The sequence below is a fragment of the Methylobacterium sp. P1-11 genome (assembly GCF_008329595.1).
Lineage (GTDB): Bacteria > Pseudomonadota > Alphaproteobacteria > Rhizobiales > Beijerinckiaceae > Methylobacterium.
Genome location: NZ_NPKS01000005.1, coordinates 113,043 through 225,332, shown reverse-complemented (window position 1 = coordinate 225,332; position 112,290 = coordinate 113,043). Strand labels below are relative to the sequence as shown.

Annotated in this window: 104 protein-coding genes and 1 pseudogene (2 of these 105 running past the window's edge); 48 read left to right on the top strand and 57 right to left on the bottom strand. The window is 70.0% G+C overall.

Going from position 1 to position 112,290, the window contains the following annotated elements:
• Positions 1-9 carry the 5' end (the start) of an MltA domain-containing protein gene (locus CIW48_RS07630; protein ID WP_149310265.1) on the bottom strand. Its footprint begins 1,188 nt before the window's first position, so 9 of the gene's 1,197 nt are visible here — the first part of the coding sequence; the start codon lies at positions 7-9; its stop codon lies beyond the left edge, outside the window.
• A 32-nt stretch (positions 10-41) separates the two neighbouring features.
• Positions 42-755 (bottom strand): Tim44/TimA family putative adaptor protein, encoded by a 714-nt coding sequence (locus tag CIW48_RS07625; RefSeq protein WP_149310264.1) that lies wholly within the window; start codon positions 753-755, stop codon positions 42-44.
• 346 nt (positions 756-1,101) lie between these two features.
• Between CIW48_RS07625 and secB the strand changes: the two genes are divergently transcribed.
• Positions 1,102-1,602: a protein-export chaperone SecB gene (gene secB / locus CIW48_RS07620; protein ID WP_149310263.1), complete on the top strand. Its 501-nt coding sequence runs from the start codon at positions 1,102-1,104 to the stop codon at positions 1,600-1,602.
• Between the two features lie 19 nt (positions 1,603-1,621).
• Here secB and CIW48_RS07615 read toward each other — a convergent pair whose 3' ends face one another.
• Positions 1,622-2,497, bottom strand: coding sequence for a LysR family transcriptional regulator (locus tag CIW48_RS07615; RefSeq protein WP_149310262.1), 876 nt, complete (start codon positions 2,495-2,497; stop codon positions 1,622-1,624).
• An 87-nt stretch (positions 2,498-2,584) separates the two neighbouring features.
• Here CIW48_RS07615 and CIW48_RS07610 point away from each other — a divergent pair, with 87 nt between their 5' ends.
• The 3 genes from CIW48_RS07610 to CIW48_RS07600 all read left to right on the top strand — a co-directional run bounded on the left by CIW48_RS07610 (position 2,585) and on the right by CIW48_RS07600 (position 4,908).
• Entirely contained in the window at positions 2,585-3,145 is a 561-nt protein-coding gene (locus tag CIW48_RS07610) for a DUF4865 family protein (protein WP_149310261.1), read from the top strand.
• A 23-nt stretch (positions 3,146-3,168) separates the two neighbouring features.
• A complete protein-coding gene (locus CIW48_RS07605) occupies positions 3,169-3,561 on the top strand; it encodes a tautomerase family protein (RefSeq protein ID WP_149310260.1) in 393 nt (130 codons plus the stop codon).
• A 114-nt stretch (positions 3,562-3,675) separates the two neighbouring features.
• Positions 3,676-4,908, top strand: a complete 1,233-nt coding sequence (locus CIW48_RS07600) for an MFS transporter (protein ID WP_149310259.1) — start codon at positions 3,676-3,678, stop codon at positions 4,906-4,908.
• A gap of 220 nt (positions 4,909-5,128) precedes the next feature.
• Here CIW48_RS07600 and CIW48_RS07595 read toward each other — a convergent pair whose 3' ends face one another.
• The 8 genes and pseudogenes from CIW48_RS07595 to CIW48_RS07560 all read right to left on the bottom strand — a co-directional run bounded on the left by CIW48_RS07595 (position 5,129) and on the right by CIW48_RS07560 (position 13,342).
• Complete coding sequence (locus CIW48_RS07595) at positions 5,129-6,004, bottom strand: RNA polymerase factor sigma-32 (protein ID WP_091778213.1); 876 nt, start codon at positions 6,002-6,004, stop codon at positions 5,129-5,131.
• Between the two features lie 290 nt (positions 6,005-6,294).
• A complete protein-coding gene (locus CIW48_RS07590) occupies positions 6,295-6,900 on the bottom strand; it encodes a CarD family transcriptional regulator (protein ID WP_091778215.1) in 606 nt (201 codons plus the stop codon).
• A 459-nt stretch (positions 6,901-7,359) separates the two neighbouring features.
• On the bottom strand, positions 7,360-7,698 hold the full coding sequence (fdxA, locus tag CIW48_RS07585) for a ferredoxin FdxA (protein WP_091778217.1): 339 nt from the start codon (positions 7,696-7,698) through the stop codon (positions 7,360-7,362).
• 219 nt (positions 7,699-7,917) lie between these two features.
• Entirely contained in the window at positions 7,918-8,211 is a 294-nt protein-coding gene (locus CIW48_RS07580; RefSeq protein WP_149310258.1) for an RNA-binding S4 domain-containing protein, read from the bottom strand.
• A 12-nt stretch (positions 8,212-8,223) separates the two neighbouring features.
• The gene (locus CIW48_RS07575; RefSeq protein ID WP_149310257.1) at positions 8,224-11,442 is read right to left on the bottom strand and encodes a helicase-related protein; all 3,219 of its coding nucleotides are present in this window, start codon (positions 11,440-11,442) and stop codon (positions 8,224-8,226) included.
• A gap of 198 nt (positions 11,443-11,640) precedes the next feature.
• Positions 11,641-11,958: a hypothetical protein gene (locus CIW48_RS07570; protein WP_091778222.1), complete on the bottom strand. Its 318-nt coding sequence runs from the start codon at positions 11,956-11,958 to the stop codon at positions 11,641-11,643.
• A 96-nt stretch (positions 11,959-12,054) separates the two neighbouring features.
• Positions 12,055-12,328: pseudogene (locus CIW48_RS07565) on the bottom strand (DUF1330 domain-containing protein).
• A gap of 72 nt (positions 12,329-12,400) precedes the next feature.
• Positions 12,401-13,342 carry a DUF3108 domain-containing protein gene (locus CIW48_RS07560; RefSeq protein ID WP_246695157.1) on the bottom strand — a complete coding sequence of 314 codons (942 nt, stop codon included), beginning with the start codon at positions 13,340-13,342 and terminating at the stop codon, positions 12,401-12,403.
• Between the two features lie 352 nt (positions 13,343-13,694).
• Between CIW48_RS07560 and rpmB the strand changes: the two genes are divergently transcribed.
• Positions 13,695-13,997 (top strand): 50S ribosomal protein L28, encoded by a 303-nt coding sequence (gene rpmB / locus CIW48_RS07555; RefSeq protein WP_091778228.1) that lies wholly within the window; start codon positions 13,695-13,697, stop codon positions 13,995-13,997.
• A gap of 275 nt (positions 13,998-14,272) precedes the next feature.
• Here the strand turns inward: rpmB and cobT are convergent, their stop codons facing one another.
• The 4 genes from cobT to CIW48_RS07535 all read right to left on the bottom strand — a co-directional run bounded on the left by cobT (position 14,273) and on the right by CIW48_RS07535 (position 18,520).
• Positions 14,273-16,180, bottom strand: coding sequence for a cobaltochelatase subunit CobT (cobT, locus tag CIW48_RS07550; RefSeq protein ID WP_149310256.1), 1,908 nt, complete (start codon positions 16,178-16,180; stop codon positions 14,273-14,275).
• A 5-nt stretch (positions 16,181-16,185) separates the two neighbouring features.
• Positions 16,186-16,683, bottom strand: coding sequence for a DUF29 domain-containing protein (locus tag CIW48_RS07545; RefSeq protein WP_238194729.1), 498 nt, complete (start codon positions 16,681-16,683; stop codon positions 16,186-16,188).
• Positions 16,684-16,700: 17 nt separating this feature from the next.
• The gene (cobS, locus tag CIW48_RS07540) at positions 16,701-17,684 is read right to left on the bottom strand and encodes a cobaltochelatase subunit CobS (RefSeq protein ID WP_149310255.1); all 984 of its coding nucleotides are present in this window, start codon (positions 17,682-17,684) and stop codon (positions 16,701-16,703) included.
• Between the two features lie 209 nt (positions 17,685-17,893).
• On the bottom strand, positions 17,894-18,520 hold the full coding sequence (locus CIW48_RS07535) for a DnaJ domain-containing protein (protein WP_149310254.1): 627 nt from the start codon (positions 18,518-18,520) through the stop codon (positions 17,894-17,896).
• 109 nt (positions 18,521-18,629) lie between these two features.
• Here CIW48_RS07535 and CIW48_RS07530 point away from each other — a divergent pair, with 109 nt between their 5' ends.
• On the top strand, positions 18,630-18,926 hold the full coding sequence (locus CIW48_RS07530; RefSeq protein ID WP_091778236.1) for a BolA family protein: 297 nt from the start codon (positions 18,630-18,632) through the stop codon (positions 18,924-18,926).
• A 283-nt stretch (positions 18,927-19,209) separates the two neighbouring features.
• Complete coding sequence (arfB, locus tag CIW48_RS07525) at positions 19,210-19,641, top strand: alternative ribosome rescue aminoacyl-tRNA hydrolase ArfB (protein WP_149310253.1); 432 nt, start codon at positions 19,210-19,212, stop codon at positions 19,639-19,641.
• Positions 19,642-19,659: 18 nt separating this feature from the next.
• Here the strand turns inward: arfB and CIW48_RS07520 are convergent, their stop codons facing one another.
• Complete coding sequence (locus CIW48_RS07520) at positions 19,660-20,454, bottom strand: YoaK family protein (RefSeq protein ID WP_149310252.1); 795 nt, start codon at positions 20,452-20,454, stop codon at positions 19,660-19,662.
• Between the two features lie 69 nt (positions 20,455-20,523).
• Positions 20,524-21,471: a methyltransferase domain-containing protein gene (locus tag CIW48_RS07515; protein WP_149310251.1), complete on the bottom strand. Its 948-nt coding sequence runs from the start codon at positions 21,469-21,471 to the stop codon at positions 20,524-20,526.
• 68 nt (positions 21,472-21,539) lie between these two features.
• Between CIW48_RS07515 and CIW48_RS07510 the strand changes: the two genes are divergently transcribed.
• The 4 genes from CIW48_RS07510 (at position 21,540) to CIW48_RS07495 (ending at position 25,713) form a co-directional block, all read left to right on the top strand.
• A complete protein-coding gene (locus CIW48_RS07510) occupies positions 21,540-22,595 on the top strand; it encodes a ligase-associated DNA damage response exonuclease (protein ID WP_149310250.1) in 1,056 nt (351 codons plus the stop codon).
• On the top strand, positions 22,592-24,310 hold the full coding sequence (locus CIW48_RS07505) for a cisplatin damage response ATP-dependent DNA ligase (protein ID WP_149310249.1): 1,719 nt from the start codon (positions 22,592-22,594) through the stop codon (positions 24,308-24,310). Before CIW48_RS07510 ends, CIW48_RS07505 begins: the two co-directional genes overlap by 4 nt.
• Complete coding sequence (locus CIW48_RS07500; RefSeq protein WP_149310248.1) at positions 24,307-24,774, top strand: secondary thiamine-phosphate synthase enzyme YjbQ; 468 nt, start codon at positions 24,307-24,309, stop codon at positions 24,772-24,774. The genes CIW48_RS07505 and CIW48_RS07500 overlap by 4 nt, the downstream gene beginning before the upstream one ends.
• 147 nt (positions 24,775-24,921) lie before the next feature.
• On the top strand, positions 24,922-25,713 hold the full coding sequence (locus CIW48_RS07495) for a flagellar hook basal-body protein (protein WP_091778251.1): 792 nt from the start codon (positions 24,922-24,924) through the stop codon (positions 25,711-25,713).
• A 722-nt stretch (positions 25,714-26,435) separates the two neighbouring features.
• Here the strand turns inward: CIW48_RS07495 and CIW48_RS07485 are convergent.
• From CIW48_RS07485 to CIW48_RS07470, 4 genes are all read right to left on the bottom strand, one after another.
• A complete protein-coding gene (locus CIW48_RS07485; protein ID WP_149310247.1) occupies positions 26,436-26,678 on the bottom strand; it encodes a DUF2269 family protein in 243 nt (80 codons plus the stop codon).
• Positions 26,679-26,694: 16 nt separating this feature from the next.
• Positions 26,695-28,230, bottom strand: a complete 1,536-nt coding sequence (locus CIW48_RS07480; RefSeq protein ID WP_149310309.1) for an efflux transporter outer membrane subunit — start codon at positions 28,228-28,230, stop codon at positions 26,695-26,697.
• A gap of 142 nt (positions 28,231-28,372) precedes the next feature.
• Positions 28,373-31,522, bottom strand: coding sequence for a CusA/CzcA family heavy metal efflux RND transporter (locus tag CIW48_RS07475; RefSeq protein ID WP_149310246.1), 3,150 nt, complete (start codon positions 31,520-31,522; stop codon positions 28,373-28,375).
• Positions 31,523-31,537: 15 nt separating this feature from the next.
• Positions 31,538-32,860 carry an efflux RND transporter periplasmic adaptor subunit gene (locus tag CIW48_RS07470; RefSeq protein WP_149310245.1) on the bottom strand — a complete coding sequence of 441 codons (1,323 nt, stop codon included), beginning with the start codon at positions 32,858-32,860 and terminating at the stop codon, positions 31,538-31,540.
• Between the two features lie 293 nt (positions 32,861-33,153).
• On the opposite strand from CIW48_RS07470, the gene CIW48_RS07465 reads away from it, so the two are divergent.
• The 3 genes from CIW48_RS07465 to CIW48_RS07455 all read left to right on the top strand — a co-directional run bounded on the left by CIW48_RS07465 (position 33,154) and on the right by CIW48_RS07455 (position 38,929).
• The gene (locus tag CIW48_RS07465) at positions 33,154-34,161 is read left to right on the top strand and encodes a GTP-binding protein (protein WP_149310244.1); all 1,008 of its coding nucleotides are present in this window, start codon (positions 33,154-33,156) and stop codon (positions 34,159-34,161) included.
• A 110-nt stretch (positions 34,162-34,271) separates the two neighbouring features.
• Entirely contained in the window at positions 34,272-35,576 is a 1,305-nt protein-coding gene (locus CIW48_RS07460) for an O-antigen ligase family protein (protein ID WP_149310243.1), read from the top strand.
• 23 nt (positions 35,577-35,599) lie between these two features.
• Positions 35,600-38,929, top strand: a complete 3,330-nt coding sequence (locus CIW48_RS07455; protein ID WP_149310242.1) for a GAF domain-containing hybrid sensor histidine kinase/response regulator — start codon at positions 35,600-35,602, stop codon at positions 38,927-38,929.
• A gap of 33 nt (positions 38,930-38,962) precedes the next feature.
• Here the strand turns inward: CIW48_RS07455 and CIW48_RS07450 are convergent, their stop codons facing one another.
• From CIW48_RS07450 to maiA, 4 genes are all read right to left on the bottom strand, one after another.
• Complete coding sequence (locus tag CIW48_RS07450; RefSeq protein ID WP_149310241.1) at positions 38,963-39,277, bottom strand: hypothetical protein; 315 nt, start codon at positions 39,275-39,277, stop codon at positions 38,963-38,965.
• The gene (locus CIW48_RS07445; protein WP_149310240.1) at positions 39,274-39,585 is read right to left on the bottom strand and encodes an EthD family reductase; all 312 of its coding nucleotides are present in this window, start codon (positions 39,583-39,585) and stop codon (positions 39,274-39,276) included. The genes CIW48_RS07450 and CIW48_RS07445 overlap by 4 nt, the downstream gene beginning before the upstream one ends.
• A gap of 65 nt (positions 39,586-39,650) precedes the next feature.
• On the bottom strand, positions 39,651-40,982 hold the full coding sequence (locus tag CIW48_RS07440) for an NAD(P)/FAD-dependent oxidoreductase (RefSeq protein WP_091778268.1): 1,332 nt from the start codon (positions 40,980-40,982) through the stop codon (positions 39,651-39,653).
• Positions 40,983-41,110: 128 nt separating this feature from the next.
• Complete coding sequence (maiA, locus tag CIW48_RS07435) at positions 41,111-41,758, bottom strand: maleylacetoacetate isomerase (protein ID WP_149310239.1); 648 nt, start codon at positions 41,756-41,758, stop codon at positions 41,111-41,113.
• A 140-nt stretch (positions 41,759-41,898) separates the two neighbouring features.
• On the opposite strand from maiA, the gene moaB reads away from it, so the two are divergent.
• Positions 41,899-42,456, top strand: a complete 558-nt coding sequence (gene moaB, locus CIW48_RS07430) for a molybdenum cofactor biosynthesis protein B (RefSeq protein WP_149310238.1) — start codon at positions 41,899-41,901, stop codon at positions 42,454-42,456.
• Between the two features lie 84 nt (positions 42,457-42,540).
• Here the strand turns inward: moaB and CIW48_RS07425 are convergent, their stop codons facing one another.
• Both CIW48_RS07425 and CIW48_RS07420 read right to left on the bottom strand, forming a co-directional pair.
• A complete protein-coding gene (locus tag CIW48_RS07425; RefSeq protein WP_149310237.1) occupies positions 42,541-43,989 on the bottom strand; it encodes an amino acid permease in 1,449 nt (482 codons plus the stop codon).
• Between the two features lie 134 nt (positions 43,990-44,123).
• Positions 44,124-44,654, bottom strand: coding sequence for a hypothetical protein (locus tag CIW48_RS07420; protein ID WP_149310236.1), 531 nt, complete (start codon positions 44,652-44,654; stop codon positions 44,124-44,126).
• 155 nt (positions 44,655-44,809) lie between these two features.
• Here CIW48_RS07420 and CIW48_RS07415 point away from each other — a divergent pair, with 155 nt between their 5' ends.
• Positions 44,810-45,925, top strand: coding sequence for a PA0069 family radical SAM protein (locus tag CIW48_RS07415; RefSeq protein ID WP_149310235.1), 1,116 nt, complete (start codon positions 44,810-44,812; stop codon positions 45,923-45,925).
• Positions 45,926-46,035: 110 nt separating this feature from the next.
• Here CIW48_RS07415 and CIW48_RS07410 read toward each other — a convergent pair whose 3' ends face one another.
• From CIW48_RS07410 to CIW48_RS07400, 3 genes are read right to left on the bottom strand one after another with little or no spacing between them, the layout of a single operon-like run.
• On the bottom strand, positions 46,036-46,752 hold the full coding sequence (locus CIW48_RS07410; RefSeq protein ID WP_246695156.1) for a ribonuclease HII: 717 nt from the start codon (positions 46,750-46,752) through the stop codon (positions 46,036-46,038).
• 38 nt (positions 46,753-46,790) lie between these two features.
• Positions 46,791-47,837 (bottom strand): glycosyltransferase family 1 protein, encoded by a 1,047-nt coding sequence (locus CIW48_RS07405; protein WP_149310234.1) that lies wholly within the window; start codon positions 47,835-47,837, stop codon positions 46,791-46,793.
• A gap of 11 nt (positions 47,838-47,848) precedes the next feature.
• Positions 47,849-48,664 carry a UDP-2,3-diacylglucosamine diphosphatase gene (locus tag CIW48_RS07400; protein ID WP_149310233.1) on the bottom strand — a complete coding sequence of 272 codons (816 nt, stop codon included), beginning with the start codon at positions 48,662-48,664 and terminating at the stop codon, positions 47,849-47,851.
• Positions 48,665-49,184: 520 nt separating this feature from the next.
• On the opposite strand from CIW48_RS07400, the gene CIW48_RS07395 reads away from it, so the two are divergent.
• The 8 genes from CIW48_RS07395 to CIW48_RS07360 all read left to right on the top strand — a co-directional run bounded on the left by CIW48_RS07395 (position 49,185) and on the right by CIW48_RS07360 (position 59,713).
• Complete coding sequence (locus tag CIW48_RS07395; protein WP_149310232.1) at positions 49,185-50,393, top strand: aminotransferase class V-fold PLP-dependent enzyme; 1,209 nt, start codon at positions 49,185-49,187, stop codon at positions 50,391-50,393.
• Between the two features lie 103 nt (positions 50,394-50,496).
• A complete protein-coding gene (locus tag CIW48_RS07390) occupies positions 50,497-51,441 on the top strand; it encodes a D-2-hydroxyacid dehydrogenase (protein WP_149310231.1) in 945 nt (314 codons plus the stop codon).
• Between the two features lie 180 nt (positions 51,442-51,621).
• The gene (locus CIW48_RS07385) at positions 51,622-52,485 is read left to right on the top strand and encodes an NADP-dependent methylenetetrahydromethanopterin/methylenetetrahydrofolate dehydrogenase (protein ID WP_149310230.1); all 864 of its coding nucleotides are present in this window, start codon (positions 51,622-51,624) and stop codon (positions 52,483-52,485) included.
• A 10-nt stretch (positions 52,486-52,495) separates the two neighbouring features.
• Positions 52,496-53,137 carry a methenyltetrahydrofolate cyclohydrolase gene (fchA, locus tag CIW48_RS07380; protein WP_149310229.1) on the top strand — a complete coding sequence of 214 codons (642 nt, stop codon included), beginning with the start codon at positions 52,496-52,498 and terminating at the stop codon, positions 53,135-53,137.
• A gap of 239 nt (positions 53,138-53,376) precedes the next feature.
• Positions 53,377-54,555, top strand: a complete 1,179-nt coding sequence (locus tag CIW48_RS07375; RefSeq protein ID WP_149310228.1) for a malate--CoA ligase subunit beta — start codon at positions 53,377-53,379, stop codon at positions 54,553-54,555.
• A gap of 17 nt (positions 54,556-54,572) precedes the next feature.
• Entirely contained in the window at positions 54,573-55,463 is an 891-nt protein-coding gene (gene sucD, locus CIW48_RS07370; RefSeq protein ID WP_149310227.1) for a succinate--CoA ligase subunit alpha, read from the top strand.
• 339 nt (positions 55,464-55,802) lie between these two features.
• Positions 55,803-58,553 carry a phosphoenolpyruvate carboxylase gene (locus CIW48_RS07365; RefSeq protein ID WP_149310226.1) on the top strand — a complete coding sequence of 917 codons (2,751 nt, stop codon included), beginning with the start codon at positions 55,803-55,805 and terminating at the stop codon, positions 58,551-58,553.
• 188 nt (positions 58,554-58,741) lie between these two features.
• The gene (locus CIW48_RS07360) at positions 58,742-59,713 is read left to right on the top strand and encodes a CoA ester lyase (RefSeq protein ID WP_149310225.1); all 972 of its coding nucleotides are present in this window, start codon (positions 58,742-58,744) and stop codon (positions 59,711-59,713) included.
• 171 nt (positions 59,714-59,884) lie between these two features.
• On the opposite strand, the gene CIW48_RS07355 is transcribed toward CIW48_RS07360, so the two are convergent.
• From CIW48_RS07355 to CIW48_RS07340, 4 genes are all read right to left on the bottom strand, one after another.
• Positions 59,885-60,736: a galactosyltransferase-related protein gene (locus CIW48_RS07355; RefSeq protein ID WP_173009205.1), complete on the bottom strand. Its 852-nt coding sequence runs from the start codon at positions 60,734-60,736 to the stop codon at positions 59,885-59,887.
• Positions 60,733-61,326: an SAM-dependent methyltransferase gene (locus CIW48_RS07350; RefSeq protein ID WP_149310223.1), complete on the bottom strand. Its 594-nt coding sequence runs from the start codon at positions 61,324-61,326 to the stop codon at positions 60,733-60,735. The genes CIW48_RS07355 and CIW48_RS07350 overlap by 4 nt, the downstream gene beginning before the upstream one ends.
• Positions 61,323-62,060 carry a PIG-L family deacetylase gene (locus CIW48_RS07345; RefSeq protein ID WP_149310222.1) on the bottom strand — a complete coding sequence of 246 codons (738 nt, stop codon included), beginning with the start codon at positions 62,058-62,060 and terminating at the stop codon, positions 61,323-61,325. Before CIW48_RS07345 ends, CIW48_RS07350 begins: the two co-directional genes overlap by 4 nt.
• 173 nt (positions 62,061-62,233) lie before the next feature.
• Positions 62,234-62,557, bottom strand: coding sequence for a helix-turn-helix transcriptional regulator (locus tag CIW48_RS07340; protein ID WP_149310221.1), 324 nt, complete (start codon positions 62,555-62,557; stop codon positions 62,234-62,236).
• A 219-nt stretch (positions 62,558-62,776) separates the two neighbouring features.
• Here CIW48_RS07340 and CIW48_RS07335 point away from each other — a divergent pair, with 219 nt between their 5' ends.
• Together CIW48_RS07335 and CIW48_RS33165 are read left to right on the top strand one after the other, a co-directional pair.
• Positions 62,777-63,292, top strand: coding sequence for an META domain-containing protein (locus CIW48_RS07335; protein WP_149310220.1), 516 nt, complete (start codon positions 62,777-62,779; stop codon positions 63,290-63,292).
• A 94-nt stretch (positions 63,293-63,386) separates the two neighbouring features.
• On the top strand, positions 63,387-63,551 hold the full coding sequence (locus tag CIW48_RS33165; RefSeq protein ID WP_173009204.1) for a hypothetical protein: 165 nt from the start codon (positions 63,387-63,389) through the stop codon (positions 63,549-63,551).
• Between the two features lie 32 nt (positions 63,552-63,583).
• On the opposite strand, the gene CIW48_RS07330 is transcribed toward CIW48_RS33165, so the two are convergent.
• Together CIW48_RS07330 and CIW48_RS07325 are read right to left on the bottom strand one after the other, a co-directional pair.
• Complete coding sequence (locus CIW48_RS07330; RefSeq protein WP_149310219.1) at positions 63,584-63,799, bottom strand: hypothetical protein; 216 nt, start codon at positions 63,797-63,799, stop codon at positions 63,584-63,586.
• Between the two features lie 109 nt (positions 63,800-63,908).
• Positions 63,909-64,187, bottom strand: coding sequence for a hypothetical protein (locus CIW48_RS07325; protein WP_149310218.1), 279 nt, complete (start codon positions 64,185-64,187; stop codon positions 63,909-63,911).
• A gap of 157 nt (positions 64,188-64,344) precedes the next feature.
• Between CIW48_RS07325 and CIW48_RS07320 the strand changes: the two genes are divergently transcribed.
• The gene (locus CIW48_RS07320) at positions 64,345-64,878 is read left to right on the top strand and encodes a gamma carbonic anhydrase family protein (RefSeq protein WP_149310217.1); all 534 of its coding nucleotides are present in this window, start codon (positions 64,345-64,347) and stop codon (positions 64,876-64,878) included.
• A gap of 39 nt (positions 64,879-64,917) precedes the next feature.
• On the opposite strand, the gene ppa is transcribed toward CIW48_RS07320, so the two are convergent.
• Both ppa and CIW48_RS07310 read right to left on the bottom strand, forming a co-directional pair.
• Positions 64,918-65,451, bottom strand: a complete 534-nt coding sequence (gene ppa, locus CIW48_RS07315) for an inorganic diphosphatase (protein ID WP_149310216.1) — start codon at positions 65,449-65,451, stop codon at positions 64,918-64,920.
• Between the two features lie 111 nt (positions 65,452-65,562).
• Positions 65,563-66,069, bottom strand: a complete 507-nt coding sequence (locus CIW48_RS07310) for a GNAT family N-acetyltransferase (RefSeq protein ID WP_091778319.1) — start codon at positions 66,067-66,069, stop codon at positions 65,563-65,565.
• A gap of 195 nt (positions 66,070-66,264) precedes the next feature.
• On the opposite strand from CIW48_RS07310, the gene CIW48_RS07305 reads away from it, so the two are divergent.
• Positions 66,265-66,990 (top strand): tyrosine-protein phosphatase, encoded by a 726-nt coding sequence (locus CIW48_RS07305; RefSeq protein ID WP_149310215.1) that lies wholly within the window; start codon positions 66,265-66,267, stop codon positions 66,988-66,990.
• Between the two features lie 4 nt (positions 66,991-66,994).
• On the opposite strand, the gene CIW48_RS07300 is transcribed toward CIW48_RS07305, so the two are convergent.
• Together CIW48_RS07300 and CIW48_RS07295 are read right to left on the bottom strand one after the other, a co-directional pair.
• Positions 66,995-67,852 carry a prephenate dehydratase gene (locus tag CIW48_RS07300; RefSeq protein ID WP_091778322.1) on the bottom strand — a complete coding sequence of 286 codons (858 nt, stop codon included), beginning with the start codon at positions 67,850-67,852 and terminating at the stop codon, positions 66,995-66,997.
• A gap of 24 nt (positions 67,853-67,876) precedes the next feature.
• Positions 67,877-68,620, bottom strand: coding sequence for a 3-deoxy-manno-octulosonate cytidylyltransferase (locus tag CIW48_RS07295; protein WP_091778324.1), 744 nt, complete (start codon positions 68,618-68,620; stop codon positions 67,877-67,879).
• A 310-nt stretch (positions 68,621-68,930) separates the two neighbouring features.
• On the opposite strand from CIW48_RS07295, the gene CIW48_RS07290 reads away from it, so the two are divergent.
• From CIW48_RS07290 to CIW48_RS07280, 3 genes are all read left to right on the top strand, one after another.
• Positions 68,931-69,908, top strand: coding sequence for a cytochrome c family protein (locus CIW48_RS07290; RefSeq protein WP_149310214.1), 978 nt, complete (start codon positions 68,931-68,933; stop codon positions 69,906-69,908).
• A 141-nt stretch (positions 69,909-70,049) separates the two neighbouring features.
• On the top strand, positions 70,050-71,231 hold the full coding sequence (locus tag CIW48_RS07285) for a multidrug effflux MFS transporter (protein WP_149310213.1): 1,182 nt from the start codon (positions 70,050-70,052) through the stop codon (positions 71,229-71,231).
• Positions 71,232-71,302: 71 nt separating this feature from the next.
• On the top strand, positions 71,303-71,572 hold the full coding sequence (locus CIW48_RS07280; protein ID WP_149310212.1) for a hypothetical protein: 270 nt from the start codon (positions 71,303-71,305) through the stop codon (positions 71,570-71,572).
• Between the two features lie 89 nt (positions 71,573-71,661).
• Here CIW48_RS07280 and CIW48_RS07275 read toward each other — a convergent pair whose 3' ends face one another.
• A complete protein-coding gene (locus CIW48_RS07275) occupies positions 71,662-72,165 on the bottom strand; it encodes an N-acetyltransferase (protein WP_149310211.1) in 504 nt (167 codons plus the stop codon).
• Positions 72,166-72,229: 64 nt separating this feature from the next.
• Positions 72,230-73,426, bottom strand: coding sequence for an MFS transporter (locus tag CIW48_RS07270; protein ID WP_091778334.1), 1,197 nt, complete (start codon positions 73,424-73,426; stop codon positions 72,230-72,232).
• Between the two features lie 62 nt (positions 73,427-73,488).
• On the opposite strand from CIW48_RS07270, the gene CIW48_RS07265 reads away from it, so the two are divergent.
• Positions 73,489-74,307, top strand: coding sequence for a helix-turn-helix transcriptional regulator (locus tag CIW48_RS07265; protein ID WP_149310210.1), 819 nt, complete (start codon positions 73,489-73,491; stop codon positions 74,305-74,307).
• Between the two features lie 7 nt (positions 74,308-74,314).
• On the opposite strand, the gene hmpA is transcribed toward CIW48_RS07265, so the two are convergent.
• Positions 74,315-75,556, bottom strand: coding sequence for an NO-inducible flavohemoprotein (gene hmpA / locus CIW48_RS07260; protein ID WP_149310209.1), 1,242 nt, complete (start codon positions 75,554-75,556; stop codon positions 74,315-74,317).
• Positions 75,557-75,748: 192 nt separating this feature from the next.
• Here hmpA and CIW48_RS07255 point away from each other — a divergent pair, with 192 nt between their 5' ends.
• Positions 75,749-76,240 (top strand): Rrf2 family transcriptional regulator, encoded by a 492-nt coding sequence (locus CIW48_RS07255; protein WP_149310208.1) that lies wholly within the window; start codon positions 75,749-75,751, stop codon positions 76,238-76,240.
• Positions 76,241-76,259: 19 nt separating this feature from the next.
• Here the strand turns inward: CIW48_RS07255 and CIW48_RS07250 are convergent, their stop codons facing one another.
• From CIW48_RS07250 to CIW48_RS07215, 7 genes are all read right to left on the bottom strand, one after another.
• Positions 76,260-77,378, bottom strand: coding sequence for a microcin C ABC transporter permease YejB (locus CIW48_RS07250; protein ID WP_149310207.1), 1,119 nt, complete (start codon positions 77,376-77,378; stop codon positions 76,260-76,262).
• A 4-nt stretch (positions 77,379-77,382) separates the two neighbouring features.
• Positions 77,383-79,230 carry an extracellular solute-binding protein gene (locus CIW48_RS07245; protein WP_149310206.1) on the bottom strand — a complete coding sequence of 616 codons (1,848 nt, stop codon included), beginning with the start codon at positions 79,228-79,230 and terminating at the stop codon, positions 77,383-77,385.
• Positions 79,231-79,244: 14 nt separating this feature from the next.
• Positions 79,245-81,119 carry an extracellular solute-binding protein gene (locus CIW48_RS07240; RefSeq protein ID WP_246695161.1) on the bottom strand — a complete coding sequence of 625 codons (1,875 nt, stop codon included), beginning with the start codon at positions 81,117-81,119 and terminating at the stop codon, positions 79,245-79,247.
• 208 nt (positions 81,120-81,327) lie between these two features.
• Positions 81,328-83,412, bottom strand: coding sequence for a hypothetical protein (locus CIW48_RS07235; RefSeq protein WP_149310204.1), 2,085 nt, complete (start codon positions 83,410-83,412; stop codon positions 81,328-81,330).
• Between the two features lie 337 nt (positions 83,413-83,749).
• Positions 83,750-86,569 (bottom strand): DUF4159 domain-containing protein, encoded by a 2,820-nt coding sequence (locus CIW48_RS07225; protein ID WP_149310202.1) that lies wholly within the window; start codon positions 86,567-86,569, stop codon positions 83,750-83,752.
• 7 nt (positions 86,570-86,576) lie between these two features.
• Positions 86,577-87,488, bottom strand: a complete 912-nt coding sequence (locus tag CIW48_RS07220; protein ID WP_149310201.1) for a DUF58 domain-containing protein — start codon at positions 87,486-87,488, stop codon at positions 86,577-86,579.
• Between the two features lie 2 nt (positions 87,489-87,490).
• Positions 87,491-88,495: a MoxR family ATPase gene (locus CIW48_RS07215; RefSeq protein WP_091926269.1), complete on the bottom strand. Its 1,005-nt coding sequence runs from the start codon at positions 88,493-88,495 to the stop codon at positions 87,491-87,493.
• A gap of 553 nt (positions 88,496-89,048) precedes the next feature.
• On the opposite strand from CIW48_RS07215, the gene CIW48_RS07210 reads away from it, so the two are divergent.
• From CIW48_RS07210 to CIW48_RS07195, 4 genes are all read left to right on the top strand, one after another.
• A complete protein-coding gene (locus CIW48_RS07210; protein ID WP_149310200.1) occupies positions 89,049-92,183 on the top strand; it encodes a rhamnan synthesis F family protein in 3,135 nt (1,044 codons plus the stop codon).
• A gap of 19 nt (positions 92,184-92,202) precedes the next feature.
• Complete coding sequence (locus CIW48_RS07205; protein ID WP_149310199.1) at positions 92,203-93,735, top strand: glycosyltransferase; 1,533 nt, start codon at positions 92,203-92,205, stop codon at positions 93,733-93,735.
• 152 nt (positions 93,736-93,887) lie between these two features.
• Complete coding sequence (locus CIW48_RS07200) at positions 93,888-94,391, top strand: cupin domain-containing protein (protein WP_149310198.1); 504 nt, start codon at positions 93,888-93,890, stop codon at positions 94,389-94,391.
• A 40-nt stretch (positions 94,392-94,431) separates the two neighbouring features.
• Positions 94,432-95,616 carry an acyltransferase family protein gene (locus tag CIW48_RS07195; protein WP_246695160.1) on the top strand — a complete coding sequence of 395 codons (1,185 nt, stop codon included), beginning with the start codon at positions 94,432-94,434 and terminating at the stop codon, positions 95,614-95,616.
• A gap of 28 nt (positions 95,617-95,644) precedes the next feature.
• On the opposite strand, the gene CIW48_RS07190 is transcribed toward CIW48_RS07195, so the two are convergent.
• On the bottom strand, positions 95,645-96,910 hold the full coding sequence (locus CIW48_RS07190) for an FAD-dependent monooxygenase (RefSeq protein ID WP_149310197.1): 1,266 nt from the start codon (positions 96,908-96,910) through the stop codon (positions 95,645-95,647).
• Positions 96,911-97,009: 99 nt separating this feature from the next.
• On the opposite strand from CIW48_RS07190, the gene tesB reads away from it, so the two are divergent.
• The 3 genes from tesB to CIW48_RS07175 all read left to right on the top strand — a co-directional run bounded on the left by tesB (position 97,010) and on the right by CIW48_RS07175 (position 100,124).
• Positions 97,010-97,909, top strand: a complete 900-nt coding sequence (gene tesB, locus CIW48_RS07185) for an acyl-CoA thioesterase II (protein WP_149310196.1) — start codon at positions 97,010-97,012, stop codon at positions 97,907-97,909.
• 295 nt (positions 97,910-98,204) lie between these two features.
• On the top strand, positions 98,205-98,543 hold the full coding sequence (locus tag CIW48_RS07180) for a P-II family nitrogen regulator (RefSeq protein ID WP_010683623.1): 339 nt from the start codon (positions 98,205-98,207) through the stop codon (positions 98,541-98,543).
• An 81-nt stretch (positions 98,544-98,624) separates the two neighbouring features.
• Complete coding sequence (locus tag CIW48_RS07175) at positions 98,625-100,124, top strand: ammonium transporter (RefSeq protein WP_149310195.1); 1,500 nt, start codon at positions 98,625-98,627, stop codon at positions 100,122-100,124.
• 211 nt (positions 100,125-100,335) lie between these two features.
• On the opposite strand, the gene CIW48_RS07170 is transcribed toward CIW48_RS07175, so the two are convergent.
• Positions 100,336-101,505, bottom strand: coding sequence for a phosphoserine transaminase (locus CIW48_RS07170; RefSeq protein WP_149310194.1), 1,170 nt, complete (start codon positions 101,503-101,505; stop codon positions 100,336-100,338).
• 215 nt (positions 101,506-101,720) lie between these two features.
• Between CIW48_RS07170 and CIW48_RS07165 the strand changes: the two genes are divergently transcribed.
• Entirely contained in the window at positions 101,721-101,900 is a 180-nt protein-coding gene (locus tag CIW48_RS07165; protein ID WP_091778371.1) for a hypothetical protein, read from the top strand.
• Here the strand turns inward: CIW48_RS07165 and trmD are convergent.
• Positions 101,858-102,607 carry a tRNA (guanosine(37)-N1)-methyltransferase TrmD gene (gene trmD, locus CIW48_RS07160; protein ID WP_149310193.1) on the bottom strand — a complete coding sequence of 250 codons (750 nt, stop codon included), beginning with the start codon at positions 102,605-102,607 and terminating at the stop codon, positions 101,858-101,860. The two genes, CIW48_RS07165 and trmD, sit on opposite strands and share 43 nt — an antisense overlap.
• Before the next feature lie 75 nt (positions 102,608-102,682).
• Between trmD and CIW48_RS07155 the strand changes: the two genes are divergently transcribed.
• Positions 102,683-103,402: a class I SAM-dependent methyltransferase gene (locus tag CIW48_RS07155; RefSeq protein ID WP_149310192.1), complete on the top strand. Its 720-nt coding sequence runs from the start codon at positions 102,683-102,685 to the stop codon at positions 103,400-103,402.
• Between the two features lie 7 nt (positions 103,403-103,409).
• On the opposite strand, the gene CIW48_RS07150 is transcribed toward CIW48_RS07155, so the two are convergent.
• Both CIW48_RS07150 and CIW48_RS07145 read right to left on the bottom strand, forming a co-directional pair.
• Positions 103,410-104,543 (bottom strand): aromatic ring-hydroxylating dioxygenase subunit alpha, encoded by a 1,134-nt coding sequence (locus tag CIW48_RS07150; protein ID WP_149310191.1) that lies wholly within the window; start codon positions 104,541-104,543, stop codon positions 103,410-103,412.
• A gap of 326 nt (positions 104,544-104,869) precedes the next feature.
• Positions 104,870-105,499, bottom strand: coding sequence for an ATPase (locus tag CIW48_RS07145; protein ID WP_149310190.1), 630 nt, complete (start codon positions 105,497-105,499; stop codon positions 104,870-104,872).
• A 312-nt stretch (positions 105,500-105,811) separates the two neighbouring features.
• Between CIW48_RS07145 and CIW48_RS07140 the strand changes: the two genes are divergently transcribed.
• Genes CIW48_RS07140 through rimM form a run of 5 tightly spaced genes read left to right on the top strand, consistent with a single transcriptional unit; the run spans position 105,812 to position 109,024 of the window.
• Positions 105,812-106,030, top strand: a complete 219-nt coding sequence (locus CIW48_RS07140) for a glutathione S-transferase (RefSeq protein WP_149310189.1) — start codon at positions 105,812-105,814, stop codon at positions 106,028-106,030.
• Between the two features lie 15 nt (positions 106,031-106,045).
• A complete protein-coding gene (ffh, locus tag CIW48_RS07135) occupies positions 106,046-107,617 on the top strand; it encodes a signal recognition particle protein (RefSeq protein ID WP_091778384.1) in 1,572 nt (523 codons plus the stop codon).
• Entirely contained in the window at positions 107,614-107,946 is a 333-nt protein-coding gene (locus tag CIW48_RS07130; RefSeq protein ID WP_091778386.1) for a chorismate mutase, read from the top strand. Before ffh ends, CIW48_RS07130 begins: the two co-directional genes overlap by 4 nt.
• Positions 107,947-107,953: 7 nt before the next feature.
• A complete protein-coding gene (gene rpsP, locus CIW48_RS07125) occupies positions 107,954-108,316 on the top strand; it encodes a 30S ribosomal protein S16 (protein WP_020092607.1) in 363 nt (120 codons plus the stop codon).
• Between the two features lie 12 nt (positions 108,317-108,328).
• Positions 108,329-109,024, top strand: a complete 696-nt coding sequence (gene rimM / locus CIW48_RS07120; RefSeq protein ID WP_149310188.1) for a ribosome maturation factor RimM — start codon at positions 108,329-108,331, stop codon at positions 109,022-109,024.
• Between the two features lie 117 nt (positions 109,025-109,141).
• Here rimM and CIW48_RS07115 read toward each other — a convergent pair whose 3' ends face one another.
• A complete protein-coding gene (locus tag CIW48_RS07115; RefSeq protein WP_149310187.1) occupies positions 109,142-110,806 on the bottom strand; it encodes a DHA2 family efflux MFS transporter permease subunit in 1,665 nt (554 codons plus the stop codon).
• Positions 110,803-112,068: an HlyD family secretion protein gene (locus CIW48_RS07110; RefSeq protein WP_149310186.1), complete on the bottom strand. Its 1,266-nt coding sequence runs from the start codon at positions 112,066-112,068 to the stop codon at positions 110,803-110,805. Before CIW48_RS07110 ends, CIW48_RS07115 begins: the two co-directional genes overlap by 4 nt.
• Before the next feature lie 195 nt (positions 112,069-112,263).
• Here CIW48_RS07110 and CIW48_RS07105 point away from each other — a divergent pair, with 195 nt between their 5' ends.
• Positions 112,264-112,290, top strand: partial view of an HdeD family acid-resistance protein gene (locus CIW48_RS07105; RefSeq protein WP_149310185.1) — the start only. The gene runs 639 nt beyond the window's last position; only the first 27 of its 666 coding nucleotides appear in the window; it begins with the start codon at positions 112,264-112,266; its stop codon lies beyond the right edge, outside the window.

The following is a 112,290-nucleotide window of genomic DNA, read 5'->3' as shown; positions in this document are numbered from 1 at the left end:
GATCGGCACGGCAACTGTGTCACGGCACGCAGGTCACGGGCTCAGGCGCCGGCCTCGGTGGCCACGAGCTGCCAGTTCGGGTCCCGCGAGCCGAGGGCGCGGGAGAAGGTCCAGACATCCGGCACCTCGACCACCGTCTCGGCGCTGCCATCCACCACCTTGCCCTCCGCGTTGCGGGTGGCCGTGATGAGGTTCGACAGGAAGCGCACCGTGACATGCGCCACGCGGTTGCGCACCTCGACGGCCACGATCTCAGCCTTGTCGATCGACACGAAGGTGGTCTCCAGCGTCTGACGGTTGCGCTCGCGCTCCGCGATCGCCCGTTCGAACGCCTCGCCGACCTCCTTGGACAGGAGTCCGCGCAGGGTCTTCCGGTCGCCCTTCGCGAAGGCGATCATGATGGCCTCGTAGGCGGATTTCGCACCCTCGATGAACGCACGCGGATCGAAGCTGGGCTCGGCCTGGATGCAGGCCTCGAGGCCGCGGGCCACCTCGGAACCCGGCTCGGCGATCCCCCGCCAGTCTCGCGGCGCGGCAGCGGGTGGCGGCGCGGCCTGGACCCGGTCGGCACCCGGCAGGCGCACCACGTTGTCACCGTCGGAGCGGGCCTGCGGCTCGGTGCGGCTGCGGTCGACCGGCTTGAACGGCGAGCGCTCGGCGCCGGTCTTCTGACCGAGCACCGAGCGCAGACGCCAGATCACGAAGACGGCCAGCGCGAGGAAGATGATCGTCGTAACGTCGAAACTGTCCTGCATCACCGATCCGATGGTGGCCGCGGCGAGACCCTTGCCCCTTGCTCAGGTCATGCGCGGTGCGGCGCCGGCTAAGCGCGCATAGGTCTGGCCGACTCATATCCGACCAACGCGTCGGGAGCGAGCCGGTTGTGGTGCCCGGTCAACCGATCCCGCGCGTCAATTGCGATACCGGGCGATATGGGTCGCGGGGGCCGCCGGCGCCAGCGCCGCCCCCGCTCGCTTGTCGAGGCTCGGCCCGCGTGTTAGCGGCCCTGCCGTTTGGGCAGTTCCGCGGCGTGATCCAGCGGCTCCCGCCGCGACAGCAATCCGCGCCGGCCCTGCCGGTCGATCGAGAAGGATGATCCGCATGGCCGATTCCCCGGCAGCGAACGGCAATGGCGGCGGCATGCCGCAGGGCGATGTGCCGACCATCAATGCCCTCGCGCAGTACACGAAGGATCTCTCCTTCGAGAACCCGAACGCGCCGCGCTCCCTGCAGCCCAAGGAGGGCCAGGGGCCGCAGATCAACATCCAGGTGAACGTCAACGCGCAGCAGCTCTCCGAGACCGACTTCGAGGTCGAGCTGAAGCTCGAGGGCGACGCCAAGGTCCAGAACGAGGTGCTGTTCGCCTTCGAGGTGACCTATGCGGGGGTCTTCCGGCTCCTCAACATCCCGGCCGACCAGATCCATCCGGCGGTGATGATCGAGTGCCCGCGCCTGCTCTTCCCCTTCGCCCGCCAGATCGTGGCCGAGGCGGTGCGCAACGGCGGCTTCCCGCCCCTGTACATCGACCCGATCGATTTCGTCGGCCTCTACCGGCAGAAGGTGATGGAGCAGCAGGGCGCGACGGGCCCGCTCGCCTCCTGAGGAAGCGACCGGCGGCCGCTCACCGGCCGCCGGGACCGCGATAGGCCGCCGCCAGCGCGCGCAGGGCCTCCGCGGGGCGACCGGCCAAGCGGCGGGCGCGCAGCACGACGAAGGTGCGGGGCAGATCGGGCAGGCCGAACCGGCCGCCGACCTCCACGGCGCCGGACGGTGCCGTGCTCGGCGCCAGGGCCGCCACTGCGAGCCCGGCCATCACCGCCGCGCCGACCGCCAGCACCCCGCCGCCGACGAACACCTCCGTCCAGGCAAGGCCGGCCGCGTCGAGGACGCGCACCGCCGCGCCCCGGACAGTGCAGGGCCCCGCGAGGCCCGCGAGCCGCAGCGTTTCACCCGGCTCGGGCGCGGGAAAATCCGGTGCGGCGAACCAGCCCAGCCGCTCCTCCGCCAGAATCGTCCCGCCGTGCCCGGATTCGTCCTCGGTCCGGAGGATCACCGCGTCGAAGCCGCCCTCGCCGGACGATCCGAACGCCGCCAGGTCGCGCGAGGGCACGATCCGCACTTCCGTGATGAGCCCGGCCCGATCCAGCCCCAGGCGGCGCAGCAGCGCGGGCAGGTCCGGGCCGGCGACGTGATCGCTGATTCCAAGGCTCAGCCGGGCCGGCACCGCGCCCGCCACGTCGGCCACGGCGCTGTCATGGGCCTCCAGCAGACGCCGGGCTGCCGGAAGGAACAGGGCACCCTGCCGGGTCACATCCACGTGCCGCGGAGTCCGGTCCAGGAGGCGTGTGCCGAGCCTGTCCTCCAGGCGCTTCAGGCGCAAGCTGATCGCCGCCTGCGACGTGGCGAGCGCCTCGGCGGCCCGCGTGAAGCTGCCGAGATCGACCACGCGGACGAAGGCCAGAACACCTTCAAGATCGAGGGGCCGATCGATGGTCATAACGAATCCTTATCATAGATACCGTGCGTGATATGTCGCCGTTATCGCGGCCGCGTGCAAATCTGGCGCTCCTTTCAGGAGTGTTCCATGCTGATCGCCCGCTACCGGCATCGTCTGCCGGCCGACTACGCCATGGACAGGATCCGCGAGCGCGTCGCCGCCCGCGCGCCGGCCTGGGACGCGGTGCCCGGCCTCGTCTTCAAGGCTTTCGCGATCGAGGATCGGGCGCGCGGGGCGGCGGCCAACGCCTACAGCTCCCTCTATCTCTGGCAGGATGCCGGCGCAGCCGCCGATTTCCTGGCCGGATCCGGCTTCCGCGCCGTGATCGAGGGCTTCGGCCGCCCTCGGATCGAGACCTGGCTGACCGTCGCCTCCGCCTTCGGACCGGGCGGCTCGGCGCGCACGCTCGCGGAGGAGACCCGGCTCGTCGCACCCGCGGAGGATCTCGCCGGCCTGCGCGACGACGAGGTGAGCCGTGGGCGCGACATCGCGGCGGAACGCGACGTCCTTGCGACCGTGGCCGGCCTCGATCCCGACGGATGGCGGCTCATCCGGTTCACCCTCCGGGCTGAGCCGGCCGCCGCGGCGTCCGAGGCCGAGATCGCCCATCTCGCCGCGCCGGGCCTCGCCGCGACCCGCGGCCGCTGATTCCCCTCCCCAGGAACCAAGCCATGCCTCTGACCCGCATCTCCCTGCGCGCCGGAACGACCGACGCCTACCGGGCCGCCCTCGTTGCGGGGGTCTACGACGCCATGCGCGAGACCTTCGCGGTGCCGGAGGGCGACCTGTTCGCCCTCGTGCATCAGCATGACGCCCCGGATTTCGTCTACGGTCCCGATTATCTCGGGATCCGGCGCAGCAAGCGCCTCGTGATCATCCAGATCACCGCCAACGCCACGCGCGGCACCGAACAGAAGCGCGCCCTCTACGCCGCCGTGACGCGCAATCTCACGCGCGATCCCGGCTTGGCGCCGGCGGATGTCTTCATCAACCTCGTCGAGGTCAGCCCGGAAAACTGGTCGTTCGGAGACGGGCTGATGCAGTACGGCCCGCCTGAACCGTGACGCCTGAGAGAGCGAAGCCGCAGGGCTGCCCGTGCGGCGAAGCGGCGGCGATCCGGGCTTGACCGTTCCAGGGTCCAAGTACAGGTCCGGGGCCCGAAACGGCTCCAGGATCGCATGGCTCCCACCGCTAACCTCGCCCTGATCAACCTGTTCATCGGAGACATCCAAGGCGGCCTCGGACCCTTCCTCGGAACCTGGCTGGCGCAATCGGCCTCTTGGAGCCCGGCCCGGGTCGGGTTCGTCATCACCCTGGTGGGGATCGGCACGCTGTTCCTGAGCGGTCCATTCGGTGCCCTGGTGGACCGGTTCCCGCGCCCGCGTCTGCTGATCGCTCTGGCCTGCGGTGCGATCCTGGCGGGAACGCTGCTGCTTCTGCCGGCCCGCAGCGTCCCGGCGGTGCTGGGCGCGCAGCTCCTCGCCGCGGCCGGAGGCACCCTGCTGCTGCCCGCCGTCGCGTCGCTGACCCTGGGGATCGTCGGGAAGGAGCGGTTCCCCACCCAGCAGGGGCGCAACCAGGCCTTCAATCACATCGGAATCCTGGTCGCGGCGGGCGGGATCAGCCTCGGGACCGGCTATTTCGGCCCGGCGATCGCGTTCTGGGTGCTCGGCGGCATGGCGCTGGCGGCGATCGTCGCGACACTGACGACGCCGGTCGGAGCCTGGAACCGCCGCCGTGCCGTCGGCTGGAAGGAGGACGATTCGGACGAGCCGGAGCGCGGGGGCATCCGCCAGCTCCTGGGGAATCGCCGCCTGCTGGTGTTGACGGTGGCGCTGAGCCTGTTCAATCTCGGCAATGGCGGCATGCTCTCGCTGCTCGGCCAGAAGCTGGTGGCGACCGCGGCCGACGCGACGACCTGGACGGCCCGCTACGTGATGGTCGCGCAGCTGGTGATGGTCCCGGTGGCGCTGTTTGCCGGATCGCTCGCCGACAAGCGTGGCCGCCGCCAATTGCTGATGGTCGCCTTCGCCGTCCTGCCGGTACGGGCGCTCCTGTCAGGCCTGATCGACGATCCCGTCTGGCTGATCGCCGCCGAGGTGCTGGACGGCGTCGCCTCGGGCATCGTCGGGGTGGCCGTGCCGGTGGTGGTCGCGGACCTGACCTGGGGATCGGGACGAACCCAGACGGCCCTCGGCAGCGTCAACGCCGTGCAGGGCGTCGGTGGCGCGCTCTCGGGCTGGTATGGCGGCCTGTCCTACGGGCTGTTCGGCTGGACCGGCGCCTTCCTGGCCCTCGGCGTGCCGGCGCTCGTCGCGCTGGCGCTGGTGATCTGGCTCGACGCCACCCCCGAGCCCGGCCGGCGCCGGCGCCGGCGGGAGCTGCGCAGCGCCGCCATTCAGGAGGCGTGAGGCGCCGCCCGAACCGGCTTCTCGGTCATGCGCCTCGCATCGTCCCGTCCTCGCGGGTGCAGCGAAGCAGTCCTGACAGCGCCCCGTCGGCCACGCGCGCGCTGCCGACGGCCGCTTCACCGGGCCCGCGAGGACGGGCCCGGTGAGCCGGCGACCCTCGAAAACACGAAAGCCCGGCCGCGGGGCCGGGCTTCGGGACGACGATGCTGCGCCGCGCGGCTCAGCCGATATACGGGCTGCCGGTGGCGGCCGGGAACCGGTCGGCCAGCGCGCGGCGGAGTTTCTCCAGGGCGCGGTTCTCGATCTGGCGGACCCGCTCCTTCGAGATGCCGAGCCGCTGACCCAGAGCCTCCAGGGTCGCCTGATCCTCCGCGAGGCGCCGCTCGCGCAGGATGCGCAATTCGCGCTCGGACAGGACCGTCAGGGCCTGCTGAAGCCAGCTGAGGCGACGCTCGCCATCGACCGTGGCGCTCACGGTCTCGTCCGGCAGGGCGGCGCCGTCGACCAGGAAATCCATCCGCTCCGAGGACGCGTCGCTGTCCTCGCCCACGGGGGCGTTGAGCGACATGTCGGGGCCGGACAGGCGCGCATCCATCAGCGCGACGTCGTCGCGCGAGACGCCGATGGCGTTGGCGATGCGCCGGTGGATCTCGTCACCGACATGCTCCTCGGTGGATTGCATCAGCCGGGCGCGCAGCCGGCGCAGGTTGAAGAACAGGGCCTTCTGGGCCGAGGAGGTGCCGCCGCGCACGATCGACCAGTTGCGCAGGATGTAATCCTGGATCGAGGCCCGGATCCACCACGTCGCGTAGGTGGAGAAGCGGACATCCCGCTCCGGCTCGAAACGGGCGGCGGCCTCCATCAGGCCGACATGACCTTCCTGAACCAGATCGGCCATCGGCAGGCCGTAGTGACGAAAACGCCCCGCCAGGGCGATGACGAGGCGCATATGGGCCGAGATCAGACGGTGGAGGGCCCGCTCGTCCCGCTCGTCCTTCCATCGGACGGCGAGGCCACGCTCTTCTTCCCTCGCCAGAAAGGGTGCCTCCATGGCAGTCCGTATGAACTGCCGTCGAATTCCCGCGATCTCAGCCATCCGCCTGCCTCTTGTTGCCGAGTGCTGTTGCGGCGCCGGGCCAATGCCGCGACGCCAGGCAACCGACAACGGGAGGCCAAACGCGAAAGTTCCGTCCCGCTGCCCCAGAATGCGACAGCCGGGCAGCCACGATTTCGTGTTCCGTCCGGATGACATGGGATCGCCGGTCGCGCCGTCCAGTCCAGGATCCGCAAAACGACGGCGCGGAGGCGCTGTCCCGATTCCGCGACGCATAAAAAAACCCGGCCCCCAGGGCCGGGTTCTCTGCCGTCTGTTGGGAGAAGCGCGCCTCAGGCGGCTTCCTCCTGAAGGTCGTCGCCCTCGTTGTCCCCTTCGGCCTCGGCCTCGGGCTCGGCCTCGTTCTTGGCCCGGCGGGGCGACTTGGCGAGGCTCTGCTCGATCAGCTTCAGCGCCTCGGTCTCGGTGATGCGGTTGACCGAGGAGATCTCGCGCACGATCCGGTCCAGGGCGGCCTCGTAGAGCTGCCGCTCGGAGTAGGACTGCTCGGGCTGGGCCTCGGAGCGGAACAGGTCGCGCACGACCTCCGTCACCGAAAGCAGATCGCCCGAGTTGATCTTGGCCTCGTATTCCTGGGCGCGGCGCGACCACATGGTGCGCTTGACCCGGGCACGGCCGGTCAGCAGGTCGAGCGCCTTCTTCACCAGTTCCGGCTCGGCGAGCTTGCGCATGCCGACGCTGTTGGCCTTCGCGGTGGGGACGCGCAGGACCATCTTGTCCTTCTCGAACGAGACGACGAACAGCTCAAGCTTGTAGCCCGCGATCTCCTGCTCCTCGATCGCCGTGATGCGACCGACGCCGTGGGCCGGATACACGACAGCCTCGCCGGTCTTGAAGCCCTGCCGGCCTGCGGTCGTCGTCTTCTTGGCTGTGGTCATGCGAGAAGGGCCTCCACTGGCGCGCAGCGTTCGGCGCCGCGCGAAACCGTGTTCTTCCGGGCGGGACACCCGGTCTGCCTCGCCGCTCCCGAGACCCCGCGCGCAGCACGAGATTCTCGGTCGTTCCCCGGCGCGGCCGTGCGAACGCCTTGCCCGCCCACCGAAGTCAGTTCGGCGGTCGGGCGCGTACTACTCCTAACCCGCGAAGATCGAAGGTGTTTCGGCCGGAGGGAGCACGTCAGGCGCGAGCGACGGCAGGCGGATTGTCTACCACAATCCGGCGCGCAGATCAAAGCATCCCTGAAGACGCACGCGCGGGCCAAGCGCGGCGCCAAAGAGTTTTACACTGGTGCGGCGGGACAGGAATGACCTGACCGCGTATCAGGGCTTCGTATGACGCAGCCCCATCGCGCAGTTCAACGGCGGGGCGGCGTCAGGTCCTGCGGATCTCGGCCAGGTTCAGTCGCCGGAACCGGGGTTGGGCGAGAAATGCGCCTCCAGCTTCCCGGACTTGCCATCCCACTCCTTGGCGTCGGCCGGCGCCTCTTTCTTCTGCGTGATGTTGGGCCAGGTCTTGGCGTAGTCGGCGTTCAGCTTCAGCCACGTGTCGAGATTCGACTCCGTGTCGGGCTTGATCGCCTCGGCGGGGCATTCCGGCTCGCAGACACCGCAATCGATGCACTCGTCCGGGTGAATGACGAGCATGTTCTCGCCTTCGTAGAAGCAATCCACCGGACAGACCTCGACGCAGTCCGTGTACTTGCACTTGATGCAATTGTCGGTGACGACGTAGGTCATCGGATGTCTTCGTCCTAAAACTCGACTCGGCCCGGGCGGAGCCTGGGGACGGCCCGCATGCCCCGGGGGGCGCTGCGAGGGAAACGCCGGTGAGGCCCGGCGCGGAGCCGGGCCTCGGAGGCCCACGGCTCTAGACGCTGCCTCCCGGGCTGACAAGCGTGCGGGCGCCGCATGCGGTTCGTGCCGGGTCGCTCGCGCGGTCTCTGTGGCGCGGCCTCATCACTCGGGCGGCTCTTCCGGCCGGGCGCTGCCCGACAGGTCGTCGTAGAGCAGCCGCGCCTCGGGGGCCGGGCCCCGCCGCAGGCCGAGTCCGAGCACCCGCACCGCCAGGGTCGCGTGCGGCGCGGCGACCGTCACCACATCGCCGACGCCGATGGCTTTCGCGGGATTCTCGGCCCGGATTCCGTTCACCCGCACGAAGCCGTCCGAGGCCAGCCGTGCCGCGAGCGACCGGGTCCGGGCGAAGCGCGCGAACCACAGCCACTTGTCGAGGCGCTGCCGATCCTCCCGCATCCGCGGCGGGGATCAGCGTTTCCCGCCGTCGCCGGCTTCGAGCTGCGCCTTGAGCGCAGCCAGCTTGGCGAAGGGCGAATCCGGATCCGGCGCCCGCTCACGCCGCGGCGGCCGCTGGTCGGGCCGCGGGCCGGCATGGCGCTGCTCCGCATTGCGCTGATCGTCGCGGCGTTCCGGCCGGCCGGCCTCGAAGCGGTCGCGGCGCGGACCGCGATCCCGCCCGGGGCGGGGGCCGCCGCCATCGCCCTCGGCCCGACGCTGCTCGGGCCGACCGCCCTCCGGACGGCCCGGTCCCGCATTCTGGCCCTGCTGGCCGCCGTCCCGGCCGCGACCGGGACCGCGGGGACGGTTCTGCGGACGCTGGTGCGCCGGGCGCTGATGCCGCTGCAGCCGCCAGACCTCGATCTGGGGGATCTCGGTCTCCGGTCCGCCCTCCGCAAGCGCGTCCGCCGGGGTGGCCGGATCCGTGTCTGCGGCAGCTTCGGCCGGATCCGCCTCGGCCGTCACGGGTGCGGCCTCGCCGGCTTCGGCCGCGGGCTCGAGCGCAGGCGCGGCCTCGACGGGCGCTTCGGCCGGGACGGGCGCGGCCTCGATTTCGGCTGCGGCGTCCGCGGGCGCCTCCGTCACGATCTCGGCGGCCGGACCCTCAGCGGCCGCGGGGGCTGCGGCCTCCTCGGTCGCCGTCCGGGTCTCGGTGCCGGTCGCCTCGGCTCCTTCAGAAGCCTCCGCAGCCGGGGGCTCGTCTCCGGCGGGTTCGACGGCGGCGGCCTGCGCGTCGACGGCCTCGTCGGAGGCCGCTTCAGCCGCGGCTGCCGGTGCGGCCGGCGTCGTGGCAGCGGCCGGGACGAGCGGCACCGTGATGGCGGGGCCGGGCCGCGTCTCCGCGTTGTAGCCGAGCGACTTTAGGATGGAGGCGAAATCCTCGCCCGAGCAGCCGACCAGCGAGGTCATGCCGACGGTGGCCACGAAGCCGTCGCCGTCGGCGGTGCCGTCCGGCGGGGCGCCCGGCGTGGTGCCGGGCCGATAGGCGATCGCCGGGCGGATCAGGTCGGCGAGCCGCTCCAGGATGTCGACGCGCACGGCCCGCTCGCCGCTGACCCGGAAGCCGGCGGCGCGGTAGAGCCCCTTGGCGATCTCGCGGTCGACCTTGATCGAGGTGCGGCCGGAGCCGGCCAGATGCGCGATCTCGTCGAGGCCGCGCTGGTCGAGGCCGCCGTTGCGCAGGGCCCAGAGCTGGGCCGCGAGCGTCCGGGGCGCCGGCTTGAGCAGGGCCGGCAGGAAGATGTGGTAGGCGCCGAAGCGGACGCCGTGGCGGCGCAGCGCCCCGCGGCCGTCCTGGTCGAGGCTGCGCATCTCGTGCGCCACCTTGGAGCGCTCCAGCACGCCGAGCGCCTCGACCACCTGGTAGCCGATGCCCTTGGCAAGACCGGTGAGGTCGGCCGCGGTCTCGATCTCCATGAGCGGGCCGAGCAGGCGCACGATATAGGCCTTCAGCCACGCATCCAGGCGCGCCTCGACCTTCTCGCGATGGGCGCCGGTGAGGCTATCGTCCGCCAGCAGACGGATCTGCGGGGCGAACAGCTTCTCGCCGGGCGTGAGCTTGGCGACGGGCGCACCGGTCCACCGGATCGTCCCGTCATGCGCGAGCACGAGCGTCGAATCAGCGGTCGCGGCGAATCGTTCGGCCCGCGCCTCGATCTCGCCGGCGAGCGCCTTCTCGGCGGCGCTCCTCAGAGTCTTGGCCTCGTGCCCCTCCGCGCTGGCATCGGGAACGAACAGGAATCCGTGAAGGTGGCCGACATGCTGACCCTCGACGGTAACGTCACCGTCGGGGGTGATCTGGGCTTCGAGCATCGTGTTCTCTCTCAGGCGCCGCATCAGGACGCTTGTGCGCCGGTCGACGAAGCGGCTCGCGAGGCGTTCGTGCAGGGCGTCGGACAGCCTGTCCTCTACCCGACGCGTCTCGCCCTGCCAATGTTCTGGGTCGCGCAGCCAATCGGGACGGTTTGCCACGAAGGTCCAGGTGCGTCCCTGCGCGATCCGGCGGGACAGCGTGTCGATGTCGCCGTCGGTGCGGTCGATCATCGCCACCTGCTCGGCGAACCATGTGTCGGGGATCCGGCCGGCCATGCCCTTCATGAGGAATCGGTAGAGCTGGGCCACGAGGTCGGCATGCACCTGCGGGTGGACCTTGCGGTAGTCCGGCACGCCGCAGACGTCCCACAGCCTCCGGACAGTGGCGGCGCTCCGCGCCATGTCGCGGATGTCGTCCTCCTTCATCAGGATCTCGAGCGCCTGCTGGTCCTCGCCCATCGGGGCGCGGGTCAGGCCTGATTCGCGCGGGTGCTCGTCCAGGCTCGCCTGCAAGCCCTCCAGGCTGCCGAAGCTGAGATCCGGGTTGCGCCATTGCAGGATGCGCAGCGGGTCGAAATCGTGGCTCTCCAGGCGCTCCACCAGTTCGGCCTCGAAGGGCGGGCAGCGGCCGGTGGAGCCGAAGGTGCCGTCCGCGAGGTGGCGCCCGGCCCGGCCGGCGATCTGGCCCATCTCGGCGGGGGTGAGCTTGCGGAAGCGGGTGCCGTCGTATTTCCAGTTGGCCGCGAAGGCGACGTGGTCGACGTCGAGGTTGAGCCCCATCCCGACCGCGTCGGTGGCGACGAGGTAGTCGACGTCCCCCGCCTGGTACATCTCGACCTGGGCATTGCGGGTCCGGGGCGAGAGCGCGCCCAGCACCACCGCGGCCCCGCCCCGCTGGCGGCGGATCAGCTCGGCGATCGCGTAGACCTCCTCGGCCGAGAACGCCACGATGGCGGTGCGCCGGGGCAGACGCGACAGCCGCTTCTCCCCGGCGAAGGAGAGCTGCGACAGCCGCGGCCGGGTCGTGGTGTGGACGTTCGGGATCAGGCTCTGGACCAGCGGCAGCATGGTCGAGGAGCCGATCAGCAGGGTCTCCTCCCGGCCGCGCACGTAGAGCAGGCGGTCGGTGAAGACGTGGCCGCGGTCCATGTCGGCGGCGAGCTGGATCTCGTCGATGGCGACGTAAGCCACGTCGAGGTCGCGGGGCATCGCCTCGATGGTGCAGATCCAGTAGCGCGGCCGGTCCGGCTTGATCTTCTCCTCACCGGTGACCAGCGCGACCTTCTCGGGGCCGACCTTGGCGACGACGCGCAGATAGACCTCCCGGGCGAGCAGCCGCAGGGGCAGCCCGATCATGCCGGTCGGGTGTGCGAGCATCCGCTCGATGGCGAGATGCGTCTTTCCGGTATTGGTCGGCCCGAGGACCGCGGTGACGCCGCGGGCGCGGGCATCGCGGGACAGCGAGCGGCTGGGCGAGGGGCGGAGCAGCGCGTCGATGGTCGGCGGTTCCTTCGGCCGGGACGGCCGTCGCGGCGCCGTCGCGGCGCGGAAGGCGGGCTCGACCGGCCGGTCGCGTCAGGGACGGTAGGGCCGGTACGATCCTCCCCCATATGGGATGCCGCCCCCGCCAGGTCCAATCTCCGGCGTGATCATCGGGTAGACGTCGATCTGCGTCGTCGGCGTGCCCGGCTGGGGTGCGACATCGGCGCAGAGCGTTTGAGGGACCGCCACGAGGGGACCGCGGCGCGGCGGCTTGTTCTCGACGACCTCGGCCGACGAGAAGGCGTCGCCGCCGCAACCGGGCTCGGCAGTGCCGGCGCTCAGGGGCTGGGCGGCGGCCGGGCCGGTGAGCGCGGCCAGGGCAAGGGCGATTCGGAGAGCGGACGGTCGCATGCGCGAATTATCGCGCGGAACGTGAAGATTCCCCCCACCGTCGCGCGGGAAGATCGCGGAGGCCGCGTCGACCGAGGGTTGCGAGCCGGTCGCGGATCAGTCCACGCCCTCGACGAGGACCACCTCGCCGATCCCCGCGGGCCGGCGCCTGGCCACGGCGGCCTGGTATTCGGGCGAGAAGTAGTAGGTGCGGGCCGCCTCGTAGGACTCGAACTCCAGCACGACGTTGCGCGGACGGCCCTCGCCCTCCAGCGCCTCGCAGCGGCGTGCAGCCGTATTTGCGCATGGCCTCGGAGGCCATGGCGGCGTATTCCTTGTAGGTGTCCGGGTCGGTGACCGTCATCCGGACGATGATGTAGCCCTTGGGCATTGGCTGGCCTCCCTGGCGCGTCTGCCGCGCCGCGCGGACGTGCCGGGAAAGCCGCCGACGGTCAAACCGCCGCTACTGCCCGGACAGGCTCGCCTGCGCGACGCTGGTGCCGGCAGCGCCCGCCGTCCCGGTCGCGCCCGCGGTGCCGCCCTGGCTCCAGCGCGTCGCCTCGATGATGTTGGTGCCGATCGTGGTGAGCACCGAGATGCGCAGCGGGATCAGGACGCGGGTCCCTTCGACGGGAGCGAGCCAGACCGACATCTCGCGGTTCTCCTCCATGAACTTCACCCCCGGCCGGTCCGGGCGGTGGCCGGCCACCGCCTGGTAGCGGGCGGTGCAGACGAGGACCGGGCCGGCATAACCCGGCTTCTGCACCGGGCGGGTCTCGGCGTAGTTCAGCACCACGTTGAAGCGCGTGGCGCCGTCGAAGACCGGAAGGGTCCGGTTGCAATTCTCCGGGTCCAGGGGCTCGCCGCGCCCCTGGGTCGGCATCAGAAGGGCGCTGACCGGATCGATGATGCCGCGCTTGTTGGCGGCGGTGACCGGCACGCGGTCCTGCATGTCGACGAGGGGCGGCGTGACCTCGGCCTGGACCACGTTGCCGTGCGCCAGGGCCATGCGCACCGCGATGCCGGAACTCGCCGTCTGGGTCGCGATGGCGAAGGCGCCGGGCTGCGGTGCTGCCGTGAAGCTGCCGGAGGCCCGGGCCGAGCCCTTGCCGCCGGTGATCGCGCCGACGAGGCCCGTGAGCACCGCCGACACGTCCATGAGGTAGCGGTCGCGGTCGAAGGACCCGGCCAGGCGCGCCGTGCCGATCGGCAGGCCGGCGAGGTTGATGCCGTAATCGACCGCCACGGTTGCGGCGGCCGCAGCGGCCCGCTTCGAGCGCGACGCGCGCGCTGCGGCATCGGTCGGGGCCGCGAGGGCGGCGACCGCGAGGAGGCTGACCGCGAGACGCCCGGCAGCGTGCTTTGTCACAGGCTTGATCATCCGACGGACTGGCGTGGCGCTCATGATCCGGATCGCATCCCAGGATGGGCAATCCGAGACACGTGCTCGGACAGACCCTCTCGAACACACCCGCTCGTCGGCCGCCTCTCGACGCCCGAAGCCGGGAGAGACGCCTTCCTGCAGGTGGAAGAAGGCTATATCCCGGCATCGTGGTTAACAGACCGTTGGGCGGCTGCCGCGGCCGCGGCGTCGGCCGGCACCTTGACGCACCGCGGCTTCGTCGCCTATAGGCTCGCGCCTTCAACAGGACTCCGCCGGACCTGGAAGACGCAATGGGCGCCGCCCGCTGCGACGATGATCGCGCTGGCCGCGATCGGGTCTGTTCGGGCGGAACGAGACGGGATCGTTTTTTATCATGGCACGCCGCTGCGAACTCACCGGCAAGGCCGTTCAGGTCGGCCACCTCGTGAGCCACTCGAACCGCAAGACCAAGTGCCGGTTCCTTCCGAACCTGTGCAACGTCACCCTTCAGTCCGACGCGCTGGGCAAGCGCGTTCGCCTGCGGGTCACCGCACATGCCCTGCGCTCGGTGGAGCACCGCGGCGGCCTCGACGCCTTCCTGATCAAGGCCGGCGAGGGCGACCTGTCGCAGACCGCCCGCCTCCTGAAGCGCGAGATCCACAAGAAGCTCGCCGAGGCTCCGGCCGCCGCGGCCTGAGCCCCAGGCTTCGCGCCTTCCTTATCGGACGGGTTGAGCCGCCGTGGCCCTTGAGGCCGCGGCGGTTTCCGCTTGAGCGCCGGGCAGTCTGAGACGGACAACCCCGTTCACGGCCTCATCCTGAGATACCCGCGCCAGCGGGCCTCGAAGGAGGGCTCCAGGGATCGCGCGGCCGGCCGGATCCCTCCTTCGTCGCGGCTTCGCCGGAGCTCAGGACGAGGGGGGACGGACAGGCTGGAGGCGGGAGCACGGCAGTGGCCGCGCTGCGGACACGCTCAGCGCCGCCCCCCTGCTGTCCGCAGCATCCGGCCCGTCGGCGCGGACGCGCCGTCCTCCTCGAACAGTTCCGCCAGCTTCTCGGTCATCGCGCCACCGAGTTCCTCGGCGTCGATGATCGTCACGGCACGGCGATAGTAGCGCGTCACGTCGTGGCCGATGCCGATGGCGAGAAGCTCCACCGGCGAGCGCGTCTCGATCTCCTCGATCATCCAGCGCAGGTGCCGCTCCAGGTAGTTGCCGGCGTTAACCGAGAGGGTCGAATCGTCGACCGGCGCGCCGTCCGAGATCACCATCAGGATCTTGCGCTGCTCCGGCCGGCCGAGCAGGCGCTTGTGCGCCCAGTCGAGCGCCTCGCCGTCGATATTCTCCTTGAGCAGCCCCTCGCGCATCATCAGGCCGAGGTTCTTGCGCGCGCGGCGCCAGGGTGCGTCGGCCGACTTGTAGACGATGTGGCGCAGGTCGTTCAGGCGGCCGGGATTGACCGGCTTGCCGGCGGCGAGCCACGCCTCGCGGCTCTGACCGCCCTTCCAGGCCCGGGTGGTGAAGCCCAGGATCTCCACCTTCACGCCGCAGCGCTCCAGGGTCCGCGCCAGGATGTCGGCGCAGGTCGCCGCCACGGTGATCGGCCGGCCGCGCATCGAGCCCGAATTGTCGAGGAGCAGCGTGACGACCGTGTCGCGGAAATTCGTGTCCTTCTCCTGCTTGAAGGAGAGGGGCTGGTACGGGTCGATGACCACGCGCACGAGCCGTGCCGGATCGAGCTGGCCCTCTTCCAGATCGAAATCCCAGGCGCGGTTCTGCTGGGCCAGGAGTCGCCGCTGCAGCCGGTTGGCGAGGCGCCCGACCACGCCCTGCAGGTGCGAGAGCTGCTTGTCGAGGTAGGAGCGCAGGCGCGACAGCTCGTCGGCGTCGCACAGCTCCTCGGCGTGAATGACCTCGTCGAACCGGGGGTTGAACACCCGGTATTCCGGCCCGCGGGCCTCGTTGCCCTGCCGCTGCGGCGGGCGCGACGCTTCCGAGGCCTCCTCGGATTCCGCGTCCTCGGCCTCCTCGGGCAACTCGCCCGAGGGCGCGTCGGCGGATTCCTGAGCGCCATCCTCGATCTCGTCGGAGGCCTCCTCGGAGGTCTCGATCTCGGCGCGCTCGCCCTGGCTCTTCTCCTCCGAATCGCCCTCGCTCGGATTCTGCTCGTCGTCCTGGGCGTCGTTCTCGTCGTCGTTCTCGTCGTCCTCGGCGTCGAACGGCGTCTCGTCCGACATGTCGAGGGAGGTGAGGAGGTCGCGCACCGAGCGGGCGAACTTGCGCTGGTCCTCGATCGAGCCGAGCAGCCCGTCGAGATTCGGGCCGGCCTTGGCCTCGATATGCTCGCGCCACAACTCGACGATCTTGGCGGCGGCCTCGGGCGGCTTCTGACCGGTCAGGCGCTCGCGCACCATCAGGGCGACCGCGTCCTCCATCGGGGCGTCGGCCCGGTCGGTGATGTTTTCGTACTTGCCGCCCCGGTGGTAGCGGTCCTCCAGCATCGCCGTGATGTTGCTGGCGACCCCCGCCATCCGGCGCGAGCCGATCGCCTCGACCCGGGCCTGCTCGACCGCGTCGTAGACCGCCCGGGCGGCGGCATTCTCGGGGGCGAAGCGGCGATGCAAGGCGACGTCGTGACAGCCGAGGCGCAGCGCCATGGCGTCGGCGTTGCCGCGCAGCACGGCGACGTCCTGCGCCGAGAGCTTGCGCGGCGGCTCGGGGAGGCGCGCCTTGTCGCCGGTGAGCGCCGGCCGGTCGGTGGCGTAGGTGACCTCGACCTCGGAGCGCCGCGCGATGGCGCGCAGGCACCCCGCCACCGAGCGCTTCAGGGGCTCGGCCACGGGTTCGCGGCGCTCGCCGGGCTTGCGGTTGGAGATGGACATGCGGGCTACTTCTTCGCGGAATCGAGATCGAAGGGGCGAGCCCGGATCTCATCCCAGCTGTAGGGACAGGCAGACGGAAACTCGTCCGGCATCAGATGGGTCTCGTCGGCGGCCCAGTCGCGCGCGTCCGGGTAGGCCTGTGCCAGAGCCTCCTCGAGGCGGGCCTTGAGGCTCGGGCTCTCGGTCAGCAGACGGTCGAAGCGGCGGCGTTGCTCGCGGATCGAGTAGATCCAGCTCGGCGTGCGGTGCTCGGGCTGCTGATCCCACTTCAGCATGTGCATCAGGAGGACGCGCAGACAGCTGTAGAGCTTGGAGAATTCGCGCCTCGACACGTCCTCCAGCTCCTCCGCGACGCGCTCGACGTCGATCTCGTCGAACCGGCGGGCGCGGAGCAGGGCGACCTGCTCCCGCGCCCAGCTGTGAAGGTCGTCCTCGTAGCGCGTGCGGATGGCCGCGGACGAGGTGTCCACGTCCATCACAGCGGTCTCGGCCGGACGCGCCACGGGCTCCTCCATGCGGGTCAGCTCAGCGCGACGTTCACCGCGCTCTCGGGCAGCTCCTTGCCGAAGGCGCGCTGGTAGAACTCGGCCACCAATGTCCGCTCCAGCTCGTCGCACTTGTTCAGGAAGGTCACCCGGAAGGCGAAGCCGATATCCTTGAAGATGTCGGCGTTCTCGGCCCAGGTGATCACCGTGCGGGGGCTCATCACGGTGGACAGGTCGCCGTTCATGAAGGCGTTGCGGGTGAGATCGGCCACGCGCACCATCCGGTTGACGATGTCGCGGCCCTGGTCGCTCCGGTAATGGGTGGCCTTCGAGAGCACGATGTCGACCTCGCGGTCGTGCGGCAGGTAGTTCAGCGTGGTGACGATCGACCAGCGGTCCATCTGGCCCTGGTTGATCTGCTGCGTGCCGTGATAGAGGCCCGACGTGTCGCCGAGGCCCACCGTGTTGGCGGTGGCGAACAGCCGGAAGGCCGGGTGCGGGCGGATCACGCGCTTCTGGTCGAGCAGCGTCAGGCGGCCCGACAGCTCCAGCACGCGCTGGATCACGAACATCACGTCCGGACGCCCGGCATCGTACTCGTCGAACACGAGCGCGACGTTGTTCTGCAGCGCCCAGGGCAGGATGCCGTCCTGGAAGGCGGTCACCTGCTTGCCGTCCTGCAGGACGATCGCGTCCTTGCCGACGAGGTCGATGCGCGAGACGTGGCTGTCGAGGTTGATCCGGATGCACGGCCAGTTCAGCCGGGCGGCAACCTGCTCGATATGGGTCGACTTGCCGGTGCCGTGATAGCCGGTGACCATCACCCGGCGGTTGCGCGCGAAGCCGGCCAGAATCGCCAGAGTCGTCTCCCGGTCGAAGATGTAGTCCGGATCGAGATCCGGCACGTGCTCCTCGGGCTCGGAATAGGCCGGGACCTTGAGGTCGAGGTCGATGCCGAAGACCTCGCGGACGGAGATGGTGCGGTCGGGGAGCCGGGCGGGCGTATCGTCAGAGAGCATTCGGAACCTCGTGAGGCGCGGGCGCTCCACTCCCAACAGTGAAGCATCTGCGCGGAAGAACGTCGAGCCGGGCCTCCGCGGCGGGGCGGAGCCATCCTTAGACGGCGACGCGCGCGCGCGCCACCGACCGGCATGGATCCCATATAGGGTCGCCCCGCGCGGTTTGCCCTATCCTGGATGCGATCCGGCCTGCATCCTTCGTGCCGCGGTCAGCAGAGCCCGGCCGCGCGCAGCACGTCGTGGGCGCGGATGATGTCGCGCAGCCGCTCCTCGAACGACCGGTCGCCGCCATTGGCATCCGGGTGGAAGCGCTTCACCAGCACCTTGTACTGCGCCTTGATGGCGGCCGTATCGGCGGTCTCCTCGAGCCCCATCACGTCGAGGGCCCGGCGGACCGTGGCCGAGTGTTTGGGCTTGCGCGGCTCCTCGGGCTGGCGGGCACGCCGACGGGCGTCGCCGACGCCCTCGCCGCGCAGGATGCCGAGCGGGTCGACATAGGCCCAGTCCCGAACCGGCTCGTCCGCGGGCTTCGCCTCGCCCGTCCGGTTCACGCCCATCGCCCAGGTCGGACGATGTCCGATGATCGCGTCCTTTTGGTAGGCCTGGACGGCGGCATCGTTCATGCCGTCGAAGTAGTTGTAGGTGGCGTTGTAGGCGCGGACATGGTCGATGCAGAAGCGCCAGTACTGGCCTTCCGCCTTCCGGCCCTTCGGCGCCCGATACAGGCCCGGATGGGTGCAGCCCGGGCTCTCGCAGCCGGCCTCGGCCGCGGGCTTCGGCTCGTCGCAGGACGGTTTGATCCGGATGCTGTCGAACAGGCGCGAGTTGAGATCCATGACGAGCCGATTATGAGGGGGCGGACCTGAGACACAAGGGCACCGGGCCTGATGACGCATGCGCGGGATCGGGCTTGACGGCGGCCCACGAACACGACGCGAGGGCACGATGGCGGATGGTGCGGGCGCGGGCGGCACCCTGCGGGACTGGATGGAGGCGCGGCTGCAGGAGCAGCTCGCGCCGGCGCGGCTCGACGTGATCGACGAGTCGCATCTGCATGCCGGCCATGCCGGGGCACGGCCGGGGGGCGAGACCCATTACCGGCTCGACATCGTCGCGTCGGCATTCGAGGGCAAGAGCCGCGTCGAGCGGCACCGCTTGGTGAACGCGCTGCTCGACGACGCGTTCAAGCGGGGCCTGCACGCCCTCGCGCTCCGCGCCCGCACGCCGGCCGAGGCCGCCTGAAGTCGCCGCGGCCCGCGGCGGCTCGGGTTCGCGCGACGCCGCGGTCTTTGCGAGCGGAGCGAGGCAATCCAGCCGCGCCACCCTTGGCTATGTCGCGCTGCGCCGGGTCGCTTCGCTGCGCTCGCGACGACGGAGAGACGATTTCGATGGCGCGCCATGAGCGGAACGGGGGGCACAGGCGGGATATGGTGACGCGGGCGTCGATCCGCATCCTTCGCCGCATCGGCCCCGCGCCCGACGCGGCAGCGCCGCGCGCCGTCAGCGCGCTGCCGGGGAGGCCGCCATGTCCCTGCGGGTGACGCCGCGCATCGCCATCGCCGAGGACGAGATCGAGCTGTCCTTCATGCGCGCCTCGGGGGCAGGCGGCCAGAACGTCAACAAGGTCGAGACCGCGGTCCAGCTCCGATGGGCGGCCCTCGCGTCGCCCTCCGTGGATGATCGCGTCAAGGCGAATCTCGTGCGGCTCGCCGGGCGGCGCATGACCAAGGACGGCGTCCTCGTCCTCGCCGGGCAGCGGCACCGGACGCAGGAGCGCAACCGGGCCGATGTCCTGCAGCGCCTCGTCGATCTCGTGGCGGAGGCGGCCAAGCCGCCACCGCCGATCCGCCGGCCGACGAAGCCCACGCGCGGCTCGCAGGAGCGGCGCATCGGCGCCAAGAAGAACCGCGCCACGATCAAGCAGGGCCGGGGCACCTTCCGGGATTCCGACGGATGACCCCGCGCCGCTCAGGCTTCAGTGGATCGCGTCGATGACCTCGGCCTTCGGGCTGGCGTCGGGTGCCGGCGACGAGCCGGCGACCAGGGCGCTGCCGGGCTTGGCGATGGTGAGGGCGATCGCGATCAGCGCCAGGATGGCGGCCAGCGCCGCCGGGAACAGGAAAGCCGATTCGCCGTAGCGCATGTCGAGCAGGCCGCCCACCACCGCACCGGTGCTGAGGCCCGCCCAGAGCGGCGCCTGGAGCCAGAAGGACGGCGCCACCGTGCCGAGCAGCAGGTTGGCGCAGCCGGTGCCGAAACGGACCACGGCGCCGGTGACGTAGGTGAGCGCCAGGGAGCGGCCGCCCTCGTCCTGCAGCGTCGCGTTCTGAAGGCCCAGCGCCAGGACGATCGGATAGGCGTGCAGCGGATAGGCGAAGGTGCCCCAGGGCATCAGCAGGCCGCCGGCGAGGAGCAGGGCCTGGAGCGTCAGCAGCACGGCAAGGCGCCAGCGCCCGACCCAGGCGGCGATCAGCGTCCCCAGGAAGGCGCCGAAGCAGAACAGGCAGATGGTGCTGGCGACGCGGCTGACATTCTCCCAGTCGCCATTGGCCACCGCGACGCCGAAGCGCGTGGTGTTGCCCGACATGAACGACATGAACAGCTGCGAGAATTCCAGGAAGCCGATGGAATCGGCGCAGCCCGCAAGCGCGGCCAGGGCGATCGCGAAGGGGATGCGGGTGCGCGGATCGGCCGGAAAGGACTTGTCGGCGGGCGGTTCGGGTTTCCGCTCCGGTACCGCTGCTCCTGTCCGATTGCCGTAATCCGCCATGCTGATCCCCCGATCGAGCGACCGCGCCTAGCCGCGGCCGACTGACAATGGACGAACAGCCAAGCGGTTTCATGTCGCTGTGCGCCGCAACACAACGACGCGCCCCGGTACCGGATGGCCACCTTCGCGCCGGATTGCGGCGGGACGCGAGGTCAGGATCTCCAATCCCGCCGCCGCGGCCCTCGTGCTGATATGGGCCTCGGCGTGGGCGTAGCGGCCGTCCCGGCCCAGAACGTAGCCGGGACCATCGTGGGATTGGACCGTGACGGCGCAGAGACCACCCGTCCGCAGGACCCGGCCGATTCCAGCCAGGAGCGCCGCGAGGTCCGCCACGTAGATCAGGACGTCCGCGGCAAGGCAGAGATCGGCGGACGATCCGGGCATGTCCGCCAGGGCCGCGGTGAGGTCGCCTTCGATCAGGCGGTCATAGAGCGGTCGATCCCGCCACGCCTTGGCCCGCGCCAGCGTCAGCATCCCCGGTGAGAGGTCGATCCCGGTGAGATGACCGATCCGGTCGCGCAGAGCGGCGCCCATGAGCCCCGTGCCGCAGCCGAGATCCAGAGCCACCGCGAAGCGCCCCGGGACACCGGCCAGGGCATCGCGGACGAGCTGCGGGCCTATATAGGCCAGGCCCTCCACGAGGTGGTGCTCGAAACGCGGCGCGTAGCCGTCGAACAGGGCCCGGATATAGGTGGGGGAGAGGGCCGGGAGGTCGCCGCCGACACCCAGGCGGACGAGATGCGTGCGCACGCCCAGCCCGTCCTCCGGATCGATGTCGAGGGCGCTGGCATAGGCGCGCGCCGCCGCTTCGCGCAGGGCCGGATCGCCGCTGGCGGCGGCCATCGCCGCGCGCGCCCGGCCCAGCAGGAGCCAGGCCGGCGTGTAGCGCGGTGCAAGGTCCAGGACCTGCACGGCGAGGTCGGCGGCGGCCTCGTGGTCGCCCTCGGCCAGGCAGGCCTCGGCGTAGCGATAGCGGCGATCGGCGAGGAGGTCGCCGGAACTGAGCTGCGAGGCCATGCGTCTGCCGGATCGGGGGCGCCTATATACCGGGGCCACCGGCGGACACCACCGGCTGCACGGACACGATGCCGATAAGCGCCAGCGATCTCCTCACCCTGACCCGCGAGGGTCTCTACTGCCCGCTCGGGCGTTTCCACGTCGATCCGACCTGGCCGGTGGAGCGCGCGCTGATCACCCACGGCCACGCCGACCATGCCCGCGCCGGCCACGGCCAGGTGCTGGCGACACCCGAGACCCTGCGGATCATGGCGGTGCGCTACGGCGCGGAGTTCTGCCGCCAGCGGCAGGAGGCCCGGCTCGGCGAGCCGATCCGTGTCGGCGACGTCACCGTGCGCTTCGCGCCGGCCGGCCACGTCCTCGGCTCGGCGCAGATCGCCATCGAGCGGGACGGGGTCCGGGTGGTGGTCTCGGGCGACTACAAGCGGGCGCCGGATCCGACCTGCCTGCCCTTCGAGGTGGTGCCCTGCGACGTGTTCATCACGGAGGCGACCTTCGGCCTGCCGGTCTTCACCCATCCCGACACCCGGGACGAGGTCCGCAAGCTCCTCGACTCGGTCCGGCTGTTCCCGGAGCGCGCGCACATCGTGGGCGCCTACGCCCTCGGCAAGGCGCAGCGGGTGATGGCGCTCCTGCGGGAGGAGGGCTGGGACCGCCCGATCCACCTGCACGGCGCCATGGAGAAGCTGACGGCGCTGTACAAGGAGGAGGGGGTGCCGCTGGGCGACACGCCCAAGGTCGTGGCCGCCGAGCGCAAGGACCTGCACGGGGCGATCGTGATCTGCCCGCCTTCGTCGATCCAGGATCTGTGGTCGCGCAAATTTCCCGACCCGGTGACTTGCTTCGCCTCGGGCTGGATGCGCGTGCGTGCCCGCGCCCGCCAGAAGGGCGTCGAGCTGCCGCTGGTGATCTCCGACCATTCCGACTGGCCGGACCTGTGCCGCACCATCCGGGACACCGGCGCCGGGGAGGTCTGGGTCACGCACGGGCAGGAGGACGCCTTGGTCCATTGGTGCGGAACGCAGGGCATCCGGGCGAAGCCGCTCCACCTGCTCGGCTACGGCGATGACGGCGAGGTCGAGGGGACCTCAGAGTCGGGATCCGAGGCGGAGGCGGCCGCGTGAACGAGTTCGCCCATCTCCTCGACCGCCTCGCCTACGAGCCGCGCCGAAACGCCAAGCTGCGCATGCTCCAGGACTATTTCGCACGCACGCCCGATCCCGAGCGCGGCTACGCGCTGGGCGCCATGACCGGCACGCTGAGTTTCCGCGAGGCCAAGCCCGCCCTGATCCGGGGGCTGGTGGAGGAGCGGATCGACCCGGTGCTGTTCCGGCTGTCGCACAATTACGTGGGCGACCTCGCCGAGACGACGGCGCTGATCTGGCCGGGACCGGCGGAGGCGCCGCGGGAACCGGGCCCCGGCCACAACAACCCGCCGCCGCAGGTCCCGACCCTGGCGGAGGTCGTCGGGACGCTGGCGACGATCCCCAAGCGCGAGCTGCCCCGCCATCTCGCGGACTGGCTCGACGCCCTCGACGAGACCGGGCGCTGGGCGCTCCTGAAGCTCGTCACCGGCAACCTGCGGGTCGGCGTGTCGGCGCGGCTCGCCAAGACGGCGGTCGGCGCGCTGGGCGGCCACGACGCCGACGCCGTCGAGGAGGTCTGGCACGGGCTGACCCCGCCGTTCGAGACCCTCTTCGCCTGGGTCGAGGGCCGGGCCGCGCGGCCCGAGACCCTGAACCCGGCGCCGTTCCGGCCGCCGATGCTGTCGCATCCGATCGAGGAGGAGGCCGACCTCGAGAAGCTGGAGCCCGCGGCGTTCTCGGCCGAGTGGAAGTGGGACGGCATCCGCGTCCAGCTCGTCGGCGGCCCCGATCGGGCGGGCCACCAGGTCGGAAAGGTCTATTCCCGCACCGGTGAGGACATCACCGGGGCGTTCCCGGATCTCGCCGAGGCCATCACCTTCACGGGGTCGCTGGACGGCGAGCTGCTGGTCCTGCGCGAACGTCGCGTGCAGAGCTTCAACGTCCTCCAGCAGCGCCTGAACCGGAAGGCGGTGACGGCCAAGCTTCTGGAGGAGTTCCCCGCCCATGTCCGCGCCTACGACCTCCTCACCCTCGGGGGCGACGACCTGAGGACCGAGCCCTTCACGGTCCGACGGCAGAAGCTGGAGGCGCTGGTGACCCGCCTCGATCACGCGCGGATCGACATCTCGCCGCTCGTTCCCTTCGCCGACTGGGAGGCGCTGGCGGCCGCCCGCGCGGATCCAGCCTCGGTGGGGGCTGGCGAGGATGCCGATGCCATCGAGGGGGTGATGCTCAAGCGCCTCAACAGCCCCTACCTGCCGGGCCGTCCCAAGGGACCGTGGTGGAAGTGGAAGCGCGAGCCGCACATCGTTGACGCCGTGATGATGTACGCCCAGCGCGGGCACGGGAAGCGCTCGTCCTTCTACTCGGACTATACGTTCGGGGTCTGGCGGGCGGCCCCCGCGGGCGGGGACGAGCTGGTGCCGGTCGGCAAGGCCTATCACGGCTTCACCGACGCGGAACTGGCCAAGCTCGACCGCTACGTCCGCAACAACACCACCAAGCGTTTCGGCCCGGTGCGCGAGGTCGCCCATGGCCGCGAGGCGGGTCTCGTCCTGGAGATCGCCTTCGAGGGCGTGCAGCGCTCGACCCGGCACAAGTCGGGGGTGGCGATGCGCTTCCCGCGGGTCAGCCGCATCCGCTGGGACAAGCCGCCCGCGGAGGCCGACCGGATCGACGTGCTGGAGCGCATCCTGGCCCGGGGCGAACGGGAGATCGCCCCGGGGGCGACCCTGATGGAGACGTCCGCATGAAGCAGGGCAAGATTGGTCCGGTGGAGACGATGGCCGCAGGTCCGGTGGAGCGGCACGCGAGTGGGCGGCTGACCATCGCGACCGCGGGGCCGGGCTTCACGGATTTCACCGCCGCGGTGGCTGAGTTCGTGCGCGGCAGCGGCATCCGGGACGGTCTCGTCACGGTGTTCTGCCGGCACACCTCGGCCTCGCTCACCATCCAGGAGAACGCCGACCCCGACGTCCAGACCGACCTGATGGCCGCTCTGGACGGGTTCGCGCCGCGGCATGCCGGCTACGTCCACGGCGCCGAGGGGCCGGACGACATGCCGGCCCATATCCGCACGATGGTGACCGATTCGGCCCTGACCATCCCGCTGATCGACGGCCGGCTGGCCCTCGGCACGTGGCAGGGGATCTACCTGATCGAGCATCGCGACCGGCCGCACCGACGGGAGGTCGTGCTGAGCGCGATCGGGTCGTGACGCGTCCGCCGCCACCACCGCTCCGCGCGCCTCGCCGGCGCCTTCGGCCCAGCAACACGCGGTCACACACCGTCGGTTAACCAGGTCGGGCTCTTATCGGTCTCCGTCGGATCGGGGACCGTGCCGCTCCGGCGAACGGAGACCCCGATGGGCCTTTTCACCGCGCTCTCGAACTCGATTTCCGGCGCCTCGGCGCAGTCGCTGGCCCTGAACAACATCTCGGGGAACATCGCCAACACCCAGACGGTGGGCTTCAAGTCCACCGAGACGAGCTTCGCCGACATGCTGGCTGAGACCGACCGCAGCACGCAGCTGGCCGGGGGGGTTGCGTCGAACACGCGCAACAGCCTCAACATTCAGGGTTCGATGCAGTCGACCGGCGTCTCGACGAACCTCGCGATCTCGGGCAACGGCTACTTCATCGTAAAGCAGAATACCGGGACGCCGCAGAGCCCGACCTTCAGCGGCGACACGGGTTACACCCGGCGCGGCGACTTCGCTCCGGACGCCAGCGGCTATCTCAGCAATGGCGCGGGCTACTACCTGTTCGCCGGTCCCTCGGCCACCGCCCCCGTCCAGGTCCCGACCGGCGCTAACACCTTGGGAAGCCTCGCGGTCTCGCCCGCCGGTACCTTGACGGGCACGGCCGCCGACGGCAGCTCCGTGGCCCTCGGCACGCTGCAGCTGGCGCAGTTCGGCATGCAGGACAACCTCGCTTCGCTCGACGGCGGCACCTACGTCGCCACCGGCAAGTCGGGGACACCGAGCTACGGCCTCAACGGCGCGACCATCACAGCCGGCTCGGTGGAGCAGTCGAATGCCGGGATTTCGGATCAGTTCTCGAAGATGATCGAGACCCAGCAGGCCTACACGGCCAACACCAAGGTCATGAGCACGACCGACCAGATGCTCCAGGACGCGATCGCGATGTACTCGTGATGCCGCCCCGCCGGGCGAGGCCGGGCGGTCGTCCAGGATCGCGCGGGCGACCGGTATCAGAATCCTGACCGCCCCCGGAAACCCGTGTGCTGTCAGGATCGCGGACGCGGAAACGAAGCCCGGGATCAGGCTGACGAGCCCGGACACGATCCAGAACGCCGCGAGGCCTCCGATGACCAGCGGCTTCAGCAGATACAGCCGACCGAACCAGCGCTCCTGAACGCCGGGCGCGAGCCCCGCCGGCACCGCGGCGCAGGTGGTCGGTTCCACGCCCAGGGCCGATGCCCAGGGCGGGCGCCGGGGACCCCACGGCGCAACTCCTGCAGGGCCGTGTTGCTGATCGGCGGCCGCCATCCGAGCCGCGCTGCGGCGTCGCCGGCATGCGCGCCGAGCGTCATCAGCCCGGACGGAAGGCGGAACCACGGTTCCGGCCCGCCGATCCAGCGCCGGGATGCGCCGACGACCTGCCCGACATTGGCCGGCTGACGTCCATCACGTTCCACACGACGCGCCAAGCCCGCTCACCCGCCCGCCAACGACGGGCGCCGCGCGCGACGGTCTCGCCGAAATCCGCGACGGCCGTCGTCACGACGGGGGGCGGCCTCGCGCGCCGGCGGACGGAACGGTATCGCGGCTAGGTCGCGCATCCGGACCTGCATCCTGAGCATCGGCAGCCAAAACAGCCAGGTGACACCGTCGAGGAGGAGCGGGGAGGCGCCGACTCAGCCTTCCCAGAGGGGAAATCCCGCCCCGCGGGTCAGGAGGAGGCCCGTGATCGGCTGCGCGATTACCACCGTCGCCGTGAACAGCGCGTCGGCCGGGACCACCATCCCGGCGGTGCGCGGCACGAAGGTAGTGTCGCGGCTCAGGCGGGCCATCAGCATGAAGAAGGCGATCCTGGTTCCCGTCCCCAGGATCACCACGGCCCCGAGGATGGGGGTGATTTTCCGGACGAGGTAGCTCAAGGCGCGGAAGTCCCCGTCACAGAAACTTCAGCGGGTCCTTCTCGGGCGGGGGCGGTGCCACGTCGGCGCGGTTCCACCAGCCGCCGCCCAGCGCCACGAACAGGGCCGCAGTGTCGGCATACTGGGTCGCCCGCGCCGCGGCCGAGGTTACGAGCGCCGACAGGTAGCCCTGCTGGGCGATCAGCACCTGCGAGGAGGTGATCGCCCCCGCCGTGTACTGCTTGCGGATCAGCCCGAGGCTCTGGTTCGTGGCGCTCACCGCGGCGTCGGCGGCGGCCACGGCCTTCGCGTCGGCCTGGAGCGCCCGCAGCGCGTCCGCGACGTTCTGGAAGGCGGTGATCACGATCGCCTTGTACTGCGCCTGCGCCTCCGTCAGTGATTCCTCGGCGGCGCGCTGGCGCCGGAACAGGGTCCCGGCATCGAAGATCGGCGCCGTCGCCTGACCGATGATCGTGAAGAACGCCGCCCCCGGATTGGTGACCTGGGCGATCCGCGTGGCGCTGGAGCCGCCCGTGGCGGTCAGGCTGAACTGCGGCAGGCGGTTCGCAACCGCGACCCCGACATTGGCGCTCGCCTGCTGCACCATTGCCTCCGCCGCCTTCACGTCGGGCCGCTGCTGCACGAGCCGCGAGGGCAGGCTCACCGGAAGCCGCGTCGGCAGGCGCAGGGCGGCGAGGTCGAAGGTCTCGGAGACCTCGTCGGAGGGCAGGCGCCCGGCGAGAGCCGTGAGCAGATTGCGCTGCTGGGCGAGCGCCTTCTCCAGGGGCGGCAGGAGCTGCTGTGACAGCGCCAGCGCGGCCTGCTGCTGCACCACGTCGGCCCCGGCGATCTGCCCCAGGGAGAGCTGCTTGTTGTAGAGCTGCAGCACCTCGGTCTGCGCCTGGATCACCTTGCGGGTCGCGTCGATCTGCGCCCGCAGGGAGGCTTCCTGGATCGCGGCGGCGACGACGTTGGCAGTCAGGCTCAGATAGGCCGCTTCCAACTGGAAGCGCTGGTTCTCTGTGGTGGCCTCCAGGGACTCGATCTGCCGCCGGTTCCCGCCGAACACGTCCGGATTGTATGAGACCACCGCCTGCGGCGTGGACAGGCTGTAGAGATACTGGTTCTGGTTGTTGAGGGGCGATTGCAGGTCGAGGCCGGGCGCCAGCGCCCCCTGGATCTGGGGCGTCGCGGTCAGGCTCGGGTAGAGCGTGCCCTTCTGGGCGAGCACGTTCTGCTGCGCCACCCGCAGGGAGGCCTGCGCGGCCTCCAGCGACGGGTTGTTGGCGAGCGCCTGCTCCACGAGGCGGTTCAGCGCCTTCGAGTGGAACAGGGTCCACCACGAGCCCGGGATATCGGCGCCGGAGACGAAGCTCTGGTCGGCCGAGCCGCCCTGCCGGGTCCGGATCTTGTCGGCCGCGGAGGGGTTCTGCAGCGGTTCCTTGGTGTAGCGGCCGACCGGCGGGGTCTCGGGCGCCACGTAGTTCGGGCCGACCGCGCAGGCCGACAGGCACAGGGAGGCCGCCAGCACAGCGGCTGCCCGTCCGCACCGTCCCGGCGCAAAGCTCACCATGCCGCCCCCGAAAACCCCACCTCGGTAGAGCGGCGCGACCCGCATCCAAGTCAATGGAACCGTCCCCCGTTGGCGCGCGCGGCGCGGCCGTTGTGGCGCCCCTGCAACGGGCCGCAAACCTGACCCCAAGTCTTGAGCCGGCTCACGCGGCAGCCCGATGCGTGGACCGGGCCTGCACGTCGGGGTTCGGGTGCCGTCGGGAGAACAGGGAGATCAGCACCGGCACGACCACGAGGATCAGGTTCGGCGCCAGGATGATGCCCCCCACCACCACCAGCGCCAGGGGTTTCTGCACCTGCGAACCGATACCGGTGGAGACCGCGGCTGGCAGCAGGCCGACGCAGGCCGCCACGCAGGTCATCATCACCGGGCGCATGCGGACCACGGCGGCTTGCCAGACCGCCTCCTGCCGCTTCCAGCCCTCGTCGAGGAGCTGGTTGTAGTAGGCGAGCAGGATCACGCCCTCCATGGTCGAGATCCCGAACAGCGCGATGAAGCCGATCGCTGCCGAGATCGAGAACGGCGTGCCGGTCAGTGCCAGGGCGAAGATGCCGCCGATCATCGCCATCGGGATCACCGACAGGGTCAGCAGCATGTCGGCCAGCGACGAGAAGTTGATGTACAGCAGCAGCGCGATCAGCAGCAGCGTGACCGGCACCACGAGGCTGAGCCGGGCCGCCGCCTCCTTCAGGTTGGTGAACTGCCCGACCCATTCCAGCCGGTAGCCCGGCGGCAGGTCGACCGCGTCGGCGACCTTGCGCTGCGCCTCGATCACCGCACTGCCGAGGTCACGGCCGCGCACCGAGAACTTCACCGGAATGTAGCGCTGCTGGTCCTCGCGGTAGATGAACGAGGCGCCGGAGACGAGATCGACGTCGGCGATCTCGGAGAGCGGCACCTGGATCACGCCACCGTTCGGGTTCTGGGCGCCGACCGCGATGTTGCGGATGCCCGCGAGCGAGGAGCGGTACTCCTTGGCGAGCCGCACCCGCATCGGGAAGTGGCGGTCCGAGCCGTACTCGTAGAGGTCGCCCGCGGTCTGGCCACCGATCGCCGCCTGGATGGTGGTGTTCACGTCGCCGATCGACAGGCCGTAGCGCGCGGCCTTATGGCGGTCGACGTCGATCCGCACCGTCGGCTGGCCGAGGGACTCGAACACCGAGAGATCGGTGACGCCCGGCACCGTGGCCAGCGCCGCCTTGACCGCGTTGGCGGTCTTGGTGAGCTGGGCGAGGTCGTTGCCGTAGATCTTGACCGAGTTCTCGCCCTTCACGCCCGAGGCGGCCTCCTGGACGTTGTCCTCGATATACTGCGAGAAATTGAACTCGATACCGGGGAATTCCGCTTCCAGCTGCTTGCTCAGGTTCTGGATCAGCGTCTCCTTGTCGAGGCCCTTGCGCCACTGGTCGATCGGCTTGAGCGGCGCCAGGATCTCGACGTTGAAGAAGCCCGTGGCGTCGGTGCCGTCGTTCGGGCGGCCCTGGTGCGACAGGACGGTGGTGACCTCCGGGACCTCCTGGAAGATCTTGCGCATGCGCTGGACGTAGGCGTTGCCCGCCTCCAGCGAGATCGAGGACGGCATCGTCCCGCGGACGTAGAGGTTGCCCTCCTCCAGACGGGGCAGGAATTCCAGGCCGAGATGGCGTGCCGTCAGCCCGGAGACGAGCAGCACCGCCAGCATGACGGCCAGCGCCAGGACGCGGTTGCGCAGCCCGAAGGCCAGAGCGCGCTCGTGGCCGACGCGCAGCACCCGCACGATCAGCGTGTCGCGCTCCTCGAGCCTCTTCGGCAGCATCAGGGCCGAGAGCGCGGGCGAGACCGTGAAGGTCGCGAGCAGGCCGCCGAGCAGCGCGTACGCGTAGGTCTTGGCCATCGGGCCGAAGATGTGGCCCTCGACGCCGGTCATCGTAAACAGCGGCAGGAAGCCGACGATGATGATCGTCGCCGAGAAGAAGATCGCCCGGTTCACCTCGCGGCCCGCGACCGCGATGGTGCCGAGCCGGCCCGTCAGCCCGGCGGGGGGCGCCTCGCCCTTCACGTGGTCGGGCTCGGCGATGTGGCGGAACACGTTCTCGACCATGATCACGGTCGCGTCGACGATCAGGCCGAAATCGATGGCGCCGAGGGACAGGAGGTTCGCCGAATCGCCGCGCACCACCAGGATCAGGATGGCGAAGCCGAGCGCGAACGGGATCGTGGCGGCCACGATGATCGCACTGGTGAGCGAGCCCAGGAACAGCCACTGCACGACGAAGACCAGCACCACGCCGAAGACGAGGTTGTGCATCACCGTGTGGGTGGTGGTGTGGATCAGCCCCGAGCGGTCGTAGATCCGCTCGATCTTCACGTCCGGCGGCAGGATCGTGGAGCCGTTGATCTTGTCGATCTCGGTCTCGACCCGCTCCAGAGTCGGCAGGCTCTTGCCGCCGCGGGTCATCAGCACGATGCCCTCGACGATGTCCGCCTGGTCGTCGTGGCCGACGATGCCGAGCCGCGGCGCGTTCGACACGCGCACCTCCGCCACGTCGCGCACCAGCACCGGGGTGCCGTTGACGAGGCTGATCATCGTGTCGCGGATGTCGTCCATGTCGCGGATCAGGCCGATGCCGCGCACGACCGCCGATTGCTGCCCGACGTTGAGCGTCTGGCCGCCGACGTTGATCGAGGCGTTGTTCAGCGCATTGGTCAGCTGCACCAGGGTCAGGCCCTGGGCCTGGAGGCGGTTCAGGTCGACCGCGACCTCGTATTCCTTGGCCTTGCCGCCGAAGGCCGTGACGTCGACGACGCCGGGGATCGCCTTGAACCGGCGCTGCAGCACCCAGTCCTGCAGGGTCTTCATGTCCATGGGCGAGTAGCCCGCAGGGCCGACGAGCTTGTAGCGCATGATCTCGCCCACCGGGCTCGTCGGCGAGATCTGCGGCGTGGCGCCGTTGGGCAGCGCCGGGGCCTGCGACAGGCGGTTGAGCACCCGCTGCAGCGCCTGCTCGTACGTGTACTCGTAGTTGAACTGGACCTTCACGTCGGACAGGCCGAACAGCGAGATGGTCCGGACCACCTGGGCGTTCGGGATGCCGGCGAGCGCCACCTCCAGGGGGATGGTGATGTAGCGCTCGATCTCGTCGGCGGACTGGCCCGGATTCTGGGTGATCACGTCGACGAGCGGGGGGACCGGATCGGGATAGGCCTCGATGTTGAGCTGCGTGTAGGCGCCGTAGCCGACGCCGAGCATGACGACGAACAGCAGCACCACCAGCACGCGCTGGCGCAGGGAGAAGGCGATCAGGGCGTTCATCGGACCGGATCCCGCTCAGGACGCCTTGTCGCCGGTGGCCGCCCGGTCGATGAACAGGGCGCCCCGGGTGACGACCTGCTCGCCCGCGCGCAGGCCCTGGACGACCTGGGCGTTGTCGCCGTTGATCAGGCCGAGCTTGATGTCGCGCGCCTCGACGGCCCCGTCGGGCCGCGCCACCCAGACATGGGTGCGGTCGCCCTCGTACACGATGGCCGCCACCGGCACGCTCGGGCTCGGCTCACCCTTGCCGGTGATGATCGTGTAGGTGGCGAACATCTCCGGGCGCAGCACCCGGTCCGGGTTGTCGACCTCGCTGCGCACCGCGAGCCGCCGCGTCGCCGGGTCGAGGCTGGAGGCCATGTAGTTCACCCGGGCCTTGAACACCCGCGCGCCGAAGCCCGCCACCTTCGCCTCGACCTCCTGGCCGATGCGGATCCGCGGGATCTCGCTCTCGCGGACGTTGGCCACGAGCCAGACCGTCGACAGGTCGCCGATCACGAAGACCGGGTCGCTGGAGGCCGAGAGGTACTGTCCGATGCCGACCTTGCGCTGGACGATCGTCCCGGGGATCGGCGCCCGGATCTGAGTCTCGGGGCTCATCGTGCCCTTCTTCTCGAAGGCGGCGATCTCGGCGTCGGTCTTGCCCAGCAGCCGCAGGCGGTTCTTCACCGCGTCGAGGGCGCCCTCGGCGGTCTTCAGGTCGCTCTGAGCGGCGATGACGTCGTTCTGGGCCGACTGGTAGTCCTTCAGCGCCGTCGCGTGGGCCTGGAACAGCTCCTGCTGGCGCTGCGCGATGGTCTGGTCGAGCTTCAGGAGCGCCTGCTGCTTCTGGAGGTTGTTCACGGCCGCCTGATAGTCGTTCTGCGCCTGAACCATGTCGGTGGCCTCGAGCGTCAGCAGCACGTCGCCGGCCTTCACGTCGTCGCCGGCGCGGACCAGGACCTTCGTCACCCGGCCTGCATAGGGGGAGACCACCGGGACGTTGTCGTCCTCATTGAGGGCGATCCGTCCCTCGGCGGAGCCCTCGGGCCGGAACACGAGGTTGGCGACCGGCAGGATCTCGAAGGCGGCGCGCTGCTCCTTGGTGGGCCGGAACACCCGCTCCACCGGCCCGGCCTTCTCCACATCCATGCCCGGGTCGGGGTTGCCCGGCGCGAACAGCCCGGTCAGCGCGGCGACGAGGTTCGAGGCGGTCTCACGGGTTCTCTCGGGGAACGCAAACGCCACGGCCGACGCGACAGCGAGCAGGACGGCAACGACCAGGAGGCCGGGCCACCGGCGCTTGCGTGCGGACAGGGTGACGGCCTCGTCCTGGTCCAGCGGATTTCGGGCGTCCATGCGGATGATCTTCTGGGCCCGGGCCAAGAGACCGGGCTGATTGATGAGAGTACGATTCGTGCCAGGACGGCGCCTACATCAATGCGATCGCTGGTGCTTTTCTATGGCGCGCCGCGGGATGATTCCTGCAGCACCGCGTGCCTAGAGCAAAGTTTGTCAGACAGGCAATCGATCCGGCGCCTCAGTCGCGAAACCGTGTGGCCCCGTCTTTCTTTGACGGAGTTTGTTACAATATGACAACGCTCGCGGGTCCAGACCCGCTCGATCCCGCATCTGTCAGCGAAGAACCCGTCATGTCCGATACGAGCAACGCTTCAGCCCCGGCCGCATCCGGCTCAGCCGCTGGCAAGATCCCGGTCACCGTGCTCACCGGCTACCTCGGCGCGGGCAAGACTACGCTCCTCAACCGGATCCTCACCGAGAATCACGGCAAGCGCTACGCCGTGATCGTCAACGAGTTCGGCGAGATCGGCATCGACAACGACCTCGTCGTCGGCGCTGACGAGGAGGTGTTCGAGATGAACAACGGCTGCGTCTGCTGCACGGTGCGCGGCGACCTGATCCGGATCATGGACGGGCTGGTCAAGCGCCGGGGCAAGTTTGACGCGATCATCGTCGAGACCACCGGCCTCGCTGACCCGGCCCCCGTGGCGCAGACCTTCTTCGTCGACCAGGATGTCGGCGAGGCCGCCCGCCTCGACGCCGTAGTGACGGTGGCCGACGCCAAGTGGCTGTCCGACCGCCTGAAGGATGCGCCGGAGGCCAAGAACCAGATCGCCTTCGCGGACGTGATCCTGCTCAACAAGAGCGACCTCGTCTCCCCGGCCGACCTCGACCGCGTCGAGGCTGAGATCCGCACGATCAACCCGCTGGCCAAGCTCCACCGCACGCAGAACTGCGCCGTGCCGCTCGACGCGGTGCTCGAGCGCAACGCCTTCGACCTCGACCGCATCCTCGACGTCGAGCCCGACTTCCTGGAGGCGGGGCACCACCACCATCACGATTCCGACATCCGGTCGATCTCGGCGAAGATCGAGGGCGCGGTCGATCCGGACAAGTTCATGCCCTGGATCTCGAACCTGACCCAGTCGCAGGGTCCGGACATCCTGCGGTGCAAGGGGATCGTGGCCTTCCCGAACGAGCCGAAGCGCTTCGTCTTCCAAGGCGTGCACATGATCCTCGACGGCGACGTGCAGGGCGACTGGGGCAAGGACGAGAAGCGGGTCTCGCGGGTGGTGTTCATCGGGCGCAACCTCGATCCGGCGGCGATCAAGGAGGGGTTCGAGGCCTGCCGCGCCTGAGGTGACGGGGCGCCTCCACGGGGCGGCCGCCACTAAGGCGATTCTCAACGTTTGGATGGCATTACGGACGGTGCGGGCCAGCGTAACCGGCCCGTGGAGCCCGCGTATCCATGGCCCACACCGCAGCGCCCGCAGGCCCGGTTCCGTCCGGGTCGGCGGGCGGTTTCCCGCTCATCGTGGCCATCGAGGGGCTGGCCAAGGCGCTGTTCGCGGCGTTCATCTTCTTCGCCTGCTTCGCCTTCTCCGAGACCTCCCCCTACGACGCGGTCGCGATTCCCACGATCCTGCTCTGGCTCTGCCTCGGCGTGCGGCTGCACCGCGGGGCGGTGCCCCTGGTCGTGCTCCTCCTGCTCTACCTCGCCGCCATCGTCATGGCGCTGATGCCGTACCTGAATGAGGATTTCCCGGTCACCTGGACGGTGCAGCTGATCTACCTCTCGGTCACCTGCATCTTCTTCGCCATGTTCTTCGCGGACGACACGCACGCCCGGATGGAACTGGCGCTCAAGGCCTACACGGCCAGCTGCGTATTCTCGGCGGCTCTGGGCATCGTCGGCTACCTACAATGGCTCGGGATCGAGGACCTGTTCTACAAATACGACCGGGCCTCGGGCACCTTCCAGGACCCGAACGTCTTCGGCTCGTTCCTGACGCTCGGCGCCCTCTACCTGATGCACGGCCTGCTCACCGGCACCACCCGCCGGCCGCTCGTGTCCCTCGCCGGCCTGTTGATCATCGTGGCCGGCATCTTCCTGTCGTTCTCGCGCGGCTCCTGGGGCGGGAGCGTCGTGGCGGTGCTCCTGATGGTGGGGTCGGTCTATGCCGGCAGCGCATCCCCGCGCCTGCGCCGCCGCATCGTGCTCCTGACCCTCGCGACGATCGTCCTCGGCACCGTCGCGGTGATCGGGCTGCTCTCGGTCGACCATGTGCACAAGATGTTCGAGACCCGGGCGGCCCTGACCCAGGACTACGACCAGGGCGAGACCGGCCGATTCGGCAACCAGATCCGCGGCTTCGCCATGCTGCTCGAGCGGCCGTTCGGGATGGGGCCGATGCACTGGCGGCTGACCTTCGGGCTCGAGCCGCACAATTCCTATATCGGCTCCTTCGCCAATGGCGGCTGGCTCGGGGGCGCGGTGTTCATCGGCCTCGTGGTAACGACCGGCCTCGTCGGGTTCCGGCTCCTGGCGCGGCCGTCGCCGTTCCGGGCGCATGCCCAGATCGTCTGGCCGGCGCTGCTGATGTTCTTCCTGCAGGCCGTCCAGATCGACATCGAGAAGTGGCGCCACGTCTACATGATGCTGGGCATGGTCTGGGCGCTGGAGGCCGCGCGGTTACGCGCGGGCGCGCTCTGCAGGCAGGCGCGCTTGAAACGCGGCGCTAGGCGCGGCATCGCTCGGCTGCGGCCGAGCTGACGATCCGCACCCGAGGACGGTACGTGAACACACAGCCGGACAACGAGGCCGACCGGCTCGAGGCGCTCAACGCCCTCGCCATCCTCGGGACTCCGTCCGAGCCGCATTTCGACGCGGTCTGCCGGACGGCCCGCCGCCTGTTCGGCGTGCGCACCGCGTTCGTGGCCTTCCTGGACGACGAGCGTCAATGGCTCAAGACACCCTGCGAGGCGATGCCCACCACGATGCGGCGGGAGGAGAGTTTCTGCCAGCACACGATTCGGAGCGACGCCCTACTCGTCGTCCCCGACGCCCGGCGCGATGCGCGTTTCCGCGATCTGCCCGTCGCTGCTGCCCCGCACGGGATCAGGTTCTACGCGGGTATCGCCCTGAGCCTTCAGCCCGGTCTGCGGATCGGAACCCTCTGTGTCGCCGACCCCGAGCCCCGTGCCGGCTTCTCGCCCGAGGATGCGGCCGCCTTCCGCGACCTGGCCGAGATCGTCGTGGCGCATCTGCGCCTGACGGAGGCCAATGTGCGGCGCGACCGGGAGATCGAGCAGGCGGCGATCCGCGAGGCGCTGATCCGGGAGCAGCACCGCGAGATCAACGCCAGGGCCAGCGCCCAGGAAGCGGCGGACCACCAGCTCACCATGGCCGAGCAACTCGCCAGCGTCGGGAATTGGCGTGTTGAACTCGCGAATGGTCAGCCGGTCTGGTCGGCCAGCCTGTACGCAATCGCTGGCCGCGACCCCGCGACGCCGCCGCCGCGCCTCGACGCCTTCTCGCAGCTCTATCATCCCGATGACTGCGCCCGGCTTGAGGCGATCGTCGCCGACGCGATCGCCCGCAGGGAACGGTTCGAGTTTGCGGCCCGGCTGCTGCGGCCCGGCGGCGAACTCCGCGACGTGGTCGTCCGCGGCATGGCCCGGGGGGAGGGCGAGAGCGCCGGCCTTTCCGGCGTGCTGATCGACGTGACAGAGCGTCGACGCGCCGAGGACGAGGTCCGCCGCAGCGAGCTTCGCTATCGCGGCCTCGCCGAGGCGCTGCCGCTCCTGGTCTGGACCATGCGCGTCGGGGACGGGCAGGCGACCTACGTCAACGCGCAGTTCCAGACTTACTACGGGCCAATCGGCCCCGAGCGCGCGGAGCGCCTCGTCCGAAATCATCCGGAGGATGCCGCCGCCATGGAGGCGGCCTGGACCCGAGCGGTCGAGACCGGCACAGGGTACAGCGGTCAGTGGCGGATCCGGCGCCATGACGGCGTCTACCGGTGGCACAAGCTCTCTCTGATCCCGATCCGCCTCGATCCGGCGGACGGCGCGGTGGCAGAGTGGCTCGGGACCGCGCTCGACGTCGACGACATCATCACGGCGCGGCTCGCCGTCGAGGAGGCCCGTGGCCTGCTCGGCATTGCCCTGGACGCCGCCGAGGCCGGTACCTGGGACTGGGACATGCGCACCGGTCTGGCCGTCCTGAGCCCGGAGAGCGCTCGAATGCACGGCCTGCCGGATACGGGCGCCGCCCACACGATCTCGGCTTCCGACTGGACGGCGCTGATCCATCCCGAAGACGCCGCCGATGTCTGGACCGAGATCCGGCGGGCCGTCGAGTCCGGTACCGGTTACGCGGCCGAATTCCGCGTCGGCGCGCGCTGGCTCTACGCGCGCGGGCGCACGCTTTGCGGGGCCGAGGGGAACCCGCAGCGCATGGTCGGCCTCCATCTCGATATCACCGAGCGCAAGGCGGTCGAGGCGGCCCTGCGCACGGCCACCCGGGATGCGGAGGCGGCCCGCACCGAGGCGGAGCGCGCGAGCGCGGCCAAGAGCGAATTCCTCGCGGCCATGAGCCACGAGATCCGTACCCCGCTCAATGGCATCCTCGGCTATGCCGAGCTGTTGCTCGATGGCGATGCGATCCAGAGCGAGGACCGGCGCCGCCTCGAGCTGATCCAGAATTCCGGAGCGGCGCTCCTCACGGTCGTCAACGACATCCTCGACTTTTCGAAGATCGAGGCGGGCGAACTTACCCTCGATCCGGTCATCTTCCCGCTGGTGCCGATCGTGGACGGCACAGTCTCGATCATGCGGGGCAGCGCGCTCCATAGCGGCCTCGCCATCGAGGCCCGGATCGATCCGGCCGTGCCGACCTTGGTGATCGGCGACGCCGGACGCCTGCGGCAGGTTCTGCTCAATCTCCTGAACAATGCCGTGAAGTTCACGCCCGTGGGTTCCGTCACCGTGACCGTGGAGCGGGAAGGCGACGGCATCACTCCCGACGGCCGGCCCGGCGACGCGATCCGGTTCGCCGTGGTTGATACCGGCATCGGCATCGCGCCGGCACAGCAGGACCGGCTGTTCAAGCGGTTCAGCCAGGTCGATGGGTCGATCAGCCGGCGCTTCGGCGGCACCGGCCTCGGTCTCGCGATCTCCCGACACCTCGTGACACTGATGGGAGGCGAGATCGGCGTCGAGAGCCGCGAGGGGGCGGGCTCGACCTTCTGGTTCCGGCTGGTTCTGCCCCGGGGCGGGCACGGCGCCGAGACCATGGGGATCCAGGCCGATGCGGGTGCGGCGCTGCGTCCGCCGCGGGCTTCGGTGGCCGGGGATGTGCCGAGTGCAGCGCTTCGGCTGCTCCTTGTCGAGGACGTGCCGCTCAACCAGGAACTCGCCTGCGCGGTTCTGGAATCCCAGGGTTATAGGGTGGATGTTGCCGGGGACGGCGCCGAGGCGATCACGGCGGTGGGGTCATCGGTCGCGGCCGGTCGAGCCTACGATCTCGTGCTGATGGACGTCCAGATGCCCCGCGTCGACGGGCTCACGGCAACCCGCCGCATCCGCGCGCTGGCGCCGCCCGCCTGCGATATCCCGATCGTGGCCATGACCGCCAACGTGCTGCCCGCGCAGATCGAAGAACTACGCGAAGCCGGGATGGACGATTATGTCGGTAAGCCGTTCCGGCGAGCGGACCTCTTTGCCACGATCAGCCGCTGGACGACCCCGGGGGCGCGCCGCCCGGCGCGGGACGACGGTCCGTGCACTCTGCCGGACATCGATACCGCAGTTCTCGATGCGGCGGTGCTCACCGACATTAGGGCGAGCTTCGGCTCCGACCGGGTGGGAGCGCTGCTCGATCTCCTGGCCAACGAGCTGTCCGAGCGGTTCCGGCCGAGCGAGACCGACCGTCTTCAGATCGCCCACGACGCGCACGCCTTGGTGGCGGCCGCCGGGCTCCTGGGCTTCGTCGGCCTGTCGAGCCTGTGCCGCGAGGTCGAGGCTGCCGCCCATGCGGGCGCCGACCTGATGCCGCTGATCCGCCGACTGGAAATCCAGCGGGCGACGGCGCTCCGCGCCATCCGGCAGCTGCGCGCGGCCTGACTCGAAGCGGCGCCCGCGGGCGCCGCTTCTCCTTCAAAGGTCTTCCGCCTCGTCGGTCTCGGACAGCGGGTCGCCGGTCCAGGTCGTCGCGAACGCAGCCAGCTCCCGCGCGTCGCCGAAGGCCGCCACGGTGACCTCGCGCTCGGCGGGCTCCGCGCCCGGGAAGGGGGCGAGCAGGATCCGCACCCGGGCGAGCCGGCCGCTGGGCGCCTTGTCGGCGATCCAGGCTCGCGCCTCCGGCGTGAAGCGCTCCGGGCCGTCGAGGGCCCGGGCGTCAGTGCGCAACACGACCACGTAGGTGCCGAGGCTCGGATCGGCCTCCTGTACGGCCTTGACGATGTCGATCACGGGCTTTCCGCAAAGTCGTTGATCTGGACCTGGGCCTGCGCCGCCGTGAAGTTCGGGATGTCGGCGAAGATCTCCTCGCCATGGGCCGCCACGGCCTTCTTGAAGGCGTCGACCGACTCGAAGGTCAGCAGGGCCATCACCTGCAACGGGGCGGTGCCGCCGTCCGGCGTGCCGGCGCCCTTGACGACCTTCGCGTCGTGAAGGCCGAGGGAGGACCAGCGCTCGCGCACCAGCGGCATATGGTGGCCGAGATAGTAGCCCATGTCGAAGCTCGGGCCGGCCGGATACATCACGCTTACCAGGATCATGGCGTTTCCTTCGTGTGTCGCGCCCGGACAGACCGGGCGCTCGTCCTCGGGTCGTACGGCGACGGTCAGTGCAGCTTCACCCGCGGCTCGGTGCGCCGCGTGAGCGCGCGGGCCAGGGTGTCGAGCACCGTCTTGGCCGTGCCGTGGAGCGCCCGCTCGTGCATCTTGTAGAGCGAGCGGTACATCATCCGGGCGAACAGACCTGCAATGAGCATGTTCTTGCCGCGGACGAAGCCCATCAGGCTGCCCACCGTCGAGTATTCGCCGAGGGAGACCAGCGAGCCGAAATCCTTGTACCGGAACGGCTTCAGCGGCTTTCCGTCGATCTTGGCCTGGATCTGGCCGATCAGGTGGCTCGCCTGCTGGTGGGCCGCCTGAGCGCGGGGTGGAACCGGCGTGTCGGAGCCCGCCTCGACCAGATAGGCGCAGTCGCCGATGGCAAAGATGTCGGGGTCGCGGGTGGTCTGCAGCGTCGGCGTCACCACCAGCTGGTTGGTCCGCGTCGTCTCCAGGCCGCCGATGCCCTGCAGGAAGGGCGGCGCCTTCACGCCCGCCGCCCAGACGACCAGCTCGGACGGGATGAAGGTGCCGTCCGCGAGCTGCACGCCGTCCGCGCGCACCTCGGTGACCCGCGCCTTCACGCGCACGTCGACACCGATCTTGTTGAGGAGCTGCAGCACCTCCGCCGAGAGGCGCTGCGGCACGGCCGGCAGGATCCGGTCGGCGGCCTCGACCAGGGTGATGCGGATGTCCTTGCCCGGATCGATCTTGTCGAGCCCGGTGGCGACGACGTGGCGGAGGGTCCGATGCAGCTCGGCGGCGAGTTCGGTTCCCGTGGCGCCCGCGCCGATCACCGTGACGTGGAGCTGACCGGGCCGGACCGGGCCGACCTGCGTGTGCGCCCGCAGCGAGGCATTCACGAGGCGCTGGTGGAAGCGGACCGCCTGGTCCTGGGTGTCGAGGGCAATAGCGTGCTCGGCGACGCCCGGCGTGCCGAAATCGTTCGTGGTGGAGCCTACCGCCATCACCAGCGTGTCGTAGGGGACGGCGCGCTCAGGCGTCACCTCGCGCCCTTCTGCGTCGTAGCTCGCCGCGAGCTGGATGGTGCGCGCTTCCCGGTCGAGCCCGGTCATGCGCCCGATCCGATAGCGGAAGCCGTGCATGTGGGCGTGGTGCAGGTAATCCACCGCATGGTGGCCGACGTCGAGGCTGCCGGCTGCCACCTCGTGGAGCAGCGGCTTCCAGATATGCGTCCGGGCGCGATCCACGAGGGTGATGTGCGCGCGCTTGCCGCGCCCGAGCTTGTCGCCGAGCTTCGTCACCAGCTGGAGGCCGGCAGCGCCACCGCCGACAACCACGACACGATGCAGGCCGGACTCGTTCTCGACGGATGCCATCGACACTCTTTCTTCCCCGGACCGGGATTAACCGCCGGCCTCCTTACACGGCCTGGGTTGCCGAATTCCACATCCCCTTGCCGCGGCTCCACGTCACGAGCGCCAAGTCACGAGCGCGCGGAGTGCGATCACGCCGACGGTGCGCCGGGTTGACGCAACGGGTGTGCCTCCGCGACTGCGGGAAGGGCGAGGCAAGCCTCGGCGATTCGCGCGACCGTCGGGTAGGCGGAGGTATCGATACCGAAGATGCCGGTCCCGACCCAGAGGCTGACGAGGCAGAGGTCGGCATGGCTCACCGAATCTCCCTGGCAGAACCGTCCCGTCCCCGGCTCGGTGGCGAGTCGCGTTTCCAGGGTCCTGAGGCCGGTCTCGAAGGCGTTGCGCAGGAAATCCAGCATGCGCTCCCGGGGCAGGCCGTAATGCTCCATCAGGAAGGTTCGCACTCGAGGCACGTAGAGCGGATGGGTATCGCACGCGACCACCTGGGCCAGCGAGCGGGCCCGCGCCCGCGCCCGGGGCTCCTCGGGCAGGAGGCGCACGCCGCCCCGCGTCTCCTCCAGGTAGTCGAGGATCGCCAGCGACTGGGTGAGCGGCGGCCCGTCGCCGTCGAACAGCGCCGGCACGGCGCCCTGCGGGTTGATCGTGCGGAATTCCGGCTTGCGCTGGTCGCCCGCGTCGAGGTCGATGAAGGTCTCCTCGTACGCGACGCCCTTCAGCTTCAGGGCGATCCGCACCCGGAAGGCTGCGGCCGAGCGCCAGTTGCCGTACATGTGCATGGGGGAGCGATCTCCGACGGGACCCGGAGAGCACAGCCGAGTTTGCGGCGGCCCGCAAGAGGAACGTGGACGCGGCAGCCGGGGGCGACAAGCGGCCCCGGCCGGCCCATATCGGATTCCTGCTCCGGAGAGCCCGTACGATGGCCGATCAGACCGACGCCCGCCGCTTCATCCCCCTGAACATCGCGGTCCTGACCGTTTCCGACACGCGCCGTCCGGAGGACGACCGCTCGGGGGATACCCTGAGCCAGCGTCTCACCGAGGCGGGGCACCATTTGGCGGCCCGGTCGATCGTGCCGGACGAGGTCCCGGCGATCCGGGAGCGGGTGGAGGCGTGGCTGCGCGATCCCGGCATCGACGTGGTGATCACCACCGGCGGCACCGGCTTTACCGGCCGCGACGTCACCCCGGAAGCGCTGGAGCCGCTGTTCGAGAAACGGATGGACGGCTTCTCGGCCGTGTTTCACCGGATCTCCTACGACAAGATCGGTACCTCGACCCTGCAGTCGCGTGCCACCGCAGGGGTCGCGCAGGCGACCTACGTGTTCGTGCTTCCGGGCTCCCCCGGAGCCTGCCGAGACGCTTGGGACGGGATCCTTGCCCAGCAGCTCGATTACCGGCACCGGCCCTGCAATTTCGTGGAGATCATGCCGCGGCTCGACGAGCACCTGCGGCGCGGGGCGAGCGTCGCGGTATGAAAATGCGCCCGCATTCCAGGCTCGCGTGCGGCGGCCCGCGATAGCGGATCGCCGTGGGGACGATGCGCACCCGGTCGCTCGGCGCTACGCCGCATTCCCCTCTTTCCGGCGCAGGACCGAGTGCTTGCGGCTGTAGAAGAAGTACACGACGAGGCCGACCGCCATCCAGATCACGAGCCGCAGCCACGTGTCGAGGGGCAGGCCGATCATCAGGAGCAGGCAGAACAGGATGCCGAGGATCGGCACGATCGGCACGGCGGGCGCCCGGAACGGCCGTTTCATGTGGCGCTCGGTCCGCCGAAGGTAGAGTACCGAACCGCAGACGAGAATGAAGGCGGCGAGGGTGCCAATGCTCACCATCTCGCCGAGAATGTGGATCGGCACCAGGGCCGCCACGACGGAGACCGCGCCCCCGATCAGCGCCTGGCTGCGATAGGGCGTCTGGTAGGTCGGGTGGACGTGGGAGAACATCTTCGGCAGTAGGCCGTCTTGGGCCATGGTGAAGAAGATTCGGCTCTGGCCGTAGAGCAGGACGAGAATGACCGTCGTCAGCCCCGTCAGCGCTCCCAGCTTGATCAGGAGGGCGAACCAGCCGATGCCGATCACGTCGACGCCCTTGGCGATCGGGTCCGGGACGTTCAGCTCCTTGTAGGGCACCAGCCCGGTGAGCACGGCGGCGACGAGCACGTACAGGATCGTGCAGACCGCCAGCGAGCCAAGGATGCCGATGGGCATGTCCTTCTGGGGCTTGCGCGCTTCCTGGGCGGCGGTCGAGACCGCGTCGAACCCGATGAAGGCGAAGAACACCACGCCCGCTCCGCGCAGGATCCCGCTGTAGCCGTAATGCCCGAAGGTGCCGTCGTTGGGCGGGATGAGCGGGCTCCAATGCGCGGTGTCGACATGGCCCCAGCCCAGGACGATGAAGGCGACCACCACGGTGAGCTTCACCGCGACCATGATGTTGTTGAAGCGCGCCGATTCCTTGGTGCCGCGCATTAGCAGGATCGTGATCAGCGCCACGATCAGCACCGCCGGCAGGTTGAACAGCGCGGTTCCGCCGCCGTCGATCGGCGTGCCGGGTGCGTTCGCGAGTTGGGCGGGGATCACGATCCCGACATCCTTCAGGATGCTGGTGACGTAGCCAGACCAGCCCACCGCCACGGTGGCGGCGCCCATGGCGTATTCGAGGATCAGGTCCCACCCGATCAGCCACGCGAAGAACTCGCCCAGCGTTGCGTAGGTGTAGGTGTAGCTCGATCCAGCGACTGGGATCAGCGCGGCCATCTCGGAATAGCACAGGCCGACGAAGGCGCAGGCGATGCCGCCCAGCACGAAGGACAGCATGATTCCCGGCCCGGCATACTGGGCCGCGGCGGTGCCGGTGAGAACGAAGATGCCGGCGCCGATGATGGCGCCAATGCCCATGGCGGTGATCGAGAGGGCGCCCAGCGACTTCGAGAGCTGCTGTTCGCCCTCACCGCTCTCGACGATGTCGTCGAGCGGTTTGCGGCCCATCAGGCCCGACGAATCCATGGCACCATCCTTCAAGGCCGGGGTGGGTCGGCCCGTGTCCACGCCTGCTGAGGTAGCAAAATTCCTGCCGCGCTTGAGGAGTTCTAGAGGCGGATTGACCGACAACAACGCGCGACGGTGAAAGATTCTTCCAGTCAGGCGCGTTCAATCCGCGCAATCAACGGTCTGACCTTGAGGCGCGTCGTCAATACACCCCCGGCGCGCAGGGCTTCGCGCCGTACGACATCTCCGGCCCTGGCCTGTCGGGCGCCGACGACGCGTTCCATGCGCCTGACGAGGCGACTGAGCCAGCTCCCGGCCGGACGGTGCAGGCGGCCGAGCGTCGTCTCAGGCCGCGCAGTTCCGACGAAGCGGTCCAGGGTGCGGATCCAGCCCTCGGCCGGAACGTCCCCGGCTTCCAGGCACAGAACCCAATCCCGCCGGGCCGCGGCAGCGCCGACGGCGTAGGGATTCCCACTCCGGTGCAGCACCAGCGTGGCGCCCGTGGCTTCCGCGACGGCCGCCACGGCCTCACTCGCGCGGCCCGAGACGATCACCGCATCGCCGACGAGGCCGCCGGCCACGCCGGAGACGAGCACGCTCAGCGTGTCGGCCAAGCGATCGATCGCGTCCGGATCGGCCGGGTCGGCCAGATAGGTCACGGCGGAGAGCATGAGCGCGCGCATAGACGATTCTGCGGCGCCGTAAACCGCCCTTCCGCCTCTGGGCGAATGCGCCGCTATTCGGAAAGGCGGCAAAGCTGAGTTTGCCTGGAAAAGAGGCATTCGACCTCAGAGTGTTCGCTATATGTCCTGAGGCGGGCCTGAATGGGAGAATCGTCATGGGACATAGGCGTGACGGGTTCCCATCCCGAACCTTACCGCGACTCGGCGCGAGCGCGGCGCCTCAGGACTCGCGGCGCGGCCGCGGGGCCACGGCCAATCCCACAAGCCGGTATGAGCCGTCCCGACGCGAGGCGTTCCACGACGAGACTTGGATGGCGGACGCTCCGGCGCCGCTGCGCACGCAGGTCACCCCGGAGCGGTCCGCCCGGATCATCGCCCGCAACAGCTCGCCCGACATTCCATTCGACCGATCGATCAATCCCTATCGGGGCTGCGAGCACGGCTGCATCTACTGCTACGCGCGCCCCACCCATGCCTGGCTCGGCCTGTCGCCGGGGCTCGACTTCGAGTCGCGGATCTTCACCAAGCCGGACGCCGCGCGGCTGCTTGCCCGCGAGATCGCCGCGCCGGGCTACCGACCCGAGACGATCGCCCTCGGCACAGCCACGGATCCCTATCAGCCGGTCGAGCGCGAGCACCGGCTCACCCGCGCGGTGCTGGAGGTGCTGCGGGAGGCCCGCCATCCCGTCAGCATCACCACCAAGTCCGACCTCATGCTGCGCGACCTCGATATCCTGACTGAGATGGCGGCGGAGAACCTGGTGCTAGCCGCGGTCTCGTTGCCGACGCTGGATCCGGACCTCGCGCGCCGCCTCGATCCGCGGGCGCCCCGGCCGGAGAAGCGGCTCGCGGCGATGCGGGCACTGAGCGCGGCAGGGGTGCCTGTCATGGTCAACGTCTCGCCGATCATTCCCGGCCTGACCGACCATGAGATCGAGGCGATTCTCGGCCGGGCACGCGAGAACGGCGCAAGCCGTATCGGGCACGCGCTTCTCCGGCTTCCCGGTGAGGTCGCCGACCTCATGGCGGACTGGTTCGCCGAGCATTACCCCGAGCGCAGCAATCGGACCTTTGCACTCCTGCGCGAGGCTCGGGGTGGCCACGAGAACGACCCGCGTTTCGGCCACCGTTTCCGTGGAGAGGGGGCCTACGCGGCGATGATCGGCCAGCGGGTTCGGCTCGCCGGCACACGGCTCGGTTTCGCCTTCGGGAGGATCGCGTTGAATCGCGACGCTTTCCGCAAGCCGGGGACGCAGCTGGCACTGTTCTGACGCGATCAAGCCGGCTCTTCCGCAAGCCTTGACGGAGCCGGCGAAGTCGATCGGCTCGTCAGCCGCCCGGCAGCCGATCACCGGCTCTTGGGCGCGACAGCGCTGGTGCGTCAGTCGGAGTCGCTGACCGCCGACCTCGAGCGCTGTCTGAGCGGCGTCTGGGCCGCGTGACCCATCCGGCCAGGCTCGTCGAAGGCCCGGGTGAAGCTGAGCCGGTGATGCGGGCTGCGGCCGAGCTGCGTCAGGCCGGCGCGGTGGACGGCCGTGCCGTAGCCGACATTGCGCTCCCAGCCGTAGCCGGGATGGCGTCCGGCCAGGCGCCGCATCATCCGGTCGCGGAACACCTTGGCGACGATCGAGGCGGCGGCGATCTGCGGAACCACGCGGTCGCCGCCCACCACGGCGCGGCCCGGGAGGCCGGGCAGGGCGTCGCGCCCGTCGACCAGCACGGGCGCGTCGAGACCGAGCCGGGCGACTGCCCGCGCCATCGCGTCGAGGGTCGCACCACGGATGTTGATCCGATCAATCAGGGCACGGGAGCCCGCCGCCACCGCGACCCGGGCATGGGCACGGATCAAGGGCGCCAGCCGGTTCCGGGCCGGCTCCGGGAGGCGCTTGCTGTCGTCGAGGGCGGCGAGCAGATCGGCCGGGATCGCCGCCGGATCAAACCAGACCGCGGCCACCACCACAGGACCGCAGAGCGCGCCGCGCCCGACCTCGTCGCAGCCGATCACCGTCGGATACGCGGCAGCCCGGGCCGGATCGAATGGCGAACGGGCGTCCATCGGCTTGGGGGCGGGCGTGGGGGGCAACTTCGCGGGCGGCATGGATCCGTCCTGCCATTCCACGGGGACGCCGTCACGCGTCAGGCGGCGTCACGCGTACCCCGCGCGCCGCCATGCGCCTCGATGATGTTGCCGAAGAACTGCCGGGCACTCACGTCCCAGCCGCACCGCAGGGCCTCGGCCCGGCACTCGGTGCGCGACAGCCGCAGCGCCGCCAGCGCGGCAACCCGCAGATCCGGATCGAGCACGCCGACCCGCGTGCCGCCGACGACGTCGTTCGGGCCCGGCACCGGGAAGGCCGCCACCGGAAGGCCGCTGGCCAGGGCCTCCAGGAGCACGATGCCGAACGTGTCGGTAAGGCTCGGGAAGACGAAGACGTCACAGGCGGCGTAGATTGCCGCAAGGCACCCGCCGGTGCGGGTGCCGAGGAAGCGGGCCTCCGGCGCGAGCGCCTGCAGGCGCGCGCGGTCCGGCCCGTCGCCGACCACCACCTTCGTGCCGGGCAGATCAAGGCTCAGGAAGGCCGCGACGTTCTTTTCCACCGCCAGCCGCCCGACATAGAGGAACAGCGGCCCGGGCAGGCCGGCGAGTTCCGCCGGTACTCGCGTCCCCGGCTCGGCTGGCCGGAACCGCTCCGTGTCAACGCCCCGGGTCCAGCGCATTAGCCGGCCAAAACCGCGCGCCGCCAACTCGCCCTGAAGCGAGGCGGTGCTGACCATGGTGCCTCGGGCGGCGCCGTGGAACCGGCGCAGATACGCATAGGACCACGCTTCCGGCACGGGCGCCCGGGCCGCGAGATATTCCGGAAAGCGCGTGTGGTAGCTCGTCGTGAAGGGGAGGTCGTGGGCGAGGCAGTGTCGCCGGGCGGCGAGCCCGACCGGCCCCTCGGTGGCGATATGCACGTGGCTCGGCCGCTCCGCCTTCCAACGCGCCGCCACCCGCTCGCGCCCCGCATAAGCGAGGCGGATCTCCGGATAGCCCGGGAGCGGCAGCGAACGGAAATCCGTTACGGAGAGCAAGGCCGTCGCGAAGCCGTGCTCTGGCGCGCGGCGGACCATCTGCTCCAGGGAGCGCACGACGCCGTTGACCTGAGGATGCCACGCGTCGCTGGCGATGAGGAGTTTCACGGGCGGTGACCTCACGCCACCGCGCGCCGGCCCGGCAGGGGCTGCGGCACGGCCTCGGCTTCCCGCGCCCGAAGGAGGCTCGGATAGTGCAGAACCTCGATGCGGCCGTCGTAATGCTCCACGAGGCCGGTGCAGGATTCCACCCAGTCGCCGGTATTGAGGTAGCGCAGGTCGCCGATCGGCCGGTCGGCCGCGTGGTGGATGTGGCCGCAGATCACCCCGTCGGCGCCCTGCCGGCGCGCCTCCTCGGCGAGGATCGTCTCGAAACGGCCGATGAAGCTCACGGCGTTCTTCACGCGCAGCTTCGCCCAGGCGGATAGCGACCAGTAGGACAGGCCGAGGCGGCGCCGCGCCTTGTTGATCACGGTGTTGAGGGACAGAGCCAGCGTATAGGCACCGTCGCCGAGATGGGCGAGCCAGCGCGAGTGGCGCACCACCATGTCAAATTGGTCGCCGTGGATCACGAGGTAGCGGCGGCCGTCCGCCGCCTGGTGGATCGCGGTCTCGGCCAGCTCGATCCCGCCGAAACTGGTGCCGACATAGTCGCGCAGGAACTCGTCGTGATTGCCCGGCAGGTAGACGATGCGCGTCCCCTTGCGGACCTTGCGCAGGAGCTTCTGCACGACGTCGTTGTGCTCCTGCGGCCAGTACCATCCGGAGCGGAGCTGCCAGCCATCCACGATGTCGCCGACGAGGTAGATCGTATCGGCGTCGTAATCCTTTAGGAACGACAGCAGCAGGCCGGCCTGGCAGCCGCGCGTGCCGAGATGCAGGTCGGACAGGAACAACGTCCGAACCCGGACCGGCATCTCCTCAACCTCGGCCACGGCACTCTCTCCCGGCGGCTGTACGGTGCCGGGATCCAGAGCGCGATCGCATCTCAGTTTGATGACGCGGGGCCGTGAGCATGCGGGAAGACTTCGGTGTGCGGTGCCGCAAAGCCTCTCAACCGCGGCTCGACTTCGTTGCGTCGCACAAAAAATTTTTTTGCCAAGTTCCGGAAGTTTTTCCGGTTTTCCTTTCCAGGCCCGCCGCCTCATAATACCAGGAACCGGCGGCTCGGCACGAGCTCGGCCGGACCTTGACAGGAAGGCGGCGAGGACGGCCCTGAGGCCGTTGGACGGGACGGCATTTCGGAGGCGACCGGCGCGCGGGGGCGTGCCGCGACGCGAGCGGCGTGAGGCCGCCTGCCGCTCCGCGGAGGCCCCCCAATCACGGCAGAGGATGGCGTTCGAGGGGGTGCGGCGCGAGCCGCTTTCGACGGCGCCGGACCGACTCCCTGACGATGCTTGAACAACCCGGCGCGGGTTCACGCTCGCCCACAACGGACTATTCGGAGGAAACATCATGGCCGCAACCCGGCGCCCCGGTCGCAACCACCTCTTCATCCCGGGCCCCACCAACATCCCGGAGCGTGTCCTGCGCGCCATGCACGTGCCGTCGGAGGATCACCGCTCGCCGAGCTTCCCCGAACTGGTGAAGCCGCTCCTGCAGGACTCCAAGATGGTGTTCGGCTCGACCAACGGGACGGTGATCCTGTTCCCGTCCTCGGGCACCGGCATCTGGGAGTCGGCCCTGTCCAACACCCTCTGCCGCGGCGACAAGGTGCTCACCGCCCGCTACGGCCAGTTCAGCCACCTCTGGGTCGACATGGCCCAGCGCCTCGGCCTCGACGTGATCGTCCAGGACGAGGAGTGGGGCGCCGGCGCCGATCCGCAGAAGATCGAGGAGGCGCTGCGGGCCGACAAGGATCACGCCATCAAGGCCGTGATGGTCGTCCACAACGAAACCGCCACCGGCGTCACCAGCGACATCGGCGCGGTGCGCAAGGCGATCGACGCCGCCGGCCACCCGGCGCTGCTGTTCGTGGACGGCATCTCGTCGATCGGCTCGCTGCCGTTCTACATGGACGACTGGAAGGTCGATTGCGCCATCGCGGGCTCGCAGAAGGGCTTCATGCTGCCGGCCGGCCTCGGCCTGATCTGCATCAGCCCGAAGGCGCTCAAGATCGCCGAGGGCGGCACCGGCCGCAACGACCGGCTCGGCCACGCCTACTTCGCCTGGAAGGACCAGCTGGCCGCCAACGCCACCGGCTACTTCCCCTACACCCCCGTCCTGCCGCTGCTCTACGGCCTGCGCGAGGCCCTGGCGATCGTGAAGGAGGAGGGTCTGGAGAACGTCTACCACCGCCATCACGTGCTCGGCGAGGCGACCCGCCAGGCCGTTGCGGCCTGGGGCCTCAAGCCCTGCGCCAAGGAGCCGAAGTGGAACTCCGACACGGTCACGGCGATCGTGGTGCCGGAGGGCGCCGACGCCGCCAAGGTGATCACCCACGCCTACGAGCGCTACAACCTCTCGCTCGGGGCCGGCCTGTCGAAAGTCGCCGGCAAGGTGTTCCGCATCGGTCACCTGGGCGACCTGAACGAGCTGTCGCTGCTGGGCGCCATCGCGGGCGCCGAGATGGCCATGCTCGATTGCGGCATCAAGGTCACACCGGGCTCGGGCGTCGCCGCCGCCTCCAGCTACCTGCGCGAGAATCCGCTGCATAAGGCGTAATCTGCGCACGCGATCGGGGCGGGGCCGGGTTGCCGGGCCCGCCCCGACGCGCAAGTAAGACCAAGACTATTGAGGAAACCGCCCGTCGTCCGAGAGGGGTTCTATGACCAAGAAGATCGTGTTCCTGGATCGTGAATCCCTCGATGCCAGGGTCCGACCGTTCAACTTCCCGCACGAATACGTCGAGCACGAATCGACCTGGACGCTGGAAGAGATCGTCTCCCGCCTCCAGGGGGCGGAGATCGCGCTGATCAACAAGGTCCCGATGAGGGCCGAGACGCTGAAGCAGCTCCCCGACCTGAAGCTGATCGCGGTCGCCGCCACCGGCACCGACGTGGTCGACAAGGCCCAGGCGAAGGCGCAAGGGGTCACCGTCGTCAACATCCGCAACTACGCGTTCAACACCGTGCCGGAGCACGTGGTCGGTCTGATGTTCGCCCTGCGCCGGGCGATCGTGCCCTACGCCAACTCGGTGCGGCGCGGCGACTGGGCGAAGTCCAAGCAGTTCTGCTACTTCGACTATCCGATCTACGACATCGCCGGCTCGACACTCGGCATCGTCGGCTACGGGGCGCTCGGCAAGTCGATTGCCAAGCGCGCCGAGGCTCTCGGCATGAAGGTGCTGGCCTACGACGTGTTCCCGCAGGACGGGCTGGTCGACTTCGAGACGATCCTCACGCAGTCCGACGTGATCACGCTGCACGTCCCGCTGACCCCCGACACGAAGGGGATGATCGGCGCCGCCGAACTCAAGAAGATGAAGAAGAGCGCCATCCTCATCAACACGGCCCGGGGCGGGCTCGTGGACGAGGCGGCCCTTCTCGAAGCGCTCAAGGACGGCACCATCGCGGGCGCCGGCTTCGACGTGGTGGCCCAGGAGCCGCCGAAGGACGGCAACATCCTGTGCGAGGCCGACCTGCCGAACCTGATCGTGACGCCGCACGTCGCCTGGGCGAGCAAGGAGGCGATGCAGATCCTGGCCGACCAGCTCGTCGACAACGTCGAGGCGTTCGTGGCGGGCAAGCCGCAGAACGTGGTCGAGAGCTGAGGCGGCGCGTATCGCGCGCCTTCACTCCGGGGCGCCGCTGGCGAGCCCGGACCCCGGTGCCGCCGACGATGTCGGCCGAGAACCACCTGAGCGTCTGGATTCCGGGCTCCGCTTCGCGGACCCGGAACGACGGGGTGGAGTGTTCACTTGGATGATGCCCACCCAGGGCCGAGGTAGGAAATGACGAAGAAGCTGCTGTTCCTGTTCGACACCGATGCCGTGCCGAACGTGTTCGACACGGTCGTTGGCTACGACGGCGGCGCCGACCACATCACCGGCTACGGCGGCGTTAACCCCGACAATGTCGGTGCGCTCGTGGACGGCACGATCTACACCCGCGGCGGCTCCGAGAAGAAGTCGACGGCGATCTTCGTCGGCGGCGGCAGCATGGCGGCGGGCGAAGAGCTGTTCACCGCGGTCAAGAAGCGCTTCTTCGGCCCGTTCCGCGTCTCGGTCATGCTCGATTCCAACGGCTCCAACACCACGGCCGCCGCCGGCGTCGCCCTTGTGGCCAAGGCCGCGGGCTCGCTCCAGGGCAAGAAGGCCGTCGTGCTGGCCGGCACCGGCCCGGTCGGCATGCGCTCGGCCGCGCTCCTCGCGGGCGAGGGCGCCGAGGTCACCATCGCGGGCCGTGCCCTGGACAAGACCCAGGCCGCCGCGGACCAGATCAACAAGCGCTTCAAGGTCAACGTGAAGGCCGCCGCGACCCCCGACGAGGCCTCCCGCGTCGCCCTGGTGAAGGGCACGAACCTTGTGTTCACGGCCGGCGCCATCGGCGTCGAGTTGCTGCCCGAGGCCGCCTGGGCGCAGGAATCGTCCATCGAATTCGTCGCCGACTACAACGCCCAGCCCCCGACCGGCATCGGCGGCATCGACGTGATGGACAAGGGCAAGGAGCGCAACGGCAAGCAGGCCTTCGGAGCCCTCGGCATCGGCGGCCTGAAGCTCAAGCTGCACAGGGCGTGCGTCGGCCAGCTTTTCGAGAGCACCGACAAGGTGCTCGACGCCGAGGAGATCTACGCCCTCGCCAAGACGATGGCCTGAGGAGGCGCCGGTGACCGAGACGCATCGCCCCGAGACCGACAGCATCGAGACGTTCCTGACGGAGCTGGCGAGCGCTGCCCCGACCCCCGGGGGCGGCGGCGCGGCGGCGATCTCCGGTGCCATGGGCGCGGCCCTGGTGTCGATGGTCTGCAACCTCACCATCGGCAAGAAGAAGTACGTCGAGGTCGAGGCCGAGCTGAAGGACGTGCTCGCCAAGTCCGAGGGCCTGCGGGTCGCGCTGACCGGCATGATCGGCGAGGACGTGCAGGCTTTTGATGCCGTGATGGGCGCCTACGGACTGCCGAAGACCACCGACGACGAGAAGGCGACGCGCTCGGAGAAGATCCAGGCGGCGCTGAAGACGGCCTGCGACGTGCCGCTCGCCTGTTGCCGGGCCTGCCGCGCCGTGATCGACCTCGCGGCGATCACCGCCGACAAGGGCAACCTCAACGTCGTGTCGGACGCCGGTGTGGCGGTGCTCTCCGCCTATGCCGGCCTGCGCAGCGCGGCCCTCAACGTCTACGTCAACGCCAAGGGACTCGAGGACCGCGATTTCGCCGACGAGCGGCTGAAGGAGCTGGAAGATCTGCTCTCGGAAGCCGGCACGCTTAGCGAGAAGGTCTACGCGGTCGTGAAGGCCAAGGTGAACTGACGCGCACGGCGCCCGATCCGGGTGCCGGCAAAGCATCGACAGTCGAGGCCGGGTGCATCATGCCCCGGCCTCGTTGTTTTTCTGTATGTTGCATTGCAATATATAGACGACGATCCGTGCTGCGGTCGCGAAAAAGTCTCGGTCAATCAGCGCCTTAAAAAATTTGACGGGCGTAATCTTTCGACTCAACTAAAGTGAAGGGCGTCAACGGCGGCAACGAACCGCGGAGGAGGCGCCGAATGGACGTCCACGAGTATCAGGCCAAGGAGCTTCTTGCGAGCTTCGGCGTGGCCGTCCCGAAAGGGGCCATCGCGTTCAGTCCGGACCAGGCGGTCTACGCGGCGACCGAGCTCGGCGGCTCGTTCTGGGCCGTGAAGGCACAGATCCACGCCGGCGCCCGCGGCAAGGCCGGCGGCATCAAGCTGTGCCGGACCTACAACGAGGTCCGCGACGCCGCGAAGGACCTGCTGGGCAAGCGCCTCGTCACGCACCAGACCGGCCCCGAGGGCAAGCCGGTGCAGCGGGTCTACGTCGAGACCGCCGACCCGTTCGAGCGCGAACTCTACCTCGGCTACGTGCTGGACCGGAAGGCCGAGCGCGTCCGGGTCATCGCCAGCCAGCGCGGCGGCATGGACATCGAGGAGATCGCCGCCAAGGAGCCCGACTCCCTCATCCAGGTGGTCGTCGAGCCGGCGGTGGGCCTGCAGCAGTTCCAGGCGCGGGAGATCGCCTTCCAGCTCGGGCTCAACATCAAGCAGGTCTCGGCCGCGGTGAAGACGATCATGAACGCCTACCGGGCGTTCCGCGACTGCGACGGCACCATGCTGGAGATCAACCCGCTCGTCGTCACCAAGGACGACCGGGTGCTGGCGCTCGACGCCAAGATGAGCTTCGACGACAACGCGATGTTCCGCCGTCCGGGCATCGCCGACATGCACGACCCGTCCCAGGGCGACCCCCGCGAGGCCCAGGCCGCGGAGCACAACCTCAGCTATATCGGCCTTGAGGGCGAGATCGGCTGCATCGTCAACGGCGCCGGCCTCGCCATGGCCACCATGGACATGATCAAGCACGCGGGCGGTGAGCCGGCGAACTTTCTGGATGTCGGCGGCGGTGCTTCCCCTGAGCGGGTGGCCACGGCCTTCAGGCTGGTGCTCTCCGACCGGAACGTGAAGGCGATCCTCGTCAACATCTTCGCCGGCATCAACCGCTGCGACTGGGTCGCCGAGGGCGTCGTCCAAGCCGCCCACGAGGTGAAGATCGACGTGCCGCTGGTGGTCCGGCTGGCCGGCACGAACGTGGAGGCGGGCAAGAAGATCCTCGCCGAGAGCGGCCTCGACCTGATCACCGCCGACACCCTGGCGGAGGCGGCCAAGAAGGCGGTCGACGCCTGCGCCGCCGCCAAGACGCAGCACTGAGAGGGGGAGACCGCGCCATGAGCATCCTCATCGACGAGACCACCCCGATCATCGTCCAGGGCATCACGGGCGACAAGGGCACCTTCCACGCCAAGGAGATGCTGGACTACGGCTCGAACGTCGTCGGCGGCGTCACCCCGGGCAAGGGCGGGCGCACCCATCTCGGCCTGCCGGTGTTCAACACCGTCAAGGAGGCCGTGGCGGCGACCGGCGCCACGACCTCGATCACCTTCGTGGCGCCCCCCTTCGCGGCGGACGCCATCATGGAGGCGGCCGATGCCGGGCTGCGCTTGGTCTGCTCGATCACGGACGGCATTCCCGCCCAGGACATGATGCGGGTGAAGCGCTACCTGTACCGCTACCCGAAAGAGAAGCGGACCATGGTGGTCGGCCCGAACTGCGCCGGCATCATCTCGCCCGGCAAGGCGATGCTCGGCATCATGCCCGGGCACATCTACCTCCCGGGCAATGTCGGGGTCATCTCGCGCTCGGGCACGCTCGGCTACGAGGCCGCCTCGCAGCTCAAGGAGCTCGGGCTGGGGATCTCGACCTCGGTGGGCATCGGCGGCGACCCGATCAACGGCTCGTCGTTCCTCGACCACCTCGCCCTGTTCGAGACCGACCCGGACACCGACGCGGTGCTGATGATCGGCGAGATCGGCGGCCCGCAGGAGGCCGAGGCCTCGGCCTGGATCCGCGAGAACATGTCGAAGCCGGTGATCGGCTTCGTGGCGGGGCTCACCGCGCCGAAGGGTCGCCGCATGGGCCATGCTGGCGCGATCATCTCGGCGGCCGGCGACAGCGCTGCCGAGAAGGCCGAGATCATGCGCTCCTACGGGCTGACCGTGGCGCCGGATCCGGGCTCGTTCGGGCAAACGGTAGCCGACGTGCTGGCCCGGGCGGCGTAGCGCCTCGGCATCCGAGAGCGTGACGCCCCAACCCTCGCGGAGGCTCGCGCGCTCGCCGTCGAGTCAGCCGCAAGGTCTTAGTAGAATGCGGCGTGGGTCCCCTCTCTCGATCGGGAGAGGGACAGGGTGAGGGCGAGAATGATCCGGAGGAGGCGTGCCCTACTGGCGCTTCCATGCGGCGCTCCGTCCTGAAGCGCTTCGTCCCTCACCCCAACCCTCTCCCGCGCGGGAGAGGGGGCCCGCCGCGCCCGGCACGGGCTGATGCGTATCACTCCCCACGAAGGGGAAGGGCGCTTTGCGCCGATCCTTGAAAAGTAACATGCGCCACGAGGTGGCCCCATGACCCGCACCCTTCACGCAACCCCCGGTCTCGTCGATGCCACGGCCTTCGCGCCGCCGGTGATCGTCGGCACGTCGTCGGAGCAGGCGCTTGACATCCTGTTCCAGGCGCTGCTCGACGTCGCCCGCCGGCACGACCCCGATCTCGAGGCGGTCCTGCACGGCACGGCCGACATCTCGCGCTTCTCGCCGCAGATGCTGGCGCGCGCGTTGCAGGTTCAGGGCATCTGGTTCCAGCTGATCTCTATCGCCGAGCAGAACGCCGCGATGCGCCGCCGCCGGCACGTGGAGCGCACGGAGGGACGCGCTGCGCTCGGCGGCTCCTTCGCCAAAGTCTTCTCGGATGCCCGCCGACAGGGCGTGCCCCCGGAGAAGATCCAGGCGCTGCTCAGCGACCTGCGCATCCGCCCGACGCTGACCGCCCACCCGACCGAGGGCAAGCGGGTGACGGTGCTGGAGAAGTTCCGGCGCATCTACCTCGTGCTGCGCGAGCTGGAGATGCCGCGCTGGACCGACCGTGAGCGCAACGGGCTCATGAACGAGCTGCGCGACCAGATCGAGCTGGTCTGGATGACGGGCGAGCTGCACCTGGAGAAGGCCACGGTCGAACGGGAGGTGGCCTGGGGGCTGCACTTCTTCGACGAGACCCTGTTCGAGATGCTGCCCGAGACCCTGGAGACTTTGCACGAGGCGCTGGCCGAGACCTACCCGGGCACGGAGTTCAGGGTGCCGCCGTTCTTCCAGTTCGGCTCGTGGATCGGCGGCGACCGGGACGGCAACCCCTACGTCACGGCGGCGGTCACCCGGCAGACCCTGCACCGCAACGCGCTCGCCTCGCTCACCCGCTACCGCGACGGCGTCCGCGAGCTGGGCCGGACCCTCTCGCTTACCGAGCGCTCGCTGCCGCTGCCTGAGGCCTTCCGCGCGGAACTCGACCGGCAGCTCGCCGAGAGCGGCCAAGCGCGCGCGATCACTCGGCGCAACCCGGGCGAACCCTATCGCCAGTATCTCTCCTGCGTCTCGCGCAAGATCGAGGCGACGATAGCCCGCAACGAGGGCGAGCACCCGTCGGGTCCCGACTACGCGAGCGCGGACGGGCTGATCGAGGATCTGCGCACCCTGGAGCGCGGCCTCACCGAGGCCAAGTGCGGGGCGCTGGCGCGGGACCTCGTCCGCCCGGTCCGGCGCATGGTCGAGATCTTCCGCTTCTCGACGGTGCGCCTCGACCTGCGCGAGAACACCACCCGGACCACCGACACGCTCCACGCCCTCTGGCGCCAGCGCAACGGCGAGGGCGAGCCGCCGGCCCTCGGCTCGGCCGCGTGGCGCCAGTGGCTCGACACGGAGCTCGCCCGGCCGCGCGATCCCGAGCGCTCCTTCGAGGACCTGCCCGACGCGGCGCGCGAGACGCTCGCCACCTTCGCCCTCGTCGCGGAGATGCGCGAGGCCCTCGACCGCGAGGCGTTCGGCGCCTTCGTGCTGTCGATGACCCGCTCGGTGGAGGACGTGCTCGGCGCGTACCTGCTGGCCAAGGAGGCGGGGGTGTTCCTCGACGCCGCCGGCACGGAGATCTGCCCGCTGCCGATCGTGCCGCTGTTCGAGACCATCGACGACCTGCGCGCCGCGCCGGCGATCATGCGGGCGCTGCTCGCCGTGCCGGTGGTCCGCCGCTCAACCCGCTGGCAGGGCGGCGTGCAGGAGGTGATGATCGGCTATTCCGACTCCAACAAGGACGGCGGTTTCGTTGCCGCCAACTGGGAACTCTACAAGGCGCAGAGCAAGCTGACCCGCCTCGGCCAGGAACTCGGCGTCGGCATCGCGTTCTTCCACGGGCGCGGCGGCTCGGTGAGCCGCGGCGGTGTGCCGACTCATCGAGGCATCATGGCCCAGCCGCCGGGTTCGATCCGCGGCCGTTTCCGCATCACCGAGCAGGGCGAGGTCGTCTCGTTCAAATATGCCAACCGCGGCACCGCCGCCTACCAGATGGAGCTGCTGGCGGCCTCGGTGTTCGAGCACGCGCTGGCTGGCGATGGCGAGCGGGCCGGTCCAGGCCACGACGACGCTCTGGAGGCCTTGGCCGGAGCCTCACGGGCGGCCTACGTCCAGCTGCTCCAGACCGACGGCCTCGTCGATTACTTCCAGGCTGCGAGTCCGCTGGACGAGATCGCGCTCCTGAACATCGGCTCGCGCCCGGCCCGCCGCTTCGGCGCCCGCTCCCTGTCGGACCTGCGGGCGATTCCGTGGGTGTTCGCCTGGTCGCAGAACCGGCACGTGATCACCGGCTGGTACGGGGTGGGCTCTGGGCTCGCGAGCTTTGTCGACGTGCGCGGACGGGACGGCGAGGCGACCCTCAAGCGCCTTTTCCAGGAATCCCGGGTGCTGCGGCTCGTCCTCGACGAGGTCGAGAAGACGCTGATGATGGTCGATCTCGACATCGCCCGCGCCTATGCGGGCCTCGTCCCGGACGCGGCAACCCGGGACCGGATCTTCTCGATGATCGAGGCCGAGTACGCGCTCACCCGCGAGATGGTGCTGCGGGTGAGCGGCGGCACCGAGCTGGCCGAGCGCTTCCCTCTGTTCCGGGATCGCCTCAAGGGTCGGCTCCCGACCATCAACCAAGTGAGCCGCGAGCAGGTCGAGCTGCTCGCCCGCTACCGCGCGGAGACCGACGAGGACCGGCGCGAGGCGGTGAAGTCGGCCCTGCTTCTGTCCATCAACTGCATCGCGGTCGGCTTCGGGGCGACCGGATAGAGGAGGGGCGAACGCGCTCCCTCTCCCGCACGGGAGAGGGGACCCGCGCTTCGACCCGGCACCGTTGAAACCGGTCCATTCGTGCAGCCGCGCCCTGTCAGGGACCACTGCGCGCGCCATTTGCCGCCGATGAACGGGATCGCATCCCGCAACGGCATCAGAACCGTCACCAAGAGAGAGAACCCAAGATGAGCTTCACCCTGATCCAGCAGGCCAAGCCGCGCCTGCACCGGTCCGAACTCGCCGTTCCGGGCTCGAACCCGACCTTCATGGAGAAGTCGGCCTCCTCGGCGGCGGACGTCATCTTCCTCGACCTCGAGGACGCGGTCGCCCCCGACGACAAGGAAAAAGCCCGCACCAACATCATCCAGGCGCTCAACGACCTGGATTGGGGCAACAAGACCATGATGATCCGCATCAACGGTCTCGATACCCACTACATGTACCGCGACGTGGTCGACATCGTCGAAGCCTGCCCGCGGCTCGACATGATCCTGATCCCCAAGGTCGGCGTCCCGGCCGACGTCTACGCCATCGACGTGCTGGTCACCCAGATCGAGCAGGCCAAGAAGCGCGACAAGCAGATCGGCTTCGAGGTGCTGATCGAGACGGCCCTCGGCATGGCCAATGTCGAGGCGATCGCCCAGTCGTCCAAGCGCTTGGAGGCGATGTCCTTCGGCGTCGCGGACTACGCCGCCTCGACCCGCGCCCGCTCCACCGTCATCGGCGGCGTGAACCCCGACTTCTCGGTGCTCACCGACAAGGACGAGTCCGGCAATCGCCAGACCCACTGGCAGGACCCGTGGCTGTTCGCCCAGAACCGCATGCTGGTGGCCTGCCGCGCCTACGGCCTGCGCCCGATCGACGGGCCGTTCGGCGACTTCTCGGATCCGGACGGCTACCGCTCGGCGGCCCGCCGCTGCGCCGCTCTTGGCTTCGAGGGCAAGTGGGCGATCCACCCCTCGCAGATCGACCTCGCCAACGAGGTGTTCACCCCCTCCGAGGCCGAGGTCACCAAGGCGCGCCGCATCCTGGAGGCCATGGAGGAGGCCGCCAAGGCTGGCCGCGGCGCCGTGTCCCTGGATGGTCGTCTCATCGACATCGCCTCAATCCGCATGGCCGAGGCGCTGATCGAGAAGGCGAACGCCATGAAGGGTTGAGGACAGCCCTCGGCGCGACAGGCTCCCAAGACACCGAGATCGGGATCGCCCGGCCTCGGACAAACCGGGGCCCGTTTGGGTGAGTGGGAGAAAACCCCGGAGAGGGCGCACCCCTCGCCCTGTCCCTTCGCAAGCAGGGACCGACTCTGCGGCGCGGCGGCGGCGACGGCCCTAGAACGGCCGATCGTCCGGCAGCCGCGCCGCGGCCACCTCGTCCGGCGTCGGATCGCGGTAAACCACGATCCCGCTCGACCGGTCCGCCGCGATCAGCCCCAGCCGCGCGAACCCGTCGAGCCAGCCGTCCATCGGCCAGATCCCGTGCCGATCCCGGAAGCGGGCCGCATTGGCGACGATGTCGCGGAAATGCTGCAGCGGCGGGTCGTAGCCCGGATGATGCTGGTGGTAGGCCCGGGGGCCGCCGAGGAACAGGATTGGCACGCCGGCCCGCTCGGCTCGGAACGCCAGGTCGGTATCCTCCGCGCCGTAGCCCGAGAAGGTCTCGTCGAAGCCGCCGATCCGGTCGTAGGTCTCAGCCCGCACCGCGAAGGCGAGCGACCAGAACAGGCCGGGCTGCGGCGCCGGCGCCACCTCACCGGCCGGCGGAAAGGCCCGCACCGGATGCGGCTGGCCGAGCCGCTCCAGATCCGCCGCGCCCCAACCGTCGGCAACGGCCCCGGATGGCAGGTAGCCGATCTCGCAGCAGATCAGGCCGTCATGCGCGGCCACCGCCCGCGACAATCCGGCGACGAGCCCCTCAGAGGGGATGCAATCCACGTCGAGGAAGATCAGCGTATCGGCCTGAGCCGCCCGGCGTCCGGCGTTGCGCGCCGCCGCCAGCGGCAGGCCGGCATGCGGGAACGGCACGCGCTCCACCGGGAAAGGCAGGGAAGGGTATGGCGCCGTGTCGCCGCCGATCTCGACGACGATGCAGCGATCGGGGGGAGCGCCGCGGCCGAGACCTTCGAGCAGGCGGGTAAGATGCGCGCGCCGGCCCTTGTTGAGGGTGATGACGGCGATGCTCACGATGCAGGTCTCGCGCGCAGGACATCAATCCGGTAATCGGCCGTCCGCGACTGATAGAGGACTTGAGCGAACGAGGCAGCGAGCCGGATGAAGCTCTCGGCGGCGCCGTCACCCGAGAGGGGATAATCGGTCTCGCCCAGCCAGTGCACCAGCACGATGTCGCCCCCCGGCTCGATCGTCGCGCCGGCCCGCCGAACGAGTTCGGCGAAATCCGCCGGCGCCAGGAAGTAAAGAAACTCGGAGAGGACGATCAGATCGAATCGTTCCGCCGGCCAGTCCGCCGGCATGGTCCCCGACCGGACCTCGACATGGGTGCGATCCGCGCAGCGCGAACGTGCTGCCTCCACGGCCGCTTGGACCAGGTCGGTGGCAAGCAACCGCTCGCAGCGCTCGGACAGGGCGCGGGTGAAGACGCCGATGGAGCAGGCCGGCTCGAAGGCGGCGCGGTAGCGCGCCTGTGGCAGTGCCGCCAGCGTCGCCGCGTACTTGTCGCGCTCGTAGGACGACGTGGTGAAGCGCCAGGGATCCGGGTCGCTGGCGTAGATGCCGAGGAAGTAATCTTCCGGCAGGGTCTGGGTCCGCCGGGTCATGCGGGGACGGCGACGAAGCGTTCGTAGGGGCCGCAGAGCCGGTCGATCATGGCGGGCTCGAGCCGGAAGCCCTGGGGATCGTCCGCGATCAGGTCGGTGGTCTGCGATTCGTGGGCGGCGACGGCGCGCGTCTTGGTCTCGCGATAGGCCGAGACGTCGAGGCGCAGGCCGGCCGGGCTCGGCCCAACGTCGGTCTCGGGCGGCAGGGTCCAGCCCCAGACCGGGTACTCGTAGACCCGCACCCCCGGCATCTGCGGCCGGGCGAGGGCGACGATCGCGGCGGCCGCCTTGTGGTCGCAATGGGGATCGTGGCGCCACGTGACGAAGACCGCACCGGCCCCGATCGCCGAGACCGCCCGGGCCACCGCGGACGCGGCCGCCTCGGCCTCCGGGCCCTCGCTCGGGACATGCGCGTCGGGCAGGCGCAGGAAGGTCACGGCGTCGGGCCCGAGGCCGAGGACGGCCACGGCCCGCTGTGTCTCCGCCTCGCGCAGGGTGCGCAGCTTCTCCGGCGGGTATAGGCGGGAATGCGTGTGCGACCCGCAGCCGTCGCTGATGACGACGAGGTGCACGGGCCGCCCGGATGCCCGGGCGGCGGCGATCAGCCCGCCGCATCCGAGGCTCTCGTCGTCGGGATGGGGCGCGACGACCACGAGCCCCCGGTTCCCCAGGAGTGCGTCGAGGCTCGCCAGGGGCAGCGCCTCGGTGGCTTCCAGGAAGGCATCGGCGCGCATCAGCGGCCTCCGGTCGGGTCGCCGACGGGAACAGTGTACCGGTCGCTCCGCGACAGGATGCTGACGAGGTCGGTCACGATACGCTCCAGGGATGGTGCGCGGGTTCGGGCGTCCCTGGCTATCGGGCCCGACGCCTGAACAAGCCATGAGCGGCGCGTTCGAGTCGGGAGGCGTTACCGGTCGTTCTCGGTGGTGAGGGCGTCCGCGCGGGTACCCTCGTCGACGCTCGATCCCGCCGAGAGATGGACGCCGGGCGTCGGCGAATCGGTGAACACCGTGCCGGCCGCGCTGAGGGCGCTCCGCAGAGCCTCGATCTGCCCGCTCGGCGGATCGCTGTAGCCGCCCTCGAAATCCCGCACGAGCCGCTCGTCCAGACCGACCTTCCCGGCGAGCTCGGCCTCCGACCAGCCGAGCAGCCCGCGGGCCGCCCGCGACTGCGCCGGGCTCATGGCCTGCGCCCGAGTCCCGCTCTGCGCGCCCTCATCTGATCCTGCCAAGGTCATCCTCCCGCCCCGCGACATTCAACAACGAACACGGTCCCGGATCGTTTCCGTGCGGTCTCCGTGGGATCGCGACCATAATTGCGCTGAAATCTTGTCGCATCCGCCAGGGCGCAAGGATTCGGGGCGGACTCTCGCGAGGCCGGTCCGCGCGGGCGGCGCGGCGCTTCCGGACCGGGATGACCTGCGCCGTGTGCGCGATATGGGGACTGGACGATGAGAGGGGTGCTGATCGCGAGCCTGGCCTGTGCCGTGCTGGCCATGGACCTATCCGCGGCAACGCAAGCGCAGGCTCAGATGGGCGGCTCGCCGACGGGTTTCGGCCGGGGCAACCGGCGGCCCGGCGGTGAAGAAGAGAAGAAGCCTCAGTATGTGCCGGGGACCAAGGCCAGCGAGAAGATCTTCCCGCTGGACTCGACCTGGACCGCCGTGAGCCTCAACGGCAAGCCATTCACGGGCGGGGACCGGCCGAGCTTCATCATCGACAAGCAGTATCGTGCCCGCGGCTACGGCGGCTGCAACACGTTCGCGGCGACTGCCTTCCCGCTCAAGGAGCAGCACATCGCCGTGGGCCCGCTCGCGCTCACCAAGAAGAGCTGTGACAAGGGCCTCGCAGCCGCCGAGCAGGCCTTCTTCATCGCCCTGCGCACCTCGGCGGTGTGGGATCTGGTCGGTTCGCAACTCGTGCTCAAGAGCCCGAACGGTGAGCTGAAGTTCGACCGCGCCCTTTAAGGGCCGGTTCACCACGCCGTACGAAGACGGCCGCCGATTCAGACGCCTTTGAGGGGCGTCGGGGTTCACTCCTCGGGTGTCGAGGAGGCGATTGATGCCAGTCGGGATCGGGATCGGACGCGGGGATCCCTCGCGTCCTGTGGTGACGCGAACCCTGCACTTCTCGGGTCCCGAGGGTTTCCATCCCGGTGCCCTGTGGCTTGCCACGGCCATGCCGATCCTGGCGACGCTTCTTCTCCTCGTTCGGCTAGCGTCCTGAGAAGCGCATTGCGCGGAGCGGGGCGCCGAAGATCATCTCGTCTCGGTCGTGTCGCGCGATCGGCCGACCCTGGAGGAGCGGCCCGGCTCGGGCGCAGACTGCGCACGCGGGATCACTGGCGGAAACAGATCCGCCAGACCTGCAGCGACGCCGTAGAGGATGGGGTCGGCATCCAGGCCTGCCTCAGGCGGACGGAGATCGCTCTTCAGCATGGTGCGCCGGCGGGCATCGCGCGCGTTCGCGAGCATCTGTCCGCGTCTCCGTTCTTCACCTGTTCGAGCATGGTCAATGCCGCGTTCCGCGTTTCGTTGCCGCAGCGGCCGGAATTTTTTCCCGAGGACGAATCGCGACAAGATCTCAGCCGCGGCGCCGGAGGACTGACAGGGGACCGCCGTCGAGCAATGGGCAGGCGGTCGGGACGACACTGATGATCGTCGCACTCGGACAGCGCGCCCGGCAGCCCTGGGCCGCCGCGATCTGATCGCGGCCGCAGGCGTCGGCGAAGCAGAAGGTCCCCAGATCCTCGCAGGTCGCCCGGAAACGGCCGAGCGGCCCGACCTCCCGAAAATCCGCGGCTCCCGCACTCTGCGTCAGCAGGAGGACGGTCAGACCGAGCCGGATCGGGAGCCGTGCCATCTTCGTTTCCAATCCAGGTTGCGACCGCTTGCGGAGCCTGCCTAGCATTGGCAGCCTGGACGCGTCGTACCATTCCCGCGACAGGCGATGCACGCCATCTGACGCGATCCCGGTCGCGCCGCGCGGCCGTCAAGCCCGTATCCTACGAAAGGCCGCCATGCCGCTCTACGCCCTCGACGATCACACCCCCGCCCTCGCCGACCCCGCCCGTATCTGGATCGCGCCCGACGCGCAGGTGGTCGGCCGCGTACATCTCGGTCTCGATGTCGGGATCTGGTTCGGGGCGGCCCTGCGGGGCGACAATGAGCCGATCCGGATCGGCGACCGCACCAATGTCCAGGAGGGCGTGATCATGCACGTCGATCCAGGCTTTCCCCTCGTCATCGGCAACGACGTCACGATCGGCCACGGCGCGATCGTGCACGGCTGCACCATCGGCGACGGGAGCCTCGTCGGCATGGGGGCGACGGTTCTGAACGGGGCCAGGATCGGCCGCGGCTGCCTCATCGGTGCCAACGCGCTGGTCACCGAGGGCAAGGAATTCCCGGATCACAGCCTGATCGTCGGGGCGCCGGCCAAGGCCGTGCGCACCCTCGACGGGGCCGCTGTCGAAGGGCTCCGCCAAGCCGCCCTGCGCTATGTGGAAAATGCCCGGCGCTACAAGGCCGGGCTGCGCCGCATCGACGGCTGATCTTGAGCGGCCACTTCCATACCGGAGCGGCCGGGCCGCCTACTTCTTCGCCCTGCCGCGCTCGATCGCTTCCTCGATCAGGCGGTGGGCCTCCTCCTTGTCGCCCCAGCGGACGAACTTGACCCACTTGCCGGGCTCCAGATCCTTGTAGTGCTCAAAGAAGTGCTGGATCTGCTGGATCGTGATGTCGGGCAAGTCGGTGTAGTTCTCGACCCGGTCGTAGCGCTTGGTCAGGTGGCGCGACGGTACCGCGATGATCTTCTCGTCCTCGCCGCCCTCGTCCTGCATCACCATCACACCCACGGGGCGCGCGCTGATGATCGCCCCCGGCAGGACGGCGCGGGTGTTGGCCACCAGCACGTCACAGGGGTCGCCGTCGCCCGACAGCGTGTGGGGAATGAACCCGTAATTGCCCGGGTAGAACATCGGCGTATAGAGGAACCGGTCGACGACCAGTGCGCCGGATTCCTTGTCCATCTCGTACTTGATCGGCTCGCCGCCGAGGGGCACTTCGACGATCACGTTGACGTCGTGCGGTGGCTTCTTGCCGAGCGGGATGGCGTCGATCTTCATGGCGTATCGCTTCCGGAAGGCGGTCTCGTCCGCTTCCCGGATCTCTTAGAGGCGCGGCCTGGCAAAGCAAATCGGCCGTTGGTGCGGTCCGGCAACGAGCGCTGGAAAACGTTAGCCGAACAGGAAGCCGACCTTGGGCAGGGGCACGCCGGCCACGCGATCCAGTACCCGCGGGCCGGCGACGCCGCCGAGCCCCGCGTAGAAGGCGCCGGCGCGGGCGTTGTCCTCCAGGCTCCACACGCCGAGCCGCGCGAGGCCGTGATCGGCCAGATCGTTGCGCACTGCCCGGAACAGGCGCCGCCCAAGGCCGACACCCTGATATTCCGGCAACAGGTAGAGTTCATCGATCTCGGCCTCGGCGCCGAGTGCCCGGCTGCGCGTCCGTCCATACGCCGCGTAACCGACGACGAGTTCCCCCGTCTCGACCACCGCGAGCGGCCGCCCGCGGCGCAGGGCGCCAAGCCACCAGGCCCGGTCCCGGGTGGAGATCAGCCGCTCCAGAGCGACGCCCGGGATGATGCCGCGATAGGCTTCGCGCCACGACGCATCGAACACCTTGGACAAGCCGCCGAGATCGGCCTCGCGGGCCCGGCGGATGCTCGTGGTGCGCGTGGTCATGGGCTTCGGGCCTCCCATCGTCCGTCCGGCGGATAACCCGCGCGGTCCGCCCAGGTTCGATGCCGATCCGGGCGGAGTGAAGGCAAGAATGGCGCCGCATGTCGGCGCTCGACGGTCGGAAGGCCACCGGCTCGCGAATTGCCGGGGTGTCGAGCGGCTGATAGAGCCCGGGCTCGTTTCCTCGGCAGCACGGCCTTGTTCAACCGCTTCCTCAAGCCCGAGACGCGCTACGCGCGCCGCATGGCCCGGATCGCCCGCTTCGAGCGGCCGATCTCCGGCCCCGGCGATCGGCTCTTGGCCTGGGCCAACATGCTGCTGATCGACCACGGCGTCTTCCGCCTCGCCTATCTCAACCGGCACCGCGTCGGCGCCGGCAGCCTCTGGCGCTCCGCCCAGCCTGGCCCACACCAGCTCGCCCGCTTTCGGGCCGAGGGCGTTCGGACGATCATCTCCCTGCGCGGCGGGCGTGAGCACGGCTCCTGGCCGCTGCAGCGTGAGGCCTGCGAACGCCACGGACTCAAGCTCGTCGAGTTCGTGCTCCGCTCCCGGGAGGCACCCGACCGCGCCACCATCCTCGGCGCCAAGGCCTTCTTCGCCAGCATCGAGTACCCGGCGGTGATGCACTGCAAGTCCGGTGCCGACCGCGCCGGTCTCGCCTCGGCCCTCTACCTGATCCTGCACGAGGGCCGTCCGGTGGCCGAGGCCGCCCGGCAGCTGTCCGCCCGCTACGGCCATCTCCGCTTCGCCAAGACCGGGATCCTCGACGCGTTCTTCGCGCGCTACCGCGTCGAGGGCGAGGCAAAGGGGCTCGACTTCCTGACCTGGGTCGAGACCGTCTATGACCCCGAGGCGCTCAAGCGCGATTTCCGGCCGGGCTTCTGGTCGGATCTGGCGGTTGACCGGGTGCTGCGGCGAGAGTGAGGAATCACTCCGCTGCCGGCCGCGCCGCTTCGCGGAACGGGTGGGCGGGATAGGTGCCGATCACCCGCAACTCGCGCGAGAAGAAGCCGAGTTCGTCCAATGCGCGGCTGAGGCCCGGATCCTCGGGATGGCCGTCGACCTCGGCGTAGAACTGCGTAGCGGTGAATTCGCCGTCGACCATGTAGCTCTCGAGCTTCGACATGTTGACGCCGTTGGTCGCGAAGCCGCCCAACGCCTTGTAGAGAGCAGCCGGGATGTTGCGGACCCGGAACACGAAGCTCGTCACGCATGGGCCGGTCCCGGCGGCGACGGTCTCGGGCTCGGGGGAGAACACCACGAACCGGGTGGTGTTGTGCGCCTCGTCCTCGACGTCGCGCTCCAGCATGTCAAGGCCGTAGACCGCGGCGGCGAGCGCCGGCGCAAGCGCGGCCCGGGTCGGATCGCCGATCTCGGCGATCTCGCGCGCTGCCCCGGCCGTATCGCCGGCGACCACCGCCTTCAGGCCCAGCCGGCGAATGATCCGCCGGCACTGGCCGAGGGCGTGGACGTGGCTGTGGACGGTCCGCAGCGACTCGATCCGCGTGCCCGGGAGCACCATCAGCTGGAAGTGGATCGGCAGGAAGTGCTCGGCCACGATGTGCAGCGGCGAGATCGGGATCAGGTGGTGGATGTCGGCGACGCGGCCGGCAATCGAGTTCTCGATCGGGATCATCGCCCGCTGGGCGCGCCCCTCGGTCACCGCCGCGAAGGCGTCCTCGAAGGTCGGGCAGGGGAGAGGCGTCCAGTCGGGATACGCCTCCGCGCAGATGATGTGCGAGTTGGCCCCGGGCTCACCCTGATAGGCGATGGTGCGGTTGGTCATGGCGGCGCAGATTCGTCCGTCGGGTCAGTTCAGGCGCCGGCTCTGCAGCAGGGCGCGGGCCCGTTCCAGGTCGGCAGGGGTGTCGACGCCGAGCGGCAGGTCGTCGACGATGGCGGCATCGATGCGCATGCCGGCCTCGAGCGCGCGCAGCTGCTCCAGCTTCTCCCGCACCTCCAGCTCGCCGGGCGGCAGCGCGACGAACCGGCTGAGCGCCCTGCGCCGGTAGGCATAGAGGCCGATATGGTGCCAGAGGGGCCCGTCGCCCCAGGGGGCGCGGGCGCGGGTGAAATACAGCGCACGCAGGCGACCGGGGCCGATCGTGTGGCCGACGAGCTTGACCACGTTGGGGTTGTCGGCCTCGTGCGGATCGGTGATCGGCGCACAGAGTGTCACGATGTCGACGGTGCGGTCGGCGAGGGGCGCGATGGAGGCGCCGATGATCGCCGGATCGATGGTCGGCAGGTCGCCCTGAACGTTGACCACCACGTCGTGGCGGCCCTCCGGATCAACGACCTCCAGCGCCTCGGCCAGCCGGTCGGAGCCCGACGGATGGTCGGTCCGGGTCATTACCGCGAGCCCGCCCGCGGCCTCGACCGTCCGAGCGATCTCCACCGCGTCGGTCGCCACCACCACGGGGCCGATGCCGGCCTCCACGGCGCGGCGCCAGACATGCACGATCATGGCCTCGCCAGCGATGTCGGCCAGCGGCTTGTTCGGCAGGCGAGTCGCGGCGAGGCGGGCCGGGATCAGGACCAGGGGATCGGACATCGAGATTCGGATCCGGATGCGCGGATCGGGTAGCCGCGGCAGGAGGCGGCCGGCTGCTTAACAGGCCCGCCCTCGGTTGTCGTCCCCCGGCAGACGGGCGGGACCGCGGTGGAGAAAAGGTGCCACGCGGTGACAAGCTGAGCAATTCGGTGGAACAATCCTGCGCTGGAGCGACGCGGAGCGCCTTGGCGGCATTGTCAGGAACCGCCTGAAACCGCTAAGGCAACCTCGAAATCTTCCAATGTCCGGTGCCCGAGCCTGCTCGCCCGTGTCAGGCGCGCGTTCGGCACGGCCGAGTTGCGAGAAGAGCATGAACTCGTTCGAGGTGAACAAGGTTGTGGGTGCTGTCCTCGGCGCCCTTCTGTTCGCGGCCGGATCGGGTTTCGTCGCCGAGTTGATCTACCATCCGAAGCCCGCGGGCAAAGCCGGCTACGATCTCCCCGAGCCGGAGCCCAAGGCTGCCGCCGCGGCGCCAGAGGCCAAGGTCGAGCCGATCGCCGTCCGCCTCGCCAGTGCCAATGTCGAGAAGGGCGAGGCCGGCACCAAGGCTTGCCACGCCTGCCACAATTTCGAGAAGGGCGGCCCCAACAAGGTCGGCCCCGACCTGTACGGCGTGGTGGAGCGGCCGAAGGGCTCGCATCCGGGCTTCGACTATTCTGCGGCCCTGAAGGAGAAGGGCGGGACCTGGACCTATGCCGATCTCGACGAGTTCCTGACCAATCCGAAGGGCTACGTGAAGGGCACCAAGATGGCCTTCGCCGGCATCGCCTCGCCCCAGGATCGGGCCAACGTCATCGGCTACCTGCGCACGCTTGCCGATCAGCCCAAGCCGCTGCCCGCCGTCGAGAAGAGCGACGCGGTGCCGGCTGCCGCGCCAGCCAAGGCGGAGGACAAGCCTGCCGAAAAGGTGCCTGCCGACAAGCCGTCCGCCGACAAGCCGGCCGCCAGCAAGGCCTCCGAAGGTAAGGACAGCCCGGCCAAGCCCGCCGATCCCGACACAGCCAAGCCCGTGGAGGCGAAGTCGCCCGGCAGCCCGCGGGTGACCGGCGAATCAAGCGACCGCAACGCGCCTGCGCCGCCGGCCAACGCCCATGACAGCGACCAGCAGGGTGCGCCGTCGAGCCTGATTCCCCCGGAGCCGACCGCGCCCTCTTCCCCGGCGGCCAAGGAACCGCCGGCGCAGGCCAATCCGGAGGCGGTCGAACGGGCGAAGGATCTCGAGGTCGGCGGCCCGACCAAGGACCTGAATGCGCCCCTGCCGACCCCGCAGCCGCTTCCAAAGGAGTAGAGGCACGAGGCCGTGTGCGGGCAGGAAAGTCCTGTCCCTCGCGTGTCAGGCGCGTTTCGCCGGCATAGCTCCAGGCCCGGCCCTTGCTGTGAGGCGGCCGTGCCTCGGCATCCTGCCGAGCTGAAAACCGCGTAGGCCCCCTTGGCTGACCGAAGTCCCGATGTCGAGGAGCGTCGCGCTCCCCTGCCGCTGCTCGTCGCCGTGACCATGACCGGAACGGTGGCGCTGCACATCTTCGTGCCGGCACTGGCGGCGGCGGCGGTCGACCTCGGCACCAATGCCGCCGGCGCGCAACTGACGATCACCGTGTACCTGATCGGTCTCGCGGGCGGTCAGCTTCTCTACGGCCCCCTGTCGGATCGGTACGGGCGGCGGCCGATCCTGATCGCAGGGCTCGGCCTCTACCTCGCCGGACTGCTCCTCGCGATTCCCGCACCGAATATCGGGGTCCTGCTCGTCGCCCGGGTTCTGCAGTCGCTCGGCGCCTGCGGCTCGCTGGTAATCGGCCGGGCAATGGTGCGCGACGTCTCGACCCGCGAGGATGCGGCCCGCAAGCTCGCGATCCTCACCACCGCGATGACGCTGACACCGGCCCTGGCGCCTGCGATCGGCGGTGTGGTGAACGAGGCCTTCGGATGGCGCGCGGTATTCGTGGTGCTGGCCGGCCTCGTGGCCGTGCTGGGCGCGCTCGTGATCTTCATCCTGCCCGAGACCAACCGTCACAAGGTGGCGCTGCCGGGCTTCGTCGCCGTTCTGTCCGGCTACCTCCGGCTGGTTCGGATCCCGGTCTTCCGCGCCTACCTGGTGGCGGGGGCCTGCGGCGGCACCAGCCTCTACGCGTTCCTGGCCGTGGCTCCGTTCCTCCTCGTGGACCGCCTCGGCCGCTCCTCGCAGGAGGTGGGGTTCGATTGCCTGATCGTCGTGTTCGGCATGGTCGGCGGTGCCGTCCTGGCGAGCCGACTCGCCGCCCGGGTGCCGATCCGCAAGGCGGCGCGCAGCGGCAATCTTCTGTGCATCGCCGCGGCCCTGACGCTGCTGGTCGTGGACCGCACCGGGATGCTCGGCGTCGTCAGCCTGATCGTGCCGCTCTTCGCCTACGCGGTCGGGGTCGGTCTGCTGAGCCCGAACGCGGTGGCGGGGCTGATGAACGTCGATCCGCATGCGGCGGGATCGGCCTCCAGTCTCTACGGCTTTACGCAGATGACCTTCGGAGCCCTGTTCACGGTCGCTGCCTCCGCGTGGCCCGCGACCTCGGCCATGCCGGTGGCGCTGGCGCTGCTCGCTGCCGGGCTGATCGCTGCTCTGGCGCTGCGGCGGGCGTGAGCCCAGCCGCTCAGCATGGAACGAACCGGGCAGGTTCGGCATTGAGAGCGCCCAACAGGAGGAGAAACGACATGTCGCGCCTGCCCATCATCGTTCTCGCCACGCTCACCCTCGGCGGCACAGCCTTCGCGGCCGAGCAGGGAGCCGCCTCGCGGACGCCCGGTCACGAGATGCAGGACCACGGAAGCCGGGCCGGCAGCCCAGGCGCCTCCGGCTACGCGCCCGGTCACGAAATGAAGTCCGGCACATCGGACACGACCGGTTCGACGTCCCGCACGGGCGGTTCGGGAACCGGCACCACCGGCACCTCGGGAACCAGCGGTTCCGGCACCCGCCGCTGACATCGTGAGCGAACGCCTCGACCCCGGCCTTCCGGTCGGGTGAGGCGGAGTGACGGGCATCCGGTCCCCAGGGGCCGGATGCCCGGTCGCTACGCACGTACCGCTTCCACAAGGCCCACGGCCCGGTCGCGAAATCCGTCGACCAGTTCCAGCCACAACAGGCGCGCCGGATCCACGGGTCCCGGCAGGACCAAGCGCCCGGGCGGCACCGGCGCGAATCCGAGCCGGCCGTAATAGGGCGCATCGCCCACCAGGATCACCAGACCTTCCCCCGCCTTCCGCGCGCCCTCGATCGCCGCGCGGGTCAGGGTGGCGCCGATGCCCCTTCCCTCGAAGCTCGGGTCCACTGCCAGTGGGCCGAGCATCACGAAGGGGGTCGCTCCGGCCCGTACCGGACCCATCCGAACGGACCCGACCAGGAAGCTGCCGACCGAAGCGGTGATGCCGAGATCCATCCGCTCAGCCGCACCCTCGCGGAGGCGGTAGGCGGTGCGGGCGAAGCGGCCGGGTCCGAAGGCCCGGGCATGGAGCCGCTCGATGGCGGAGGCATCCTCCGTCCGCTCGGGCCGGATGACGAGGGACAAGTCGGTCACGGGATACTCGCGGGTCGGATGGCCGCCGCGTAGCAGCGTCGGGCCGGACCCGCAAACCGCCGCGCTACTCGGCGGCCGCCAGCGCGGGCCGCTCACCGCCCTGCGTCAGCCTCAGGAAGCCGAGGGCCGAGAGCCAGATCACCGCACCGCAGGCGGAGGCGACGCCGAGGACCAGCGCGAAGCCGCCGCGATCGTGCAGGAGGGCGATCGCCGGCACCACGAAGCCGCTCGCTGTAAAGCCCACGAAGTAGCGCACGCTGTAGGCCCGAGCCCGATAGGCGGGCGGAACGTAGCGGGCGATCATCGCATCGTTGATCACCACCTGCCCGTAGATCGCCGTCATGGCGAGGACGAGCCCGGCCAGCAGCGGCAGTCCGGTCGAAACCGCCGCGATCCCGAGCCCCAGCGGCTGCAGCACCGAGAGCGCCACGAACAGGGACGGCAGGCTGTAGCGGTCGATCAGGCGGCCCATGGCGAGCTGCATCAGCGCGCCGAACAGGAAGACGCCCGTGGCGAGCGAGCCGGTGAGCGCCAGCGGCAGTGCCTGTCCGACACCCTCGTCGATGACCTTGGGCAGGCTGATCGTCGTGAGGTTGAAAGTCAGGCCACCCGCGAAGATCGACAGCGCGAACATCGCCATGAGCGCCCAGGGCCGTGTCACCGGGATCACAGCCGCGCCGCCGGCCTTCCTGCCCGCGCTGTCGCCGTCCCCCGGAACCAGGGCCACGAAGGCCGCTCCGCAGGCGAGGCAGACGAGGCCCGGGACCACGAAGGCCGCCCGCCAGCTGATCGTGGCGGCGAGCAGCGCCGTGAGGCCGGAGGCTGCGGCCGCGCCGAAATTGCCCCAGACGCCGTTGATGCCGAGGTCGCGCCCGAGCCGGCGGGCATGGGTCACCAGCATGGCCGAGCCGACCGGGTGATAAATCGCCGAGGCGAGCCCCAGCACGCAGAGCCAGAGGGCGAAGCCGAGCGGCGTCGAAGCGCTCGCAACACCGAGGCAGGAGAGACCGTAGCCGAAGAAGAACACCGCCAGCATGTTGCGCCGCCCGAACCGGTCGGCGAGCGAGCCCATCGGCAGCGAGCAGAGCCCGAAGGCCACGAAGGCGCCGGTGGCGAGCCCGATCAGCTCGCCGTAGCCGAGCCCGGTCTGAGCCGCGATGGCGATGACCGCCGTCGGATAGATCAGCAGCACGAAATGGTCGAGGGCGTGCGCGACGTTGACGAAGCGCAGGGTGCGGCGGGACAGCGTATCCGAATCCATCGCGGCGTATCCTCCGGGACGGCACCATGATAGCCTGACCCAACGGCGGTGTTGGGCCGGATATGTATGCGAATGGGCCATTGTCGACAGAGGCGCGCGTCGTTGTGGGGCGATCGACCGATGCAGCCGACTATCAGGACGTGCCCCGCCCGGTTGCGGTGATGCCCAAGACCTACGCCGCCGGAATGCGACTCCCCCGGCACTTCCACGAGCGCGCGCAACTTCTCTACGCCACAGCCGGCCTGATGATGGCGTTCGCGGAGGATGGCACCTGGGTCGTTCCCGAAGGGCACGCCCTCTGGATCCCGCCGCGCCTCCCGCACGCTGTCGCGACCCACGGCGCCGTCTCGATGTGCTCGGCCTATCTCGATCCGGCCTCGGCCCGATCTTTCCCGGCGAACTGCCGGGTGATCGCGGTTTCGCGGCTCCTCGCCTCCGCGCTCACGGCGCTCGCCGAGGAGCCGGTGCTCTACGCGGTCGATGGGCGCGGCGGCCATCTCGCCGCGCTGGTGCTCGACGAGATCGGCCGGGCCCCCGCGACGCCCCTCGCGCTGCCGCTCCCGCGCGACTCGCGCCTGCGCCGAGTCTGCCTCGCGCTGATCGAGGATCCGGCCTCGAAGGCTGATCTCGACGCCTGGGCTGACCGCGCCGGCGCGAGCCGGCGTACGCTGACCCGCGGGTTTCGCGCGGAGACGGGCCTGAGTTTCGGCGATTGGCGAGCCCGAGCCCGGGTGATCCGCGCGTTGGCCCTCACGGCCGAGGGGCGGCCGCCGCGGGCGGTTGCGACGGCGGTGGGCTATCGCAGCGCGCAGGCCCTGCGGACAACCGTCGCGCGGGTGCTCGGTCCGGACCGCCCGCCTTGGGGCGATGCGGCCGGCTGACCGCCGCCTACGCGGCCTGTCGGGGTTCCTCAAAGAGTTCGTCGGCAGGCCCGAAGAACTCGAACTTCACCCGCTCGGTCGGGACGCCGTGGCGCACGAGCCCGGTGACGAGATCCCGCAGGAACGGCTTGGGACCGCAGAGATAGTAGGTCGCCCGGTCATGCGGGGTGTGCTGCACGAGCCAATCCGCCGTGATCAGGCCCTGAACGTCATAATCTTCGCCTTGCCGGTCCGCGGCTTCGGGCTCCGCGTAGAAGGTCGCGACCTTAGTGTTCCGGGCCTGCGTCGCGAGCGACCGGGCCTGGTCGCGCAGGGCGTGTACACGGCCGAACAGGGCGCCGTGGACGTACCAGGTCGGCCGATCCGGGCTGCCGGCCGCGATGGTCTCCAGCATGCTGATCATCGGGGTCAGCCCGACGCCGCCGCTGACCAGCACCACGGGCTCGTCGCTCTGGGCGTCGAGGGCGAAGTCACCTGCGGGCGCGGCGACCTTCAGCACCGTGCCGGGTCGGACGTGATCGTGCAGCCAGTTGGAGGCGAGCCCGGCCGGCTGGCCCGGCACAGCCTCGCGCTTGACGGTGATGCGGTAGGCCCGGTCATTCGGTGCACAGGAAATGGAGTAGTTCCGCTTCAGCACGCCGCGACCCGGCAGGTTCAGGAGGAAGCCGAGATACTGCCCCGGCTGATGCCGCAGCACCGGACCTCCATCGGCGGGGACAAGCACGAAGGAGCGGATCGTCTCGCTCTCCTGGGACACGCTGTCGACCACGAAGTCGCGCCAGCCGTTCCAGCCGCCCGGTTTGCCGGCATGGTCGCGATAGATCGCAGCCTCCCGACCAATCAGCAGTTCCGCCAGGAACCAATAGGCCTCGCCCCAGGCCGTGGCGATCTCCGGCGTTGCGGCCTCACCGAGCACGTCCCCGATCGCGCCGAGCAGGGCGTCGGCCACGTAGGGATAGTGCTCCGGCAGAATGTTCAGGGCGACGTGCTTCTGCGCGATGCGCTCCACCGCGCCCGCCAAAACACCGAGATTGTCGATGTTGCGGGCATAGGCGAGCACGGCCTGAGCCAGGGCCTTCGGCTGCGAGCCCGTCTCACCATGATGGGACTGGTTGAAGAGGTCGCGCATCTCCGCATTCTCGAAGAGACGCTCGTACATGCGCTTCGTGATGGTGAGGCCGTGGGTCTCCAGGGCCGGCACGGTGGCCTTGATGAGGGCGACGGTAGCAGGGGACAGCGGAGCGGGCATGGCGCGACTCTAAAGGTGTATCTAATATGCTCCTTATAGGTCGCCCTCGAAAAGATGCAAGGCGAATACATCTTATAGGCGATACGGCAGTCCCCGCTCCGATGGTGGTGCGTTGCTTCCGCAGGGCTTACGGGCCGGACCGGTGGCGCCCCTCGCATCGCCCGCCGCCACGGATGGCCTTCTGGAGTTGAGATGCGTCTGACCCGCTACACGGACTACGCTCTGCGCACCCTGATCTACGTCGGCCTGCACGAGCCCGAGCAGAGTTCGATCGCCGGGATCGCCCGCGCCTATGGCATCTCGGAGAACCACCTGAACAAGGTGGTTCATCAATTGGGCCGGCTTGGCCTGATCCGGACGATCCGTGGGCGGGGTGGCGGCCTTCGGCTGGCGAAGCCGGCGAGGGAGATCGTGGTTGGTGCGGTGGTGCGTCAGACCGAGGACGACCTGGCCCTGGTCGAGTGCTTCGGCGTCGGAACCTGCGCTATCACGGCCCCGTGCCGGCTCCGGCGCGTGCTGGGCGAGGCCTTGGCGGCGTTTCTCGCCGTGCTCGACCGCTACACCCTCGCCGATCTCCTCGGCTCACCGGACGGGGATGCGATTGCGGCACTGCTGGGCCTGGCCGGACCCGGGCGCGGCGAGCCGCTGACGCCGGCCGATGCGGTGAGCCTCCCGGACGGCTGACGATCGGCCCTCCGCCGCCTCAGGTCGCCCGCGCGGAGAAATCGATCCGTGGGTCGATCCAGACGTAGATCAGATCGGACAGCAGGTTCACCGCAAGCCCGAGCAGCGAGAAGATGTAGAGCGTGGCGAAGACCACCGGGTAGTCGCGCCCGACGATCGCCCGGAACGACAGCTCGCCCAGGCCGTCCAAGGAGAAGATCGTCTCGATCAGCAGCGAGCCGGTGAAGAAGGCCGAGATGAAGGCCCCGGGGAAGCCCGCGATCACGATCAGCATGGCGTTGCGGAAGACGTGTCCGTAAAGCACGCTTCGCTCGGAGAGCCCCTTCATCCGCGCAGTCAGCACGTACTGCTTGCGGATCTCGTCGAGGAACGAGTTCTTCGTCAGCAGGGTCGAGGTGGCGAAGGCGCCGATCACCAGGGCCGTGAGGGGCAGCACCATGTGCCACGCGTAGTCGGTCACCTTGTGCCAGGGCGAGAAGCTCTCCCACCCTTCGCTGGTCAGGCCGCGCAGCGGGAACCACTGGTAGAACGAGCCGCCGGCGAACAGGATGATGAGCATCAGCCCGAACATGAAGCCCGGGATCGCGTAGCCGATGATCACTACGAAGGAGGTCGCGCGGTCGAACTGCGTGCCGTCCGCCACGGCCTTGCGGATGCCCAGAGGGATCGAGATCGCGTAGGACAGCAGGGTCATCCAAAGACCGAGGGAGATCGAGACCGGCAGCCGCTCCTTGATCAGCTGGATGACCGTGACGTCGCGGAAGTAGCTGCGACCGAAATCGAACCGGACGTAGTCCCACAGCATCTTGGCGAAGCGCTCGGGCGCCGGCTTGTCGAAGCCGAACTGCTTCTCGAGCTTGGCGATGAATTCCGGGCTCAACCCTTGTGCGCCGCGATAGCGGGAACTGGCGTCGCCGCCGCCGCCGCCGCCGCCGCCCGACGGCCGGCTGGCGCCGCCGAGGTCGCCCGATCCGCCGGTGACGCGGGACATGGCCCCGTCGCGCTGGCCCTGTAGCTGCGACAGCACCCGTTCCACCGGTCCGCCGGGGGCGAACTGCACGATGGTGAAGGTGATCAGCATGATCCCGAACAGGGTCGGGATCATCAGGCCGATGCGGCGCAGGATGTAGGCGAGCATGGAGTCAGTCCCGCCCGATCCGCTTGGCCTTGTCGGCGTCGAACCACCACGTCCCGGGGGCGCCCAGGTCGTATTCCGGCGGGGTCGCCGGGCGGCCGTACACGTCCCAGAGGGCGAGGCGGTGGGTCGAGGCGTACCACATCGGTACCCAGTAGCGCCCGGCCCGCAGGACCCGGTCCAGGGCCCGGCAGGCGGTGGTCAGGTCCGCCCGCGACTTCGCGTCGGCGACGGCGGTGAGCAGCGCGTCGATCGCCGGGCTCGCGATCCCCGAGAGGTTGTTGGAGCCCGCGGTCCCGGCGGACCGGGAACCGTAGGTCTCGCGCAACTCCGCGCCCGGGGTCAGCCCGCTGCTGTAGCGGCGCGGCGTGACGTCGAAGTCGAAATCCTTCAGCCGCGCCTGGTACTGGGACGGGTCGACCGTGCGCAGGCTCGCCCTGATGCCGAGCAGCCCCAGGTTGCGGATGAAGGGCTGCGTGACCGCCTGGAAGACCGGATCCTCGTCCAGGAACTCAAGGGTGAGTGGCTGGCCGCCCGGCAGCAGCAGGCCGCCACCCTGGCGTGTGCAGCCGGCCTCTCGCAGCAGCGCGTCGGCGCGCTTCAGCAGCGCCCGGTCCTGGCCGGACCCGTCGGAGACCGGCGGCGCCCAGGCCTCGCCGAACACCTCGGGCGGCAGGTCCTTGAACGGCTCCAGCAGGGCAAGCTCCTCGGCCGAGGGCTTGCCGGTCGCCTTGAGGTCGGAATTCTCGAAGAACGAGGCGGTGCGCGTGTAGGCACCGTACATCAGGTTGCGGTTCGACCATTCGAAATCGAAGCACAGGCCGATCGCCTCGCGGACGCGCGGGTCGCGGAACGCCGCGCGGCGGGTGTTGATCCACCAGCCCTGCGTGCCGCTCGGCCGCGCGTCCGGCACCGTCTCGCGGATCACGCGGCCCTCGGTCATTGCTGGGAAGTCGTATCCGGTGGCCCAGACGCGGGCGGTGAACTCCTCGCGGAACGTGAAGGCACCGCTCTTGAACGCCTCGAACGCCACGGTGCGGTCGCGGAAATACTCGTAGCGGATCGCGTCGAAGTTGTTCTGGCCGACGTTCACCGGCAGCTCGGCGGCCCAGTAATCCGGTACGCGTTCCAGGCCGATGGACCGGCCCGGATCGACTGCGCCGACTCGGTAGGGACCGGAACCCAGGGGCGCCTCCAGAGTCGAGGCCTCGAAATCGCGACCCGCGTAATAGGCGGCCGAGAAGATTGGCAGCTGCGCGACGAACAGCGGCAGGTCCCGGGCGCGGCCCGGCTCGAAGGTCACGACGAGCCGCCCGTCGCCCTCGGCCCGAGCGTCGGTCATAGGACGGATGACCTCGGCGATCTCGGGGTGGCCCTTGTCGCGCAGGAGCTTGAGGCTGAAGGCCGCGTCCCGCGCCCTCAGCGGCGAGCCGTCGTGGAACCGCGCCTGCGGGCGCAACGCGAAGGTGTAGGTCAGGCCGTCCGGACTGACCGTGACGGCGCGCGCCACCAGCCCGTAGAGGGCGTCCGGCTCGTCGAGGGCCCGGACCATCAGGCTGTCGAAGGTCAGGTTCATGCCGGCGGCCCCGTCGCCGCGCAGCACGAAGATGTTGAGCGTGTTGAAGGTGTTGAGCGACTGGTTGCCGATCGTCGCGGCGAGCTGCGACGAGTGCCGCCCGCCGCGCGGCGCCATCGGGTTCACGTAGTCGAAATGCGCGAAGTCGGGGCCGTATTTCAGCTCGCCGAAGCTGGACAGGCCGTGGCGCGCCTCCGCGTCGGCCGCCTGAGCGCGGCGCCATGGCGGCATCGCCGCGAGGGCGCCGGCCCCAAGGACCAGCCCGCGGCGTGTGGGCATCCCGGGAGCGCCCGTCAACGGGGTGCCCCGGTCTTGGCGGCGAGCTTGTCGTCGTACCACCACGTCGTCGGGAAGCCAGAGCTGGCGTAGAGCGGCAGGATCGCCGGGTGGCTGAACCGGTTCCAGCGCAGCGTGCGCTGCTGGTCGGAGGACCATTGCGGGACGACGTAGTCGTGGGCGAGGAGTACCCGGTCCAGTGCCCGCGTCGCCGCGATCACGGTGTGCCGGTCCTTGGCGAAGATCACCTTCTCGATCAGGGCGTCGATACCGGGATCCTTGATCCCGATCAGGTTGCGCGATCCGGGCTTATCGGCCGCCGCCGAGCCCCAGTACTCGCGCTGCTCGTTACCCGGCGAGAGCGACTCACCCCACGATGTCGTGGTGACGTCGAAGTCGAAGTTGCGGATCCGGTTCTGGTACTGGGCCTGATCGATCACGCGGAGGGTCGCGTCGATGCCGATCAGCTTCAGCTGTGCCGCGAACGGCAGGATCACCCGCTCGAAGGTATTCTGAAATTCCAGGAACTCGACGGTCAGCGGCTCGCCGGTGGCCTTGCTGACCATCTTGCCGCCACGCAGCTCGTAGCCGGCCTCGCGCAGCAGGCCGACGGCTTCGCGGAGGTTCTTGCGCACCGATTCCGGCCCGTCATTGTCCGGGTTGGCGTAGGGGGTGGTGAAGACGGCGGGAGGGACCTTGTCCTTGACGCTCTCGAGGATCGCCTTCTCTTCGCCCTCCGGCAGGCCCGAGGAGGCCAGCTCCGAGCCGAAGAAGTAGGAGTTGATCCGCTTGTACAGGCCGTAGAACAGAGCCCTGTTCATCTCCTCGTAGTTCAGCGCGAGGTTGAAGGCCCGGCGAACGCGCGCGTCCTTGAACTTGTCCCGGCGGGTGTTGAACGCGAAGGCCTGCATGATGCCCATGCCACGCTCGGGGAACGCCTCCTTGATGAGCCGCCCCTCCTTCACGGCCGGGAAATCCTCGTAGGCGGTCGCCCAATTGCGGGCGACGTTCTCGACGCGGAAATCGTAGAGGTCACCCTTCAGCGCCTCGACCAGCACGGTGCCGTCACGGAAATACTCGTAGCGCTCGGTGTCGAAGTTGTAGCGGCCGGCGTTCACCGGCAGGTCCTTGCCCCAGTAATCGGGCACGCGGGTGTAGGTTGTGGTCCGACCGGGCTCGAACTTCGCGAGCCGATAGGGGCCCGAGCCCAGCGGCGGCTCAAGGGTCGTCTCGGTGACGCTGCGCGGCTTGCCGTTGGCGTCCTTGGCGGTCCACCAGTGTTTGGGCAGGACGCGCAGCTGCCCGATCACCTGCGGCAGTTCGCGGTTGCCGGTTTCCGTGAAGGTGAAGGTCACCTCGTGCGGCCCGGTCACCTCAGCCTTGGCGACGGTCTGATAGTAGGCGGCGTAGAATGGGCTGTTGGCCTTCAGCACGTCGAAGGACCAGACCACGTCCTCAGGGGTGATCGGTTTGCCGTCGTGCCAGCGGGCGTTCTCCCGCAGCCGGTACGAGACCGAGCCGAGATCGGGGGCGATCCGCACCGCCGCGGCCAGCAGGCCGTAGGAGGTGAACGGCTCATCCGATGACTCGGTCATCAGCGGATCGTAGATCTGCTGGATGCCGTTCTCGAGGTCGCCCTTCAGGCCGGCGACGACGATGTTGAAATTGTCGAACCCGCCCTGCGCCCCGAAGCGCACGAGGCCGCCCTTGGGGGCAGCCGGGTCGGCATAGTCGAAATGCTTGAAGGCGGGGCCGTATTTCGGCTGGCCCATCAACGTGATCGCGTGCGTCCACTCCCCGTTGGCGGCCGGCAGGGTCGCGGGCGTCGACGGCATCGCGACCGGTTCCTGCGCATCGGCCGGGGCGACCTGGAAGCAGGCGACGAGGAGCATCGCGGCGAGGAGGCGTCCAGTCACGGTCTGCGCTGTCACGGGCAGGCTGTCTCCGTTGCGTCGGGCCCGCGCCGGGCGCGGGTATTCAGTGAGGCTCATAGGCCGGGTGTACACCGGCCGTCGAGCGCGCTCGCACACGCGCTGCGGTGCCGAGCGAGGCGCGGGTTCTCCCTCCCGCGCAGAGGAGGAGCGTGTGTCGTGAAAACATTCACGCAGCTCGGCCGCGTCGGCCCTCCACCAGCCACATGGCCAGCACCGCCGCCGCCAGGGCCGCAAGCGCGGCGAGACCCAGCGCCAGCGGGTAGACCTCGACGCCGCGGATGTTGGCGCTGTCGCTCGGCCGGAAACCGATCCAGTCGCCGCCCGCCAGACGACCGCCACGCACCAGCGCCAGCCGCGGCACGTCGATCCCGCCGCCGGTCCCGGCGACCCGGCGCACCGACCCGCCCGAGCCGTCGGCTACGGCCTTCAGCCTTTCGGTACCGCTGAACACGTCGGCCAGTTCGCGCGGGTTGGCTGGCCCGACGCTGACGAAGGCCACGAGGTTGCCCGAGCGCAGGGTGTGCAGGCCCAGAGTCTCCGCGTCGAAGGTCGCGGTGAACAGGCCGGGCTCATTGGGCTTGAGCGTCAGCGTCGTCACCTTGCCGGTCGGGCCCGTCACGGTGACCGGCTCGACCTGGTCCGCCATGGTCTGGCGCTCGACACGTACCTCGCGGCCGCGCCCGGTGGTCTGGGCGCGCAGCGCCTCCTCCTCAAGCGCCGGCTCCTTCATAAGCCAGTGGCCGAGGCGGCGGAGCAGGTCGAGATAGGGGCCGCCCTCTTGGTAGCCTCGCGCCCAGAGCCAGGCGTGATCGGACAGCAGCAGGGCGACGCGACCCTTGTCCTCGCGCGAAAGGGCGAGCAGCGGCAGCCCCTCGGCGCCCGACAGGATCGGCTGGATGCCGGGCCGGGTCCGGGCCTCGATGATGCGCAGCCAGTCGCCCCAGGCCGGCGGGTTCGCGTCCGAGCCCGGCAGGGCGCGGGTCACCGGATGCCGCTGGCCGATCTGCGTCGGCGTCGCCTTGTAGGGCTTCTCGACGACCCGGCCGTCGGGGTCGCCGGGCAGGATGCCGGCCAGCCGCGTGCGCGCGAGGCTCGCGGGTCCGGCGAATTCCGGACCCGCCGCGATCAGCAGGGCGCCGCCCTCGCGCACGTAGCGGACGATATTGTCGAAATAGGCTTGCGGCAGCACGCTCTGGTTGGCGTAGCGGTCGAAGATGATGAGGTCGAAATCCTTGATCTTCTGGACGAACAGCTCGCGGGTCGGGAAGGCGATCAGGGAGAGTTCCGAGATCGGCGTGCCGTCCTGCTTCTCCGGCGGGCGCAGGATCGTGAAGTGGACGAGGTCGACATTGGCGTCCGACTTGAGGAGGTTGCGCCACGTCCGCTCGCCCTGGTGCGGCTCGCCGGAGACGAGCAGCACCCGGAGCTTCTCGCGGATGCCCTCGATGGGCAGGACCGCCCGGTTGTTGACCGTGGTGAGCTCGCCCGGCAGGGGCTCGACCTCGATCTCCACTACGTTCGGGCCGCCGTGCTCGATGCGCAGGTTGAGGGCGAACGGCTTGTCGGTGGCGACGTCCCGCCGGCCGATCTCCTCGCCGTCGCGGCGCACGGTGACGACGGCGTGGCCGGTGCCGCCGCGCTCCATGACCTCGGCGCGGATCGTCAGATCCTTGCCGACGATGCCGAAGCGCGGTGCCTCCAAGAGCTTGATCTGCCGGTCGCGCTCGTCCGGGTGGCCGGTGACGAGGACGTGGAGCGGCGCTTTGATGCCGAGCTGGGCCAGGGAGGCGGGGACGTCGTGCACCACGCCGTCGGTGAGCATCACGATCCCGGCGAGGCGTTCCGGCGGCACGTCGGCGAGCGCCTGGCTCAGGGCCGTGAACAGCTTGGTGCCGTCATCGCCATCCTTGGAATCCGGCACGTCGATGAAGCGGGGCTCGATATCGGTGAGCGCACCGAACCGGCGCTGCAACTCGGCGCGGACCGCGTCGGTCATCTGAGGCCGGTCACCGAGCTGCTGGGACCCGGACCGGTCGACCACGATGGCCGCCACGTCCTTCACGGGCTCCCGGTCCTCGCGCACCAGCGCCGGGTTGGTGAGCGCCGCCAGTATCAGCGCGAGGACGAGGACCCGCAGCAGCGCGGTCCGGCCGCGCGCCAGCACGGCGAACACCGCCAGGGCGGCAACGACCACGCCCAGGACGGCGACGGCCGGCCACGGGAGGAGGGGGGTAAAGCTGAGGCTCAGCATGGGGCAGAGCACTCCGGATCCGTGAGGCGACGCCTCGCTTCATTCCATGCACCGCCAGGTTCACATGGCGGTTCGGGCAGGCACCACAGGCTCCCTCTCCCATGCGGGAAAGGGAGCCTGTGGTGAGAGATAAGACGCTTCCGTCCCGAGCACGCCAGCGCCCCACCGACGAGACGCGCCTCATCCGGAGCGTTCTCGTCCCTCACCCTGTCCCTCTCCCGCACGGGAGAGGGGACCCGCGCCCTGTCCTGCCGCCGCATCGCTGCGCGCCCATTTCGGATCTCTAGGCGCGGAGAGATGGGAGAGGATGCGGCCTCGAGCCGAGTGTCCGAATCCATCACTGTCCCAGCCGCTCCAGTAGCGCGGGCACATGAACCTGATCCGCCTTGTAGTTGCCGGTCAGCGTGTACATCACGATGTTGACGCCGCCGCGGAACGCCATCTCGCGCTGGCGCTGGTCGCCGCCGACGACCGGGTAGAGCGGCTCGCCCCGGCGGCCCACCGCCCAGGCGGCAGCGAGGTCGTTGCCCGTGATGATGATCGGGCTCACCCCGTCTCCCGCGCGGGCCGGGCGACGCTCGGCGCCCTCGGCGGCGGGCGGGAGCGCCTCCACCCAGGTCTGGCCAGTGGCGTAGCGGCCCGGGAAGCTGTCAACGAGGTAGAACGCCTTCGTGAGCACGTGGTCGAGGGGCACCGGCTCCAGCTCCGGCACCTCGAGCGTCGCCAGCATCTTCCGAAGATACGCACCTTCCGGGGTGGGCGGGCCGCCGGGCCGCGCCGTGAGGCCGTCGCGGGTGTCGAACAGGACCGAGCCGCCGTTGCGCATGAACGCGTCGATCTTGCGGATCGCGACGTCTGAGGGCTGCGGCCGGTTCGGGGCGATTGGCCAGTAGATCAGTGGGTAGAAGGCCAGCTCGTCCTTCGCCGGATCGATCCCGGCGGGCTCGCCCGGCTCCAGCGCGGTGCGCGCGGCCAGCATCTGGGTCAGGCCGGTGAGGCCGGTGCGGCTCGCCTCGTCGACGGCGGCGTCGCCCGTGATCACGTAGGCGAGGCGCGTGACCAGCGCCGATTCGATGCCGTTCGGCCGGTTGGCCGGCGGCTCCTCCGCGCGGGCCGGGCGCGCCGGCAGGGCGGCGAGCAGGACCAGGCCGGCGAGGGCCAGCACGGCCGGCCGGCCGCGCAGGCGGGCCGCAAGACCGCCGCGGCGCAGGAAGCCGCCGAGCCACAGGCCCGCCAGGGTGTCGAGGGCCAGCAGCAGCAGCGCCAGGGTGAACAGGCTCGGCCGCAGGTCCAGGGTCTCGGCCCCCGCCAGCGACCCGAACCGGGCACCGTCGAGCGCAGCGATGTCGAGGGGCTTCAGCCGGTCATCCGGTTTCAGGGCGTTCACACTGATGCCTCCGTCCGGCGGGCCGTAGAAGCCCGGCGGATGCTCAAGGTTCGCCCGGTCGGCGTAGTCGGCCGACACCGCGGTGGCCGAGGCAGGGGGCGAGCCCAGCGCGCCGAACCCGTCCAGCGTCACCCGCGGCGCGAGCACCGGTGTAGCGGCCCGCGCGGCATCCCCCTGCACCGGCGCCGAGGCGCCGGCCAGCGCCACGACGCGCCGGAGCATGTCGATGAACAACCCGGACAGCGGCAGGTTCGACCACGTCGTGTCGGCAGTGACGTGGAACAGCACGATCGTGCCCTGGCCACGCTTCTGCGCGGTGACGATCGGCGTGCCGTCCTGGAGGGACGCCCAGGTCCGGTTCGGCAGGTCGCCGTCCGGCTCGGCCAGGATCTGGCGGCGCACGCCGATATCGGGCGGTGGCGTCAGGCCTGCGAAGGGGCTCTCGGGAGGGAAGGGCGCCAGGGTCTTGGGGCTGTCCCAGGAGAGCGTGCCGCCGAGCGTCCGGCCGCCCCGGCGCAGCCGCACCGGCACAAGCGGATCGTTGCCGGCGGCGAGCCGCGGGCCGGCGAAGCGCAGCAGCATCCCGCCCTCCTTCACGAAGCTCTCGACCCGGGCGGTGGTCTTCTCGTCGAGCGCCCCGACATCGGCCAGCACGAGGACCGAGACCTGATTGTCGAGGAGCTGGTTGATCGAGTCCGCCGTGCCCTTGGCGCCCCGCGGCTCCTGCACGTCCGCGAAGGGCTGGAGCGCCCGCGACAGGTAGTAGGTCGGCGCCAGGAGAGGCTGCGCCTGGTCGAGGGTACCGCCGAAGACGAGGCCGACCCGGCGCCGCTTGCCGCGCTCGTCCTGCAGCACCACGGCGCCGGCCGAGCGCTCGCCCGCGATCTCCAGCCGGCTGATGCTGTTGCGCAGCTCCACGGGCATCTCGAAGGTCGCGTCCGCCTCGGTGGCGTCGGCCGCGAAGGCGAAGTCGCGCTCGGCCAGCGGCAGGCCCTTCTGGTCGAGCGCCCGGATCACCCCGGCGTCGCGCCCGTTCGGCGCCGCCCGCAGGGCGTGCGTCACGAGCTTGCCGGCATTCTCGGTCGCGGTGAGGGCGAGGGCCGGCGGCCTGTCGGCCCGCAGCACCGTGAGGGCCGCGCCCATGTCACCCACCAGGCCGGCGAGTCCCTTGGCGAAGCGCGTGTCGTTCGCGCCGGCGACGCCGTCGCTGATCCAGACGAGGCCGGCGCCCCGGTTCTTGTCGAGGAAGGCCTCGATCGTCGCGAGATGCGCGTCGCGGGTGGGGAGGATCGGGCGCGGCACGAGGGCGCGCAGGCGCTCCAGGGCGGCGGCCGGCGTCTTCGCCTCGAAGGAAGCAGGGGCATCGGCGAGGCCGATCACCGCCACCGGGCGTCCGTCCCGGGCGGCGCCCTCCACCGCGTCGGTGGCGACGCGCAGCCGGTCGCGCCAGTCGTGGCCGGCCGGGAAGCCGTTGTCGAGGAGCACGAGGAGCGCGCTGCGGCCACCGCCGGCCCCGACACCCCCGGCGTTCCAGACCGGCCCGGCCACCGCGAGGATGAGCGCGGCGGCGATCAGGAGCCGGAGGATCAGCAGCCAGGGCGGCGTGCGCGCCGGGGTCTGCCGCTGCGGGATCAGGTCGGCGACGAGCTTGAGCGGCGGGAAGTTGATCCGGCGCGGGCGCGGCGGGGTCACCCGCAGCAGGAACCACAGGGCGGGCAGGCCGATCAGGGCGGCGAGCGCCAGCGGTGCCGCGAAGGTCAGACCCAGCATGGCGGCCTCACTCCGCGCCGCGGGCGGCGATCAGCGTGGCGAGCCGCAGGGCCGCCTCGCTCGCCGGCCGGTCGGTGCGGTGGATCGTCAGCGTCCAGCCCTGACCGCGGGCGATGGACGCGAGGGCGGCCCGGTGCTCGGCGATCCGGGCGCGGTAGCGCGCGCCCCAGGCGTCGGCGTCGCCGATATCGAGGCTGAGGCCGCGCTCGAGGTCGTGCAGGACGGCCTGACCGGTGAACGGGAAGGTCTCCTCGATCGGGTCCGCCACCATAAGGAGATGGCCGCGGCTGCCGCGGCCGGCGAGGCTCTGCACCGCGGCGGCGATCCGGTCGGGCTCGGTGAGGAAGTCGCCGATCAGCACCACCTCGTCGAAGCGGGCGGGGCTGGCCCGGGGCGGCAGGTCCTGGGTCAGGCCCGCATGGTCGGCCACGAGCGCCTGGGCCAAACGCTCGACGATGCCCCGCGACGCGCTCGCGCGGGTCAGGCCGAGCAGGCCCACCCGCTCGCCGCCCTCGACGAAGGCATCCGCGAGGGCGAGCCCGAGGACGAGCGCCCGCTCGATCTTGGAGGCTGAGGCGAGGTCGGACACGAAACCCATCGAGGCCGAGCGGTCGATCCACAGCCAGATATTGTGGGCCGCTTCCCATTCGCGCTCGCGGACGTAGAGCCGGTCGTCCCGGGCCGAGCGGCGCCAGTCGACGCGGGCGGCTGCCTCGCCGGTGACGAAGGGTCGGAACTGCCAGAAGCTCTCGCCCGGCCCGGCGCGGCGGCGGCCGTGGAGGCCGTGGGCCAGCAGGCTCGACACGCGGCGCGCCTCCAGGACGAGGCGGGGCATCTTGTCGGAGAGGGCGGTCGCGCCCTCGCTCTCGCGCCGGCCGGGGGTGCGCCTGCCGGCGTCGAGGGCGTTCGTCGCGACCAAAGTCAGAGCTTCTCCGCGAGCTTGGCGATCAGGCCCTCGATGGTCTCGCCGTCGGCGCGGGCGGTGTAACTCAGCGCCATCCGGTGCTTGAGCACCGGCTCGGCGAGCGCCTTCACGTCAGCCACCGAGGGGGCGACCCGACCTTCGATCAGCGCGCGGGCGCGGGCGGCGAGCGTCAGCGCTTGGCTGGCGCGGGGGCCGGGACCCCAGAGCAGCTTGTCCTTCACGATCGCGTCGCCGCTGTCCGGTCGGGCGGCGCGGACGAGGTCCAGGATCGCCTCCACCACGGCCTCGCCCACCGGCAGTCGGCGCACGAGGCGCTGGGCGGTGAGCAGCTGCTCGGTGGACATCACGGCCCGCGGCCGCGCCTCGTCCACGCCGGTGGTCTCGATCAGGATCCGCCGCTCGGCGGCGCGGTCGGGGTAGCCGACGTCGATCTCCAGGAGGAATCGGTCGAGCTGCGCCTCGGGCAGCGGGTAGGTGCCCTCCTGCTCGATCGGGTTCTGGGTCGCCAGAACGTGGAATGGCCGGGGCAAGTCGTGGCGGGCGCCAGCCACCGAGACGTGGCCCTCCTGCATGGCCTGGAGCAGGGCCGACTGCGTGCGCGGGCTCGCCCGGTTGATCTCGTCGGCCATCAGGAGCTGCGTGAAGACCGGTCCCTGTACGAACCGGAAGGCCCGGCGGCGCTCGGCGTCCTCCTCCAGGATCTCGGTGCCGAGGATGTCGGAGGGCATCAGGTCCGGTGTGAACTGCACGCGCCGCGCGTCGAGGCCGAGCACCGTGCCGAGCGTCTCGACCAGCTTGGTCTTGGCGAGTCCCGGCAGGCCGACCAGCAGGCCGTGGCCACCGGCCAGGATGGTCACGAGTGCGAGATCGACGACCTTCTCCTGGCCGAAGATCACCCCGTGGATCGCCTCGCGGGCCGCGCCGACCGCGGCGAGGCAGCTCTCCGCCGTCGCCACGATGCCGTCGTCCAGGGCGGTGGCCGGGCTGATCCCCTGCGTCATGCCGATATCCATCTCCTGCCCGGGTCCCGCGGGACCCGCCGGCTAATCCCGCAAGTGTGGGGCTTCAGGTGCCGGGCTGGCAAGGTCGGGATCGCCGCACGCTCGTTCGCGGCCGTGTTTGCGACGTCCGACGCCCTCGCCGAGGCCGAGCCCGACCGCGATATGTCGGACGCCGACACTCCGGCAGAGCGCGACGGGCTCCCCTCCCGAGCGGGAGAGGGTTGTAGTGAAGGACGAGACGTCCCAGGCCTCAGGCGACCACCGACGCGCGTTCACGTCGCGCCCTCTCATGCCGCCGCGCATCCCTCACCCTGTCCCTCTCCCGCACGGGAGCGGGAACCCGCGCTTCGCACGCCGGTAGAAGAGACCTCCGCGTCTCGGGGCGATCGCCGATTCCGCCCCGCTCTTGGCGTCGGCGACCCGGACCTTTAGGAAGGCGCCCAAGCCGGGGCGATCCTCACCCGCGACCGCCGGACCGGCCGAACCCTCTGATGTCTCTCGCGGATCGCGGCGTGGGCAGCTTTGCGGGCTTCCCGCGTATCCGGACCTGACCATGCGCCTTCGAGATGTGTTCGTCGTCGGATCGTCGGAGAAGGCCGGCCTCGCCGGCGCGGCGCAATCCCTCGCGCGCCCGCTGACCCGGCGCCTCAAGGGCCGCCGCCGCAGCGAGCCCCGTCAGGCGGACCTCGTCCGCGCCGTCAAGGAATCCGGCCTGTTCGATCCGGCCTGGTACGCAAGGCGCTACCCCGACGTGGTCGGCGAGGGGATCGATCCGGCGGTGCACTACGCGGTCCATGGCGGGCGCGAGGGGCGCTGGCCGCACCCGCTGTTCCACGGCGACCTGTACCTCGATTCCGTCCCGGGCCTCCGGGCCGAGGGCACCAACCCGCTGCTCCACTACCTCGACCACGGCGCCGCGGCGGGCATCCGTCCCAACCCGCTGTTCGACCCGGACTGGTACGCGACGCGCTACCTCGGCGGTGTCGAGAACCGCGCCCGGGCGTTCTCCGATTTCCTGTCGCGGGGTGACACCGACCCGTCACCGCTGTTCGATACGGCCTGGTACCTGTCGCGCTACCCGGATGCCCGCGCGGCCGGCGGCAACGCCCTCAGCCACTTCTTCGAGACAGGACGGAAGCAGGGATACCTGCGCAACCCCGAGGAGTTCGCCGGCCTGTCGCGGCACGTCGACCTGATCCGCCGGTCGGGCCTGTTCGACGCCGCGTTCTACCGGGATCGCTGCCCCGAGGCCGAGACCAGCGGGCTCGAGCCCCTGGAGCACTACGTGATGGCCGGCGGCTACCGCCGCACCGCGCCGCACCCGCTGTTCGATCCCGACTGGTATGCGGCCCAGGCCGCCGCGGTGCGGGCCGACAGCCTCAACCCGCTGGTCCACTACCTGGAGCACGGCGCCGCCGAGGGCCTCGATCCGGGACCCTGGTTCGACACGCGCTGGTACACCGAGACCTACTTGCTCGACGACGCGGCCGGGCAGAACCCGCTGGCGCATTTCCTCGCCGACGGGGGCCGCACGACGAGCCCGTCGCCGCGCTTCGACGCGCCCTGGTACCGCGCCCGCTACCCGAAGGTCGCCGCGCTGGGCCTCAACCCGCTGATCGACTACGTCACGACCGGCCTGGAAGCGGGCCGCTTGACCCGCCGCGTCCCCGGGGCCGCGGTGCCGGAAGCCTCCGACGCGCGCCTCTCCTGCCTGAAGCGCGAACCCCGCCGGCACGGCCGCACGGCCCTGTTCATCACCCACTGTCCCGAGGGGCGGATCCGCGGCCATGTCGAGCCCTACCTGCGGGCCTTCGCGGAGAACGGGACCGACCTCGTCCTGATCATCGCCGCCGACCAGCACAAGAACGCCGTGCCGCAGGCGATCCTGGGTCTCTGCGCTTCGGTCTACCTGCGCGAGAACAGCGGCTTCGACTTCGCCGCCTGGGCGCATGTCCTCCTGGAGGACACGGACCTCCTCGATTCCGAGACGCTCTATCTCGCCAACGACAGTCTCGTCGGGCCCCTCGACCGCGACGACTTCGCCGGCCTGCTCGCGAAGATCGACGCCTTCCCGGAGGCGGTGATCGGGCTCGCCGACAATTTCTACTACAGCCACCACCTCCAGAGCTTCTTCCTGGCCCTGAAGCGGCGCTGCCTGTCGTCCTACGCGTTCAGCCACTTCCTTCTGTCGGTGGCGAACTGGCCGGACAAGAACTCGGTCATCACCGAGTACGAGCTCACCTTCTCGCAGCGGATGCGCGCGGCCGGGCTTGGCATGCGCAGCCTGTTCTCGGCCCAGAACAAGCACATGTCGCTGGTCAACGACCCGCGCAACAACCGCACCCTGTTCGACTGGGAGAACATGCTCAGCCAGGGCTTCCCGTTCGTGAAGCGCTCGCTGCTGGGCGAGCACGCCGCGATCGGCGGGGCGGCGGTGCGGGAGGCGATCGCCGAGCGCGGCTTCGACCTCGACCGGCTCGACGTGACCTACACGTATCCGGGGGCGCGGGTCTGGGCGGACCTGCGCAGGCCCCAGGCGCCGGAGCGGCCGCTGCGCGTCGCCTACGTCTCGCCGATGAACTACGCCAACGGCCTCGGCGTGGCGGCCCGCAGCTACGCCCGCGCCCTGCACCGCACGCCCTTCGCGCTGAATGTCCACCCGATGGAGCGGCCGTTCCACGTCCACGCCCGGGTGGCGCCCGCGTGGCAGGCCCGGACCTTTTCGGGGCCCGCCGACGTCGCCCTGGTGCACTTCAACGGCGACAGCTGGCACTCGCTGATGAGCGACCGGCAACGGGCGATCGCCGCGGAGGCGCGGCTGAAGATCGGGCTGTTCGTCTGGGAGACCTCCCACGTGCCCGGCGGCTGGCTGCCCACCGTCGACGGTCTCGACGCGATCTGGGCACCCACGGAGTTCTGCGCGGCGATCTTCCGGCAGATCACCGACATCCCGGTCGACGTGGTGCCCTACGTGGTCGAGAACGAGGCCGGCGAGCCGGTGAGCGCCGCCGCCAAGGCGAACCTGCGCAAGGCCTTCGCGATCGACCCGTCCAAGCGGGTGATCCTCTACGCCTTCGACGGCTCCAGCTACCTCGCCCGCAAGAACCCGCACGCGCTGATCCGCGCCTTCCGGGCGGCCGGGCTCGGGCAGGCGGGCTGGCAGCTCGTGCTCAAGACCAAGCACGTCTTCGACCTGCCGGAGGAAGGCAAGAAGCTCCTCGACCTCGTGGGCACGTCGGGCGACGTGGTGGTGATCGACCAGCCGCTCTCCCAGAACGAGCTCGGCGCGCTGTTCGATCTCTGCGCGGTCTACGCCTCGTCGCACTCCTCGGAGGGCTTCGGCCTGACGATCGCCGAGGCGATGGAGATGGGCAAGGTCGTGGTCGCCACCGATTACGGCGGCTGCCGCGACTTCCTCGACGCCGCCTGCGGCTTCCCCGTGAAGGCGGAGGTCACGGCGCTCGACCAGACCTACGGCCCTTATCTCCGCGGCGCCGAGTGGGGCCAGGTGGACGAGGCGGACCTGACCCGGGCCCTCAACGACGCGGCCCGGGCGGTGACCGGCGGCGACGCGGCCCGGATCGGCGCCGCCGCAAGAGCCCGGATCCGCGAGCGGCTGTCCATCGGCGCGGTGGCCTCCGCCATGGAGGCGAGCCTGACCCGTCTGCTGGCGGCCGAACGTTCCTGACGTCCCGGAGACGCGACCCGTGTTGAAGAAGAAGCCGGTTCCGGCCCCGTCGACCTCGTGGGGCACGCTCCCGTGGCCGGACGCGATCCTGCCGCTGCCCCTGGACGCCCAGTTCCGCCCCGTCGACGAGCGCCGGCTCGGCCAGGTCGCGGCCGGTCAGCTCCCCGCCTGCCGGGCGATCTTCGTCGCCCCCGCGGCCTCCGAGCTGCGCCCCGACCTCGTGGCGCACCTGACGCGCGCGCTGGCGGAGCGGCCCGATATCGGCATCTTCTACGGCGACGACGCCGTGGTGGACGGCGCCGGGCAGGTCCGCAGCGTCCACTGCAAGCCGGCGTTCAACCCGGCCCTCCTCATGGCCGACGACTACATCGGCTTCCCGCTCCTCGTCCGCATCTCGGCCCTGGCCGGTCTGAGCCCCGACTTCGGCCTGCGCCACGGCAGCGCCGCCTGGTTCCGGTTCCTGCTCGGCGCGATCTCCGCGGGGATCGGCATCGACCGGATCCCCCAGACCCTGATCGCCTCGCCGCTGGAGCGCGCGAAGGCGACGCGCACGGCGCGCGCCCACGCCCTCGATCGCTGGTTCGAGACGTCCGGCATGCCGTTGCGCGCCGCCCCCGGGCTGACCGCGGACACGCTGGAGATCCGCCGGACCTTCGACGCGCGGCCGGCCGTGACCCTGGTCGTGCCGACCAATCAGAGCCGCCCGAAGGACGATCAGGGCCGCGCCGTCGAGGGCGCCAAGCCCCACGTGATCAACCTGCTCGACAGTCTCGGCCGCAGCACCTACCCGGCCGACAGGATCCGCGTGCTGATCGGCGACGACGTGGCGGACGACGCGATCTATCGCGGGCGCTCCGACCGCTTCACCGTGACCCGCCTGCTGACGACCCGGGCCCCGGGCGAGCGGTTCAACTACGCGGCCAAGATGAACACGCTCTGGCGCGCGGCCGAGACCGACCTGGTCATCCTGATGAACGACGACCTCGTCGTGCGCCGGCCCGGCTGGATCGAGGCGCTCCTGACCTTCGCGCTGGACCGCGGCGTCGGCGGCGCCGGCGGCCGGCTGCTGTTCCCCACGGGCAAGATCCAGCATGCCGGCATGACCGGCGGCATCTTCGACGTCTTCGCCCATCCCTGGTACAACCGAGACGCGGCCGAGCCGACCTACGGCGACTGGGCCCTGACGCAGCGGGACTGCTCGGCCGTGACCGGGGCGCTCTTCGCCACCCGCAAAGCGGTGCTGGAGGCGGTCAACGGCTTCGACGAGGGCTTCGCCCTCGACTTCAACGACGTCGACCTGTGCCTGAAAATGCGGCAGCTCGGCTACCGTATCGTCTACACGCCCTTCGCCGAGATGGCGCATCACGAGAGCGCCTCGCGGCAGACCAGCTTCGCGCCGGGCTCGCAGATCGCGCGCTTCCTGCGCCGCTGGGGCGACGTCATCGCGGAGGATCCGGCCTACAGCCCGCAGCTGCGCATCGACACCGATGTCGTCGCCCCGCGGGCCGACGCGACGCGCTGGATCACGGAGCGCCGGGCGGACGCGGCCTGAGCGGCCGCCGCGGGCCGGATTAAGGACAATACGCGAAGATCTGAGCGACCTGCTGGAACAGGATGGCCCGAGCCGCTACGCCCTGAGGCCGAGGCGCGGCCCGTGTCGTCTTCGCCGGACCGGGCCCTGTGCGCCGAGGTGCGGAGCTGAGCGTGAAGAAGTTTTCCTTCGCCGCTGCCCTTCTCGTCGGTCTGGCCATAGTGGGCCTCTACGCGGAAATCCGGCTGCACGAGCAGGGTCGTCCTGTCGCGAGCACGGCGATCCGGCCCGGCGGGGCCGCCTACAGCCTTGCGCCGATCCCGGCGAACTGGGTGGTTTCGGGCGATCCGGTCACCGAGGTCGCGGAGGTCTCGCAGACCCATGACGGGAGCGCGCAGGTCTACCTGTGGCGCACCACGGCGAGCACGTTCCGCTGGACCCACCACGCCGACGAGATCATCACCATCCTCGATGGCGAGGTCTTCATCACAGAGGCGGATGGCCGGCGCCATCACCTGACACCGGGCGACGTGGCGCATTTCCCGGTCGGGTCCGTCCAACTCTGGGAGGTGCCCCGGACGCTGCTGAAATCCGCGATCCTCAAGCATCGCAGCCCCACCCTGATCGAAGCGTCTCTGCGCTGGGTGCGCCGGGCCCGCGCGCTCGTTACCGGCTGAGCTACGCGCGCGGCTTTCCGATGCATCCCTCAGCGTGACGATGATCGAAAGCCGATTTCAGGTTCGATTTGGCAATCTGGTGATACGGCTTGCTAAAGCTTGGCGGGGCATCATCAGATCTTCGACGACGCGAGCCGATCTGATGGCCCACCACCGCGACAGAGAACTCGATGCCGCGCGCGGTCTCGCCATGCTGCTGGTGGTCTATGGACACCTCCTGCAGCCGCTCTTTCTCGATCAGTCCTGGATCTCTCAAGGTCCGGCCTTCGATGTCTGGCGCGTCATCTACGCCTTCCACATGCCGTTCTTCTTCTTGCTCTGCGGCGTGACCGATAACATCAAGGGGTACGAGGATTTCGGGGCGTCGGGCCTCTCTGCCCTGAAGCTCCTGCTGACAGCGCTGGCGTTCAGCGCCATTGGGCTCATGCCCCAGCTTCTCAATGGCACGCTGTCGCTGGAGGCCGCGCTGCTGAACCATCTGCGCGGCGACGGGCTCGGCTTGGCCGTGCTCTGGTTCCTGATCGTCCTAGGGCTGGTGCGGGTGATCTACGCGGCGGCGCTCGCGGCGGCCCGGCCCTACGGATATTGGCTTGTTCTGGCTGGCTCCCTTGCCGTCTCCTGGCTCTGCAGCGAGCAAGCATTCAGGTTCTGGCAGATCTACTCGCTGGTCGGTGCTCTGCCATTCTATGTCGCGGGGCGGCGGTTCGGACGACGCGTCTTCGACGTGTCCGTCTTGCTCGGCTTCTGCAGCCTTGCCGTTCTCCTGCTGTGCGCGCCGAGCAACTTAGTCCATGTCGCAACCGGTCTATACGGTGACCCGACGCTGTTCGCGGTCGCGGCGGTGGCGGGATGCTGGTTCATGCTGATGGTGGTCGGCCACCTGCGCGGGATGCCGCGTGCGATGGCAGCATACGTAGGCCGGGCGAGTTTCGAACTCTACATCGTAAGCGGCGCTTTTCTCGTCCTGTCCCCGCAGCTGCCGGGATGGGACAGGTGGATTTTTCTGGTGCTGTTGGCCGCCGTCGGTCTGCCGCTGCACATGATCGCGGCGTTCTTCTTGCGCAGGCCGATCCGGTCCGTCCGTAAGGCCGCCTACGGTGTCGGCGACGGGTTGATCGCTGTCGTCCCGGCGATCTGGGCGGTTCTGGCGCTCGGGCCGATCCGATTCCGGAACGCGGTGCGCCCACGGGTCACCGAGCCCAGCCCAGCTCCGGACCAGGCCTGAAGACCGCACCCGGCGGGACGAGGTCTCCTCAGAGTGCTTCGCCCCGCATCAGCCGCGGTCGCGATCCACGCGCGGCCGCGGCCTCGCCGATGAAGAAGCGCTTGAGCCCCGGCAGCCGGTCCACGATCCCGAGGCCGAGGTCACGGGCGAGCCGCAGCGGCAGGGCGTCGTTCGAGAACAGGCGATTCAGCCCGTCGGTCGTTGCCGCCATGGCGAAGCTGTCGAAGCGCCGGGCGCGTTCATAAGCGCGCAGCACGTCGGGACCGCCGGGATCGAGGCCGAGACGCAGCGCACCGGTCACGGCCTCGGCCAGCGCCGCGGCATCCGCGAGCCCGAGATTGAGGCCCTGGCCGGCGATCGGATGGATCACGTGGGCAGCGTCGCCCAGCAGGGCGAGGCGCTCGGCGCGGAAGGCCCGGGCGATGCCGAAGGCGAGGGGATGCCGGCTTGGACCGTGCTCGAGGACGAGCGTGCCGAGATCCAGGGTGAACCGGCGCTCGATCTCGGCCAGCACCTCGTCGGGCTCGCCGGAGAGTAGGGCTTCGGCATCATCCGACCGCTCGGTCCAGACGATGGAGGAACGGTGCCCCAGAGATCCGCCGTCCCGTAGCGGCAGGATCGCAAAGGGGCCCGCGGGCAGGAAATGCTCGAAGGCGCGGCCCCCGTGCGGTCGGGCATGGCCGATCGTCGCCACGATGCCGACCTGCGGGTAGGACCAGCCGACCCAGCCGATCCGCGCCGCCTCGCGCAGCCGCGATCGCGCTCCGTCGGCGGCCACCAGCAGATCGCCCCGCAGGGACTCGCCGGTCGTCAGCGTCGCCCGGATCGTGGAACCCTCCGGAAGAGCGCGCACCACCCCCGCGGCCTCGATCACCACCCCGGCCGCCCGGCAGGCCTCGGCCAGGGCCACGGCCAGCGGTTCGGCCTCGATCATGTGGGCGAAGGGCGCGCCGTCACCGCGCTCCTCGTCCGCCTCGCGGCCGAAGGTCAGGAAGACCGGCCGCACCGGGTCGGCAAGACGGCTGTCGCTGATCACCATCTCGGTGATCGGCTCGGCCGCGTCGGTGATGCGGTCCCACAGAGCGAGTCGGTCCAGCATCCGCCGGCCGCCCGCCGCGAGGGCGTAGGCGCGACCGCGATGCCGCGCGGGATCCGCGCCGCCCGGATCGATCACCGTCACGGCCAGCGCCGGCCCGTGGGCCTGCTTCAGGGCGAGGGCGAGGGCGAGGCTGGGCAGGCCGCCGCCGGCGATCAGGAGGCGGCGGCTGCCGGGTCGGGGCGTCTCGACCGTCATCGTGGCGGATCTCCTTGGCTCCCGCGTGCGGGGCGCGTGGATTGGTACGTTCGAAAAGCCTATGTCGCATGCGGGCAACGAACGGAAACCCCGCGGGCCATGACCGACGCCAACACCGACGCGATGACGGATGCCGTCGCCGAGCTGATCGCCATCCTCGATCTCGAGCGACTGGAGGTCGACCTGTTCCGGGGCCAGAACCCGAAGACGGGCTGGAGGCGGGTCTTCGGCGGGCAGGTGGTCGCGCAGGCGCTGGTCGCCGCGACCCGGACGGTGCCGGACGACCGCCCGGCGCATTCGCTGCACGCCTACTTCATGCTGCCGGGCGATCCCCGCACGCCCATCGTCTACGAGGTCGAGCGCATCCGGGACGGCCGGAGCTTCACGACCCGCCGGGTCAAGGCGATCCAGCACGGGCGCGCGATCTTCGCCACGACGGTCTCCTATCAGGTCGTCGAAGAGGGGTTGACCCACCAGCCCCCGATGCCGACGGTGGCCGGACCGGAGGGGCTCCTCGACGGCAAGGCCCTGGCGGCGGCCGGCGGCACCGGCATGCCGGAGGCGATCGCCGCGTATTTCGGCCGGGAGCGTCCGATCGCGCTGCGGCCGGTCGACCTGAATCGCTACCTGCCCGCTGGCGCGGGCGGTCGGGCACCCGCGCCGAACTTCAATGTCTGGTTGCGTGCGGCTTCGACGCTGCCGGACGATCCGGCGCTCCATCGGGCGGTCTTGGCCTACGCCTCCGACATGACCCTGCTCGACGTCTCGCTGATCCCGCACGCGCGCTCCGTGTTCGATCCGACAATTCAGGCGGCGAGCCTCGACCACGCACTCTGGTTCCACCGACCCGTCAGAATCGACGACTGGCTTCTCTACGCGCAGGACAGTCCGGTTGCCGGCGGCGCGCGCGGTTTCGCACGGGGCCAGATTTTCGATCGGGCCGGCAACCTCGTGGGCTCGGTCGCGCAGGAGGGATTGATCCGTCCCACGCGGGATTAAACGACAATCTCATGCGTGTGTTGCGCAGTTGCAACAGGGTGCTGTGCACGGATTTGAGCAGATTGCCTTACCATTGAGCGGCTTGGCCCGAGGGGTTGCCCTGGATCTGCTCGCTATCGGCTAATCCGTAGGCAGAACGACGAGGCACGAAAACGTTCCTTGTTGCCCTTGGCTGGCATAGTCCTTGAATAGCGGCTTTCGACCGCGGGCCATCCCGAGCGTGCGGACGGTCCGGGCCGTTCTGCATGTCGGGTGACGGCAACGGTTCCCAAGGACTTCGAAGGGGGCGTCGCCCATGAAAATCGTGATGGCCATCATCAAGCCGTTCAAGCTCGAGGAGGTGCGCGACGCGCTCACCGGAATCGGCGTTCACGGCCTGACGGTGACAGAGGTGAAGGGCTATGGCCGCCAGAAGGGCCATACCGAGATCTACCGCGGCGCGGAATACGCGGTCAGCTTCCTGCCCAAGCTGAAGATCGAGGTCGCCGTCGCCTCCGACCTGACATCCAGCGTGATCGACGCCATCGCCGGGGCCGCCCGTACCGGCCAGATCGGCGACGGGAAGATCTTCGTGATGCCGCTGGAAAAGGCGGTGCGCATCCGGACCGGCGAGACCGACGCCGACGCCCTCTGATCCGCGGCCCGGAGCTCCCGGGCCCGCCGATTTCCAGACCGCCTGACACAACACGGATCTAAGACCGGGAGCCACGTGCCCATGAAACTTCGTCATGCCCTCATGCTCGGCTTGGGAGGTGCGGCAATCGCCGCGCTCCTGATCGAGCCATCCCTCGCACAGACGCCGACCCCGGAAGCCGCCTCGCCGCCACCCTCGCCGATCCCCAACAAGGGCGATACGGCCTGGATGATGATCTCGTCGGCCCTGGTGCTGATGATGAGCGTCCCGGGCCTGGCCCTGTTCTACGGCGGCCTCGTGCGCACCAAGAACATGCTGTCGGTGCTCACCCAGGTCTTCGCGATCGTGTCGATCGTCGGCCTGCTCTGGGTGTTCTACGGCTACAGCCTCGCCTTCACCAACGGCGGCGGCCTGAATGACTTCGTCGGCGGCTTCTCGAAGGCGTTCCTGAAGGGCATCGACGCGAATTCGACGGTGGCCACCTTCTCGAACGGGGTCGTGATACCGGAATACGCCTATCTGTGCTTCCAGATGACGTTCGCCATGATCACGCCCGCGCTGATCGTCGGCGCCTTTGCCGAGCGGATGAAGTTCTCCGCGCTGGTGGTGTTCACGATCCTCTGGGTCACGGTCATCTATTTCCCGATGGCCCACATGGTCTGGTACTGGGCCGGCCCGGACGCCGTCGGCAACGCCGCCAAGGCGCTGGCCGCCGCCACCGACGACGCCTCGAAGGCGACCGCCCAGGCGGCCCTCGACGCGGTCAACAAGGATGCCGGCTTCCTCTTCCAGAAGGGCGCCCTCGACTTCGCCGGCGGTACCGTGGTCCACATCAACGCGGGCATCGCCGGCTTCGTCGGCTGCCTGATCATGGGCAAGCGCATCGGTTACGGCCGCGACCTGCTCGCCCCGCACTCGCTGACCATGACCATGATCGGCGCCTCGCTGCTGTGGGTCGGCTGGTTCGGCTTCAACGCCGGCTCGAACCTCGAGTCCAACGGCACCGCCGCGCTCGCCATGCTCAACACCTTCGTGGCGACCTGCGGCGCCGCGGTGGCGTGGCTGTTCGCCGAGTGGGCCCTCAAGGGCAAGCCGTCGCTGCTCGGCATGCTGTCGGGCGCGGTCGCCGGCCTCGTCGCCGTCACCCCGGCCTCCGGCTTCGCCGGCCCGATGGGGTCGATCGTGCTCGGCCTCGTCGCCGGCGTGGTCTGCTTCGTGATGTGCTCCACCGTGAAGAACGCGCTCGGCTACGACGACTCGCTGGACGTCTTCGGCGTTCACTGCATCGGCGGCATCCTGGGTGCGCTGGCGACCGGCATCCTGGTTGACCCGAACCTCGGCGGCGTCGGCATCCCCGACTACACCTCGAAGCCGGGCGAGCTGGCGGTCGGTGCCTACGACATGATGAGCCAGCTCATCATCCAGGCCGAGGCGGTCGGCCTGACGCTCCTGTGGTCGGGCATCGGCTCGGCGATCCTCTACAAGCTCGTCGACGTGACGATCGGCCTGCGTGTCACGCAGGAGGAGGAGCGCGAGGGTCTCGACATCGCCGATCACGGCGAGCGGGCCTACAACTACTGAGACGGACGGCGCGGCCCCACGGGGCCGCGTCCACGCACAAGAAAACCCCGGCTCCGAAAGGGCCGGGGTTTTTTACGTTAGGCCGTCCTCGCGAGCGCAGCGAAGCGACCCAGGGCAGCGTTACGGTTGGAAACGGTGCGAAAGCCTGGATTGCTTCGCTCCGCTCGCAAAGGCGATGCGGGACTGCGACCGGGCATCGACCCCAGAGCTTCTACGCCGCCCGCGTCAGCGCCGCCTTCTCCTCCGCGAAGGCCCAGTCGAGCCAGGGCGTCAGGGCCTCGAGATCGGCGGTCTCAACGGTGGCGCCGCACCAGATCCGCAGACCCGCCGGCGCGTCGCGGTAGGCGCCGATGTCGAGGGCGACGCCCTCGCGGTCGAGGCGCTCGACGATCCCCGCCGCGAAGGCCGAGACCGCCGCGTCGCCGCGGGCGAGCACGTCCGGATCGGCGATCACGAGGCAGACGCCCGTGTTCGAGTACGTGGCGGGATCGGCGGCCAGCGGTGCGATCCAGGGCGTGCGCGCGACCCAGTCGTAGATCGCCCCGGCATTGGCGTCGGCCCGGGCGTGAAGCGCCGTCAGCCCGCCGATCCGCTCGGCCCAGCCCAGGGTGTCGAGATAGTCCTCGACGGCCAACATCGAGGGCGTGTTGATCGTGTCGCCCTTGAAGATGCCCTCAATCAGTTTCCCGTCCTTGGTGAGGCGGAAGACCTTCGGCAACGGCCAGGACGGCGTGTGGCTCTCGAGCCGTGCCACGGCGCGGGGCGAGAGGATCAGCATGCCGTGCGCGGCCTCGCCGCCCATCACCTTCTGCCAGGAGAAGGTCACGACATCGAGCTTGTCCCAGGGCAGGGCTTGAGCGAAGGCCGCCGAGGTGGCGTCGCAGATCGTCAGGCCCTCGCGGTCGGCCGCGATCCAGTCGCCGTCCGGCACCTTCACGCCGGCCGCGGTGCCGTTCCAGGTGAAGACCACGTCGCTGCGCTTCGTGTCGATCGCCGCGAGGTCCGGCAGGATCCCGTAGGGGGTCTGGTGGATGCGGGGCGCGATCTTCAGCTGCTTCAGCGCATCCGTGACCCACTCCTTGCCGAACGCCTCCCAGGCGGCGACCTCGACGGGCTTCGGCCCGAGCAGCGTCCACATCGCCATCTCGACGGCGCCGGTGTCGGAGGCCGGCACGATGCCGATCCGATAGTCGGCGGGCACCTGCAGGACCGCGCGGGTCAGGTCGATCGCTCGGCCGAGCTTGGCCTTGCCGACGGAAGAGCGGTGCGACCGGCCGAGGGCGGCGTCGGCCAGGGCGGCCGGGTTCCAGCCGGGGCGCTTGGCGCAGGGGCCGGAGGAGAAGTGGGGCACGCGCGGGCGCTGCGTGGGGCGGCTGGTCATGGCGGATCCATCCTTGCAGAGGGACGCTCTCCCGCGGGGAGGCGCGTCCCGGCTCGCGCATGCGCCGAAACCGGCCGGCTTGCAAGCGCCTGTCCCGCCAGCAGTCTTCGCGGCGCTGCCCCTGGCCGGGACAGTGCCGCGGGCGGCGGGGAACAGTCGATTAAGCTGGGGCCGTTAGCCTTAATGAGGTGCCGCGTAGCGTTTGAGGTGCGCCGATGTCTTTCCACAGCGCCGCGATATTGGCGGTCTGGTCCGTTCTACTCTTGGTTATTGGGGCCTTAATACCCCGCCTCCTGCTGGCGAGCCGGACGCCGCGGCTCGTGCCGCAGCCGCTGCAGCTCGACCCGCTGGATTACGACCGCGACGGCCCGGTGATCGACCTCGAGCCGGCCTGACCGGAGCCGCCCCCGTCGCGCAGATCCGGGCGCCGCTCGGCGGTGATCCGCTCCGCCTCCGCCCGCCGCCAGCGGGCGATGGCGGCGTGGTTGCCGCCGGAGAGGACGTCCGGGATCGCGCGGCCCTCCCACTCGCGGGGGCGCGTATAGTGCGGGTACTCGAGGAGCCCGCCCTCGAAGCTTTCCTCGATGCCGGATTCCATCTTGCCCATCACGCCGGGCAGGAGCCGCACGCAGGCGTCCAGCACCACCAGCGCGGCGATCTCGCCGCCGGACAGCACGTAGTCGCCGATCGAGACCTCCTCCAGGCCGCGCCCGGCGATCACGCGCTCGTCGACGCCCTCGAAGCGGCCGCAGACGATCAGCGCGCCCGGTCCCACGGCGAGGTCGCGGACGCGGGCCTGGGTGAGCGGCCGGCCGCGCGGCGACATCAGAAGGCGCGGGCGCGGATCCTCCGCCCCGGTTGCGGCGTCGATGGCGGCGCCGAGCACGTCGCAGCGCAGCACCATCCCGGCCCCGCCGCCGGCCGGCGTGTCGTCCACCGAGCGGTGGCGGCCGAGCCCGTGCTCGCGGATGTTGCGGGCCTCCAGAGTCCAGTCGCCCCGCGCCAGGGCATCGCCCGACAGGGAGACACCCAGCGGGCCCGGGAACATCTCCGGGTAGAGGGTGAGGATCGTGGCCCGCCAGGGCGTGTCCGCGCGCGTCATGGCGCTTGATGGCGCGCGGGGTGCGGCACGGTCAACGGGCTCGGCACCGCCGGGGCGCCCGGCGTGTTGACGGCCATGATCCGCTCCCTCGGTCTCCTCTCCGTCGCCGTGCTCGGCCCGGCCCTCGCCGCCGAGCCTCTGGCGCCTCCGGGCGCGCCCGCCAGCGCCTTCCCCAGGCCCGACCGGCCCGTGGCCGAGATCGTCGCGCCGCGCTGGTCCTCGGAGGCCGAGCGCGACAAAGCCGGCGAGTTCGAGCAGGTCGCCAAAGGGATGGGCATCGCCCCCGGCGAGACGGTGGCGGATATCGGCGCCGGCAGCGGCTACTACGCGGTGCGGCTGAGCCCCCGGGTCGGGCCGCGGGGCCGCGTGCTCGCCGAGGACGTGACGCCGTCCTACCTGGCGGCCCTGGAGACGCGGGTGCGGCCGCTCGGGAATGTCACGGTCGTGCGCGGCGAGCCGCACGACCCGCGCCTGCCCCCGGCCTCGGCCGACGCGGCGATCCTCGTCCACATGTACCACGAGATCACCCAGCCCTTCGGCCTGCTCCACAACCTGGCCGCCGCGATGCGCCCGGGTGGTCGGGTCGGGATCGTGGATGCCAACGCCATCCCGTCGCGGCACGGCACGCCGCCGGCGCTCCTGCGCTGCGAGCTCGCCGCCGCGGGCTACCGGGAGACCGGCTTCCAGCCGCTCGCGGACGGGGCCTACCTGGCGGTGTTTGCGGCGCCCGCGCCGGACGCCCGCCCGAGGCCGGAATCGATCCGTCCCTGCCGCGACGACGCGACGGCGCGGTAGCGTCGCATCAGGAGCGCCAGCGCAGCTCGCGGCGCTCCAGCGGGTTGACGAACGGGCGCCCGTCGCGGTCCGATTCCAGGGCCTCGCGCTTCAGCCGGAAGTACCATTGCGAGGGCAGGTCGCCCTGGCCGAACAGCACCATAGTGGGCTTGCGGTCGAGCCCGTCCTGCGCGTGCTGGAGCACCTGCTGGTCCTGGGTCAGGAACTGCCGCATCAGCGGGCGCGCCACCGGCTTGAGCAGGTTCAGGGCCGGCATGCTCCAGTAGAGGGCGTTGGTAAGCAGGGTCCGGTCCGGCGTCAGCGGCGTCGCGAAGGTGTAATTCGCTACGCGCTTCTCCCCCGCGCGAATGCGCTCCAGCCGCACCCCGGGCAGGCGGAACTCGATCTCGACCTCCGGGATGCCGCCGAGCAGGCGGTAGACCGGCGAACTCGTCGTCGTGGCGTGGCTCGTCATCACGAAGCCATGGGGCACCGGCTGGAAGGTCTTCACCTTCTCGCGGAGCTGCTTCGAGGGTCGGAACCACCACGTATCGTGGACGAAGGCCACGTGCCCGGGATCGACGAGGCTCAGCGTCGTCAGATCGAAGGAGGCCTCGACCACGAGTTCGACGACGAGCGACCCGGCCGGCTCGAAATCCAGCGTCGGCACCTCCGGCACCGACCCCGCGGCGGGGCCGAGATGCGGGTTCACCCAGAGGAAGCCAGCGCTCTCGCGGATGGGGAAGCGCTGGACCTGGATGCGCGAGAAATCGGCGGCGTCGTGCTCCGACAGGGTCGGGACGTCGCGGCAACGCCCGTCGGTGCCGAAGCGCCAACCGTGGAACGGGCACATCAGGGTGCCGCCGTCGAAGCGCCCCTTCGACAGGGCCATGCCGCGATGGGGGCAGCGGTCGCGCAGCGCGAAGGGCGTGCCGTCGGGGGCGCGGCCGAGCACGATCTGCTCGCCGTTCAACTCAACGGCCCGCAGGCCGGTCCGGCTGCCCGCCTTACCGAGGCTGCGGGATTGGCCGACGCAATACCACGCTTGGCCGAGCGGCTGGCGCATCGCGTCGGGATCGAGCGCGGCCTCGTCGGCAGGGCGGGACGGATTGGCGAAGGGCGCGTTCAAGGCGGTTCGGGCTGACCTCGGAGCACCCGTCATACGCCCGGCCGCAGGGGCGGGGAAGCGCCGGCAAGGGATTGGGCCGGGGTGGACAAAGGGGCGCAGGCGAGGGGCTTCACAAGCCGAGCCCGGCCACCTACCTTCGCCTCACCTGCAACCAACGAAAGGAGGTGATCCAGTGTCTCATTGTCATCAGCCGTGTGTCTCGGCTCATCGGACCTGGACCGTCGCCTCCGGCGCGTCACTCTAAGGCGCGTCAGAGACCCGATCTCGGGACAGTTCCGCCGGACATCACGGTTCGGCAATGGAAGGGCCACCCTCTCGGGTGGCCCTTCGGCTTTTCAGGGATGAGGCAGGTCGCGCCGTCAACGCCGCTGAGCCTGGAACAGCGGCTGGGCCAGCGCCTCGGTTCGGGCGCGCCACAGGTCGCGCTCCTCGCGCAGGCTATCGCGCTCGCCTGCCAGGGTCAGGCGCTCCGACCGCAGCGCGTCGCGTTCCGCCATGGCCCGGTCGCGCTCGGCGCGCAGCTCCTCGCGCTCGATCCGGAAGCGCTCCCGCTCGCTGCGGAACTCTTCGCGCTCGCTGCGGACCTCTTCCTGCTCGGTCCGCAGATCCTCCAGCGAGCCGATCTCGTCGCGGATATGTTCGCGCAGGGTCCGGATCTCGTCGGCCAGAATGGCCTGCAATTCGTCCTGACGCTCCGCCTCCATGCGGAGCTTGGCCTTAAGCATCAGGTTCTCGGCCATCAGCTCGGCGATATCGGGATCCTCCGCCGTCGCCCGCGGCACCTCAGGGCCCGGCACGACGCGGGGCGACCAGGCTGCCTCGCCGCCGCGAGCCCGCTTCGGCTCCGGCTGCGCCTCCACCGACCGTACGTCGCTGCGCGTCTCCATCGGCGCTTGGGCCTTCATCGCGGTCAGCCAGTCGCGGAGCGGACCGGTCGCGGGAAAGCTGCCGGACTCGGTCGGCGAGAGAGAGCGGGCGGGTTCCGACATCGGCGGGCGTCCTGAGCGAATATGGCCCGAAGACAAGCCCAACATGCTTAACGATCGGTAAAGGTTAACGCGGTTCGGCCTGCGCGATCGGGCGTCGGAGCCCACCGGGTTAGCTCGGAAGAGGCGTAAAAATTGACTTTCCGGCCGCGTGCGGCTACGCCCCGCCCTCCCGATCCGTTGCAGATCGACCGATGCCAAGCCGACCGGTCCCGTGAGACCGGAGGTCAACGCCCGACAGCGCGTCCGCGCCCTCGGGCGCGATGGATGTTGGGCCGATCCGCCGCGACGGGATCCGCCGGCCGAGGCACCCGCATGACGCGAGATCAAGAAGCGTTGAAGATCGAGGACGCGATCAACGAGACCTGCCCGTGGTCGGGCAAGCCGATCTCGGCCGACTCGCTGACGCTCTACAACGGCGCCGTGGTCGGCTTCTGCAACCCGGATTGCCGGGACAAGTTTGCGGGCGCCCTGCGCAGCTTCGAGGCCGCCCTCCAGGCGCGCCGCGTCGAGCGCGCCGGCCTCGAACAGTAACCGCGGGTCCAGAGCATGTTCGAAGGCCTGTCCGACCGCCTCTCCGGCATCCTCTCGGGGCTCACCCGGCGGGGCGCCCTGACGGAAGCCGACGTCACCGCCGCCATGCGCGAGGTGCGCCGCGCGCTGCTGGAGGCCGACGTCGCCCTCGAAGTGGTGCGCGGCTTCACCGACAAGGTGAAGGAAAAGGCCGTCGGCGCCGTCGTGCTCAAGTCGGTCACCCCCGGCCAGATGGTCGTGAAGATCGTCAACGACGAGCTCGTGGCGATGCTCGGCACCGACGCCGAAACCGTCGATCTCAACGCCCCCGCACCGGTGCCGATCCTGATGGTCGGCCTGCAGGGTTCGGGTAAGACCACCACCACCGCCAAGATCGCCCGGCGACTCTCCGACCGCGAGAAGCGCAAGGTGCTGCTCGCCTCTCTCGACACACGCCGCCCGGCCGCCATGGAGCAGCTCGCGGTCCTGGCCAAGCAGGTCGGCGTCGAGTCCCTGCCGATCGTCGCCGGCCAGTCGGCGGTGCAGATCGCCAAGCGCGCCATGGACGCTGCCCGCCTCGGCGGCTTCGACGTGGTGATGCTCGACACCGCCGGCCGCACCACGGTGGACGAGGGCCTGATGGCCGAGGCCGCCGAGGTGAAGGCCGCGACGAAGCCCCACGAGGTGCTGCTGGTCGCCGACGCGCTCACCGGCCAGGACGCAGTCAATACCGCCCGCGCCTTCGACGAGCGGCTCGGCGTCACCGGCATCGTGCTGACCCGGATGGACGGCGATTCCCGCGGTGGCGCGGCTTTGTCGATGCGCGCCGTCACCGGCAAGCCGATCAAGCTCGTCGGCGTCGGCGAGAAGGTCGACGCGCTGGAGGAGTTCCACCCGGCCCGCGTCGCCAACCGCATCCTCGGCATGGGCGACATCGTCTCGCTGGTCGAGAAAGCCGCCGAGACCATTGACCACGAGCAGGCGCTCCGCACCGCGGAGAAGATGCGCAAGGGCAAGTTCGATCTCGAGGACTTGTCCATGCAGCTCGCCCAGATGGAGAAGATGGGCGGCATCGGCGGCCTGATGGGCATGCTGCCCGGCATGGGCGCGATCAAGAAGCAGGTCGAGGGCGCCAACCTCGACGAGAAGATGTTCAAGCGCCAGCGGGCGATCATCTCATCGATGACCCCGCAGGAGCGCAAGAACCCCGACCTCCTCAAGAACAGCCGCAAGAAGCGCGTCGCGGCGGGCTCAGGGGTCGACGTCTCGGAGATCAACAAGCTCCTGAAGATGCACCGGACCATGGCCGACATGATGAAGGCGATGGGCCAGGGCAAGCGCGGGATCGGGCAGGCGCTCGGCTCGATGTTCGGCCTGGGCGGCGGCGGGATGGGTGGTATGGGCGGCATGCCCGGCCTGCCGCCCGGCATGCCGGAGCCGACGCCGGAGCAGATCGCCCAGCTCGAGAAGCAGTTCGGTGGCAAGCTGCCGCCGATGCCGCCGGGCCTGGGCGGGGGCGGCGGGATGCCGAAACTCCCGGGTCTTCCCGGCCTCGGCGGCCCGAAGCTGCCGGGTCTCGGCGGGTTCATGCCGGGGAAGAAGAAATGAACGTGCTCGCGGCGCAGGCCGTCGATCCCGAACTTGCGCGCCTGCGGGACAGCATCGACAATTTCGATGCGGCGCTGATCCATCTCCTCGCCGAGCGGTTCCGCTGCACGCAGCGCGTCGGCGAGCTCAAGGCCCGAAAGGGGATCCCCCCTTCCGATCCGGACCGGGAGGCCCGTCAGGTCGCCCGGCTCCGCAAGCTCGCGGTCGAGGCCAAGCTCGACCCCGACTTCGCCGAGAAGTTTCTGGCCTTCGTGGTCAAGGAAGTCATTCGGCACCACCAGTCGATCAAGGCGGACCACGAGTCCCAGATCGAGCAACAGCGAAAGTAGTCAGACCATGGCCCTCAAGATCCGTCTCACCCGCGGCGGCGCCAAGAAGCGCCCCTATTACCGCATCGTCGTCGCCGACGCCCGCGCCCCGCGCGACGGCCGCTTCATCGACAAGGTCGGCGCCTACGACCCGATGAAGGCCAAGGACGATCCGGCTCGCATCGTGCTCGACAACGAGAAGATCCAGAGCTGGCTCGCCAAGGGCGCGCAGCCGACCGACCGCGTCCTGCGCTTCCTCGACCAGGCGGGCCTCGCCAAGCGCCCGACCCGCAACAACCCGCAGAAGGCCGAGCCGGGCGAGAAGGCCAAGGAGCGCGCCGCCAAGCGCGCCGAGAAGGCCGCCGCCCCCGCCGAGGACGCTGCCGCGTAAGGCGCTCCGGTCATGGCGCGCCGCCCCGCAGGGCCCACCTCCCGCGACGGCGGCCGCCGGGGCCGCACGAGCTCGGCGATCGGCAAGATCGCCCCCGATGCGGCGACCTCGCCCAAGGCGCCGGCCCTCAAGCCGGCGCCGCTGGCCGTTCCGCCCGATCCGAACCTCGTCCTGCTGGGCGAGTTCGGGCGGGCGCACGGCCTCAACGGCGAGGTCCGGCTCAAATCCTACACCGGCGATCCGCAGGCGATCGCCGGCTACGGTTCCCTTCAGACGGCAGACGGCCGGACGCTGACGCTCGCCGACGTGCGTCTCGCCCCCGGTTCGTCCCCCGACATGCTGATCGCCCGGGTAAGGGGCGTCTCGGGCCGCAGCGAAGCGGAGGCGCTCAACCGCGTCGCCCTGTTCGTGCACCGCGACCGCTTGGTGGCGCCCGAGGACGACGACGAGGTCTACGCCGCCGACCTGATCGGCGCGACGGCGGTGGACGAGGCAGGAACGGTCGTCGGAACGATCGTGGCCGTGCCGAATTACGGCGGCGGCGATCTCCTGGAACTGCGCCCGCCGAACGGCGGCGCCACGGCGCTCCTGCCCTTCACGAAGGCCTTCGTGCCGGTCCTCGACATCGCGCAGCGCCGCGTCACCGTGGCCGCGCCGGAGGACTTGTTCGCGGCGCCGGGCGAGAAGCCCGCCGACGATCCGGGCTAGGGGCCGCGGGCGGCCGCGGGAGAGGCGCATCGCCGCCTCCACCGCGGTCTGGCGACAGGTGGCGTCTCCCCGTCATCCCGGGGTCGCCTGCGGCGCCCCGGCCGCGATTACCGCCCCTCAATGCCCCCCGGCCGGCGCACCGCCGCCGAGCTTGACGCTCTTCAGGCTCAGGGCCAGCGGGACCGCGCAGGCGGCGACGAGACCGAGCACCCAGAACACGTCGATATAGGCCCAGTAGGCCACCTGCGTGCTGAGCACGCTCCCGATCCACGCCGTCGCCTGGCTCTGGGCCTCCACGCCGGCGTAGCCGTGCTCGGAGAAGTACTGCGTCGCCTGCCGCATGGTCTCCTGGTAGGCCGGCGAGGCCGGGTTGACGCTTTCCACAAGGCGGCTCTGATGGAACTGGCTCCGGTAGGCCAGGATGTTCTGGGCGAGCGAGACGCCCATCGAGCCGCCGACGTTGCGGGCGACGTTGATCAGCGCCGAGGCCTGATCGGTCTGGTCCTTTCGGATCCCCTCGTATGAGGCCGAGGTGATCGACAGGAACACCATCGGCAGGCCGATGCCGATATAGACCCGCGACCATGCGAAGAACGCGAAGGTCGTGCTGCCGTCGATCCGCGTCAGGTCGTACATGCCCAGCGCCACGATGGTCATGCCGGTGGCGATCAGCCATTTCGGCTGAACATAGGACGAGATCCGACCGGTGAAGAACATCATCACCACTGTGACGATGCCGCCGGGGCCGAGGACGAGGCCCGACAGGGTGGCGGTGTAGCCGTAATATTCCTGCGTGATCTGCGGGATGAACTGCGTGGTGGCGATCAGGATAGCCCCAGTGAACATCATTACCAAAAAGCACGAGCCGAACTGACGGTTACCGATGAGGCGGAGGTCGACGGCCGGATTCTCCTTGTTCAGCAGCCAGGGGATCATGGCGATGAACGAGACGACCATCAGCACGCCGGAGACGTTCATCAGCGTCGAGGTGCCGAACCAGTCCTTCCGCTGGCCCTCGTCGAGGATCACCTCCAGCGAGCCGAGGAACAGGGCGACCAGCACGAAGCCGACGATGTCGAACCGGATGCCCTTGCGGACCAGGGCGCGGCGATCCCTCTTGGCCGCCGCGCTGTCCTCGATCAGCCAGTACATCAGCCCGAGGGCGATGACGCCCACCGGCCCGTTGATCAGGAAGCACCAGTGCCAGGAGGCGTTGTCGGAGAGCCAGCCGCCGAGCGTCGGGCCGATCACCGGCGCCACCACGATGGCGACCCCGTAGAGCGCGAAGGCCTGGCCGCGCTTCGCCGGCGGGAAGGAATCCGCCAGGATCGACTGCGCGAGCGGCGCCATGCCGCCGCCGCCGAGCCCCTGCATCACCCGGAACAGCAGCAGGGATTCCAGGCTCCAGGCGAAGCCGCACAGGATCGACGAGACGGTGAACAGGGCCACCGACCACATGAAGAACGCCTTGCGGCCGTAGCGCTTGGCCAGGAAGCTCGACGCCGTCAGCGTGATCGCGTTGGCGACGAGGTAGCTCGTCACCACCCAGGCCGCCTCGTCGGGGCCGACCGCCAGACCGCCCGAGATGTAGCGCAGGGCCACGTTGGCGATGGTGGTGTCGAGCACCTCCATGAAGGTCGCCAGCGCCACCACGCCGGCGATGAGCCACGGATTGTGGCCCCCCGGTGCCTTGCCGGCCTCGGATTTGCCGGCGCCGGGTTTTCCGCCCCGCGGCTTGCGGCCGGGCGCCGGTGCGCTCGCTTGGCCGACCACGGCGCTCACCGCACCGTGACGGTCGGGACAATCGACATGCCCGGGCCGATCGACACGTCCGTCGGCCAGTCCTTGACGACGATCTTTACCGGGATGCGCTGGGTCACCTTCACGTAGTTGCCGGTGGCGTTCTGCGCCGGCAGGAGGCTGAAGGCCGTACCCGAACCCGGCTGCACGGAGGCCACCGTGCCGTGGATCCTGCGGCCCGGATAGGCGTCGATCTCGAGATCGACCGGCTGGTCCGGCCGCATGTCGGAGATCTGCGTCTCCTTGAAGTTCGCCGTCACCCAGATGTCGTCGGGCACGAACATCGCCAGGCTCTGGCCGGCCTGGGCGAGCTGGCCGACGCCGCCGGTGAGTCGCACGATGCGCCCGGGCTGCACGGCGCGAAGGGTCGTGTAGCCGAGATTCAGCTCGGCTTGCTCGACCTGCGCCCGGTCACGGCCGAGCTGTGCCTGGGTCGAAGCCTTCTGGGCCTGAAGCGAGCCGACCTGCTTCTGCGCCGCGACCACGCTGGCATTGGCGCTCTGCACGGCGGCCTGCCGCTGCTGCAGCGTCGAGGTTGCCGATTGCGATTGCTGGACCGAGCCGGAGCCGCGCTCGGCGAGGTCCTTGTAGCGAGCCGCATCCTCCTGGGCGAATTTCAGCGCCGCCTCGGCGGTGGCGACCTGCGCCTTGGACACGTCGATGTTGGCGTATTGCGCCTGGATCTGCGCGTCGATGTTCTTGATACCGGCCTCGTCGGCCGCGACCTGCGCCTTCGCCTGATCGAGGGCGATCTGATAATCGCGCTGGAAGATCTGGAACAGGATCTGGCCGGCCTCGACATGCTGGTTGTCGGTCACCGGCACGTCGACGAGATAGCCGCCGACCTTCGGCTGGACCGAGATGCTGCGTGCATCCACGAAGGCGTCGTCGGTGCTCTCGTAGGGGTGCATGTACAGCAGCCAGTAGAAGAACACCGCGACGCACAGCGCGACGACCGCGAGGCCGCCGAGGAGGAACGCGAGCGGGTGGCGCCGCAGGACGTTCGGGCGCCGTGCGCCGTCACCGGCATTGTCGGATCCCTCCGCCTCGTCGCCGGTTGCGCCGTCCTGCGCCTCGGGCTCGTTTGCCGCGTCCTCCGCACCGGGCTTGCGCGCGGTCTCGCCAGCCGCGGACGGATAGGTCCGGCCGAGATCCAGGACATCGCGTTCGCCCACGGCCGCCCGGCTTTCGGCCGGCCGCAGGCGCGCCTCGTCCTCGGAGGAGTGCCGCTGATCGTCAAACATGGGAAGTCGTCGCCCGATGGGCCGGCCACCCTGGGGTGACCGGGCTTGTCGCATCGCCCGCCTCAGGCAGCAAAAGCCGGCCGCAGTCTCAAGGTTCCCTGCGCAGATCTGCCCGTATAGGAACGCATGCCGCACTGCGACGTTCTGCGCCCGGAACCTTCGCGGTTTTCGGCCGAGAGGCTTCAGGAGTTCGCCATGACAAGCAGCCCATCCCCAACGCCG

Coding starts and splice junctions, on each gene's coding strand:
- CIW48_RS07625 (WP_149310264.1), bottom strand. CDS start 755: ATGCAGGACAGTTTCGACGTTACGACGATCATCTTCCTCGCGCTGGCC.
- secB (WP_149310263.1), top strand. CDS start 1,102: ATGGCCGATTCCCCGGCAGCGAACGGCAATGGCGGCGGCATGCCGCAG.
- CIW48_RS07615 (WP_149310262.1), bottom strand. CDS start 2,497: ATGACCATCGATCGGCCCCTCGATCTTGAAGGTGTTCTGGCCTTCGTC.
- CIW48_RS07610 (WP_149310261.1), top strand. CDS start 2,585: ATGCTGATCGCCCGCTACCGGCATCGTCTGCCGGCCGACTACGCCATG.
- CIW48_RS07605 (WP_149310260.1), top strand. CDS start 3,169: ATGCCTCTGACCCGCATCTCCCTGCGCGCCGGAACGACCGACGCCTAC.
- CIW48_RS07600 (WP_149310259.1), top strand. CDS start 3,676: ATGGCTCCCACCGCTAACCTCGCCCTGATCAACCTGTTCATCGGAGAC.
- CIW48_RS07595 (WP_091778213.1), bottom strand. CDS start 6,004: ATGGCTGAGATCGCGGGAATTCGACGGCAGTTCATACGGACTGCCATG.
- CIW48_RS07590 (WP_091778215.1), bottom strand. CDS start 6,900: ATGACCACAGCCAAGAAGACGACGACCGCAGGCCGGCAGGGCTTCAAG.
- fdxA (WP_091778217.1), bottom strand. CDS start 7,698: ATGACCTACGTCGTCACCGACAATTGCATCAAGTGCAAGTACACGGAC.
- CIW48_RS07580 (WP_149310258.1), bottom strand. CDS start 8,211: ATGCGGGAGGATCGGCAGCGCCTCGACAAGTGGCTGTGGTTCGCGCGC.
- CIW48_RS07575 (WP_149310257.1), bottom strand. CDS start 11,442: ATGCTCGCACACCCGACCGGCATGATCGGGCTGCCCCTGCGGCTGCTC.
- CIW48_RS07570 (WP_091778222.1), bottom strand. CDS start 11,958: ATGCGACCGTCCGCTCTCCGAATCGCCCTTGCCCTGGCCGCGCTCACC.
- CIW48_RS07560 (WP_246695157.1), bottom strand. CDS start 13,342: ATGAGCGCCACGCCAGTCCGTCGGATGATCAAGCCTGTGACAAAGCAC.
- rpmB (WP_091778228.1), top strand. CDS start 13,695: ATGGCACGCCGCTGCGAACTCACCGGCAAGGCCGTTCAGGTCGGCCAC.
- cobT (WP_149310256.1), bottom strand. CDS start 16,180: ATGTCCATCTCCAACCGCAAGCCCGGCGAGCGCCGCGAACCCGTGGCC.
- cobS (WP_149310255.1), bottom strand. CDS start 17,684: ATGCTCTCTGACGATACGCCCGCCCGGCTCCCCGACCGCACCATCTCC.
- CIW48_RS07535 (WP_149310254.1), bottom strand. CDS start 18,520: ATGGATCTCAACTCGCGCCTGTTCGACAGCATCCGGATCAAACCGTCC.
- CIW48_RS07530 (WP_091778236.1), top strand. CDS start 18,630: ATGGCGGATGGTGCGGGCGCGGGCGGCACCCTGCGGGACTGGATGGAG.
- arfB (WP_149310253.1), top strand. CDS start 19,210: ATGTCCCTGCGGGTGACGCCGCGCATCGCCATCGCCGAGGACGAGATC.
- CIW48_RS07520 (WP_149310252.1), bottom strand. CDS start 20,454: ATGGCGGATTACGGCAATCGGACAGGAGCAGCGGTACCGGAGCGGAAA.
- CIW48_RS07515 (WP_149310251.1), bottom strand. CDS start 21,471: ATGGCCTCGCAGCTCAGTTCCGGCGACCTCCTCGCCGATCGCCGCTAT.
- CIW48_RS07510 (WP_149310250.1), top strand. CDS start 21,540: ATGCCGATAAGCGCCAGCGATCTCCTCACCCTGACCCGCGAGGGTCTC.
- CIW48_RS07500 (WP_149310248.1), top strand. CDS start 24,307: ATGAAGCAGGGCAAGATTGGTCCGGTGGAGACGATGGCCGCAGGTCCG.
- CIW48_RS07495 (WP_091778251.1), top strand. CDS start 24,922: ATGGGCCTTTTCACCGCGCTCTCGAACTCGATTTCCGGCGCCTCGGCG.
- CIW48_RS07480 (WP_149310309.1), bottom strand. CDS start 28,230: ATGGTGAGCTTTGCGCCGGGACGGTGCGGACGGGCAGCCGCTGTGCTG.
- CIW48_RS07475 (WP_149310246.1), bottom strand. CDS start 31,522: ATGAACGCCCTGATCGCCTTCTCCCTGCGCCAGCGCGTGCTGGTGGTG.
- CIW48_RS07470 (WP_149310245.1), bottom strand. CDS start 32,860: ATGGACGCCCGAAATCCGCTGGACCAGGACGAGGCCGTCACCCTGTCC.
- CIW48_RS07465 (WP_149310244.1), top strand. CDS start 33,154: ATGTCCGATACGAGCAACGCTTCAGCCCCGGCCGCATCCGGCTCAGCC.
- CIW48_RS07460 (WP_149310243.1), top strand. CDS start 34,272: ATGGCCCACACCGCAGCGCCCGCAGGCCCGGTTCCGTCCGGGTCGGCG.
- CIW48_RS07445 (WP_149310240.1), bottom strand. CDS start 39,585: ATGATCCTGGTAAGCGTGATGTATCCGGCCGGCCCGAGCTTCGACATG.
- CIW48_RS07440 (WP_091778268.1), bottom strand. CDS start 40,982: ATGGCATCCGTCGAGAACGAGTCCGGCCTGCATCGTGTCGTGGTTGTC.
- maiA (WP_149310239.1), bottom strand. CDS start 41,758: ATGCACATGTACGGCAACTGGCGCTCGGCCGCAGCCTTCCGGGTGCGG.
- moaB (WP_149310238.1), top strand. CDS start 41,899: ATGGCCGATCAGACCGACGCCCGCCGCTTCATCCCCCTGAACATCGCG.
- CIW48_RS07425 (WP_149310237.1), bottom strand. CDS start 43,989: ATGGATTCGTCGGGCCTGATGGGCCGCAAACCGCTCGACGACATCGTC.
- CIW48_RS07420 (WP_149310236.1), bottom strand. CDS start 44,654: ATGCGCGCGCTCATGCTCTCCGCCGTGACCTATCTGGCCGACCCGGCC.
- CIW48_RS07415 (WP_149310235.1), top strand. CDS start 44,810: ATGGGACATAGGCGTGACGGGTTCCCATCCCGAACCTTACCGCGACTC.
- CIW48_RS07410 (WP_246695156.1), bottom strand. CDS start 46,752: ATGCCGCCCGCGAAGTTGCCCCCCACGCCCGCCCCCAAGCCGATGGAC.
- CIW48_RS07395 (WP_149310232.1), top strand. CDS start 49,185: ATGGCCGCAACCCGGCGCCCCGGTCGCAACCACCTCTTCATCCCGGGC.
- CIW48_RS07390 (WP_149310231.1), top strand. CDS start 50,497: ATGACCAAGAAGATCGTGTTCCTGGATCGTGAATCCCTCGATGCCAGG.
- CIW48_RS07385 (WP_149310230.1), top strand. CDS start 51,622: ATGACGAAGAAGCTGCTGTTCCTGTTCGACACCGATGCCGTGCCGAAC.
- CIW48_RS07375 (WP_149310228.1), top strand. CDS start 53,377: ATGGACGTCCACGAGTATCAGGCCAAGGAGCTTCTTGCGAGCTTCGGC.
- sucD (WP_149310227.1), top strand. CDS start 54,573: ATGAGCATCCTCATCGACGAGACCACCCCGATCATCGTCCAGGGCATC.
- CIW48_RS07365 (WP_149310226.1), top strand. CDS start 55,803: ATGACCCGCACCCTTCACGCAACCCCCGGTCTCGTCGATGCCACGGCC.
- CIW48_RS07360 (WP_149310225.1), top strand. CDS start 58,742: ATGAGCTTCACCCTGATCCAGCAGGCCAAGCCGCGCCTGCACCGGTCC.
- CIW48_RS07350 (WP_149310223.1), bottom strand. CDS start 61,326: ATGACCCGGCGGACCCAGACCCTGCCGGAAGATTACTTCCTCGGCATC.
- CIW48_RS07345 (WP_149310222.1), bottom strand. CDS start 62,060: ATGCGCGCCGATGCCTTCCTGGAAGCCACCGAGGCGCTGCCCCTGGCG.
- CIW48_RS07335 (WP_149310220.1), top strand. CDS start 62,777: ATGAGAGGGGTGCTGATCGCGAGCCTGGCCTGTGCCGTGCTGGCCATG.
- CIW48_RS33165 (WP_173009204.1), top strand. CDS start 63,387: ATGCCAGTCGGGATCGGGATCGGACGCGGGGATCCCTCGCGTCCTGTG.
- CIW48_RS07330 (WP_149310219.1), bottom strand. CDS start 63,799: ATGCTCGCGAACGCGCGCGATGCCCGCCGGCGCACCATGCTGAAGAGC.
- CIW48_RS07325 (WP_149310218.1), bottom strand. CDS start 64,187: ATGGCACGGCTCCCGATCCGGCTCGGTCTGACCGTCCTCCTGCTGACG.
- CIW48_RS07320 (WP_149310217.1), top strand. CDS start 64,345: ATGCCGCTCTACGCCCTCGACGATCACACCCCCGCCCTCGCCGACCCC.
- ppa (WP_149310216.1), bottom strand. CDS start 65,451: ATGAAGATCGACGCCATCCCGCTCGGCAAGAAGCCACCGCACGACGTC.
- CIW48_RS07310 (WP_091778319.1), bottom strand. CDS start 66,069: ATGACCACGCGCACCACGAGCATCCGCCGGGCCCGCGAGGCCGATCTC.
- CIW48_RS07300 (WP_091778322.1), bottom strand. CDS start 67,852: ATGACCAACCGCACCATCGCCTATCAGGGTGAGCCCGGGGCCAACTCG.
- CIW48_RS07295 (WP_091778324.1), bottom strand. CDS start 68,620: ATGTCCGATCCCCTGGTCCTGATCCCGGCCCGCCTCGCCGCGACTCGC.
- CIW48_RS07290 (WP_149310214.1), top strand. CDS start 68,931: ATGAACTCGTTCGAGGTGAACAAGGTTGTGGGTGCTGTCCTCGGCGCC.
- CIW48_RS07280 (WP_149310212.1), top strand. CDS start 71,303: ATGTCGCGCCTGCCCATCATCGTTCTCGCCACGCTCACCCTCGGCGGC.
- CIW48_RS07270 (WP_091778334.1), bottom strand. CDS start 73,426: ATGGATTCGGATACGCTGTCCCGCCGCACCCTGCGCTTCGTCAACGTC.
- CIW48_RS07265 (WP_149310210.1), top strand. CDS start 73,489: ATGTATGCGAATGGGCCATTGTCGACAGAGGCGCGCGTCGTTGTGGGG.
- hmpA (WP_149310209.1), bottom strand. CDS start 75,556: ATGCCCGCTCCGCTGTCCCCTGCTACCGTCGCCCTCATCAAGGCCACC.
- CIW48_RS07255 (WP_149310208.1), top strand. CDS start 75,749: ATGCGTCTGACCCGCTACACGGACTACGCTCTGCGCACCCTGATCTAC.
- CIW48_RS07250 (WP_149310207.1), bottom strand. CDS start 77,378: ATGCTCGCCTACATCCTGCGCCGCATCGGCCTGATGATCCCGACCCTG.
- CIW48_RS07245 (WP_149310206.1), bottom strand. CDS start 79,230: ATGCCCACACGCCGCGGGCTGGTCCTTGGGGCCGGCGCCCTCGCGGCG.
- CIW48_RS07240 (WP_246695161.1), bottom strand. CDS start 81,119: ATGCTCCTCGTCGCCTGCTTCCAGGTCGCCCCGGCCGATGCGCAGGAA.
- CIW48_RS07235 (WP_149310204.1), bottom strand. CDS start 83,412: ATGCTGAGCCTCAGCTTTACCCCCCTCCTCCCGTGGCCGGCCGTCGCC.
- CIW48_RS07225 (WP_149310202.1), bottom strand. CDS start 86,569: ATGCTGGGTCTGACCTTCGCGGCACCGCTGGCGCTCGCCGCCCTGATC.
- CIW48_RS07215 (WP_091926269.1), bottom strand. CDS start 88,495: ATGACGCAGGGGATCAGCCCGGCCACCGCCCTGGACGACGGCATCGTG.
- CIW48_RS07210 (WP_149310200.1), top strand. CDS start 89,049: ATGCGCCTTCGAGATGTGTTCGTCGTCGGATCGTCGGAGAAGGCCGGC.
- CIW48_RS07195 (WP_246695160.1), top strand. CDS start 94,432: ATGATCGAAAGCCGATTTCAGGTTCGATTTGGCAATCTGGTGATACGG.
- CIW48_RS07190 (WP_149310197.1), bottom strand. CDS start 96,910: ATGACGGTCGAGACGCCCCGACCCGGCAGCCGCCGCCTCCTGATCGCC.
- tesB (WP_149310196.1), top strand. CDS start 97,010: ATGACCGACGCCAACACCGACGCGATGACGGATGCCGTCGCCGAGCTG.
- CIW48_RS07180 (WP_010683623.1), top strand. CDS start 98,205: ATGAAAATCGTGATGGCCATCATCAAGCCGTTCAAGCTCGAGGAGGTG.
- CIW48_RS07175 (WP_149310195.1), top strand. CDS start 98,625: ATGAAACTTCGTCATGCCCTCATGCTCGGCTTGGGAGGTGCGGCAATC.
- CIW48_RS07170 (WP_149310194.1), bottom strand. CDS start 101,505: ATGACCAGCCGCCCCACGCAGCGCCCGCGCGTGCCCCACTTCTCCTCC.
- CIW48_RS07165 (WP_091778371.1), top strand. CDS start 101,721: ATGTCTTTCCACAGCGCCGCGATATTGGCGGTCTGGTCCGTTCTACTC.
- trmD (WP_149310193.1), bottom strand. CDS start 102,607: ATGACGCGCGCGGACACGCCCTGGCGGGCCACGATCCTCACCCTCTAC.
- CIW48_RS07155 (WP_149310192.1), top strand. CDS start 102,683: ATGATCCGCTCCCTCGGTCTCCTCTCCGTCGCCGTGCTCGGCCCGGCC.
- CIW48_RS07150 (WP_149310191.1), bottom strand. CDS start 104,543: ATGACGGGTGCTCCGAGGTCAGCCCGAACCGCCTTGAACGCGCCCTTC.
- CIW48_RS07145 (WP_149310190.1), bottom strand. CDS start 105,499: ATGTCGGAACCCGCCCGCTCTCTCTCGCCGACCGAGTCCGGCAGCTTT.
- CIW48_RS07140 (WP_149310189.1), top strand. CDS start 105,812: ATGACGCGAGATCAAGAAGCGTTGAAGATCGAGGACGCGATCAACGAG.
- ffh (WP_091778384.1), top strand. CDS start 106,046: ATGTTCGAAGGCCTGTCCGACCGCCTCTCCGGCATCCTCTCGGGGCTC.
- CIW48_RS07130 (WP_091778386.1), top strand. CDS start 107,614: ATGAACGTGCTCGCGGCGCAGGCCGTCGATCCCGAACTTGCGCGCCTG.
- rpsP (WP_020092607.1), top strand. CDS start 107,954: ATGGCCCTCAAGATCCGTCTCACCCGCGGCGGCGCCAAGAAGCGCCCC.
- rimM (WP_149310188.1), top strand. CDS start 108,329: ATGGCGCGCCGCCCCGCAGGGCCCACCTCCCGCGACGGCGGCCGCCGG.
- CIW48_RS07110 (WP_149310186.1), bottom strand. CDS start 112,068: ATGTTTGACGATCAGCGGCACTCCTCCGAGGACGAGGCGCGCCTGCGG.